The sequence below is a fragment of the Achromobacter sp. DH1f genome, from assembly GCF_000633435.1.
Classification (GTDB): domain Bacteria; phylum Pseudomonadota; class Gammaproteobacteria; order Burkholderiales; family Burkholderiaceae_B; genus Achromobacter; species Achromobacter deleyi.
Genome location: NZ_AYMF01000028.1, coordinates 55,826 through 149,118, shown reverse-complemented (window position 1 = coordinate 149,118; position 93,293 = coordinate 55,826). Strand labels below are relative to the sequence as shown.

Below are 93,293 nucleotides of genomic sequence, written 5' to 3'. Positions count from 1 at the left end.
TGACCCTAACCCCGAATTAGTCCGGATCAGAAGTAGAGATTTCCGGCTCATTGAGGTTGGTACTTTGGCCGCTGGCCAAGTGCTGGCGCGCGTATTCAGCAGGTGCCTGCCACTTCAGCGCGGAGTGGGGACGAACCTCGTTATAGTACGTCCGCCAGGCGTCGATTTTCTCCTTGGCATCAGCAAATGACAAGAACCAATGGCTGTTCAGGCATTCCTGACGGAAGCGGCCATTGAAGGATTCGCACTGCGCATTGTCCGTCGGCTTACCGGGCCGGCTGAAGTCGATTTCCACGCCATTTTCGTATGCCCATTTGTCCATGGCTTTGGAGATGAACTCGCTGCCGTTATCGGTTTTGATGACGCGCGGCAAGCCGCGCAATGCGCATACGCGCGTGAGCGTTGCCACCACATCGTCACCCCGCAGGTTTTGCCCAATGTCGATGGCCAGACACTCTCTGGTGTAATTGTCGACCAGAGTCAACGCACGCAGGCGGCGACCATCGAACAATTGGTCCATGACGAAGTCCATGCTCCAGATGTCATTGATGGCTTGCGCGACCGCTTTGGGTTGGCGACGTTGCGCCGACTTATTGCGCTTGGGGCGCGTGTGCCGCAACGACAAGCCTTGTTCTCGATACAAACGGTAGACCCGTTTGTGATTGTCTCGATAGCCTTCGCGGCGCAGCATCACGTGTACACGGCGGTATCCGTAATGAACCCGTGTATGCGCTATCTCGTGGATTCGCATGACCAGCGCGCCACTGTCGCGTCGGCACGATTCGTAGCGATACAACGACCGGGAAATCATGACTACGGCGCATGCCTTGGTTACGCCGACGCCGTAGCGCTTCATCAGATCATCCACGAGTACGCGGCGCCGCGAAGGCTTCAGAGCTTTTTTGCCAGAACGTCCTGCAACATTGCCTTGTCCAGCGACAGGTCCGCGACCAGGCGCTTAAGGCGATTGCATTCCTCTTCAAGCTGCCGCAGCCGTCGCAACTCCGAGGGGCCAAGCCCGCCGAATTTCTTCTTCCAGTTGTAGAAGGTCGCTTCGCTCACGCCCATCTTGCGGCAGACCTCGGGTACGGCCGTTCCCAGTTCGGCCTGCTTCAGCGCAAAGGCGATTTGCTCTTCGGTGTATTTCGATCTCTTCACGGCATGGCTCCTATTCCATATGGTGAAATCATGCCGGATTTCTCTAATTTAGATCGGTACTAAAAACTGGGTTAGGGTCACATTGATGTTGGTACTTTGGCCGCTGTGCAAGTGCTGGCGCACGTAGTCAGCAGGTGTCTGCCAATTCAGCGCGGAGTTGGGACGTACCTAGTTATAGTACGTCCGCTTGGCGTCGATTTTCTCCTTGGCATCGGCAAATGACAAGAACCAATGGCTGTTCCGGCATTCCCGACTGAACAGCCATTGAAGAATTCGTACTGAGCATTGTCCGTCGGGCTTGCCGGGGCGGCCGAAGTCACGCGCCGGAGCGTAGCCGCCACATCTTCACCCCCAAGGTTTTACCCAATGTCGATAGCCAGACACTCTCTGGTGTAATTGTCGACCAGGGGCAATGCACCCAGGCGGCGACCTTCGAACAATTGGACCATGACGAACTCCGTGCTCCAGATGTCATTGATGATTTGCGCGACCGCGTTGGGTTGGTGACGTTGCGCCGACGTATTGAGTTTGGGGTGCTTGAGCCGCAAGGACAAGCCTTGTTCGCGATACAAGCGGTAGAACTCCTCAACGAGAAAATTCTAATTCTGACCTCATCGCTTTTGCGGGGGGATTACCCCGGTATCCGTAGTGAATCCGCGTAGGCGCGATCTCGCGGATTCGCATGGCTAGGGCACCACTATCGCGTCGGCACGATTCGTAGGCGATACAACGACCGGGAAAGCATGACTACGGCGCATGCCTAGGTCTCGCCAACGCCGTATCGCTTCATCAGATCATCCAGGAGTACGTGGCGCCGCGAAGGCTTCAGAGCCTTTTTGCAAGAACGTCCTGCAACATCGCCTTGTCCTGCGACAGGTCTGCGACTAGGCGCTTGAGTCGATTGCATACATCTTCAAGCTGGCGAAGTCGTCGCAACTCCGAGGGATCAAGCCCGCAGCATTTCTTCTTCCAGTTGTATAAGTTGGCTTCGCTCACGCCCATCTTGCGGCAGACCTCGGTTACGGACTCTCCCAGTTCGGCTAGCTTCAGCGCAAAGGCGATTTGCTCTTTGGTGTATTTCTATCTCTTCACGGCATGGCTCCTATCCCATATGGTGAAACCATGCCGGATTTCTCTAATTTAGATCGGTACTAAAAAATGGATTAGGGTCAAAGCCAAGAAGAGGTGGATGTTCGCCTTCTGGCTGGAAGCGCGATGTTAGCCGGCAGAAAGCTCTACCGGCAGAATGAAACGCGCCACTTCGTTCTTTAACCGAAAAGCCTGTTGTTCCAGAGCCTGTGCCGCCGCTGCCGTCTCTTCCGCAAGGGCAGCGTTCTGCTGAGTCATGCGATCAAGATCGTTAACAGCTTGGCTTATATGCCGAACTCCGATGTCTTGTTCTCGTGCACCATTTGCAATTTCACTTAGCAGGGTTTTTATATTTTGAGACTTTAACTCCATTTTGCTGATTAGATCTCCTGCTTCGGTCACAACTGACACCCCCTCAATCACTTTCGAGACGCTATGATTTATCAAATTTCCGACCTCCTTAGCAGAGGCTGCTGTGCGCAACGCAAGGACTCTTACTTCAGATGCTACAACTGCGAAGCCCCGGCCTTGTTCTCCTGCACGGGCAGATTCGACGGCAGCATTCAAAGCTAATATGTTTGTTTGGAATGCAATCCCGTCAATGGTTCCAGCAATTCGGGCAATTTTTTGGGAGGATTCAGAAATTTCACCTATTGTTGTTGCGACGTTTCGCATAATATTGCCTCCGTCCATCGCTAACTTAACTCCTTCGACCGCCACTCGTTCCGCTTCCTGAGTATGCTGCGAATTTTGACTAATGGTGGCTGTCACCTCTTCCATCCCTGCCGCAGACTCCTCTAGATCACTTGCTGTATGTTCGGTTCTGTTAGATAAGTCGCTGGCTCCGTTGGCGATTTCTCTCGAAGAATGTAGCATTTCAATGCTTGAATGCCGAACGTGCTGTACCATAGTTCTCAAAGAGTTTTGCATGTTTAGTAAATCAAACATCAGATCCGCAGCTTCATCTTTACCCCAAGGTTTGGGGGATGTCGTTAGATCGCCAGTAGTCATTGCGCGTAGATGGCGGCGCGTTTCCTGAAGACCTCCATTCATGACGTGATAGAAGCTCAAAAATAAGTACAGCCCGATTGCTAGAGTTATTGAGATCATTAACGAAGTCCAGCCGATAAGAGACTGCAAGGATTCCCAAACATCACTTACGTAGATTCCCGATCCTATCACCCAGCCCCATGGTGCGAATCCGCGCACATAGGATATTTTATCCTCTGCGATCGCATGATTGGGCTTGGCCCACTGATAACGCAGAAAACCAGTTCCACCATCCTCTCCGAGAGCCGCAAACTCTCTGAACACGTGAATTCCGTTTGCATCGATATAGTTACTCATATCTTGGCCGTTCAGCTGCGGATTTATCGGATGCATGATCATGCGTCGCTGAACATCGTTAATCCAAAAATATTCGTCGTGGTCGTAGCGAAGCGGCTTTATTAACGAAATCGCTAGATCTTGAGCAGCATCACGCGTGAGGGTCCCTGCTACTTCAAGATTATGAGCGTACTGGAGCAATCCGAAGGCTATTTCGACATTTTGCCGGGTACTGTTCTCGCGTTCCTTCATAATGCTCTCGTATTGGTAGTGCAAAAGCCAGCTCACTAGCAATAACATCGGCAACAAGAAGACTGAAGAGATAATAATCGCTTTAGCTTGGAAATTGAGGTTCCGAAAGGCTCTAACTCCCAAAGCCCAAAAACCATGGTGCTTAAAAAAACCATCGTTGACATCCGCTGGACTCGTCGGATATTTATGTTCAATGCTGCTCATATTTTTTTAGAAAGTTAACGTGTTTATGTAAATATACTACCGATTGCAACTTTTATGTGTATTTTGCAAAATCATGTCTGGGTGACAAGGTTTTGTTCCAAAAAAACAACAAAATATAAGTTTGGTTGCGTGCTGCGTAACATTTTCCAGATTGTGCTACGCGGATGCCTGTAAATCAGACGAGTCGAGCTATTCACAAAGGCTTAAAACATACTGAAATTATTTCAAAATATATGTTTTTCCGTTAGTCGTTGTTTTTTTGTTGATCACCTATATAGGACCCTCGATCCACTTCCGCCGGCACGTTCACACGCTGATGCGGCGCATGTGCCTGCGTGCTGGACCATAAGCCCAAAACCAGCGCAAGCTCGCGCCAGTACGCTGTTCCCGTACCTGCGACCTGAGCGTCGAGCGGCTCATTTAGGCCTGGGCGCTGGACATGACCTACATCCGGATGGCTCGTGGCTGGGTGTATCTAGTGGCCGTGCAGAATTGACACAGCCGCCGGGTGCTGACGCATCGCGTGTCCATCGCGATGGAGTCCGACTTTTGCGTCGAGGTGCTGCGCGAGACTGCCGCCCGCTAAGGTGCGACAGAGATGGTCCACACCGACCAGGACAGCCAGTTCAGCAGCGCTTAGTTCGTCGCCGAGGTGGGGCCCCCGCATCGGCGCGCGCCTGAGCACCAATGGCAAAGGCTAATGGCGTGACAACGTCCTCTTCGATAGGCGGTGGCGAAGCGTGAAGCACGAGGAGGTGCTAAAGGCCTACCAGACCGCAAGCGCCGCGCGTTGTGTGCCTGTAAGGGTACCTGGAGCTTTGCAACGAACGCAGGTCGCACCAAGCGCACGGTGGGCGTACGCCGGAAATGGTCTGCTACGCTGCGCTGGCGCCTAAGTAGATCGCGGCTGGAGGGGGTAGGCCTTGAGTAAATGGATTACCGAGGTGCTCCTGCAGTGCCGCGTGCCATGACCCGAGTCAATTTCTACACCGCAGCTCATCCACTTGTACCCGGTTCCACCAACTTGAATGGCGACTGCGTCTAGCGGCAGAAGAAGCCGTTTGAGCAAGGCAAGTCCGGATCGCAACGAATGCCAGGCGAGGTTTCGAGTAAAAGACTGCCTTCTTTTTGTAGCTAACCTCAAAACCAGACGAGTCGATGATGTTGGCGATTAACTATATCGCGCTAACAAAAATAACGGGCTGCATGAATGCGTAGTGCGATGTCTGAAATGCCCTGTATTCTACCCACCATGTCGAGACCACTCTTTGAGAAGCTTCCTGTCAAGTATAACGAATAGTCGGTGAGACCGTGTACTGGGGGTTCGACAGACTTCAAGATTTGCCGCAGGCGTAATTTACCAAAAACATCCTTCCCCTGTAGTCTCAATGTACCGGTAAAAATGAATCCGTTATCGCCGCCCAAAATTTCTCCATCCTTGATGACTAGAACGCCGCCAAACACTTTTCCCGCAACTGTATACCTAATATGCCAAAGGCCATCCAACACGACGCTCCCCTAGAGCACGACTGTACGTCGGCGATAAGTGTCGCACTTCCCAAAATTTGAAAGCTAAGATGTAGCAGCTCAAAGCAAGCGTATCCAGGCAATCAACGCTGTTGTCAGAAAATATATAGTACCGAAATTTTATGACGACGTATTTGTGATTCCACTCGAGCTTAGCCGACCACCAACAGTTATCTAAAATATCGAAATATATATCTGTTTTAGTAACTTGCCCTCCAAGAAATATGCGATAAATCAAGTAGCTATTTATGGATAATATAAATAAACTAGCGGGGACGTGCCATAGTTTCGATATAGGTTTGTAGATGCTTTTTAATTTTAGCGTGAAAAAATGGCAGCAACCTGAATGCGTGTTTCGAAATAGGGTAAAGCGAGGGTACGGATATGCGCTGTCATGAGTACGCTGCGAGGTTTCGCTGATTGGGCGCCCGACTGGCGTGGGATCCGACATTTCTGAGACGTTTGGGCGATCAAGGGGGGCTATGTCCTGAGTGCGCACGAATGCCGTCAGGGGGGGCATTCGTGGCCTTAGCAAATTTGCGCGCGCGAGGCACTGGCTGCGATACCGCTGAGGGTTGCGTCCGCAACGTGCGCTGATCTGAGGCGGCGTCGCCTAAAGGCATCACTGATTAAAATTAATGAGGCTGGGTATATACCTCAGGCTAGCAACGCAGCAATTTGGTTAGAAAGCGGCATCGAATCGCTCGGCCGCACGTTGACTTGCGCATAGCGCATGCGATTTGTACGCTGAAATTGGCTCGCCAGCTGCTATAGCCAATGTAAAACGCCCGATCTGCTGGAACTTCGGCTTGCCACCCGCTACCAGATCAGTATTTAGGAAAGGTAAATGGGATTATACGTCTAAAAACGGCACTGCATTAATTTATCATTTCGCAGACAGTGAAGATGCCGTATCACGTTTTAAGGATTTCTTCCCATTCCGCCGTTGATACTCTCGATACAATTGATTCCATGCACTCAGGTTGGGATAGATTAATTATGTCAGGATTTAATTTTTTGCCATATTTTGTGCAATAAATTAATTTTACTATTGGAGTTTTTAACGAACGTGGGACCTGTTCACATACAACGCAAATGCTGCCGGAAGTTAAGCGGACAAGCGAGCCAATCGGGTAGATACCAATACTCTTAACAAAAGCATGGAAAATTTCCATGTCGAAATGACCTGGTCCCCAACAAGCCATCCTATGCAAAGCTTCGGATGGGTCCCACCCCTTTTTGTACGGCCTGTCTGAGGTAATGGCATCGTATACATCACATATGGCAGTCATTTTTGAAATCTGAGTAATTTCGTTGCCAATTAGTCTGTATGGATACCCAGATCCATCAATCTTTTCGTGGTGATGTAAGCATGCATCAAGAACCTTTTGAGGCATGTTCTTCCATTCCTTTAATATATTAAATCCGGCTATAGGGTGGCCGCGGATAATATCGAATTCTTCAGCAGATAATTTTCCAGATTTGTTGAGGATAGACAAAGGGACGGACACTTTTCCTATGTCGTGCAGCAGCCCGGCCAGTCCAGCGATTTGAACATCTTCATGATTAAAGTTTAACTCTCGTGCGAGAGAAATCATTAATGCGCATACTGCGACAGAATGCATGTAGGTATATTCGTCAGTCGATTTTATGCGAGCGAGGCTAATCAGGGCGCCTGGATTTCTTTTAATTGATTCTGATATTTCAAATACCAGTCCTTCGGCCTCAAATATTTTGGCCGATTTCCCTAGTCTCGACTCATCAAACATGGCCATGATTTTTTCTTTGGAGTCACTGCAAATGGAAGCCGCCCTAGCCAGCTCGGACTGGATATCAATAATCTCAAGATAGTCGACGCGGTTCTCTTCAGCACAGCTATTTTTTTCTATCTCAGCCCGGGGTGGATATAATTTCTCGAAAAGATCTTGTGCCTCTACCAAAGCTTGTTCGTCGGAAATTGAAACTGCTGCCTCCTGTATGTCGAGCCCTCTCGAGTTATCGATCCAGCACTGCTGCACTGAGCTCTTTAATATTTGAGTAAGATCTTCTTGGCTTTCAAGCAGGAAATCCGATTTCCAGAACGGATGTTCTAACCATGTACCGCACAACTCATGGATATGCATGCCAAGCACGAGGTGTTTTTTGTTAATTCTTTTTAGCATTTTTAATTGCGTTCAGATTTATGTTGGTGTTGAAAAATTAACTTGAAATTAATTTTTTCTGTATATATAATTCGGAGGAAATTGTAAGTTATTTCTAGCTAAATTTCCCAGTTATTGAAATATAAGCGTGAATCGTATTGTTTATGTACTTCTCTGGATCTGGTGATTCTGCTGATGGAGTAAACCGTAAGTCAGTCGAATTCTATCGCGGATTAGTCGAATTTAAAATCTGGGTGCGATAAATAAATATCTTTTCCAATAAAAGCATCCGCGCCAGCGTGCCATACATAATGTCGCATCGGTCTTGAACCTAACTATTGCTGATCCCCATTAGCGGTCGTAGCCTATTACCCTCAAGAGCCAGGTTTGGCTAGCGTCCACACACGAATATAAATTTCTAAAACTGTATGGGTGTACTAAGTGGTGGTTGCGCTCGTCAAGGTTATTCTTTAATAGAGTCAGCATTAGGCAAAAGCGGTATCTACGAGTCGGGTCTTTCGGGTCGCCTCTAGCACAATATACGCGCTTGTTACCGCATTTGTGTATAAGGGAATGCCCCATTTCGTCACCAGGCCCTGTTCGCTAAAATATTATGTCGAGCGGCATTCAGCTATTAATTTATATCTAGTTGAGCGCGCCAGCACAATTCCACGCTTGAATCGTGGTTCACTCCGTGCGTTGTCTGTCCTGCTTCTATTTTCATTGTTTTTTTATACATCAGTTTTGGCTCAAGCATTTAGTATAGTCTGGGGACCTATTTTGTAGTTGAGCTGCTATTTCAATAGCTTGCCGTAGGTCCCATCTGTCTGAGTGTAGTGTTTTTTACGTGTCTTCTTAATGTTCTCCCTAATGCTTTTCTCTAGTTTGATATTTGTGTGCGCTGCTCGATATTTTTCTGCAAGTGCTAGGGGGTGTAAATTTTATTGTTGAATACTGGGTAAAAACGTACTTAATAATGAATTTCAGGTTAAATAAAAGGCTATTTTGGATTTTTTTATCATTTTTGGTTTAAGGCTCGCGTATGTATAGTTATTTACAAGCGGCACCTATGACCAAATTGCATCAATTCTATGATGAAGAAATCCATTTATGCAATCAATGCCAAAACCAATCAGTTGAAAGCGAAACTGGCTCGACTTATAGCCTTAAGACGTATAGAGGTTGTGAAGGAAATCGTGAAAACCATGCGTTCCTATGCGATTTTCGTTGATGATTTGCGTGTCGGCTTTACAGGTGTAAGTGAATATTGGGGGCAGCCGAAAGAACCGGGGCGAAGAAAGCTTCCCCCTGTCATTTCCAAATACAAGTATCCTGCTAATGAGCAAACTTGGACCGGTCGTGCCCGCGTTCACCGCTGGCTTGCAGCTGAGTAGGCGGGCGGGCTCGAGCGTAGTTCTTTCCTGAATTGTTGAGGGTTTTTATTACTTGGCGATAGTGGCAGTCCTGCTTGGGTGTACTACTGGTAGCCCCAAGATCCCAATACATCTAAGGCGGTCGTTGTTAAAAAAGTATATTCCCCCCTTTTAGCCAACCTAGTTATTTTCCAGCGCGCGCTGTTCTTCGGCATTGCGTGTGTCATTCTTGAACCGGACGGCGGTTCGGCGTGGAAAGTTAGAGCCAATCATCGAATAAAATAACGTAATTCTCGTCTCGAGTGTTGTTCATCTAGGCCTATGTGCGCGCGGCAAGCTCGTTAACATACGAGCCTGGTCAGTTGATGAATAATTGTATTTCGAGGCGCTTATGGATCGACTGCGTGATGATGACTTGATCTTCCGAAATTAATTTCGCGGAAATTCAGCTGTTATTTATATTATTTGGAGGAGTTCAACCATCATAGTTCGCACTGTTCATTGAATCATCGGGCCCACGCCCTCAAACCAGTTAACTTCGTGAAAGTTGCACTATGATATTCTAGGGGTAAGATCATGCCAAGCATCCAGGCACCGCTGGGTTAGCCTTATAAAATTTGGTACGCCGCGCTTAGGGTGACTGGCCGGCTTAGACTCTATCGTATTGCGGGTGCTTACCATGAGTTATGTATTCGGTAATGTCGTTCTAGCTTTATCACCACACTCCGCTCTAGGGGCTCTTTTGATAGGGGCACTTATTCTGAGTGTAGTTATATTCGTAGTCTTGCTTATTCGCAGAAGCGCAAAACATGTAGCCTTGCATCTTTCCGATACAACTGCCTTGCAGTTTATTAGTGAGTTTGCTCAGTTATTGGTCTTCGTGCTGGGGTTTATTCTATATGCACATTTAATTCCCGAATTGCGATCGCTAGGGACAGCCCTTTTGACAGGAGTGAGCGTTGTCTCTGTAGTTGTTGGTATGGCTGCGCAAACCACGCTCGGCAACATAATCGCAGGATTTTCGTTGGTGCTGTACAGACAAGTGCGCGTCGGTGATACAATTCAATTAAACTCCCCTTTGGGAGTTGTTACTGCCAAGGTGGAGATAATTTCCCTTGGCTTTACGCAGCTGATTAATAGTGATGGGCACGATTTGGTTGTGCCAAATAGTGTGATGATGGCTAACACTATTATTAGAATTAACAGAGGTCAGTGAAGAAACGCTGCTTGTACTAAGCACCCGCTATTGCTGCGCGGCTGGGCACTGGTTTCTTGAAATATATAGTAACCTAACATCGGAGTGCTTCGAGCTTTACAGGGCTGAAATAATTCAGTGTTTAGTGCTGCCGTTTATGGCGAAAGAACCTTTCTAGTGCAGTGTTCCATTTTGTTTGGAGCTTGAGCGGTGATTGGCGCTATTTAATTTACTTTTTGCAAGATATCGCTAGCGCTCTTGGCCCAAATGACGTGCTTGGGGTGAGTTTTCTGATGCGCGACGTACTCATCAATGGCAGCCGAAAGTTCAGGCACGCCGCAGCGCAGCCTATCGGCGGTAATATCGCGCAAGAACCGCTCGACCATGTTCGGCCACGATGCCGAGGTGGGCGTAAAGTGCATATTGAAGTGCGGAAGCTTGGCCACCCAGTCTTGTACTGCTGGATGCTTGTGCGTGGCGTAATTGTCGGCGAACAGATGCAGCGCCTTGTCTTTGGGCGTCTGAAGATCGATTTGGCGCAGGAATTTCAGCCACTCGAGGTGGGTGTGGGGCTGCTGGCACTGACCGATGATCTTGCCGTCCAACACGTTGGGCGCAGCAAACATCGTGGTCGTGCCGTGGCGCTTGTAGTCGTCGGTCATGGTGGCTGTTCGCCCCTTCTTGAGCAGCAGCCCCGGCTGCGTGCGGTCCAACGCCTGCGCCTGGCTCTTCTCGTCCCAGCACAGTACCAGCGCATGTTCGGGTGGCGACATTTACAGCCCCACGATGTCTTTGAGCTTCTGGACGAACTGTGGGTCACGGGATAGCGTGATCCTGCGCACAATGTGCGGCTTCAGACCGTGGGTGTGCCAATGGCGCATCACGGTGCTGGCGCTCATACCCAACTCGGCGGCCATCTTTCGGGTACTCCAGTGTGTAGCGGATGCAGGCTTGGTCTGTGTGGTCAGCGCTACCAATCGCGCTGCGTCTACCGTCATCGGCGGCGCGCCGCAAGTCGCGTTCAATACAAGCCAGCCTCGATTGTGCGCATGGCGCTCTCGCCAACGCGACACCTGCACGCGTCCGACTCCCAACCTTGGCGATGACCTTGTTCTGTACCCAGCCAGCGGCCTGCAGCACAATGCGTGCACGCTGCGCCAGCTTCACTTGCTTTTACGACAATTGCGAGTGTTCATTTTCTTTAACTGTGGCCCAAGCAGGGCTGTTGGTCGGGCTTCCCGTCGGATGGGGAGGCTGTATCTTTATATAACAAATGTTTGTCCTCCGATGCTTCGTTCCGCGTCGTTCTGAACAACGCATGTTGACGTTGGCTATACCCCGGAAAACTATTATTTCATGTTGCCCGAAGAGTAAGATAGCCGCTCGTGCGTCTCGTTATGCTGTTTTTAAATATATTCATATAATTCAGTAATTGACTATTTATGTCAAAAAAATCGGTTTTATGTATCTATGTGATTCAGTAATTAACGATTTATATCAAATAAATGGCTTTTATTTGCATCGTAATAAGTTAAAATAATACAAATTATCGCCAAAATAAGTCGCTGTTTTTGATGTTCTCCTTCGATTTAACTGTATATTTTTTAGTCTCTATATCCGCGGTTAGAGTTGGTTTATTTGCCGATATTATGGGTAGCTTTCTTTTCTAGGGTTATTACTATGAAGCTCGGAACTTGGTCCGTCCGCGCGCGGTTGAGTGTTGCCTTCGGGGTATTGGCAGCTATGGTAGTTGGTGTGTCAGCTTTGTCGCTCTACGCTTTACACGCGGCTAACGGTCATTTTATTGTTTTTATAAACGGAGTGTATGCGCAAGCCTCGACTGCGGCAAAAATCGGCGAGGCAGTCGGCGCACGCGCTATAGCTGCGCGTAATATGGTGTTGTTGACACGAGCAGATGATCTCGAAAATGAGAAGAGTCGCGTCATGGATGCGGACCGCGCTGTGCGTACTTACCTAGCTGAGCTAACGGAGCTTACTGCTGAGGCAATAGACATTAGCGATGAGTCTCGCGAATTGATTGCCAAGATCAGTAGTGTGGAGTCGCGATACGGTCCTGTGGCACAACGCATTGTTGCCCTGGCCTTGAGGGGGCAGCGCGAGGAGGCGATTAAGATTATGAACGAGGAATGCCGACCGCTTTTGGCGGAGTTAGCCTCGGCAACACAGGATTATGCTCGCCTTGTGGAGAGGGAGGCTTTAAGGCTAACCGAAAATACGACGATAAATTACACAGAGCAACGCCAAATACTAATTGGATTTTGTGTATTTTCGATTTTGGTTGCGTGTGGTTCAGGGTTAATAATCACTCGATCGCTTTTACGGGCGCTCGGCGCAGAGCCCATCGTACTGAGTCAAGCAGCTAAACGAGTAGCTCAAGGTGATTTGAGGCCTTTAGCTGGAGCAAAGGACGCAACTGATAATAGTGTTTTCTCTTCGCTAGCAATGATGCAGAGCAGTCTAGCAACGCTTGTTTCTCAGGTTCAAGAAGCTTCGGAGGCTATTGTAACAGGATCTGCCCAGATAGCCGCGGGCAATCGCGACCTAAGTGAGCGCACAGAACTCCAGGTGAGTGCGCTGCACCAAACCACATCCACTATGAACGACTTCGAGGTTACTGTACAAGCGAACGCGAACCACGCGCAGCAAGCGCATCATCTTGCCTGCGATGCTGCTAGCGTTGCCGAACAGGGGGAGCTGTCTGTTTCGGAAGTCGTTCATAAAATGCGCGGCATTGAAGGTAGCGCTAAACGAGTAACCGAAATTGTTGCTACCATCGATGCCATTGCATTTCAAACCAACATTCTTGCACTAAACGCTGCTATCGAGGCGGTTCGCGCGGGCGAACATGGCCGAGGTTTCGCAGTTGTGGCTACCGAGGTAAGGACTCTGTCGCAACGTAGCGCTCGGGCAGCCAACGAGATTAAACACTTAGTCGCAGCTAGCGCAGCGCAAGTTGAACAGGGAGGGGCGTTGGTCGATCAGGCCGGCAGGACGATGAAATGCATATTGGAGTCAGTGCATCGCTTGACACGTATTGTCGGAGAAATTAACGCAGCCTGCATGCATCAGAGCGCTGGCATAGTTCAAATCGGCGAAGCAATATACAAAATAGATAATTCAACACATCAAAATGCTGCGATGGTCGAACAAAGTGCGGCCGCAGCAATCAACCTGAGCCGCCAGGCGGAACATCTGGCAGAGGCTGTCTCGCTTTTCAAGCTCAATAATGTTCCTGCTTCGGCGGTGCAGTAAGCGGACCTTGCTGAATCTTTGCAGGCTGTACCGCGTCTAGACCGCTTCTTCAAATGTTATTGCCTGGAGTTTTTCGATGCTTGTAGGGCACTACGACCCCGCGCTGGTAGTGGTATCACTCGGTGTTGCTATTTTAGCGGCATATACCGCTTTAGGGATGGCTAATCGAGTTAAGTCAACAGCAGGCTTAAGTTCCGGTATCTGGTTGTTTGGCGGAGCATTTGCCATGGGGCTCGGGATCTGGTCCATGCACTTTGTCGGTATGCTTGCCTTCAGTCTTCCTATACCGTTGGGCTACGATGTGCCGCTGACAGTGCTGTCTTTAGTTCTCTCTGTAGTCTGTTCAGTTTTCGCGTTGTGGGTTGTTACCAGGCGTCATTTTACTTATAAGCTTCTCGTGTTCGCTGCCTTACTATTGGGTAGCGGCATTGCCGCTATGCATTACCTAGGGATGTCGGCAATGCGCATGCACCCAGCAATTGTATACTCACCTATACTTTTTTTTCTGTCTCTCGTCGTGGCTGTAATCGCTTCAGGTGCGGCGCTTTGGATCACGTATCGGCTACGGGTGAGCAGTCACGGCACTCAGCGGTATCGACTTGGTGCTGCCCTGGTCATGGGTTCTGCAATTGTCGGAATGCATTATACGGGAATGGCCGCCGCACAGTTTGCCGAAGGCAGTATCTGCTTGGCTGCTGTGGAAGGCATAGATGCTGTTTCGTTAGCTCTTAGTGTGACAGCTGTCACTCTAAGCGTTTTAGCGATCGCCTTAGTAGTCGCTATACTTGATGCACGATTGGAAGCACGTACCAGGGGATTGACTATCTCTTTGGAGCAGGCTAATCAGGAACTGCGTCATCTCGCTTTGCACGATGCGCTGACTGGCTTGGCCAACCGGACTCTTTTGGAGGAGCGGATAGGTCAATCTATATTGCGCGCTAAAGCATCGCAGGGTCGCTTTGCTCTCCTGTTCATTGATTTGAATGGATTTAAATCAGTGAACGATGCATACGGTCACAATATAGGTGATAGGTTGCTGTGCGAATTAGCTGACAGTGTCCGCCAGGAGATGACGCGCCCTTACGATACTGTTGCTCGCCTAGGTGGTGATGAATTCGTGGTTTTGGCCGACATAATTGATATTTCAGATGGGGCTACCATCGCCGAAAGACTCATTACTTTGCTTTCCAGCCAAACTCGCATACATGGCCAAGATGTAGGCGTTTCGGCTAGTGTGGGCATTGCGATTTTTCCTAACCATGGCCAAGATGGCCATACGCTTCTAATCAATGCCGATGCTGCTATGTATCACGCTAAACGTGTCGATCGCTCCAGGGGGTACAGCTACTTCGAGCCAGTAATGAACGACAACGTTAGTGGCCAACTACAGTTGCTACAGGACTTACGTTTTGCTCAGGTACGTGGCGAATTTGTATTGCACTATCAACCAAAACTCAAAGCCCCAGCGGGTCCTATTGTCGGTGCCGAAGCGTTGTTGCGTTGGGTTCACCCAAAGCGAGGCCTGGTAGGGCCGAGCGAATTTATTCCATTGGCGGAGCGCTCCGGGCTAATTTTCGCGATCGGGCAATGGGTGCTAGATGAGGCTTGCCGTCAGATGAGCGTGTGGCGTGAGCAGGGATATATCGAATGGACAGTTGCATTAAACTTATCAGCCATGCAATTGGACCAAGTTGATTTGGTGAGATCGGTAAGGTCCGCGCTCGAAAAATACCAATTGCCGGCGTCATGCTTGACCATTGAAATCACAGAAACTACTGCAATGCGTAATGCTGAGGCGAGTTTGGCAGTGCTGCATGAGCTTGCAGACTTGGGCATATCGATTTCTATCGATGATTTTGGAACTGGCTACTCCAGCTTGCTTTACCTTAAACGACTGCCCGCCAGTGAGTTGAAGATTGACCGTGGCTTTATTAATCAGCTGGAGCACGATCGGGAGGATGAAGCTATTGTGGCTACTATTATAGCACTTGGCCGCCAGTTGAATCTGAAAATCGTCGCTGAAGGCGTAGAAACCGCAGCTCAGCAGCGATTTCTTACCAATCTTGGCTGCGATTTGCTCCAGGGGTTTTTTTTGGGTAAACCCGTTCCGGCGGATGAGTTCTTTGAGAAGCATCTCCATATAGGGCCTGACCGTATATATGGGAGGGACTCAGCACGGCCCTAAGTTGATTTAGACACATTTTTACAATTTTATTATAGCTACGGATTCTTAGTGGGATAATACTTAAAGTATCAGACGCGAAGTATTTCTATAAAGTCGATTGTTCTCTGCATTGCTTAGACTTGGCTGTTTATGCCTCTAGTTCTGGCGTCAGTTATGTTTATTTCCTCAGTAACCCACTTTTATAGTACCCAAAAGCCTCGACGGTCTGATTTGACAAATGATGCGGGCGCAACCTTATATTCTTTGAAAGCCCGCTCGTCACATTGCGTCAGCCGTAGCGGCTTAAAGGCATTGGTTGTGGAGATCGCCCACGGTATGTCGGGTGAGTTGCGGCGATATTGATTAGTATTACCGCCATTGCCAGTGGGCTCATTCTCGCTCCAGGTGCGCGGCTGGCTCTGCCGCCGCTATCCAGAACGATTAAGACGGCTACTTGCCACCTCTTGCCGGATAGCACCGGGATCGAGCGCATCTTGATGGAGCATTTTGCGGCGGCTATCGGCCAGAACTTTTCTGAGGCGTCAGCCATCCCCAGAAGAATTGCAGGCCTTAGCTGACACACTTTCATAAACCGGAATTGACGCTGTTCGTGAAGGCGCTTGCCTGCAGCGATTCCAGGAGCGGTTCTGGTCGCTGCACCATGACCGAGAGGAAGCTCAGCAGGCAGATAAGCAGTACGTAGTTCGCGGCCTCGAGTAGCTACGTTTGGGGAAACTGCACTGTCCTTGTCTGTCGAGGGTTTGGGGCTCGATGTCGATCAGGTCCGCAACTGTCTGCACGTCCCTGTTTGTGGCTTGCGCGCTAGCCTGGTAAGTGTGCGGGCAGGGCAAAAGGGGGGGGCGTAGATCGCCGATGGGTTTCTGTTTTGCGCTTGCGCGCGTCTAGGGCCGTGTTATGCCGCAGGTCCAGCTCGGCCCTTCCGCGGAATCGCTCCGGGGCAATCCAATTGACTTAGCCAAGGCGTGTCTGGATGCTATGTGTCCTGGTTCGCGCAATTGTGTCGGTGCGCTGGCAGGCGCTACTTTAAGTAGGCGCGCAGTACGGCCGTAGCTGTACGTACATCAGGAAGATGGCCAGGATGCGGACCCACATGGCGCCAGTCAGAAAGGCCCGCACCCCGACGAGCCATTCGTTGCCTTCTCCTTCATATTGCAGCAAGGATAGCATTTACGAGACGGGTAGCAGCAGTAGATTCTCCGCCGTCCAAGGCAGGAGGCGTTGCAGCGCTTCGATGCGGACCTCCGGCTTTCCTGCTCTGTCCGTGCGTCACGAGCCCGCAGCGCGAGAGGGCGTTGTGATTTCCGCATGGTCTTCGGCATCGCTTTGTTCCGGCTCACGTCGCCGGACCCGTGCGCCCGTATTCCACCAGCGTCTTTACGAAAAAGACGTTAGTGCCCTGGCGGCGAACGGCCTCTGGCAGCCTGGCCCAGGTCTCTTCATCCACGGCCGCCGTGACGCCACAGGCTGATCCGCGAGTTCGAAGAAATGTGCGGAATGGAAGCGGCCGTCGTGGCCGATCCCCTCGCCGGCGCTGAACAGAGTCGCGCACCTCGTGCACGACTTCGATAGGAGAGAGCTGCACCCATGTCGCGCGAGAACCCTCAGTTGGCTCCGCAGCGCGTAATTCGGCCAGCGGGCCATGTCGATTGGCCTGAGGCCAGTCGACATGGCCGGCTGGCCCCTGGTCGCCGATCTCGATGCCGCCACTCGCCTAGTGCCACGCAGTCTGCGGCGTCATGCCGTAATGATCCTTGCCGCTATAGCGCGGCCAGCACCGCTCGTAGTTCTGGAAGGAAGGGATGGAGCGGCTACGCCTTGCCCATTCGATGCGATCAGATTACAACTGCGCGTTGCGGCAGCGCGTGCACTTCGCAAGGTGATCATTCTGTTTAATGGGAATACCTATTATTGAAAATGGGGATTCGATAAGTGGATGAATCCGGTTCTTGAGAAAGGGCCAACCCTGTTAATCTTGAAATCCCATTCAAAAGATGGCGTCAGCCTTTGAGGTTTCCCCACGAATTCATCGCCGCTCCCCAGTGGATTCAGTAGTTTGCAGCGGTGTTTGCAGGAGCCCAAGCACCGATGCTTCATTCAGGACCAGCACCCGTTCGGCATAGACCATGACCCCCCGCGTAAGCAGTGAGATATTCGGCCGGTCTGACCGATTGTTGGATTCATAGGCCGGCCTTAGTTTCTGGCTTTCGGCCAGCTTGCCCACAAGCCACAGCAGGAACGTCACCAACGCGTGGATCAACAGCAAGATCTGCAGGCGTGCAGCACTCGCGGTTTGGCTGTCTTCGAAGGAGAACCCGAACTGATGGGATTTCAAGTTTCGGAAGGTGCATTCGATGCTCATGCGCTTGCGGTAGACCTGAACAATCTCGCACGCATTCGCGTCAGTCAGCGACGGCGATGCGCACAGTAACCACGGTTCGCTTTCCCGCCTGGCGCAGACCTCGCTTTGGCTGCTGCGCTTGCGTTGTTTGAACTGCGTCAGGGTGGGGCGTTGTTGTGGCGGCTTTCGATACAGCACGAGCCGGGTTTGCACCGGGCAAGAACGGATCATTTCTTGCTCGCCCAGGTCTTTGGGGCGAGCGTTCGCATGAGCGTAATCGGCCGTACATCGCCGCCACGGCTCATTCCCTGAACGAAGAAACGTGCGTCCACGGATGCGACCTACCCAGTGCCAGCCCAGTTGATTGAGGTAGGCAAACCAAGGCCCACGGAACCCCGCATCGGTCACGACAATCGGCTGTTGACCTTCAGGCAATAAGGACTTGCGCTTGGTCAGAAACGACCGCTCAACGCTTGACGAGAGTTCTGATCGCGCAAGGGATGCACGCTCTCGTAGATGGGTACGGCAGCGCTGCCTATCCATAGTGCCGCACGCAACACGAGCCAGCTCCGATCCGCCTTCAAATCAGACCAATCCACAAGGATCAGCGGACGCTTATCCTTGGCCATGAACTGCTCGCAAAGCAGCTGATAGAACATGGGACGCTCATCATGCAGATGACGGTTGCCAAGAAGTCTGTCCACGCGCTTGACCCGATGCCATATCGCCTGCCCAGTCGGCAGGCCGCGCGCCAGTCTGCTGAGCGTCAACCGTCGCGTTGGCATCGCACTTCGCACCGTGCTTATTAGCGCGCGGAGTCGGGCTGGGGATCGAATCCTGGAGCAGTTTCTGCAATACTCCGACTGCGCGCATGGCCTGTCTTCCTTCAAACGGTTTGGTCGCCTGATGAAGGGTATAGGATTGGCGCCATGCACGTCCTGATCACCTACAAACCAACCGCTTGACTCTGTCGCGCACAACAAACCATTGATTCAGAATGAGTTTCCCTGGAAATCCGTGGGGAAACCTCAGGGTCAGCCTTGGAAGACGACCCGAATAGCCGTGAAAAACTATTGATAGACGTGCCACCTCTGACGCTTGAGGCAATCAACAATCGGTTGCTGTGGCTTGATCGATCGCGACCGCTGAACGGGATATTTGGGAAGCATATCGAATAATTTTCTTGGCGGTCATCGCACAGCTTGAGCTCTCAGATATCCAAGTGCCTCATGGTTGGCCACTATGGTTGAGGAATCCCTTTCTCGAATTGACGATCGCAGGAATGTTCAGATTGCCCTGAAGAGCATGATAGATGAGATTCTCAAGGCGATTTCTTGCCCGGTTGCGGCGCAACGCGCGCCGGGTCGTGCGCAATAGAGCCCAGGTATAGCGGGCCGCAAGGCCTGCTAAGACGCTCCTGCCGGTCCGCCTCGAGGGCGGGCCTGATCAGTTTCAAGAGCAGGCGCATATAGAGGCTCGAAAGTGCTGCTCTCATGGATAGAAGCTCCGTTTTTGAGGGTTGCGTTAGGCTATTGATCTTCACCTTCGGGCGAAGCGATTCCAGGAAGTTGGGGCTGGGTGCGGCGACGAGACTCGGCCAGCATGACGCGGTAGCGCTGATAGACATACATGTAGCGTACGCCCAAGTGCGCGGCTATCTCCGACGCGTTGCCGCCGCGAAGGTGCTGCCAGACGTAGGTGTCGTGCTCCAGCCGGACATAGCCGCAGTCCTTGGGGAAATACAGGCTCTGGCCGCTGTAATGGCGGTGCACCAGGTCGACCAAGTCATCGCCGAGTATGGCCGCGTCCTCGGCAGTAAGCTGAAGGCGCTCGATCAGGAATATGCCGAACAACTCGGCCATCTCCTGCAGGGACTTGTAGCGGCATCGTACGGACGGCTTATCGTCGGGGGGCATGGTCATTTCTGGCTCCTGGCGCTTACCGGAGCGCCCTACAAGGGCAAGGAGTTCAAGAAAGCGTGCACCTCGAAAAAAAATCTGGGGTCGATCTAAGCCCGCCTGGCCAGGTTGGGACGTTCTGCGTATATAGCCGTGCGCGGCCCCTTATCGCGTGATGTGGAGCGGCGGGGTCATACATCGATCGGGCCGATGCGGGTGAGCGAAAGCGGCGGCAGTTGCCTCGTCGGAGCGACCAGGTCGAATCCCGGCTGCGACGCGGCATCGTGGCGGGCACATGCTCTAGTGCTTGGTCAATGTGGGTGAACGGGTCGATCTGCCCGCCGAGGGCGACTGTGTCGGCCCTGCGCGCCGCTTTGGCTTCGGTCTCGGTGGAGGTGCCTGTCGCCATCAGCCCCAGGGCCTTCGCTTTGGTCTGCGCGGGCGTGTCGGCGTGACGGGCATAGCTCTCGCCGAGTACGGGCGCATCGGCGACCATTCCGAATTGGTCGTAGGTGACGCGTTGCACGACCTGGCAAGCTTCGTGGCCTGCGCCATCGCTCATGACCACCTGAACGGTGTCCCGCGCCCAGGGGTTTGCGCAGATCAGCAGCTTCTCGCCGACGCCTGGGACCGTCGAAACGTCGTAGTCCGAACCTCGATAGCTGACGCGCAAGTGCTTGGAAACCACACGCAATTCGGGTGCGCTGGGCCCGAGCGACCGCAGAAGCTCCTGTGCTGGCGGCGTCGCCAACTGTTCGGGCGTGATGTGCAGACTGGCCGAATCGCGTGCACGCCCCGCGCGTGTGTGAATTCGTGAGCCATTGAAGTAACGGCGCCAGCGCGCGACCAGCGCATTGATCTTCTCCAGGCTGTCGACCTTGTCCGACGGCAGCAGCCGCAGGGTGTACTCGAAATCGCGCTCGGTGATGGCCTGGCCTTTCTCGACCTAGCCCTTGACGCGCGGATTGTTGGGCTTGTTGATCTGGACGTGGAGGCGCAGCGCCCTGCACAGATTCTTGAAGATGGCGCTGGTGATGGCCGATCCTGGGTCGAGCATCACCATGAGGGGAACGCCGAACATGGCTTAACCTTCGCGGCGATGCATCGCTTCGATTAGGACGTGTCAACCAGGTTGGTGGCGTTCTCCCCGCTCGTGAAGTACGTGGAATAGGGCAGCCGCTGGTGTGATCGTTCACCATGTAGCGCCACAGCGCTCATTGATGACATTTATGATGTAGGCCGGCTTGTTCTGGTAGAAGTCGGTGTAGTCCATGATGCGTAGACCGTTGTCGCCCCTAGACGCGCGTGGCAGGTAGAAAAGGACGCAACGCGAGGCGTCTATCTGCCATATATGGTTCGGGTGCAGCAGGCTGCGCAGGCTCATCGCAGGCGCCGGGGCAAGCAGCTCCGGGTGCAGGCGATAATTCCACAGGGCCTCCGGTGATCTCGTGGCCCAGGACCAGCCCAACTTGCGCAGTAGTACGACCACGTACAATGCTCTGGTCTGAACCGCAGATATCGGTGGAAACTCCTTTCGGAATCACCCCGTGCTCGATTTTGCGGCCACGAGGATCCCGCATCTTTGGATAGTTGATGGCTTGGACTTCGACCTTGCCAAACCCAAGGTACACAACCCCGCAGTTTGTTGCGGACATAAATACGCCTTTCGCGCAGTGGTATAGGCACTACGGTTCGAATGACCGTCAAGGCGCGCCCCCGTTGTAGTCAAAAATTCTCATCGATAAGCCATTTCTGGGAAAACTCAGGTGAAGCGCGTTGGATGATTTATCCTCTGAAGGCTGGAGGAAGCGCAAATCTGAAGCAAATATAAAAGGGCTTTGCATGGTGAATCGTCCGCGAATGTGAACTTGGTTTCCATATTCGAAACAATGAGCGTGCCAAGCTCTTGGCACGAAGCCCGGAGACGTTGGTTGACGCCGAGGGCTAGGGAATCGGTCGAGCCACAAGAGACTCGACCAGGGCGCGAACACGTGCAGGAATGAAGCTTGGCGCCGTGATGATTTGCAGGCTCTTGGGGTGAAACTCCCCAATCGGGCAGGATGGGCACCACGGCGTTCGCAGTGATCAGGCATTGTGCGCACAGGCTGATCCGTTTTACGATACCGGCGTGTACTGCTAACAGCTGCCTGATGACCAACTGACTGTTCACCGTCATGAAAGGCTGCGGATTAACCTCGATCCGCTCTTCCCCCTTCAATAGAACCTTCCTTCCTTCCTTGCTTGGCTGGCCGGCAGCGTTGCCGAAATGCACTAGTGCGAGCGCACGTCATGAGGGCCTTTAGGATTCCCATGCCTAGCGACGTACTGCTTGGTCGCGTAGAGCTCATACCGAACGGTTCCCACCCAGCGGGCAATGAAGCGGCCCACCTCCGGGGAGACCCCACATCGATAGTCGCATCGTAAAGATCAGCGCTCAGGTCATGGCTGTTGCGATGAAAAGAACAATTCGAAGCTGATTGACGGAGACGCGTCAGAGGTGGCTCGACTGTCAATGGTCTTTTACGGCAATTTAGATCGTCTTCCAAGGCCCCCCCTTTTTTGTGCTTACTTCTCAAGATTAACAGACTTGGCCCTTTATCAATACACCGGAGTCGTTCACTCCTCGACTCCCAATTTTTAAGCATAGGTATTCCCATGAAACAGAATAACCGCGTGGCGAGTTGCACGCGCTGCCGCAATGTACATTTGGAGTCCGATCGTATCAAACGGGCCAAGCCCAGCCGCTCCATCCCTTCTATCCAGAGCTATAACCTGTGCTGCCCGCGGTGTGGCGGCAAGGATTATTACGACATGACGCCGCAGGTGGCTTGGTGCTGGGCCAGTGGTGTCATCGAGATCGGGGACCAGGAGACCGTTGACCAAGTTGATGACCTCGGGCCAATCGTTATTGCCCGCGGGCCGAAGCACGCGCTGCGATGCCGGCTGGAGGTCCTGGCGCGGCATGGGCGCTGCAAGGGCGTAGGTCTTCTGCTGGTGCCTGGCGTCCCGGAGGCCGAGACCCAGCGGGAAGCCGATGATGCGTTGGCCAAATGGCTGACTTGGTGCGCCGGCAGCCGCAGCGCCCGGCGCGATGGCGTCACGTTTACAGCGATTAAAGAAGGCTGATCCGCCATGGCGACGACATCTGCGCATGGTCAAAAACGCCAACGCCCAATTCGTCTTGTGCACGTGGCCCAGCGGGAACTGAAGCTGGAAAAGGAAACCTGTCCTGCAGCCTCGCTGGCGGTCACAGGCGGCAAGAAGGACTCCTGCTTATAGATTAGCGCCAAAGAGCTGCAGCTGGCCCTGGATCACTTCAAGCGATTCGGATTCAAGGTGCGTTTGAAGGCGCGTCCAGGGCGGCCGATCGGCCCCTCCCTAGGCCACAAGCGAGAACATCCGTGCCTTGTGGCTGCTCCTACGCGATCTAGGTGCGGTCTTGAACGTGGCCATGTTGGGTGCCATCGCCAGCGAATTCGTCGCCTCACACACCGGCCTGGGCCACGTGATTCTCGTGGCGCAGGGACAGTTCGACACGCCACGGGTCTTTGGCGCGCTGCTGCTGTCGGTTATCGGCGTCGAGCTGATCGGCTCCCTCGATTTTCTGGAACGGCGTGCCATGCCCTGGAGATTCATTTCGTACCGCAAGCCTCCCAAGTAGCCCCATCCGTGGCCCGATCCCTATCCAAGCCGCTTAAAAAGGAGTCACGCGATGCCAGCCAACAAAGTGAGACGTGTTCGGATCGGTGATCGTGCTCTCGGCCACGCCGCTTCCGCCGGGGGGGGGGAGAGCTCTACATGTACCTGGTTGAAGCCGTCGCCACGAACGATCTGACGCAGCAGGGGATGCTGGTTCTGATGCGTCCTTTGAGCGGCAAGCGGATCAAAATGGAACGAGACGCAAACGTCTAGGGGGGCTGTCGCAGGAGCTGCCGAGCGCGGCATGGGCACTGTTGGCGACGTGGTATCGGAGTGGATCCGCCACGGCGAACGGCGCAGGACAATTTTCTTCGACCTGACTATTGCGCACTGTTAAGAGCCTATGCCGCCGGTTTAACGAGACCGGGGTGATGGCGGCAACGTAAAGCGACAACACAGCTCCATCTAATCGGGAGAAGCGGCTGGCCGAGTACGAGGAGCCCGACTCGGTCATCCGCATGCTGATCTGCGATGAAGTGCTAGCTAAGCACTTCAATGTGAAGAATGTGGGCTACGAATTGATTGCCGTTCTTCTATACGCAACACGGTGTGAAAATGCTTATCGTCGCGGGTGGCCTGCGTGAAGCGCAAGGCAAGGGGGGCGAAAATGCAAGCGTTTAGCGTCTTCGGGTGGACCTCTGGCGTTCTGGTGGGAGATCTTTTCCCCAGCGAACGCGTCCGCGCGGTGCGCAACCATTGCGGACGATTGCAGCAAGAACAGAGCGTACCTAAGGACGGTATGCGCGGTTGGGTCATGGCCTGGGATGGGGGACGGCGAGGGGCAGTGTTACGGAGACGAGCTCAAGCCTTGGACTGCGTAAGAAAAACGCGCCTGGGCCAAGAAGCGCGCAGCAGAGTTGCCGCGTCAGAAGGCGCGCCAGCACCGGGCAACCCGGCAGACCGAGGTGGCCGCCTGCTTTCTCGGATTGCTTGGCTGTCTGCATCGTTAGGGGCTCCCCACCCTGAAGGGGCTGATCGCCGAAGGCGAGTGCCTGATGATCGCTATGTGGGACCGTTCGATAAACGCATCCTGGATGTGCAACACATTCGCTGGGATTAAGGCGGGCGTGCCTGGATCAATAAGATGTTGTGGCATGCGCACGGACGGAGGATGTGTTGCATCTTAGGCCACTTCAAGCCCCCAAAACTGTGTTGTGCAAGGGATATGCGACTGCCCCTTCCCTTATGCGGCTGTGACGCAGAGGCGGCGGCACGCGTGTATGCTGGCGAGTTGGCAACGCGAACCTGTGGCACGTCGCTGGCCAGGTAATTGGCCGCAAGGACGGCTTTGCAGGCAACGACGCGAACGGTTTGGGCGAGTGGGCAGTGCAAATGGCGGGCCACGCATATTGCATAAGCGGCGTCGTGCGCGCGGGCGCCGTCGGTCACCCTTCACTTGAGCGAGTCGAAGAATGCTGGCTCCCTGTTCGGGAACTACGCGCCCTGCCGATACTGACGGATCGGAGGTCCTGGACCGGTTGGTGGGTAAGCGCTTGGTCAGTCTGCTAGCCGACGCTGCAGCAGCATAGTTCCTAAGCCAATGGCGCAGCTGTGCCCGGGATGATGCCGATGCGCGTGCCCAGTTTCATGCCTGGCAACGGAATGCCCTTGGCGATCGGGAGCGGGAACCCGGATACCCGATCTACAAAATGTCGGAGGCCGCACGACCGATCAGCGCTCGACAGCGTTTCCCCGTATGGCTGTGGCGCTGGCGTATGCGGTTGGCGACGAGCGGCTACGGCTAGCTGGCCGCAGACCATCATGGCACGCGCCGCCGAGGTCGGCACAGCTCGCAAGCTGCTTGAAAAGGGGTTATGGCCGCTGCGTTTCACCATCCTACTCCGCGTCAAGTATAGTTAGCGCGGATCTTAATGCAAACACAGCGGCAGCGGGAGGGCCATCAGGAGTGGCAGGCGGCGCCGCGTATCCTGTTTTCGCATCCGGCCGATTTCCTGGCAATGCGCAGCCTTACGACGGACCTGCGACTCTACCTGGTGCGGAGCGACTACTATGCGAACTAGATTCCGAAGCTTGAGCAAATGGCACTTCGGGTTGACTACAGACCCTGAAGCGCCGGTCGGGCCAGGATCAGCATCGCGGACTTGCTTCGCGGCACTCGAAAGAAGAAGCCGGGCGAAGTGCCGGTTTATTTGGTGGAGCAGGCCGCGCACGCGGTCGAGGTTGCGTACGCACTTCCTACGCGACGGAGGATTCATGCCATAGGGCTTGACTTAGCCGAAAACGATCGCTACAGGTACGAATGGGCGACGTTATCAGAAGTCCGCCTAGCAAAACCCGCCACGCGAAAGTCGGCGGGTGTTTGCGTTGGGGATGTTAGAAAATTTTCAGATTCGTCTTATATGCAACGGATAGCTGCTAGGTAACTATTGCTCCAACAGTCCACCTACCTTTCATCTCGGCATGTTTAAAAGCATGACCGCATTTGAACGACTTCGTATTGTGAAGCTCGCTTTAAGCTAGCGTGGTGAAAGATACGATGCACGGATCCAGCAGCTTTCTCGTTGCTCACCGGGCGATCCGCGGCTTATCGCGATGAGGATCCGCAGAGTGAGTACCGGCGGACAGAATATGCCGTGCAGCTAGGATGTGTTCTACAAGGCTCTTTACGCCGTTTGATCCAGTAGCGCCGCTATTGGGGTTTTTCGGGGCCTGGCCGAGCGGCAAAGACTACTTCAATGCTACGCTAATCACTTGGGAGAATAACCTTCATGAGGATGGTGGTCGCATAGCGGCACCATTGAGGACTTGGATATGACGCAAGATGAGCTAAACGAAATTCTTGATCAAATTCGGCAGCTCGAAGCACTTAATCGGCGGATCAAGAATCTGCGTCGAGTCGGAAGAATAGAGGCTCTAGAGATTGTTGCGGAACTGCTGCACAAGCACCGGTTAACGCCACGTGAGCTGCGTTCGCTATTTAGCACGTCACGAACGGTACTGAAGCCGCTGAATCGAACTCGAACGGGCCCTAAAACGAAAGTGGCACCAAAATATCGCCACCCGGGCACGGGTGAATCATGGGCGGGAAGAGGCCGTCCGCCTCGCTGGCTTGTGGCAGCCGTGGCCGAGGGTGCTGATCGCGACAGTTTTCTAATTGCTAACCAAGAGAAATGTGCCGCAGACCTTGCCAACGAGGACGGCTATTACACCTCCCAAGTTGCAGATTTTCCCAGCCCTTTGTGACGCACTCGGCACCCCGATCCGTTTCGCCGCCGGAAGGAACTCCGCGGACTTATCGAGCAAGCCCTTGCTGTCCCATATGGTAAGTTTGCGCAGGGCGTCCTGTACTGCCGACGATGCGCCGTTGCGCTTCTGCAAGGTCGACGCCTCAGCGATGGAGAAGCGCGCTTCGATAGGTAAATCTGGAGATATGTGGCACTTACTGTAGCTCGAATCAGCAGATGTGAAGGCTTCGGAAGCGTCAATCATGCCATTTTAATTGGGTGGGAAGCTGCGCATTGTTGCTCCAGCGCAAGCTGGTTTTCACTATCTTGAGAATACCTTGGCGAAGTTTTCGATTGTGAGTTTTCTCAGTAGACTTTCGAGCCAACGCGGTGCTCTGAGGCAGATCGTTCATCCTCCGCTTCTCCCCGGGGGTATTGGTATTATCTCTATCCAGAATCTGAAGTTTTAGGACAGCCTGCATCGATTTACGCAGTGATCTTCTAGCTGGACTCTATCGTCAGATACAAGCCACAGCGGTTTTCGAGCTTGATTGGCAATAAGTATCGTTGGCTGATCGAAGAGTTTCTTCAGATTGTGCCAAAGCAATTCGTAGCGCTGTTGATCAACGAAGCACGGATTGCGAGCTTTCATAATTTGTGGATTAACATCAACGGCGTTGTGGGAATGGCGGGAGCGACGCAGGAGATGCGTTACTCGCTATCTATATCAAGCCACCATTTGAAAGCCGTCGCTTGCGATCGGAAGCTCTTGGTCAGTAGTGGTCGTCTGTCGGCTGAGCATTTCCGACCCATCCCCGCCGCTCATCGGCGTCTCGCTCCTAGGTCCGCTCGGAACTACCGCGGCCTCAGGATGCTGCCTTGGCCGTTGGATACTCCGCCCGTTGCAGACATTGGCGTGTGATAGGAAAAGCTTCGTCATTTGCTGACCGCGCTTCTTCTGTCAATTTACGGTGGCAACGTTCCTTATGCCTTTTCGGGCCAGCAATGTGTCGTGGGTTGATTCAAGTCGTAGAAGGGCATGCCCCGAGAATCCCATTGTTCGGACTCCGCATTGCTTGGTTCGCCCACGTTGCACGCCACCGCAGTTTAACCCAGGCCGTCATACTAAAAACAGGTGGATGGCGTTCGGTACGAGCGGCTGAAGACAGGTTCCACTAACTCTCGGCGAACACGGGCGAGTAACCAAGCATTAAACTCAACCAATGCGCAGCCTACGGGCAGCGCTTTCGCTTTGAGCGGCGAATTGCGACAAGCTGAGCGTTAAGATGGCCAGGCGATCTTGCCCGCTATGCCGCCTCTAGGTTTACCGCCGCTAGGTGCCTATGCAGCACTTAGCTCAAAAAGAGGCAGCCGCACACAGCGGCCGGAATCTGGCTTAACCTGTTGCCCCACAAGACCTTTCACGCCGCTGCGCGGCTTCGCAAGAAGCTTGACAGCGGACATTTGTTGAAGCGGAAGCATCGGCTTGTGCCGCCTGATGTGGGAGAGCTCATCATGACTTTGCTAGAAACCACCTTGGTGGCCGCGCGCGATAGGAAAAGGCTTGGCGAGATCGGCGCCGTCGCAATGCGCTACGGAATCACCGACGTTCTCGAGCGAATAGGCATATCGGGTTTGTTTTCGTCGATGCGAGGACGAACTGCGGCGACCGTGTATGAGGAGTTTTCGCAACCGGAACGCTTGCGTCTAGCCATCGAGGCGCTGGGTCCGACCTTCGTCAAGCTCGGCCAAATCCTGTCAACCCGGGGTGACCTGCTGCCTCCTGAATGGATCGCGGAACTGGAGAAGCTGCAAAGCCATGTCGCGCCCGTGCCTTGGACGGATATCCGCAATCAAGTCGAAGAGGATCTCGGTGAGCCGCCGGAGAACATTTTTGCCTCGTTCGATACCGAGGCGCTCGCTGCTGGCTCGATCGCTCAGGTGCATCGCGCTCGCCTAAAGAGTGGCGAGGAGGTTGTTGTAAAGATTCGACGAGCTGGGCTCAGGCCACGGGTTGAGGCCGACCTTAGGCTGCTCTCGCATGCCGCTGCCCTGATTGAGAAACGTTGGCCGGACTTCGCCCGTTACCGGCCGCGCGAGATGCTGCACCATCTGGGGGTTGCGATGGGCGAGGAGCTTGACCTCGCCGTCGAGGGTCGCAATGGAGAGGTTATTGCCGAAAACCTTGCTCACATGTCGGGCATCCGCATTCCCCGGATCTATTCAGAGTGGACTGCTGAGCGGCTGTTGGTGCAGGAATTCATGGACGGCATCGCAGCGACAGACGCGGAAAAGATACTGGCCGCAGGCCTTGACAGCCAAGCGCTTGCCGTGCGCGGTGCATCCGCCTTCCTGCACATGGTGTTGGTCGACGGCTTCTTCCACGCCGACCCTCATCCTGGCAATCTGCGCGCGTTACCTGGCAGCAAGGTGGCCTTCATCGATTTTGGCATGGTCGGGCGCATCGGCAGCCGAAGACGCGAGCAGCTCATTACGCTCGTTGCCGCAATCGTCAACCGGAAGGCCCAGGATGTTGGCGCGCTCATGATGGAGTGGGCCGGCTCCACAGATATCGACCTGGCGCGGCTTGAGACGGCGTGCGAGGCCTTTGTTGCCCGCCATGGGGTGCCACCGCTCAGACTGGGTGAGGCGGTGTCAGATTTCATGGCACTCGCACGCGTCCAAGATCTGGCCCTGCCTTCCGACCTTGCGCTTCTGTTCAAGGCGCTGATTACGGCCGATGGCGTTATGCGGACGCTCGATCCAGACTTCGACGCGATCCGCATCGCGGCGCCCATAGTACGCGACGAGATGAGCCGCTGTTACGACCTTGGCGCCCTCGCGGGCAAGGGAAAGTCTCTTGCGCTCGACTTTGCCGGGCTCGCATCCGATTTGCCGGCGCTCTTTCGTCTGCTGGCGCTACGCCTGCGCCAGGGCCGCATTGCGGCCGACATCGAGTTGAAGGGACTTGACCGCATCGGCGGCGACATCCGATGGGCGGCCACCCGCATCGCTGTCGCGATAGTTACGGCTGCCTTCGCGCTCGGCCTGGCCCCGCGCCTGCTCGACTTCGGCCCGCGTCTGTTCGGCATACCCGCGACGGCATGGGCTGGCGTTGCGCTTATCACCATTGGGCTCGTCTGGCTGCTGTTGCCACGCCGGCTCTGACTGGATGCTGACTTGAGTAGGGATCCTTGGTCGTGCTTGCGCGGAGTCGCCAAAGAGCCTGATTCACAATCAACCCATCCGCGATGTCGTTTCTCCTGAATCAGGCCGATCAACGGGTTTTGTCGACCGGAGCAGGAGTAGTTCAGGCTGGTGGTTGGTCTTCGCGGCGCAGCATCGCGGGTAATTGCCGGTATCCGTAGTGAATCCGCGTAGGCGCGATCTCGCGGATTCGCATGGCTAGGGCACCACTATCGCGTCGGCACGATTCGTAGGCGATACAACGACCGGGAAAGCATGACTACGGCGCATGCCTAGGTCTCGCCAACGCCGTACCGCTTCATCAGATCATCCAGGAGTACGTGGCGCCGCGAAGGCTTCAGAGCCTTTTTGCAAGAACGTCCTGCAACATCGCCTTGTCCTGCGACAGGTTTGCGACTAGGCGCTTGAGTCGATTGCATACATCTTCAAGCTGGCGAAGTCGTCGCAACTCCGAGGGATCAAGCCCGCAGCATTTCTTCTTCCAGTTGTATAAGTTGGCTTCGCTCACGCCCATCTTGCGGCAGACCTCGGTTACGGACTCTTCCAGTTCGGCTAGCTTCAGCGCAAAGGCGATTTGCTCTTTGGTGTATTTCTATCTCTTCACGGCATGGCTCCTATCCCATATGGTGAAACCATGCCGGATTCTCTAATTTAGATCGGTACTAAAAACTGGGTTAGGGTCAGCTTCGTGAGCCTTCATGCGCCATATTGGTAAAGAAGCTCAGCAGGCCGACGAACAGCACGAAGCCCATGGCCCTGCCCTGACGCCCCGTGGATAGGAGGTGCGACTCGGAAGAGGGATGCATGAGAAATCTCGGAGACGGGCTGCTCGCCCGCTTAGAGAAACTTATGAGGGCCGGCCATCAGTTCACGATCTTCGGTCTCCAGCGCAAGGGGCTTAGGCGCTCAGACCAATCAGATGAAAGCTCTCATTGATTCGGTAGAGCGCGCATTTGCCGCCTTCAATGCGGATCTCGTTGACGCAGCATGGCTCCTGCTTTACTCGCCAGTAATGTGATAGCGGCAACCCCAGGGCATGCAAAAGGATCACTCGATTAATGCTGTCGTGTCCGACCAGGACGACTTGGTCATCGGGATGTTCTGCAATCATGTTGCGCAGGACCGAGGTCGCACGAACCAGGACCGCGGCCAACGTCTCGCCGTCTGGGATCGCCGTCAAGTCCGGATTCTCGAACCAGCTTTTGAACTCTTCAGGCCAATGCGCCTGCACTTCCTGATGGGTGCGCCCCTGCCACTGCCCATAGTCGGTGTCGACTAGGTCGGAAAGCGTTTGCACGGCAGCGCCCGTCGTCTGAGCGATAGCCTGCGCCGTATGCACGCAACGCGAGAGCGGGCTGGCGTAAATGGCGCGAGGCTTCCAGCTTCTGGCTATCCGCGCTCCAAGCGCGGTGGCTTGTCGCTTTCCCAATTCAGAAAGAGGTAGTTCCGCGCGACCACGGAACCGCTCGGTAGCAATCCAGTCGACGTGACCGTGGCGCGTGAGGATCAGGTGCGTCATATATTTCGATCTCCGATATTGAACATAAAGTTATGGCTAGCTTGCTGGCGTGGAAGTGAAAATGTCATCGCTCGGAAACACGGCGAGGCCGAAGTCTTAGCCAAAGCATGAGGAGGGCCAGAATACGTGCCCAGACAGCCCCAGTTAGAAATCCCCATATGCCAATTAGCCATTCATTTCCTTCATACTGGACTGAAGACAGCATCCACCAAACAGGTACCAACAATAGGTTTCCTGCGGTCCATCGAAGCAGGTGCTTGAACACGTCATCGCTGACTGCTTGTCGCTCGGGTTCCGAGCGGGCGTCACGAGCGCATAACACGATAGAACGATGAGTTTTCGACATGCCTAAGGTGTTCGAAAGTGTTGGCGTTAGCTCAGGTCGAAGATCCTGTGCGTCCATATTCAACGGGCGTTCTTACGAAGAAGACATCGACAGCCTCGTTCTTGACCGCTTCTAGCAGGGTGTCGCATGTGGCTTCGTCCACGGCAACCATGACCCCAACGGGTTGATCCGCAAGCTCGAAGAAGTGCGCCGAATGAAACCGCCCTTCATGGCCAAAGCTCTCGCCCGCGCTGAACATCGTCCCCCCCAACGCACCATGCTGCTTCGCCAGGTTGAGCAGCCATTCCGACAGCGTTTCCTTACCGTGCCGGCGATCCTGCTGGGTGTAAAAAGTCAATTGATATCCCTTCATGTTTCGTCTTCCTATTGGGTGTGAATCAGTTCGTCGATCGCAGGGCCGAGATCGTGGCAATGCCTAGCAGCGTCATGACGAGCGAGCCCGCCACATGCACCACGATGGACGTGCCCAGCAGCCCAAATCGTTCTTGCTGCAACAACGATGCCAGTTCCCCGGAAAAAGTTGAAAAGGTCGTCAATCCGCCACAGAAACCAGTGACGATAAATAGGCGCCACTGGGGAGAAAGCCCCGGATGCCCTCCGAAATAGCTGATCGCCAGTCCAATGATGTAGCCACCCAGGAGGTTGGCGATCAGGGTGCCGGGAGGAATGGAGGGGAATAGGGAATTGAAAGCGTTTCCCAGCCACCACCGCAACAGGGCTCCGAGGGCGGCCCCTATTGAAATCGCGAAGACTGTGGCAAGCATCGAATCCCTCGGCGTCAGGTGGGTTGGCTGTTTGGAATTAGCGGTATCTCGCACTTGAGCAGCACCGCCCGCACCTTGTGCAGTTCGGCCGCGTGGTCGTGGAGGAACTTCCTGAGCGCTGATTCGCTATCGATCAACTCGACACACTGCGGATGTCTTATGCTTGTGACTTCAGGGTGGAGATGCGTCAACCTTTCCCCTTTGAGATAGCCCGATTGAATGTGGTGCAGTACGGCCTGCTGGATGCCCGATTTTTGGGCGGCATTGATGATGTGGTGAGCCAAGGCGGGCGCGCTCAGCCGGTGCCAGAAGCGGGTGGCTGAGGCGCGCGCGGAAATGGGAAAGTAGAGACGCAAGGCGGTCATGTCAGTCGTCATTCTGTATAAGGTCCTGGGTTTATTTCTCGGGGGTGCAGGCCATCGATTGTTGGCGCAGTTGTTTGCGATAGGCGCCAAGCTCCGATATACGAAGGCCCTCGGGCAAGACGCGGTGCTTTGAATGGCCGACGCGTTGCGCGTGGTAGATCCCGCTGTGGCCAGAGAACAGATATGCCGCGATGCAGGCAACTGCGGCGAAGGGCGCAATTTCAGGCCCGAATAGTTCGATGGCCATTACGATGGTGGCTATCGGGGTGTTGGCGGCGCTAGCGAAGACAGCGACGAATCCGAGGCCGGCGAGCATCGAGAACGGCAGATGCAGGAGCGGAGCCAAGGCGTTGCCGAGGGTCGCGCCGATGTAGAAGAGGGGGGTGACCTCTCCGCCTTTGAACCCTGTTCCGAGCGAGGCGACGGTGAATAGGAGTTTGCCTAGGAAGTCCCATGGCGCGACAGGCTGCTGGAACGCTTGAACAATGGACGGGATGCCCAGGCCGATGTAGCGGTAGCCGTCGGTGGCCCAGACGGCCACGGCGACCACCGCACCGCCGATGAACGGACGCAAGGGGGCATAGGGAACGTATCGCTTCATGACCGCGCCTATGGCGTGCGCGCTATTGGCGAAGATCATGCCGATCAACCCGAACAGTATGCCCGCCACCACCACGCTCAGGATGCTTACCAGGCCTATCGGCGCGACCTCCAGCACGGCGTAGTGTGTGTGATGGACACCCAGGAGAAGCCCGATTTGATCTGCGGCAATGGCAGTCACCACGCATGGAAAAAGAGCGTCGTAGCGCATGCGGCCAATCACCAACACCTCCAAGCCAAAAATGGCTCCGGCCAATGGCGTACCGAAAACAGATGAAAACCCGGCGGCAATCCCTGCCATGAGAATGAGCCGGCGGTCTTCGGGACGCATCCGTAGCACATGGGTGAGCTGGTCGGCCAGCGCTCCCCCCATTTGCACTGCCGTCCCTTCGCGCCCTACGGAAGCTCCGAAGAGGTGCGAAATGACCGTGCCGCCGAGCACCATGGGTACCATGCGTAGCGGGATGACCTTCTTCGGGTCATGGATCTCGTCGATGATCAGGTTGTTGCCCGCCTCGACAGGGCGTCCCATGCGGAGATAGCACCAGCCCACCGCGAAGCCGGCAACCGGCAAGAGCCAGATCAAATACCGATTCGCTTCGCGGGTCGCAGTTGCCCAATCGAGTGCATGCAGGAAGAGGGCGGAGGCAATGCCGGCTAGGCACGCGACGGCTAAAGAGATGACCAGCCATTTGCCGATATAGGGCAGGAGGTCTAGTTGTTCTAAGCGTGTTGTGCGCGGCATGGGATCAGGACAAAAGGGAGAGACCCCCCTGATCTGCGCAGCCGTAGGACAAAAATGCCTACAGACCCGGTGCAAACCAGGGATCTGTAGGCATCATCAGCCGCAGTGAAAAATTGCGGCGGTTAACGGAGGAATGCCATCTCCGTAGAATGCATTGATCTTAGCAGTGGAGCATAGGCAGCGCAAGCAGGTTCGGAATGCTGTGCCCCCCTTTTTCTTTGGGGCTAGCCATGCCACGATTGCGTCGATACACTGATTACGGAGATGGCATTCCTCCACTACTCGCCCAACCCTGGGCTGATGATGCCTACGTTGATCTCGGCAGACGAGGCACGTAGTTTTTTTTCGCCCGTAACGCCACCAACAGAACTTGTGGGGTAAGGATGGCGAACCAAGTTAGCAATATTGCTTTGGCCAGCAAAGAAGAGACGGATGCCGTGCCCGCCGGCCCATTGCCCGGTACCTTTCCAGAATTGAGCCTCCTGTTCAACGATGCGCATCAAAGCATCGCGCTGATGGAGTTGTCTCCGCCCGAGCCCGATTATTTTGTGGACCTGAATCTTGATCAAGCCTTTGGTGCGATCGTGGCGGGGCGGGCGGAATATGCACTGGACGGGCTGTTCCGCGTGCCGCTCCATACCTTGGAAGCTGTGGCGTATCGTCATGAGGTATTCCGTGATCTGGCGGATCGCAAGCTCCAATCGCTGAGATCATTCGCGGATGGCATGCGCGCAATGCGCAAGCAACTTGCTCAAGCGGGAAAGTTGCACGTCATCCATCAACAAAAGCGGTGGTATCTGGAAGCTATCCAGACCTACTGCGCTGCAGTGTCCAAGCTTGCTAGCGCATTGCGGGCCGCCATCATTCGCTCTCGCGCTTCGGGAGTGTTTGGAGAATTTATCAACGGCTAGCCGTAACGCCGTTTGAGCGCCGCCATCTCCTTCATGCGCTCGGTTAATGCCATATCGTCCGTACGCTTACTTTCTAAGCGAATAGCGACTGAGAGATGCCTACCAGCTCGCAGGCCCGGGGATACACATTCCGCGCTCGGTCATCAACGTCCTGACCGGTTCGCGTTTGGCCTGCGGGCTGGCTACTTTTTGCTTAGGAGATGCCGAAGTGCACCCTTGCCCAGCATCGATTTCGCCGAATTTCGCCTTCCAGGTGTAGTAAGTTGTTCCCGAGATTCCGTGCTCGGGGCACAGGTCTGCTACCTTGGCTCCTCTGCCTCGCCCTCCTTTTTCACGCCGATGATCTGTTCTTGCATACCGCGGCGAAGCCGCGGTGGTTGCGGTCCGGCGGACAGTACCGCCCGCCAATTTAACTTGCCCGGGCAAGGGTCGCGTTCTGCTCCTGCACCGGAAACCAGCCGGCCGTGCTCTTGATCGCCGACCACAGCGTGTCCGGCACCTGCAGCTCGCCCGGCTCGTGGGACAGGTCCAGCGCCATGTCGATGTCTTCGTCGCGCCCGGTCTGTATTAACTCCACCCAGCGCGGATTCATCGCCAGCCCGCGGCCCACGGCCACGAGCGGCAAACCCAGGGCCAGCGCCTGGCGCGCCTGTTCGGCCGTGCGTATCTGGCCCGCTGCCATGAACAGCAGGCTGCTCGCCACGCGCTCGATGAACTGTCGAACCGTGGTCGCGCTATGGGTCGCGGCCTGCGGCCGGCCCTGCAGCAGGTCGTAGAGCGAGGCGTGCAAATAGTCGATCTGTCCGCGCTCGATCAGTGCTTCCGCCAAGGCCAGCGCATCGTCGATGCGCAGTCCGCCTTCGCCGGGTTTTTCCGGCGAGATGTGGTAGCCTACCAGGAATGGCCGCTTTGCGTGCGTGGCGATCACGCAGGGCGCTGCGCGCACGACTTCGGTCGGAAAACGCATGCGGTTTTCCAGCGAGCCGCCCCAGTCGTCCGCGCGCTGGTTAAAGAGCGGCGACAGGAAATTCTGAATGAGAAAGCCATGCGCGCCATGCAATTCCACGCCGTCGAAACCTGCGTCGATGGCGCGGCGCGTGGCCTATCCGAAGTCCCGGATCACACCCAGGATTTCCTCGTGCGTGAGAGCGCGGCTGGCGAGCTTGCCGTCGTTGAAGGGCCCCTTGGGCGCTGCCGTCGCGCTGGCGCTGATCACGTCCGCGTCTGGAATCAGGCTGGGCGCGGCCTTGGTGCCGGCGTGGAAGATCTGCAGCACGGTCAGCGCGCCGCCGCTTTTCGCGGCGGCGGCCAGCATGCGCAGGCTGGGGATGAAGCGATCGCCATACGCGGCGAACTCATTGGTGAAACCGATGCCGCTGGCCTGCACCTGGGTGGCCCGTGAGGACCAGACCCACGCCCTGGGCGCGCGCGATAACAGGCCAGCTCCTGCTCAGAGATGGTCTGTTCTTCATTGGCCGACCAGGTGGTTATTGGCGCCAGCACCACGCGGTTGCGCACCGCCAGGCCGTTGTTGAAGCGGAAGGACTGGAAGAGGGGGGCTGTCATTTTGCTGGCAATTCGGTATCGACTGGCCGTTCACGGGAAAAGGCTGGATTCTGGAAGGGGCGTTATTCCGTCTACGGATCGTTGTGGTTGACGGCCTCAGGCCATGTTCCTGGCCAGGTACGGCAGCACCTTCTCGGTATGGCGGCCGAACTAGTTGTAGCCGTCCTCGAAGCGCTTGGCCGTGCCTTCGATCCAGTGGAGTTCCTTGTCGCTGCTAGCCAGGGCGTCGAATGTGCTCTGGGCATCGCTCGGGTTGTCGATCACCGCGTTATCGCGCAACTGCTACATCAGGACGGGGAGCTTGACGTTGGGCGCTCACAGCCTGCCCGACATATCGGCGGTGGCAAAACCGCCCAGCTTCAGGATTTCCAGGTCGATCAGTTCCTGGTATTGCGCGATGCCCTGGGCCGCGTCGAGCCTGCTGAAGACGGCCGCCATATTGGGCACCAGCGGGCTGATCAGGCACTTGACGTTCTTCAACAGCTCCGGATGCTTGTCGATCGCAGCGTACTGCGACACGCCGCCCAGGCACTGGCTGAACAGGGCCACGTCCATCGTGCCCAGGCGGGGAGGGGCATCGCGAATCGCTTCACGCTCACGCAGTCGCGCTATTCCCACTGGCCCACTCCACAGACGCCGCCTTTGGCCGCGCCGCTTTGCCCATGATTGCGAAAATCGTAGGTCAGTACGTTGTAGCCCGCATCGGTCAGGTGCTTGTACTGGATCACGAAGTCGATCTCGACCGGCTCGATGAAGTTGCTCCACGGATGTCCCATATGGCCGGGATAGCCGGCGCGGCACATCGGCAAGGCATGGTTGAAAATGACCAGCTTGTTGCTTTCGCCGCCCTTGGCGGGGATGCACCAGGCTTCCAGCGGCGTGCCGTCATCCGACGGAATGGACAGATCGTGCCAGCCCGTCATGCCGTATTCATCGGGATTCTTGAAGGTGAAACTGCGCGGCATCCTGACCATGCCGGCCATCGCCTTGACCTTGGTGTGGTCTGCCTGGGAAATGGTCTTTTCCTGCTCCAGGGCCTGCTGCATTCTTTGCTTTGAGATTCCGGTCATGGCGCTGACACCTTGTGTCTGGCTCGGGATGTATGTGTCTGCGTAGCAATACCCGCGAATCGGGATGGATCACAAGCACAACTGCATCGTAAAGACGATATATGTTCACATAAATACGCTTTTAAAGACATCAATGCGTAGATAAACTAAACAAATGCCATCGACCCTCGCTGCTATCCTCGCTGAGCTGGTTTGCCCAGATCGCCCGCAATCGCAGTTTCACCAAGGCCGCGACGGGGATGGAGGTGACCCGGGCCGCCTTGTCGCAACACCTCAAGGCGCTGCAGCGGCACCTGAATTTGCGTTTGCTCACGCGCACGACACGCGACATGTCGCTGACGGAAGAAGGGCAGCGCCTGCTAGATGTTTTGCAGCCCGCGCTGACGAGCATTGAACGCGCGGTGCGGGAGCTGGGGGAAGCGAACGCGGAGCCTTCTATCCGCATCAATACGTCGCGCGTCGCAGCCCGGCTTTTGCTGGAACCGCGCATGGATGAGTTCCTGGCCCGCCATCCCAAGCTGCGGCTGGAGCTGATCATGAACGACGGCTTTTCGAACATTGGGGCGGACGGGCTCGATGCCGGCATCCGGCTGGGCGAAAGCCTGGACGAACACATGATCGCGGCTACGGTGACACCCATGCTGGAGATGGCGATCGTTGGGCCGCCCGCGTACTTCGCGCGCCGCGATTCGCGGCCTCGGGCTGGTCCAGCACATCGATCTGTGCGTGCGCCAGCACCTGACGCCGGGTCGCTGGTCCGCGTGCTCAGACCCTGGTGCCGGCCTTTTCCGGGCTTCTTCCTGTACGTGCCTTCCCGGGCGCAGATGCCGGCCAAGATCCGGGCCTTATAATGGACTTCCTGATCGAGCAAAGGGCCCAGCTCTCGATGGAATCCCGCGCGGGCGCCGCGGCGCAGGGCGGAAGGCAGGGCAAGCCCAAGGCGGCCGACAGGGCCTGAACAGATCATTCATGCCCAGCCCGGCTTGGATCAGGCAGCGGCATCCGACGTGCGGGTCAGGGCGCGGCTGGCGGATCGAACCATTGCTCGTCGATGGCCTGGGTCATTTCGTTGGGCGTGAGCTGTTGCGTAATGCGCCCGCGCTTGATGTAGCGATGTTCAAAGGAACGCGCGCCGCGCGCCATCACCTTGGCCTTGCACGCCGCGATGTGGTCCTCGCCGAAATGGCTGTTGAAGGTATTGAAAAGCACGACGCGCTGACCATCGAGGCCGGCCGCTTCAATTCGACCGCCGCCGGGTCATCCAGCAGCTCGCCCTTGCATGCGAACACGAAGCTGTTGGTCATGTCGTCGTCCATCACCTCGAACATCGACGAACCGAACGACGCCCGCACCCGGTCCAGGTATTCGCGGTGGTCCGGATGGTTCAACTGGAAATTGATCACCAGGATGCCGTCGTTGCGCAGCGCCTCGTGGCAGTCGGCGTAGAACTCGGCGGAACACAGCGCGTCGGGAATGTCCGCGTCGCCGAAACCGTCCAACAACAGCACGTCGGCTGCGTCCTGCAATTCCCGCAGGTGGTCGGCCGCATCAGCCTGGACCATCTGGAAACGGTCATCGTCGCGCGGCACCAAAAAAGCGTCGCGCAGCGCGATGACCCCGGGGTCGATCTTCACCACCTCGATGCGCGAACGCACCAGGTAGCGGTAGCAGAACTTGGCCAGCGAACCGCCGCCCAGCCCCACCATCAGGATGTCCGCCGGCGTCGGCGTGAACAGCACGAAGCCCATCATCATCCGCGTGTATTCCAGGTCGAGCGCGTCCGGCTTGAGCTTGGAAATTCGGCTCTGGATGACCTTTTCTGAGAAATGCAGGGTCCGGATGGTGCCTGATTCCTGTACGAAGGGCTTCTGGTCATCGCGCGGCGCGACGCTGAAGGGGGAATCGGGAATGGTGCTGGCTCGGGAAATGAGGTTGGGCGGTCGCAATCGCCAAAGATACCTCAGAACTTATGCGTCAGCGTCGCCATGAAGTTGCGCGGGTCGCCATAATTGCGCGTACTGTATAAATTGACCTGGGAATAGTATTTCTTGTCGAACACGTTGTTGATGTTCACCTGCAACGCGGTTTGCGGGGTGAACGCACAACGCGCCATCAGGTTGGCGATGGCGTAATTGCCGATTTCCGCGCGCCGCTGCACAAACGAACCGCTGCCGTCGGCCCCCCATACCGTGGCCCCCCGAACGGCTCTGCCATCGCACGCCCGCGCCCACCGTCAAGTTGCGCAGGGCGTCCGAGAACGCGTAGGTCGTGAACCGGTTGAACGTGTCGCGCGGCAACGATGTATTCAACTTCGCGCCATCGGGCCCCACCAGGTTGAAGTGAGCGTAGCCAGCCTTCAGGTTCCATCCCGGCAGGATTTCACCAGCAAGTTCGACCTCGAAGCCATTGCTCTGGGTTCCGCTGACGCCACGATAGGCCTGCGCCAGGGTGTTGGGCACGACATTGTCCAGATCGGGTTCCGCGACATTGTCCTGCTTGGTATGGAACACCGACAGCGACGCATTCAAGCGCTTGTCGAAGAACGAGCTCTTAATGCCAGCCTCGTAGTTCTTGCCTTTGACGGGATCCAGATCTTGCCGCTGGCATCCTGATTGCTCTGGGGCTGGGAAATGTCGGTATAGCTGGCGTAGACCGACAGGTTGTCGTTCACGTCGAAAACCACGCCCGCGTACGGCGAAACAACCTCGAACGTGCGGATAAGACTGTTGTTCCAGTTGGTGTAGCGGGCGCCCACGATGACCTTCAGCGGATCCGCCAACGAAAACCTGACTGCCGTGTACAAGCCGATCTGGCGAGTGCGGTCATCCAATTCCGGCACCTTCTCGCCCCAGACCGGATTGGGGTAGCTGCCATTCCAATCTTTCAAACTTCCGGTGTAGTCAGTCCGGGAAATCGGTTTCCTGACCGTGCCTTGGTTGCTTTGCCAGGTTCCCGAGCCACCGGTCATGAACTCGTGGCGGCGGCCGAATAGATTGAAATCTCCGTCCAGCTTGGCATTGACCGAATTTTGCGTGCGCGCGCCTTCAAACCAATTCGAATAGACGTCGGACGCGGTCGTGTTCCACGTGTCGGGGTCGATCAAGCCGTCCAGGCTCATGCGCAGCTTGGCGTCATATTCCTGCTTGCTGCGGGCGTAGCCGATCTGGCCGGTCCAGCCGTTTTCGAATTGGTGATCCACGGTGGCGAAGTGCGATTGCGTGGTGCTGTTCCATTGCGACCACTTCGGCGCGGCGTTGTAGGATCGCGGCCAGTCGATCTCCTGGCCATTGTTGAACCAGCCTGTGCCCAGCGCCCCGCCCCACGTCGACGCGGTAGGCCGGTTGGCCTGGTAGCCCGCGCTAACACGCAACAGGGTTCGGTCGGTCAGGCTGGCCTCGACGGTGCCGTAGACCACGCCTTTCTTTTTCTGTTAGTTGTCCAGGGACGAATTGCCCTGCTGGCCGGCGGCCACAAAACGGCCGCGCATCGTCGCATCCTGGTTGAAGGGCGTGGAGACATCGATGGTGCTGCGGTAGTTGTCCCACGAGTCCACGGACGCGGTGACTTCGCCGGTGAGCTTGTCGCTGAACGCCCGCTTGCACACCAGTTTGATGGCGGCCGACGAATTGCCGGCGCCGGTCATCAGCCCCGTGGCGCCGCGTACGATCTCGACGCGATCGTAGATGACCGAATCCAGATCCGACTCGCCCGCCGCGTAGGGTGACGAGAACGTCGTTGGCATGCCGTCGTACTGATAGTTCTCGACGGCAAAACCGCGATAGCTGAACGACGATCGCTCGGTATCGTAGGCGCTTTCGGCCATGCTTGTGGTCGTCCGCAGGACTTCGGTGAGCGACCTGGCGTCCTGGTCGTCGATCTGCTGCCGCGTCACGACGGATACCGATTGCGGCGTGTCGCGGACCGAAAGCGCCAGGCTAGTGGCCGTACTCATCGCGCGGGTCGTACAGAACCACGTTCCCTCGGTGGTCGCCGCAGCGAACCCGTCGCCCGTCACCGTCATGGATGACAATTCAACGGGCCCCGGGTCCGTTGATCTCGTCAGCGCGTAAGTGCCGTTGGCCGTGCGCACGGCCCGCAGGCCATGTCCGGCCAGCAGCGCGGTGAATCCGTCCGCAACGGTATAGCGGCCCTGCAACCCCGCGCTGCGCTGCCCTTGCAGCAGACCCGCGTCCATCGACAGCGCCCCCCCCCGCCTGGTTGGCAAAGGAGGTCAGCGCCTGGCTCAACGTACCGGGTGGAATGCTCGCGTGGGCATCGGTTGGGGGGATACCATGGTGGGGCCTCTCGGTTCAGGAAATCAGCAGGGGTTCACCCTATTTCCCGAACGAGAAACCAAAACCCTCAAAACCGCTTACCGAGATGTGCGGGGTTGGCCGGCCCGCGCTTGAACGGTGACCCAATCTCGGCTGCGATAGACCACCTCGAGCGGCAGCCCAAGCGTCAAGTTGTGCAGCGCCCGGTCGGTGTCACGCAATGAGAAGACGCCGCAGACCTTCAGGTCGGCGATCTCCGGCGCGCAGCGCACCCAACCCCGTCGATAGCGGGCCAACTCTGCAACGAAGTCGCTCACGCGCATGTCGTCCGCCACCAATATTCCGCGGGTCCAGGCATCGCTATTGGCCGGCACCCCTTGAGTGCCCAGCACGTGGTTGGACGAAAAATCGGCCTCGTGACCCGCATCGATCCTGATGGCCTGTTCTGGCGCCGCGACGGTGCGCAGTTTCACCGCCCCCTCGAATACGCTCACCCGTAAATAGCGGTCTTCCTGCCTGACGACAAAACGGGTGCCCAGCGCCACGACCGAACCATCCTGGCTCTGTACGCGGAACGGGCGATGCGACACCGCGGGGTCGGGCGCGGTAGTTACCATGATGGCGCCGCCGCGCAGCACAATCAGGCGCTCACGCGCATCGAACACCAAGTCGATCGCCGACGCGTTATCCAAGAGGACACGCGTGCCGTCGGGTAGCGAGATTTCGCGAATCTCGCCCGTCTCCTTACAGTGGACGGCCATGGCCGTCCGCCAGGCCTGCGCCCCGCGGACCTGGTAGGCGATGCCGCCAACCGCCAGGCCAAACGCCAACAATTTCAGGGCGCGCCGCCGGGGCGCGCGCGCCCCGACGCCTGGATCGCGCAGCGCGTGGCAAGCCAGGCCCATCGGCACACCGGCCAGCTTGGTATCGAAAAACTGCAGCCGGCTCCAAGCCAGCTCGTGGTCCGGATGCTGGGCCCGCCATTGCGCACATGCCGTCTTGTGCGCGTCGCTGGCCTCGTCCGACCAGATCCGCACCATCCAATTCGCTGGCCTGCCGCACGACGGCCGGGTTGCGCAGCTTCAATCTGACGCCGCCGGTGCAGGTCAATGACCAGACCGTTGGCCACCTGCGCCAGATGACGTCGCGATTCACCCTCTGGTGGGATACGGCCCGAGCACATGATGCGCAAATAGGTGTCGTGCGCCAGATCGGCGGCGTCGAACGCGTTGCCCATCCTACGGCGTAGCCAACTGCGCAAGCAGCCGTGGTGGTCGGTGTAGAGCGTTTCTATTCGTGATGGTGTAAGAATTCCGACACGGCCACGATACCCGTCTAGCGCCTGGCGGCCTGCAGGGCTAGGCCTTTCCGAAAATACGAATTGTTCTCAACAAATAGAGCAAGGCATTTCCCCGTAAACCGGCCAGCCTGACTGAAGAACCGCGGCCCAGTACGCCATACATGTAACTTCACCCGGCGCTTGTTGATCGCCCGCCACCGGCGACCTTTCCGGATGCAGGTCGGGCAAGTCCAATTCCTGTGCGTCGAGGATGGGCTGACCGTTCAGGGCTTCCGTCAGCTAGGCGGCGGCATCCCGCGGCAACAAGCCCAACCCCTCAAGGTCGGGGGAATCGATCGCATCGAAATACTCGTCCAGGGTCACGGCGGCCATGCCGATGAACACGCTGACCATCAGCACGGCGTTTAGAGGGGCTAACAAAACCGATCTACGAAGCGCAGGCAGATGATGGCACAGGCGAGCTTGAGCGGTGCCAAATGGGTCGCGAGCTGACGCTCGAAACGAATGCGCAGCTTGCCGAACCCCGCGTGCGTGAGCTCGACCCCCCAGCGATGGCGCCCGAGGCGTTAACTGCTCTGGACGCCGCGCCGAGCGATGCGGGCCTGGATGCTGCGCTGGCGTAGCGCCTTGCGGCACTTGTCGTAGTCGTAGCTCTTGTCTGCATGAACTTTGTCGAGCCGCTTCCTCGGTCTACCTTGCAGGCCCGCGACCGGCTGTACTGCGTCGATCAGGTCTTCGAAGAACATCGAATCATGTCGATTCGCACCAGTGACCAAGATCGCCAGCGGCAGCGGCCATCGGTCAGAACGTGGCGTTTGCTACCGAGCTTGCCCCGGTCGGTCGGGTTGGGGCCAGTGTTCTGGTACCCCGGGGGCTCGAGACACTCGCGCCGTCGATGCTGGCCCGGCTCCAGTCGATCTGATGGTACTGGCGCAGGCGTTGCAGCAGTGCCTGGTGCAGACAATCCCAAACACCGTCACGTTGCCACTGACGCAAGCGCCGCCAGCAGGTCATGCCGCTGCCAAAGCCCAGCTCCTGCTGGAGGTCTTCCCAAGCGATGCCGGTCATCAGCACGAAGAGAATGCCGTTGAAGGCTGCACGGTCACTGCACCGGAAGGCTTGGACGTTGGGACCAGAGGCTGCAGGTCCTGCCAGAGCTTCTGGCTGAACAGCGGTCGTTTCAGCCTCCAATAGATAGTATTCCATCGGGCAGGTTCCAGGTTTTGTTGGCCGCGCTTAATGGCAAAATAGACAATGTCTGAAGCGGGCTTCATAGGTGCAAATGGCTCGGTTGAACTCATTTGCGCGAAGAAGACGTACTTATTTGTGCAACCGAACGACGGTCGCGGCAGCCTCGGCCATCGCTATTGTATTACTTTACATAAGAAAGATTATGCGCAGGACTGGAACGGTTGGGTAAAAATATTGAAATTTTGGGATAATGGTATCCGAGACCGCGATCCGTTACCGTTTCGGCTAATGCAGTTCTTCCGGGCGAGATTCGGAAATTCCAGCGATCGGTTCCGGGGCCACACCGATGGCAAATCGAAGTCCGCCGTATTGCTCCATCACAGTCAGAAGCAATTCGAGCTGGCAAGCGGCATCGTCGTCCAAACGCTCCAACAAGTGCTGGGCGCGCTGCAGAATGTGGATGCGCTGCCGCAGTTTCTCGAATGAGGCCAACGGCTTGTCGATAGTCAGTCGCCCTTGATCCAGCGCGTCCGCAATTTCCCGCGCCTCCTCCTGCAGCATGTGCTTTACTGGCTTCTGCTGCGGGCCGGTGGAAGCGACTGTTTCGCTCCTGGCAAAAAGGGTTTCGGGCGCCATCCTGTTCGCGAGCGAGAGGAACTCAATCCCAATGGCTGCAATTTCATTGGGCTTGACGTAGACAGACAATGCCTTTCGCGCGCCGATCTTGCCTTTCGGCGATCGCTCTCGCACGGAGAGCGCTACCGAACTCGGCATGTCTGGCGCCGCATACCCCTGGCTGTGCTCTGCGCACACCAACAGCTCACCGATTTGGAAGTGGAACAACTTATCGCTTCGTTTCATGAAGCCCCCCCAATTGAATCGTGGTGTTTTGGACGCCCGGGCAGCCGCCGGCGTGCCTCTGTCGGTATTCCGAACAAAAAGGCTGATCGTCATCCATAAGCGGGATCAGCGCGTGGAACACGTCTTGGCTGATCTGCGCCACTTTCCTGCCGCTTGCGACTAGGCTGCCTTCCTCGTGAACTTCCCCGACCTGGATCCAACAAGCAAATCGCACGTCCATGCGGATCATGTAGGTCCGGTCTAAGGTCAGTACCTCTTTCGCTTCTTCAATGGTTGTGATCAATGTCATTGGATTAAGGCGCGAAGCCCCTCATAACTCACTCAAACGCCTCGGCTCCTCACTTAGGACTCGAGGCCGAGATGAGCCCGTGCAACCGGGAGCTCTACAGGGTCTTCAATCGTCGTGATTTTTCGTTTGTCGTCCCACCCTTCCAACAGATCGTGTTGAGTGCGGTAGTCGTCTCGCTGTTGCTGTGACATTGACGCCCAACCGTCCGCCCGTCCGATTGACTCCCCAAGCTTCTGCTGGGCGTCGTTGCTGACGGCCGGCGCCCCTTTTAGCTTCGTTGCGAGAGCCGCAAGCTGTTCTCGAGTTGGCGAGGCCTTCTTGGTGTTTGCCATCCTGTCCATCCATTATTCAACGGGCTTCCGGCCGCAAACGGGGCGCAGCGCTACACCATATGTACCAACGGCTCGTGTTGATGATTGGCTACCTCTGATCGCGATCTGCCCCGGGCGACGTAATGTCCGGGTCCGGCTTCCTAGCTAGACGACCAAGGGCGTCCACGACGGACCTCAATAGGAGCGAACTGGGGACCACCACGGTCAAGAGAGTCATGTGTCGGTGGATGATCTCTGGCTTTAATAACCAGATCGTGAAGAGAATTGCTGCCCAGCCCAATGCCCAAGAAAGCACGCTAAATAGGAATTCCGAGCCGAAGCCCCTCCAACGCTTGGAAGACCAAATCGGATTCATAAGGACTCTGTTTCCACGCGTCTATTCTGATTAGGGTGCTGCTGTCTGGCCAAGCGGCTGGCTACTCTTCGTCGCTGAGGTTCACTTGGAGCGGAAAACCTTCCATTCCGCGTACAGGAGGTCAATCACGTCTACCGGAGCCACCCCAACGCTCCAGCAGGCCCGAAGCACGTCCTCGTATTTGTTCATCTGTGCCGCGATCACCTCGGGCGGGCAGTGATGCGTATTTGCAAGGGCGAACGCCACCACCTCGCGGTAGCGATCAAGGGTCCTGGTTGTGTTCGCTGTCATGTCTTGCTCTCTTTCTGCGCGGTGCCGGCACTTGCGCGACGGCGTGCCGCAGTCTCAGTGGGTTTTGCTTGGCCAAGGCCTTGCGGCCTGTGCGTGCAGCGGCTGCCCAGAGCGATTGAGCCGGCCCACGAGAGTCGAGGTGCGGATTGCGGCTTATGCATCTTGAGGGTCTGCCGAGGTTCGATAGTGGAGATGCTGCAGCTGCCGCAGTGTGTCTGCTAAGCAGCCGGCCACCACGGCGTCTTGCGCAGCTGGACTGAGTCCGATCAGTTTCAGGCGTAAGCCGGCCTCGATGACGTCTTCGAGCGAGAGAAGCTGTGCTAGGTCGTCGTCGACGGTCACTCGAAGGGCCGGCGCGAGCGGCGATATGGTCGCGGTACCCTGCCACACGGAAGTCGACTGCCCCTTAGGGCGATAGCTACCGGGCCAAGTGTCGATCGGAAGCGCAGCACCGCTCTTGAACAAGGGGCGAAGTACGTGCCGGCCGGCTAATGCTGCTAGCAGCATGTGGCACGCCCAGATGGCAAAAATGATTCCTGGGAGGATCATGTCGAGCGTATAGATCGAACCCGGGGGAACAACCTGAGCGGTCTCACCATGGCCGAGGGCAATGAGGCCGCCCTGGGTTAAGGCTAGGGCAGCGACCTTGAGCCCATACATCGACAAGCACCCAACAACAACGCCGCAGACGCTGAGGGCCGTCAGAAGCAGGGTTAGCTTAGGCGTGCCGATGGCTGCGATGCAGAGACGGCAAATTGCGCTATCGAGCCGGCGGCTACGCAGTCGTTCCGCGGGCGACTTAAACAGGCGAAGGCTCATTGAATGGTGGTTAAAAGAATGAACGGTGATAATAACGCATACTGAAAATAACCCAAAAGAGAGCCCCAGAGAATTTGGCTAGCCGCCCTGGTCGACTGGCGGCCAGGTGGCAATTCTTTGGCAACGGGTCTCGCGTTGCTAGGCTGACCTCAGAATTGTTTGAGGAGGTCTCGAGTGTCAGCAAAGCGGAAAATGAAAGCCGCGGTTGAGGCGGATGCGGAGCTCAATGCTCTCGTTGCGCGCGCAGAGTTGCTGCCCGCTGCCGTGGGGGAATTGTTGGCTGTAGCACGCCGTGCCGTAGACCGACGGCATGAGTCGGCGATGGCCGGGGACGGTCCGGGTGTCTTGGCGGCCCTGCAGACGTACGAGGCTGTCATCTGGAAGATGAATGGAGGCACGTTCTTCGCTTGCATGGATTCTGCCGATCCCGACGCTGCTGGGCATGTGGTGTCGCGGCATTGCGCAGCCGTGCCAGGGGAAGATCCAAAGTGGGGCCAGCAGGGCCAATTTCTGATCTGCGAGCGCGGCATGCGCGCTCGTGTTGAGGTGCTCGAGGGGTTTGGCAAAGGCGAGATTCGTCTGCATTTTCACGTCGTTGATGTGCACCGTCCGTTTATCAGCGAAACGGGCTTCTGGTCAGCCTTTGCCAAGCTGCGATTGGGCGTGTCTCCTCGGCAAATCGTGGAAGAAATCTTTCGCGAGCGGATCAGCAGTCGGCCGGTTTTCCTCGAAGCTCGAGCTGTCTCTCGGTACGCAGCCGAGCCAGTTCCTACATGGTTGGAACGCGCGCTTGGGTCCGCTGTCGCTGTTGCGCCCCCGGACTCGCAGAATCAATTGATGCTGGCGTTTTAGGCTTAATCGCCCTCGGTCGTTGAAGCCGCGGGTGGGCGGGCAAAAAGTTTTGGCTGCCCTACCCCGGTCGATAGGATGGTTCTCACAAGGAGAGCCTATGAAAACACCTACTTTCAAGCATCAACGGACCGCGAGTATTGCCCTGGCCAAGTACGGCTGGATCGGTGAATCGATCGCAATTGGCGCGCCCTGCCCGGCCGACCTCGGCCTTATGTGGCATGTCCTGGACGACGACCAGGTCGACGTCGAGAGCGAGATCATGGCGATTACCGCGGCTGGGGGCGTGATTGTCAAAATGAGCGCGCGAAATGATGACAGACTTGACCAGATTGACCTGATTTTCGCTATTACGCCGGCCGGGTATGAGAAGCTATCTGGTCATGCTGCGCAACCGATGGAGTGGCTTAAGGTGGAGGCGGATGATGACGTCGCCCGCTGAACGCATGGCTCTTGGCCAATTCCCTACCCCCGGGTGGGCCGCCGAAGCTCTGTACGAGCGCCACTTCGCGCATCTGGGCCGCGGCGATGTGGTGTGGGAGCCGACGTGCGGGCCCGGGTCGTTTCTGGCCGTGGTGCCGGAAGAGGTGGAAGCACTTGGGTCTGAGTTGGACCCGGAGCTGGCGGCCGCTGCCACCGCGTCCACGGGCCGCGTGGTGCTGCAGGGCGATTTCGAAGCAGTGACGCTGCCGGCCGCCCCCACCACCATCATCGGGAATCCCCCTTTTCAACTTGACCTGATCGACCGCTTGCTGCGAAAGGCGCACGCGGTACTCCCGTCGGGTGGGCAAGCGGGCCTGTTGCTCCCGGCCTACGCGTTTCAGACCGCTGCGCGCGTGGCCGGCTATGCCGAAGACTGGTCGATTTCCCAGGAAATGATTCCTCGGAACATCTATCCTGGCCTGGAGCTGCCGCTCGTTTTTGCGCTGTTCACCAAGGACGGCCGCCGGCGATTGTTCGGGTTTGCTCTGTACCGGGAGACCGCGGATGTACAGAAGTTTCCTCGCCAGGTTCGGGCGGAATTGGATGGCCACCGCGGCCCGGTGTGGGCGCGCGCTATTGAATCTGTCTTGCGCATGTTGGGGGGAGAAGCCGATTTGAACGCCATCTACGGCGCGCTCGCGTCAGCGCCGGCGCGTCCAAGTTCAAATCCATGGTGGAAAGAGAAGGTGCGGCAGACCCTGCGGCGCTACGATCGCTTTCGGGTCGTGGGCCCCGGCCGGTACGCGCTGACGGGCGGAGCCGAGGGAAGCGGCGGCGGAATGTGCCAGTTGGTTTTGATCTGACAGGGAGTGAAGTGGCCGCGCGGATTGCGCGGCCACTTCACTCTTTCGACGGCCGGCTCCAGGCCATATGTGTCCTTTTGCACTGTCGCTCTTGGCAGGTAGCGGCGGCGGCAAGTTACTGGTCGTGGTGCGCTTGGTCACTCCCGCTGGCGTTCGTAAGCATGGAAGATTTCGGCGACTGGTGTAGCGCGCGGGACAACAAGGATTTGCAGGCGCAGGAGCGTTTCGTCGATGTTGGCCTGGTTTGGAAGCAGGCAACCTGCCCGCTCAAGGGCGTTCAGCCGGATATGCTCGCTGGCGCTCGGTGGAGGTGGCAGCTGACGCTTGCAAGACGGTTTGCACGCGCTCGATCGTGTTCTGCAGCGCTATTGGATCAAGGTCCACAGGCTGCGCCGCGGCGGATGGGACGACGAGCCGCGGACGGGCGGACTGCCGCTCCTGCAGCTTCTGGTCGACCCGGCTGTCCAGCCACTTCTGCCAACCTTGTACCTCCTCGGATCGAGTGAGGGCTGGTTGGCCCGTCTGAGCGCGAATGCTGCGGTTTTCGGCCATCGTACGGTCGAAGCCATCAAGGGTTTCAGCCGCCCAGTACAGGCCACCCACCAAGAGTTTGCGGTCGCCGTCGCCCATCTGAGCAACTTGTGCCTGGTCGAGTCGGGCCATGCCATAGTCGCGTACAGTGGTCTCGTCCAGGCCGATCTGATCGCGGATCTGGACGAGGTCCAAGAATTTCATGTTTGCGAGGCTAACGTACCGCTGGGGGGCGGGGACGCTGGCCGCGGCAGATTCCTGCGGTGCTTGCTGCGCCTGCACAGGCGTAGGCGCCATGGTGATGCTTGCGGCAAGTCCGCAGGCCACCGCGGCGGCGGCGAACGCCTTGACTGCGCGCCCCCATCCTGGGGGCGATGAGGCCGTGGCGCCGATCAGGTCGACCGCGCTGTCGGAGCGGAAGATCGCTTGCGCCCGTTCGCTGAGCTTGGAGGCAATGTCCACCTTGCGTGACTCGAGTATCTTCAATCCTGCGCTGCTGGTCATGCGAAAAGCTCCCTAGGTGAACGATTCAATCGTGAGGAGGAAATCGGGAGAGGGAATCCCGTGATCGGTGATTGGAATAACAATCAGGTCCAGATCGTGTTGGATCTGGTGGAGCAATTGCGCCGGGAGCGGTTCGCCGTCGCCGACTTGCTCAAGAAGCTTATCGGCGGCCGTCCAGTACAGAATTCCCCCTAGTAGTCGCGCGCGCGTGGGCGCCCCTCGGCCTGGCCGATCTTGAATCAGGAGGCAGCACGCCCCAGTGTTTCGATCCGCCGCCACTTGATAGTGGACTGTTTCGGGTAAGGACACAGTGAACTCCAATTGCCCGAGGTTGCCGTGCACGGGTCAGTGCATACCCCTCGGATATGTCGGAATGAATTGTACAAACAAAAAAACAAAACCACATGCTCGACGGCGTGAATGTTGCGGCTAGCCTGGCAGAGTCAATGGCAGAACTGGCGCTATCATTTTATAAATTTCTCGCAATAGTTCGCGTAAAATTTAATCTATTGCGGAAAAAAATTGGGATTCTAGATGAGAGGCGACGGTCCACTGAAGCGGCTGAACACGGAAGTAGTAAGAGGCTCGCCGCTGGGCACGGAGGAACTGGCCGGCGCCGGAGTTTCGCCCGCTTTGGCGAACTATTACGTGAAGACTGGCTGGCTCCGGCGGCTTGGTCGAGGGGCCTTTGCCTTTCCTGCGGACGAACTCGCCCCCTATAAATGTGTAGCGTTCCTGCAGGCCAAGTGGCCGCGAATGCATCTGGGCGGCGCGGCCGCTCTTCGTGCTCGCGGCCTGCGGACTCCCTGGGCCGACGTAGAAGAATTCGAGTTCTGGGGACTGGACGCAGTGAGGCTTCCGGAGTGGTTCACCGAACGATTCACTGCCCGCTACGTACAACGTGCCGGCCCGGCCGAGATTGCGGGCAGACGATATGCCCCGTCGCTTGTCGAAATCGGCGGGGCGCTGGTTCTCGCCTCAGAGCCGGAACAAGCCATTCTCGAGTTGCTGACCACGACCGAATCTAACGGGCCGGCCGGACAGCGCGCGCTGGTGGCTCAGCTCGGCGTTGCGGTCCCGCTGCGCGCCGACGTGATGGCGAGCGCGATTGCGACCTGGCCGAGGGCCGGCGTGCGTGCGGCCGCCGCCGCCCTGATTCGCAGAGAGGGATAGACGTACATAGCTGGCCGTATTGTCTGCAGGCCAGGAACGCGATGGGGCCGGCGTTGACCTACCTATAGAGGGCGGTGTCCGGTCCCACAGCGATCACGCCGCTGCGAAGTGGTTGGGCCCGATCACGGCCACCGTAGGGGATTGGTAGGCTAGCCAAGCGAGCTCTTCGTCTTTTCCGTCGGAGCTTCGACATCGATTCAACACGAACTCCTGCAGGCTGGGATTGTGGCGGTAGGATGCAACGCCCTCCTCTAGGCTGGCCGTCACCTCCGACAAGCTGCGAGAGGACGTGCGGGGCATCCACAAGTAGTTTGGCGCCCAGGTCACCGAGGTGTTCCCTCCATCGATTGCATTAAGCTGCCGAGCCTTCAGATGCCGCTGATCGGTCGTCACGTCAAAGATGTGGTCTCCCACCAGCAACCAGGCATGATAGTGTGCCGCGGTACCGGAGGTAGGCTGGCCATTGGGAAAGTGGGAGATGACATCGCCGTCGCCGCGACCAACTCGCCACGCGGCGTGGCCGACCGCGAGCTGCGCAGTGACGCCCAGGTGCTGCAGCACGTGCCGAGCCATGTGTGCATGTGCGAGGCAGTCGCTCCCCAGATGGCTGCTTGCAGCTGCGCAGATCCGTTGGACTGCGCCGGCGACCCGGCTGAGATCGATTTGCCGGCACCGGTCGGATTCTCGACGTTGCTCGATCTGGCGTTGTTTTGCTTGCCCCATTGTCAAAGCCTTGTATCAAATATCGGATAATCCATCCTACCTAGGGCGTCTGGAGTTCCCAAGAATATGCACCAGGGAAATTCTTTGTGATCGGCAAGCCGGCTGATACGGTGAAGATGTGGCCAACAACTGGCATGGCTATTGATCCAATTCCCATATTGAAATAGGAGCTGTTGACGATGTCTGCCAATCAAATGTTGGTGCCGTACGTGCTCGTGGCCGGGTTCTTGAGTGGGGGCTATGTGGCACACGAATTCTTTGAGGCACAGGGATTGTATTTTGTGGGGGCGGGTATCGTCGGCGCGGTTGTGTATTTGGCCGCCTGCCTTAGCCTCTATGGATTGTGGCGTGCGTTTCGCGCCCTCTGAGCGACGCAAAGGATGAGGCGATGTGGCGAGTGATCTTCGTGGCGGTGGTCTGGTGGTTCGTGGTCGATACCGTCGAGGACTATGGCCGCATCTGGGATTCGTGGGCGTATCCAACCAAGGGGGTGACGGTCACCTTCTCCGATGACACGCAATTGAAGGGCGACCTTTCCAAGGCGTGGACTAAGGAGTGGATTCTCCGAAACGCTGATGGCTCCGAGTTCCACATTTTTAACTTCAAGTCTATGCAATTCGCAAAGCCAGAGGCTTCGCGGAGCTTTGCTGCCGCGTGGCGCGCTTGGCTGCCAGCGGCATTGGTCCATATTGCCTTTGTTTGCTATTTCATCCCGCCCCTCTTCCGGCGTCGACGCGTCTGAGTCAAGCTATTTTGATCGATGTGGTTCTTGGGCATGGGCACCACATCCTTTGCCTTCGCTTTGGATCGTGAAAGCTTTGGGGCGCGCCTGCGGGTAGCTATCTTGGTGTGGTTGACGACGGGGCAGCTTCCGCTGTTCCGCTCAATCAGAGACCAAGGAATATCCCCATGAAAGCTACCAAACTCGCCGAGTACCTTCAAACGGTGGGCCTGAGCATCACTGCGTGCACGAGGCCGCTGATGGCATGGCGCCCACTGTCTGGCTGACCCCAACGGTCAGCATCGTCAGTCGCGACCGCTGCTTTTTCGTCGAGATGGAGGGCAGCGCATCGACTGAACGGCGTCGATTCGACTCCAGGTCCAGAAGCAAGGCTGCTCTCTTTGCCGCCACCTTGCCTGGGATTGTGGCTGACTTCGTGATTCGCGAGTTCGAGCCCGGCGGGCGGCTTCGTAGCGAAGAGGCCGTGCGTGGGCAATCGTTCGCTGACGCCGTCAACGCTGCGCGCCGGCGGCGCGCTGAGTTTGGGCGTTCGGTCTATGTCGGTATGGCCAACGTGTCGGAACACTTGTTCGCCCATTCGCATCGAGCGATGGCCGAGCACTTTGCGCCTGGTGTGCAACCAGTGCCAATGCCGTCTGATATGCCGCGGCGCCGCGAGTTCCTGCTGGAAGTCGCATGCGTGGCCGATGTTCGGATCAGTGCTTCGAGCGAGGGCGAGGCGCGGCGCGAGATCCAGAATCGCCTGGCGGCGCTCGAAATCAGCTTGGGAGTTGGATCTGCAGGCAAGGCGATTCTGGCTACGCTCAGCATCGAGCCGTCCGTCGCAGAATAGTCGCCGGCTCGATAGAATCCAAATCGAACGCGATCACCGACGGCACTCGGTATCGCGTTGGATTGCCCGCCCTGATTCCGAGCTCGAGGCGCCAGCGCGGGCGCCGAGCCAACTGGCTGAAGACCAGCCCTTCGAGGGCACGGGTGGGTTTTAAGCGTCTGCGCTGAAGATTTTGGGCACGAGGGTGATCGTGAGCGTGAAGAAGATGGCGTAGGCAAAGGAAGCCGCTATCGTCCATGCTGCCGGCACTGGATGCTTGGGTGCAGCCGCTTGCGTGTCCCTCGCAATCGCATTGCGCAGGCCGTTGACGACGAAGCGCGAGGTTCGATAGACAAAGGGCAACCAGGCTATCCAAACCATGATCGTCATGACATGGTTGCCAAAGCCTTCCACGCGGTTAACTAGCGGCCCTGAATAAAACTCGGCAATGATGAAAAAGCCGATGATCTGGAAAATCGTAGGGATGACTAGGGCGCCCATCAGTAGCCTATGTTATGAGTCGTTGTTGCGTGGAATCCCTCAACACTCGTAGTGCCCAGGGGATTGCCAATTTGCTCGCAAGGAATCAGGCGATCAGAGTTCGGTCGACGACTCACAGGGCATGAGTAATGGCGAGCCAAACAGACGCTTGTTGGCCAGGATGATTCAGCAGCAAGTATAAATCATAATTACTATTCATCATGAAAATGGCCGCCAGGCGCGCTACCCCAGTTCGCCCGTCGCCACGCGCCAAGCAGCGTGCAAGCGGGTGGCAGAGAGGTCTTGGCGATAGCCCATCAGTGTTTGCACGTCGTCGCGGCCTAGGCCGCGGCTGAATAGGTGGGCGGCAAAGCTGTTGCGCAGCAGCTGGGGCGTGATGGGCGAGCCGTCGCCGCCGGCCGACCGCTGGAAACCTTCAAAGAATGTTTCGACCAGGCGCTCGATAGAGCGTATGGAAAGCACACCGCCGCCGGCTGCGCGGGGAAAGAGCGGGAACGTGTCGCCGGCGTTGGCCGCCGCCGGCGCCGTTGATTTGAGCTCGGTCAGCCAATGTACAAGGGCGCCGCCCGCCCAAGGCGGGACTCGGATGCGCCGCTCTTCAGCCGTTGTCGCCTGGACGTGAATCTCAATGGCATTCGGTGCCATCGCCTGCCCTTCGGTGCCGGGCAATGTACATTGAACGTCGTTAACAGACAGATGGCTCAGTTCAACCGGCTTCACACCTGAACCGAGAAGAACGGCGCATGCCGCTCGGTTTCTGCTGAACCGCCAGGCGGCCGGCGCGCGCTTGCTGGACAGCTCTGGGCGGGCCTTGGCCCGCCTCACCTGGGGCGCTTGGACGCTTTCGATCCAGTCGACGACGGCCCCATGGTCGGAATCGCTCAGGAAGTCGGTGTCATCGTTGCGCTCCGCTAGGCGCCAGCCGTTGCGCCGTTGAACCGCGGCGTTCGCCGCGGGGTTTTGTGCCCCTACCCTAGTGCGTGCGATGTCGTTGAAGGCGCGCTCGATCAGGCGGTGGATCCGCTCGCGCTGTTCTAGCCTCATTTCGGAGCCTTCCAAGTAGAGCCGGATAAGGTCGGAATCGACTTGGGCGAACTCGACCTGGTGCGATCGCAGATAGGAGACGAATCCGCCCCATAGTGAGCGGTACACCGTTCGGGATGATGTCGCTAATTTGTGCGAATCCATCCAGACTTCGAACGCTTCCGTGGGCGAATTCGACCAGTCCGTTAGCGACCCATGGAAGAGATCCCCGGCCGGCCGAGGGGGCGCAGGCTTGGAGCGGAGAGGATGGGTCATGGCGGAAAGCCTCTGTCTGTTAACGACGTTCATTGCATTCTACCCACGCGACCTACCCTCGACAAGCACTGCCGCCGGCGCCCTGCTTTTCGGCCATTTGGCCAGGCTGCTCCGATGCTAGGCTTGCTCGCCTACACTACTCCTTCCGGCCGACCTATGACCGAGATGAAAGCAACAGCCTCGAGCCGCCCAAAACCATCACTGTTTGCACACGACCAACCCTCGCCGAGCGAACAGGCGGACTGGTTGCGATACTCCGAGATGGCCAGGACCCTACGCAAACCTCTGCAGGACCTGGTGGCCACCACCACGCACGGCAGCATGGTGGTCGGCATAGAGGGCGCATGGGGAAGTGGAAAGACCACCCTGCTTGGCCATCTTCGAGAGTATCTAGAGGCAGCCGACAATGTCGTCGTGATCGAGGTTGCGCCTTGGTTGAACGGTGACCGTCAACCTTTGGCCAAAGCGTTACTTGACGCAGTAAGCGCCGATCTCGACAAACGCCGGCAGCGCACGTGCCTACAAAAGCTGATAAACCGTCGATCGCCGATGGCGAAGAAACTGCGCCGGTACGCATCTCAGACCGCCCGAATGGTCTCCCCACTCGCTGCCCTCGCTGATGGTTGGCTGCCGGGGAGCGGAGCGCTTCACAAGGTCATCAAGTTCGTCAAGACCGTTGGCGACTCAAACCCTCCTACGCTATCAGTCGCGGACCTGAGGCGCGAAATAGACGAGCACCTAGCGAACTCCGCGGTCAAGTACATCGTCATCTATGACGACCTCGACCGCCTCGAGCCAAATGAAGCCCTCGAGGTCATCAGGTTGGTGCGTGGAGTCGCGGACTTCAAAGGCATGCTGCATATCCTTTGCTACGACCGGGACGTATTGTCCAGCGCTGTAAGTAAAGGCTTAGCACTTGATGACGCAGCAGAAGGCGACCGGTATCTCGAGAAGATCGTTCAGCTAACCTTCCCAATCCCTTTGCCCGAACCAAGGTTGCTGGAGCACAGGCTCGTCGACCTGGCTCTTGATATTTACAGGGATGCAAAACCTAAGGATTGCGTTCCTCCCCAGCTTATTGACCAAGTTCGCGAGAGCACGCGACTATGGTGTGCCAACTTGTGCACCCCTCGCCAAGTAAAGCAAATCGCCAATCAGATCCGTTTCTCCTATGCGTCGGTTGAACACAGCGTGCATTTTGCAGACTTATGCACCTTGTCCATCCTCAAAGTTCTCGACCGTGATCTTTACAACTGGTTGGCAGATTTCCTCGCCCTATTCTCCTATCCCACGGGAATGCAAGCCCCCAAGATGGATGCAGAAGAGAGTTCTAGTTTGAAGCATAGACTGGTCGGAATGCCTTTGTCTGCAAAGCGCAAGGGGGCGTTGTCGAAGTTGGTGCCTGCCATCAAATGGCGAGAGGGCCAGGAAGGTGACGAAGTTCTATTCGAGGACCTAGACATCCACGAAGCCCATAGAATTTTCGATGAGTGCCGGATCGGTAGCCCCTACCATTTCCGCTTCTACTTCGCTCTGACGGGCTTTTCTTATATGGTGGCCAAGGAGAGCCTAGATGTCTTGGAAGCTTCTGCCGAACAAGGCTGGCAAGAGGCGTTGGAGGCTATACGCGCAATCGCTGAGATGCCTCATCCTGGCGAGTCGAGTTGGCTAACCGTGTTGTTCAATTGGATCGGCCGCCCACCATTTCACGATGCGCTATCGCTATCTCAAAGGCGCCATCTGCTGCGCGCTATGGCTTCAGGCTGGGATGAATTCTTAACAAGCTGCAGTTCGCGGGATAGGAAAGGACTCCGCGACGCTATCAGCTTCGCAACGCGCTTCTTCGCTAATAGCGTTTCTGAGCGTGACGAACACGTGTATAGAGAGACTGTCGACGAGATCCTAAACGACTGCATGTCCCCGCACGCTCTGGCCACTAGGCTTTGGACCATTTTGCACTCAAATCTCAAGGGTCGTGATCGTAGTCAACGGGACTTGCTTGTATTGTCGATAACGGAATCTGTAGCAGCAAAGCATGATTTCATCCGAAGCCATCACTTCAAGGACGTCTTGAGCGCGTGGCAAAGGTTGGAGAAGAGCATCGAGACTCCGGAGGAACGCAGGCTAAAGGGCTGGTTCACAACAGCTTTCAAAGAGGACTCGAAACTCGTCGAAGTCATGGAGCAGATGATGTCAGACGTACCACCTTCAGCAAGCCGGCGAATGGCAGCGCCTGTGCGCACAGTTGAGGAATACTGGCTTAAGCTGCTGCCAGACCCTTCGACCGCAACGACGCGGATCAAGCGTATTGCGGGTTCTAGAGAAGGCGAACTCGCTGTTCGTGCCCAGGCGCTGCTGACGGCAATCGTACACGGCAACCATCAGTTCGCGTTAGAGAACGGACTTCAAGAGGGGCTCGGCCCGACACCTTGATCGCAGCCACCCACCGAAATCTCCAATATGTTTGAGGACGGTACCGGCCCCTTGAGTAAAGTCAGAACGAGGGAGAAGCGATCCGCTTCCGCCGGTCCGTATCGAGATCACCACGCAGGTCCCGTCTGCCTACCGCATGGCCACACGACGCACTGGTGCAATCCCTCGTCCGCCTCCCCAATTTTGCTGGGGATTCCCTTGCGATCAACCCGCGCAGATACGAAAGTGGCATCCCTTTGATGGATCTCAGCTCCCCAAGTCATTGATCGAAGACGAAACTTAAGCCTTCGCGGCGAAGCAACTGCTGCAACTCGATGGCTTGGTTGGCCGTCACCGGCCCGATCTCAACATGCCAGTCTGCCGTACCTGCACCTCCATCGCTACGAACGAGCGCCACGCGATCATTTGGCGCTCCTTTAGCGAGCAGTGCCCTTGCCAGCATCTCCGCAGCGGCTCCGTCACCGAAGCGCTCGCTGAATAGCCAGACTTCACTGTCTTCAACCTGCGCGGGGATCCTACCGACGATCTGCTCATCGCTCAACGAAGCAAGCTCGACGGGCTGCAGCGGCTCCAGGGGCGTGGTCCTCAGCCCGGCATTCGGATCCAGTCGCCCGGCCGCTTCGTCGGTCGGACCAAGGTCCACCGGCGATATCAGAACGAATGCGGGGGGCGCGTCGGTTGCCAGGGAATATACGAAGACTGCTGCGGCGCCGGCGCCACCGAGCAGCGACACCACTGCGGCCAGCCACCCGAACCCCTTCATCACAGGGTGAGGTAAGGCACGGTGACGCCGGCAAGCTTCAGCGCAGCTACCGTCGCGCCTGCGATCGCAAGCGCCGGGCCGAACGCCATGGCGCCCTTCCGGAGCACAAGCAATTGCGTGGCCATTTGCAGGCTGCTAGCGATCAACAGCAGCGACGGCAGCGAATCAATCATCAACCACGCTCCCAGCCCCGCGAGCAACTTCAAATCACCGTGACCGATCGCGGCGATTCGCCGTGCAGCGCAATAGCCGGCGCAGAACAGCCACACCAGGCCATAAGATAGCGCTGCCCCCATTGCCGCCCCCTCCAGAGACCCTCCCCACGGTACGACGCCAAAATAATGGGCGGCCATCCCGCCCCAGACCAATAAGCCGGTAATCTCATCCGGAATCAGGTGCGTCGTGGCATCGACAAGAGCGGCGGCCAGCAGCAAGGACAGAAGACTCGCCAGTGCGACGGAGGTGGCGATGTCCAAAGGCGCCGCCGCACATCCTGCCCAGATGGCCAGAGTGGCTCCGCGATCCATCCAGGCCCGGTCGGCCACCCTCAGACCGCCAGCCGCGAGCGCCAGCAGCGTCGACCCTGGATAGACGTTCGTGTCCACAACAATCGCCGGCAGCCGCCGGCACAGCCGAATGATGCATTCCCCGACGACGACACCAATCAGGACCATGACCACCGCGTGAATTGAAATCATCGAACGCCCCCTGGGTCAGTGAATAGAAGCGCCGCGGGTACGCAGGCTGCTCATTCGCCCGACGTCCATACTGCCCTCGATGACGATACTGCCCGGTGATTCGTCACTTGCAATGCGTTGGCCCTGGTGATCGAAGCATTCCTTCGCACGCTGATCCATTCTGTTCACGACGTCGGCCGACAGGAGACGTTGCGTCGCCCCCAAACATCTGATGGTGTCCAGGCGCAGATACGCAGTCATGAGGGCCCAGCCCGAATCGCTCAGCTGCAGATCTTGAAGCACCTTCATCCAGAGTCCTACCAACGATATGGCTTCGTCCTTCCAATCCACCTCTTCGGGCGCCGTGCGGGTCGCCATGCAAAAAGCCCGCCCGTAGGCTTGGTAGGCTTCCCGCGCGGCCGCCAAACTCGTGACGCCCGCGGGAGAAGTTGCAGGGGCAGTGCGAGCGCTGGTTTGCTGGTTTGCTTCGCTTGCAGACATGGGTGTATCTCCGAGGTTTCGCACGAGGGTTAACGCGACGTCACGGCAACGAATGCCGAAACTGTCACGGTGAACAGATCAAAAATGTCGCGAGGTTTGGGCGCTTCGTCCTGCCAGCGCTGCAGGAATGCGGCCCGAGGTGCGGGGTCGTAGTGATCGTTATCGGCGGTCGCCGGCGTCAAGGAGTCCTGCAGCTTCAAGATCGCCTTCGCGGCCTGCGGATTGCCGCTCGCCAGGGCATAGCCCATCGCGAACATGTCCGCAAAGGCTTCCTCTTCGCGCGCCGACATCGTGCCCATCCTGCCCAGGAGCCGTTGGTGGGCAAGAAAGCAATGGCCAGCCTCGTGCATCACCACGTAGGCCAGCCAGTCATCATGGTTTGAGAACAGCGAGCTGCTCAGACTCCCTGCCCGGCTGCCGTTGAAGAGAATGAAGCAGAACGGCATCGCGACCTTGTTCACCTCTACCCGCGGGTAGAACTGCATGGCCATGAAGTAGTTCGAGAAGTTGGAAAGCGGGCGCCCAGTGCTGGTGCTCAAGGCTCGACCCAGCAAGGGGTGTTCGATGTCGAACACCTGAGCCTGCAGGGGCGCCTGCTCTTTCAGCGCGTAGCTGGCCAGGGCACCACGAAGCAGATCTTGCGCGCTGCGCACGAAATCCTCTCGCTCGGCGACGCCAAGGCCGCCAGAGATCCGCAACGACTGCCGCAAATGCCCGTCCGGTGATGCCTGGCGCGCTATCGGCTTGGGATCGGCGGTGCCGGCCTGGTCGCCGAGGATCTCCAACTCCACCGTTTGCGAATGCGCCGGCCAGGCCAGCGTGACTCCGACCAGGCAGAGGCCAACCATGAGACGTTTGACATGTGCCCGCCACGGCCGAAGCTGCCATCCGCAGCTGGTGCGATAAATCCTGCCCTTCTCGCTCACCTGGGCCTCCGTTAAAAGTTTGCGATTTGTTAGTATGAATCATTATACTAATTCATATCGACAGCCCAAAACTTTTCCCTTCACAGGAGCGACGCAATGCCCCAGGTCATCGAACGCGAATGGCATTTCAATCAGGAAACTCTGCTCGTCCAGTGGGCCGGCGGACGTGTGGTGGGCGTAGTTTCCGTCGCCCCGGCCCGCGCCGTTCAGCGCCGCCCCGCCGCCCCCCAATCCCGCCGTCAAGTGCCCGCGGCCGCCCCCACCCACTCCGAACAGCGCCTCGCCGCCTGAACGCCGATTCCCCAGGACTCCCACCACAATGTTCAAGAACCTCACCCTCTACCGCCTGCTCCCCGAATGGACCCTGAGCAGCGAGCAATTGCGCTCGCTGCTCGAAAAGCATGCCTTTGGCGAAGCCGGGGGCCTGGAGATGCAGCAGCTCGGATGGGTCCCCCCCCGCAAGGGCGGCGAGTTGTGCGTAACGACTGACGAATCCCAGTGCCTGATCGCGCTGCGCGTCCTGAAACGTCTGTTGCCTGCCACGGTGGTCAAGCAAGTTGCTGGCGCCCGAATCGACGAACTGGAAGAGCGCCAGGGTTATCGCCCAGGGAAGAAGGCCCGCAAGGAAATCACCGAGCGGGTCCACGATGAGCTTTTGCCCAAGGCGTTCGTCATCTATCGCGACACGCAGGTCTGGCTAGACCTAAAAAACCGCTGGCTGGCGATCGACACTTCGTCGCAGGCGAAGGCGGACGAAGTGATCGGGGCCCTGGCCAAGTCGCTGGATGCAGTCAATGTGGTCAATCTCTCCACGACCCAGTCACCTGCGGCGACCATGACGTCGTGGCTGCTCGACGACGAGGCCGCGCCCGACTTCTCCATCGATCAGGACGCCGAACTCCGTGCAAGCGGTGACTCGAAAGCACGCATTCGCTGGGTCAAAGCCTCGATCGAAGCCGAGGACGCCCACCGGCATATCAAGGACGGAAAGCAATGCACGCGCCTGGCGATGACGTGGCGCGACCGGATCTCGTTCGTTCTGACGGAAAGCCTGACGCTCAAGTCTATCGCCCCCTTGGATGTGCTTAAGCAGGATCAGGGGCCGGTCAAGGATGAGGAAGAGCGATTCCTGTCCGACTTCACCTTGATGGCGGGCGAATTCGGCCAGCTGCTGGGGGACTTGGTTAAAGCCCACGGCGGCATCCGCGAGTAGGCACGGCGCCACGCACGGCGGACGTAGCAAGAGGCTAGTCCGCCACTCACTCACTGGAGTACGGATATGACCCACCACCACAACCCGCCCGCCTTGAGCGAGCCGTCTCAATTGGAATCGCTTTACGAACGGCTCGCCGCTGGCCTGCCGGCGGAGGCGATCTTCGAACGATTGGAAACCGGCGCTGCTGCTCGCGCCAAGCTGAACAGCTCTCTGCAATCAGCCGCAAAGGGGCCCCTACCCAACACGTTCTACTTCTTCAGCGCCGAGCTGGTCGGTGATCCCAAGAACCCCGTAGCCACCCTTTACACCGGCTGCGAGTTCCGCCAAGCAAAGTCGGGGCCACGGAAAGCGCGATGGGTGGTCGCCATCGAGGGCACAGAGCGTACCGTGACCATCACCAGACAGGAGGTCGTGGACTTCGCTGTCGACGCCGCCGTGGCGCAGGATCTTGCGCGATTCGCTGGCGAGCGCCCCAATGCTGACACGCTGTCGCCGCGGTGAAGAAACGCTATCGCCTCAACCCAGCGTCGGCCCTTGCGCTGTCGCAGTTCTTCGTCATCGAGGCGATCGAGGGCGAATGCTGGTACCGCGTACAGCCAGGCGACGCATGGGCCGGGAAGACCGCACGGGCCGTCGCGCGCATCGGTTTGCCTCATCTAACCGGCCATGAAGTAGTTCTGCAGAGCGCCGCCGGCGACCTTCGCGCATTCTCGCCGCACATGATTCGACCTGCCGCCGTTGACCACGCCGCAATTCACCGCGGCTCGGAGATGCAATCCGACAGCCCAGCTGCTCTCATCGAGGCCGTCCGCTAGGCCTTCGCGGGAAGCTGGCGGCACACGGCCGGCTGGCGAAAAGTTTTGGCCGAGGTGGGTCGCCCGATAGGCTGGTTCAAGACAACCTTCATCTTCGGAGACCTGCCGTGCCCCAGAAAGAAAGCCGCCGAGCCTCGGCCGCCTCACCTAACGAATTGCAGCCAGCTGCATCGAACGCAGGGGCCAGCGCATGAAGTGCATGGCAGCTCCGGCGGCGACCGAACACTTCTTCCACATCAACCGCCAGTTCGCCCTGCGCGCCCCGCTGCCGACGTGCGATGCACGGCCTGCACGCCGCGCGCGCGGCAACTATCGCCCGACCCGGTCCCGGCGTAGCACGCCCCGCCTCGACCCACGCAATCTATCACTCGACCTGGGCGATGAGCTGATCATCGACAACTTCGCTGGGGGCGGTGGCACCAGCGAGGGTCTAGAGCAAGCCTTCGGTCGCCCGGTCGATATCGCGATCAACCACGACCCCGAAGCGCTGGCGATGCACGCCATCAATCATCCCCACACTCTCCACCTGTGCGAGTCGGTCTGGGATGTCGACCCGATCAAGGTTACGAACAATCGGCCTGTGGGCCTTGTCTGGCTTAGCCCGGACTGCAAACATTTCAGCAAGGCCAAGGGCGGCACCCCGGTCGACAAGCGCATTCGCGGTCTGGCGTGGGTCACGATGCGATGGGCTGCCAAGTGCAAGCCCCGGACCATCATCCTCGAGAACGTCGAGGAGTTCCAGACCTGGGGCCCCCTCATCCAGCGACCAGACGGGAAGTGGTATCCCGATCCGACGAAGAAGGGGAAGACCTTCCAGAGTTTCGTGCGTCAGCTGCGTGGCCATGGCTATGAAGTGGAGTGGCGCGAGCTGCGCGCGAGCGACCACGATACCCCCACCAGCCGCAAGCGCTTCTTCTTGGTCGCGCGCAGGGACGGACTGCCGGTCATCTGGCCTCAGGCGTCCCACGCGTCACCAGAGTCCATTGCCGTAAAGAACGGGCTGTTGCGGCCCTGGCGAACTGCGGCCGAGTGCATCGACTTCAGCATTCACGCCGCGTCCATCTTCGACCGCGATCGCGCGCTCGCCTACAACACGCTGCGCCGCGTGGCCAAGGGCACCTGGCGCCATGTCTTCACCAATGAGACTCCCTTTATCGTTCCCCAAGCGGCTGACGGCGGCGGCGACGAAGGCCTGTCGCTCACGCCGTTCATCGCTGGCAGTGGAGGCCCTGAATACGCCGGCAGGCCTGTCTCCGCCGCGCAGCCTTTGGGTACCCAGACGACAGAGAACCACCGAGCCCTGGTGGCGCCGGTCATTGCACCGCTTCGCGGCACCCAAGAGGCGCATCTGCAGGCGGATAGCGCCATCGCGCCGGTATCGACCATTTCTGCAGGCGGCACACATCACGCGCTGACAAGCGCTCACCTGATCACGATCGGATATGGCGAGCGGGCCGGCCAGGAGCCGCGTGCGCAAAATGCCGTTGCTCCCTTGGGTACGGTCGTGACTGCCAACAAGCACGCCATGGTCGCCGCCCATCTGACTCACCTCACCCATCACGGCGACCGGCCTGGGACGACCCCCGCCGGCCTTCTGCCCACCATCACCGGCGCGAATCGAGGGGAGCAGGTAATGGTTTCGACCCACCTGGAATTGCCCCACACCGGCATCCACAATGAGGGCGTTCCATCGGCATACGGCGTCAACGGTGCCCGGATGGCGCCGCGGTCACAGCAGAAGCTGGTGTCCGCATACATGATCAAGTATTACGGCGAAGGCGGCCAGTGGGCCGCAGCGAATGATCCCGTGCATACCATCACCACAAAGGACCGTGTCGGCCTGGTGGAAACCATCCAGATGCCGTTGGACGCGCTCCCTCCGGCGATGCTGGCCAAGGCGAAGAAGTGCGCCAGGTTCTTCTTCAACTACCTCCCGGAGCATTTCCCCCACAAGACCGACGTGATCGTCGTTCGCGGCATGGTGCTGGTCGACATGACTCTGCGCATGCTGGTTCCGCGGGAGCTGTATTCAGCCCAGGGCTTCCCGACCGGGTACGTCATCAATGAAATTCCCGACCCCAAGCAGCTCTTCGTCGACGGCCGCCAGGTGGAGGGTGATCCGCGGCTGCTGCCCAGAGTCCGGCTTAGCAAGACCGCCCAGGTTCGCATGTGTGGCAACAGCGTGTGCCCGCCCTTGGCCAGAGCTCTGATCATGGCCAATTTCGCCCACGAGGAAGGCATTTCCCAGCGTCTTGCACGCGTAGTGAGAAACGACTTCCCGGGGGGCGGGCCCACCTTCCCCCGGAAAGTTTTGGGCGATCAATCGCTCGGCGTAGTCTCAATCGAACCCATCCGGTGGTGCTAGGAGGCGCCGCTAGTTCGCGACAGCGTCGCCGTGCCACGGTATCAAAGAAATTTCCCGGTCGTGCCGGGCCTCTAAGGAAGATCCAATGGAAACAACCTACCAAGCCGCCATCACCCAGATCGGTGCAATCCTCCGTGCCGAGCCTCCTGGCGCCGTGCTGGAAATCGGGCGCAACCTAGGCGCCGCACTTCTGGAGGGTGAACCGGTCTGGTTCGACCTGCAGGATGGTATTGCCGGCGCTACGGATTTTGATGCCAGCGCTTGGAACACGTGCCTCGGCTGCTGGGATGGGGACACGCCCCACATGACATGGGGTCCGCTGGAACAGCCCGTCTTCTTCAACAAGCGGATCGACGCCGTGCGCGCCGTCAACGAGCACCTACAGGACACGAACCTCCCGACGCTACAAGACCTGAGCAACGCGCTCATGGCCGGGGCGCCCGCGGTGGTTGGCTTCGACCGAAATGGCCCCTCGCAAGGCGCCTTTGAGCAGGGCTGGCGGGCAGCGATGGACCTTGTCTTCACCCGCATGCACCAAACCATCCTGGCCCAGCGTGCCCACGACCAGGCCGCTCTCCAGGACAAATAGAAGAGGTATCAAGAAATGAGATGGCCATATGTCAGTCAGGATGACGCGGCAACTGCTGAACGCTTCTGGGCCGACAAGGAATTCAAGAAGTACGCCGTTGATGTGGTGGCGGGCCCCGAGCGCCGGCCCACCTACTCGCGAACGTTCTACGCACATACCCGCAACGCCGACCGGGCGATTGAGGTGATCAAGCGCGACGTGATCGGGCTTCCCAAGCGCGCAAGGTTCCGTGCCCGCCTATGGGTCCCAAAGAACTTGGGTGCATCCTGATTCCCAGCCCCACCTAAAAGGAAACCCCATGGGATACATCAACCCGCTCCTCCAACTATCCTCGGGCAAGGCACTGCAGGATCTCCCACCAGAAGATCGAGCGCGCATCCGGGCGGTTCTGGTCGACCTGCGACGCCAGGCCAACGACCTGGCAGAAGAAGCATGGCGCCGGCGCAAGGGTCCGATGGCCGCGTACTGGCGCGCCGTGGCCACCTACGCCAGGCACCTGGCTCACGCTCTTCGCCCCAAAACTAAGGATCCCCATGGCTGAAAACTCGAAGATCTCTTGGACCGATCACACATTCAACCCGTGGATCGGCTGCACAAAGGTGTCGCCCGGGTGCGACCACTGCTATGCCGAAGTCAATACAGCTGCCAGGGCGCTGCAGGTAGTCTGGGGGGTCGGCGCCCCCCGCCATCGCACCAGCACCGCGAATTGGAAGAAGCCCCACCGCTGGAACGCCGATCACGCGGATTTCTATCGGCGCCACGGGCGCCGGCAACGCGTCTTCTGCGCCAGCCTGTCGGATGTCTTCGACAACTCCGTAGATCCGGCATGGCGAAGCGATCTGTTCCGGCTGATCGAAGCTACACCCGACCTTGAATGGTTGCTGCTCACGAAGCGAGTGGGGAACGTGCGAGCCATGCTGCCCTCGCCCGACTGGGCGTTGAAGGCCGGCGTTTGGCTGGGCGCCAGTATCGTGAACCAGGAGGAGGCCGATCGGGACTTGAGGCGCCTGCTATCCATCCCCGCCCGGAAGCGTTTCGTCAGCATGGAGCCCATGCTAGGCCCAGTGGATCTGGAAAGAGTTCGGTGGACCAGCGGTTCCGCCAAGCACCGCATGGACTGCGAGACCGGGGAATTCAATGCTCTTCGGCGGACCGATATCCAGGAGCCGGATGGTCGACCGCTGCCCCCACTTGACCTGGTGATCGTCGGGGGCGAAAGCGGCGGACGTGCTCGGCCCATGCACCCCGGTTGGCCGCAATCCGTCCGTGATCAGTGCGGTCGCGCGGGCGTCGTCTTCCATTTCAAACAGTGGGGCGAATGGGCGCCCGGCTCGGGGGACTTTGGGGGAGGTAAGTTCTCCACCGCTGCGGTGGCGTTGGACGGGCGGACCGTGGCCGGCGGGTACGATCCTGCCGCCTACCCTTCCGGCGCGCGCGGCGCCGATGGTTGGGCGATGGTGCATCGCGCCGGCGCTTCCACCGCCGGACGGATTCTGGACGGAGAGGTGTGGGCGGACATGCCCTGACTCCCGGCTCCGTCCTTTACCAACATAGATTGAGAGCTTGGGTCCGATGACCAGGGCCCGTAGACTCCCAGCGTCGAGAGCCGATATCGTCACCTAGCAAAGGAAGGTCAATCCATGCCGAAATCCGTCCATTCCAATCCGACCGCCCCCGTAGCCGTCGGTTACCCCGCGTCGCGCGATAATGGTGACCGCGATTGACCCCGGAACCGCAATGATGAACAACCGAGATCCCGTCATGAACCAGGTCGATGACTACGCCAAAGCTCATCTTCAGGAACTGGCGCTAGAAATTATCGAGTTTCAGGACACCGGCTTGCTGCGCCAAGGGCGCCTTCGCATCCTCGCCGACATTGCGCGCCCCCTGTGCGGCGACGACTCGCTGAAGGTCGTGACGGCCGCGGTGCAACGGGCAGCACTGGAGCTCATCGCGATGCGTAACATGGAACCAGCATGATGCAACAACACGACCCGTTTCGGCCCCGATCGGAACCTGCGGCAATGATCTATGGGGTACTGACCGCAGAGGCTACCAAGCGCCCGGGGTTGTCCGTAGAGCAGTGGGTCCACGCTGAGCGCCTAGCGGTCTGGAATGCGGCCTGCAGCTATGCGGGACAGCTCGGCGTAGCACCGCCGACAATCCAGCAAATCGAGGTGGCGGAACGCTGCGCCGTTGGCCACGCAGACTTTGCCGTCAAGTGGGCTCACGGTGTGGCCAGCCTACTTATCCAGGCTTCTCCCACAGAATTCCCCAGTGGCTGATTTGGAGGCTCCACATAGCGGTACGCAAGCCTTTCTCAGCTTGCTGAGCACGACCAGCTAAGCGATTCTGGATCGCCCAGCTCACCACGGAACGGCAAGGCAGCCCATGCTGGCCGCAGAAAGTTTGGGTAGACCCGCTCCCATGCGTATCTTGGTTTCTTTGAGCCGAGATATCCTTCAGGAGCGAATCCCATGGAAAGTCCCAGCAGTGTCCACTCCGCCGAGGAGAAATTGACCGCTACCGCCGCCACTGCCAAGGTAGCCCGTGCCGCCCGTGCACTTCCCGGATATGTGTTGGACCGTGGCGCCCTATTTTTCCTGACTGTCGAGGAAATTCAAGCGACCGCGCCGCCGGCGCCGATTCTCTTTCACCCCACGGTTTGTCGGGGGCGTTCGACTCCATTGGGCGAGAATGGCCGTGCGGGCAGCAGCCGCACCGAGCACACCCTGCCCGCATCCCCCTCGGAAACAGCGGACGCCAGTGAGAATCTCAGCGACGTCGAGCTCGGAGAGCACCAATGACCGAGTTCAATCAAAAGGCGCCTCGACGGCAATCCGGGCCCGGCCGCGGCTCTCCTGGGCAGCTGGATCTGTTTCGGCATGTTCTAGACACCTACGAAGCCGCCGGCGGGACCCCGCTCAGCAACGCGACCTTGTATCGCGCAGTTGCGAAGCGGTCGGGCATCGCTGAAGCCGAAGTGGACCGCAAAGTCGAGATTGCCGGTGAGCAGCACAGCCCCTTCAAGCGCGCCGTTCGTTGGGTTCAGCAGACCCTGAAGCACCTCGGCCTTCTGGAGCGCCAGGCTGGACATCGCGGTGTTTGGAGCCTGGCGCAACGGAATAAAGACGGTCTAACCGCGGCACCAGCAGGTACCCGACTCGTTGCCTTCTCCACAACCCTGGGCATCGCAATCTGGGGCGACAGCACGTCGAGCTTTCCGAAGCTTGGGCAGCCGATCCACCTGGTGGTTACCAGCCCGCCATACCTTCTGCGGCGCCCGCGTGCCTACGGCAATCCCCTGACCGAGCGCGCCTACGTGGATTTCATTTGCGACGCGCTGGAGCCCATCGTGGCCCAGCTTGCACCGGGCGGGTCAATCTGCCTCAACCTCACCAATGACAGTTTCGAGCCTGGTTCGGCGGCCAGATCCGTTGCCAAGGAACGCCTGGTGCTGGCTTTGGTGGACAGACTGGGCCTGCACCTCATGGACACGCTGATTTGGTACAACGCTTCCAAGCCGCCTGGCCCGATTCAGTACGCAAGCAAGCGCCGGGTTCAGCTCAACACTGGCTACGAGCCCGTCTACTGGTTCACAAACGATCCGGCACTGGTGTTCACCGACAATCGGCGCGTCCTGCAGCCGCATTCCGAGCGCCACATCAAGTGGCTGCAGCAGGTGCAGCAATCAGGTGGCTGCCCGCGCCGCGCCGTTTACGGCGACGGTGCCTATCGCTTGCGCGCCGCCTCATACACGAACGATACCGCCGGGCGCATCCCTAAAAACGTCCTGCAGATCGGCCACGCCTGCAGCGACACCAGGCAGTATCGGCGCGACGCCCGGGATTTGGCGCTACCCATTCACGGCGCCATGATGCCGCTCTCGCTGGCCAGCTTCCTGGTGGAGTTCCTCACGCAGCCGGGCCAGCTCGTGCTCGACCTCTTCGGCGGCACGGCCAAGACAGCGATGGCAGCTGAACTGCTACGGCGGCATTGGCTCCTCTTCGAGATCTTCGCGGAATACCTCCGCGGCGGCGGCGAACGCTTCCGCCGCTTCCCCGGGTTCCAGTTTGGCCAGGAATTCTCACTGGGCTTCGACCGGTAGCGGCCGGGCACCGAATCACCCTTATCGCCAGCCGTCCAGATAAGGCGTTCGTCCAATTATTTAGTTATGAACTAGATATACTATTTATTCTTTTATCTGGAGCCGAGCAGCATGCAGATTGCGCCTTTCGCCCACTGGCTTCCGCCCGTTCTGAAGGGGACCCTGGCCACTATCCACCCATCGGTCAACCGCGCCTACTCGCCCGAGCTGCACACTTGGCTGGTCGCCGTTGCCGCATCCCTTTGGTCCGATGCCCCAGGTGTTCGCACGGCACCCAACCTACCGGCGGGGGCCACCAACAGCGGAGGCCTCCAGCTGTTCCTGGTGCCCCGAAGGAGCGTGATGCATCGCGCCTACGGCATGCCCCTGGCCACCCCTGTCCTAGGCGCACGCGCTGGGCGGGATCGCGAGGACTTTCGAGGCGTGCAGCTTACTCAATTGGGGGTACCTCGAGGCCACCATGTTGGCCTGCGCTACTGGCCAGGTGGGGCCGCCGGACTGCTCGAGGACACCTCGTTCTGGACCAGATACGTCGTCGACGGTCGTTGCGCATTAGATCCGCTGCATCAGGATGACAGCAACGGCGACAGGTTCTGCATCGATGGCGAGCAGCGCCATTGCCTATGGTGCGGGCAAACCCAACGATTGTTTCATTTTGGGGGGCGCGCGCGCCACGCGCACCAAGCCTCCCAGCTCTGGACTACCCCGTGAAGCTCTCCAATCGCGACCTGGCCCAGCTCGGGGCCAACCATCCGCTGGTAGCGCGTCTTCGCGCCCAAGGACACATTGGTCCTGGGGCACCCGGCTCCGGAGCCGCAACTCCGTCCAAACCGCGCCCGCCTGGCGCACCTAGCCAGGCAGAGGAGAAGTTTGCCATCGATCTGCGAGCCCTTCGCATTGCGGCGCCAGAGCGCGAATACCGGTTACATCCGACAAGGGCGTTTCGCTTCGACTTCGCCTGGCCGGAGCTGCCCTGCGGCCGCAGGCTGGCAGTGGAGATTGAAGGCGGCATTCACAGCCGTGGTCGCCACGTGCGGCCGCAGGGCTACAAACGCGACCTCGAAAAGTACAACAGCGCTATTTCCATGGGGTGGACGTTGCTCCGCTTCTCGCCTGATATGGTGTTCAGCGGCGCCGCCGTTCAATCGGTACAGAGCTGGATGAGCGCCGGCGCCCCCGTGGCCTAGATTACGGGCCGCCGGCCACATCACCAATCGCACGACTCGGTGATGTGGCTTGCCGCTGCTTTAATAGCGCGGTCGCGGCAGCCGTAGGGTGGAGGTGACATGCGCACCCGGGAAGGGGCTGATGCCGGCGACTTGGCTGAGCTGCGCGAGCGTCAATTCGCGATGTGCCTGGTTGGGGGCGTTGGCGACGAGATAAGCGGCGCCGGCGCGCGTGGCCGGGTCATAGACGGCCTTGTACAGGTATGCGGGCACGCGCACCCGCCCCCGACCCACTGTTGGGCTGGTGTTCGGCTCCCAGATCACCCCTGTCACCACGTACACCGGACGGTGCTTTGCAAGAGCCCGGACCGCCTTTTCGATGGCAGCCCAGAGATTGCGATTGAGTTGCGGATCTTGCGGCACGATGTTCGTCAGCAGAAAGCTCTCGCTGTCCGCCTCCGCCGTGTCCATGTCGGCACTAGGCGCCAGGTGGCCGCGGTCGAAGCCCGATCCCCGATAGTCCTCAAGACTTGCCCGTCCGCGCCGCGCGATCCGCTCGTCTGGGCGAAAGTCGTTGCTGCGGGACCGGCGATCGTATGCCTTGAACACGCGATCAGGCGACAAATATTCAGCGGCGAAAATCGGTGATTTCGCTTCTGCGGAATAGAGAACCCCATAGCCCAGCGAGCAGAGTTCCTGCGATCCTACTGCGATAGCTGCATCGAGAACAGCCGGCGGCCGCGCGGCAGCGTAGTGCTCCGGGCATCGGCTCTCTGCGGCCGTGGCCCCATTCATTGAGCAGAAGAGAAGAGCCGAAACCGCACAAATGCGCAGAGAGCTGAAGGCCATCGCAAGTCGTCCTTATAAAGTATGAATTGAAGTTCCAATTCATACTAACAAAACGCCCCGTGCCCCCAAAACATGTGTAGTCGTTGGGGAGTTGGGGATAGACCTGCAGCTAGTCGGACCGGTCGTCAGGGAAGAATCCGTTGTCGCGTTCGGCCGTCGCATCCTGCGGCTCGTCCGCTGCAAGCTCGTGGGCATCTTCCAGCCACACGGTCGGCCCTGGCGGACCATGCCGGATTACGCCCTCTTCCTGGTCCTCAGGAATGTAGAGGTCGTCGGGATCCGGTACCCACATCTCACTGGTGCCATGAGCGCGTAGGTCCTGCAGCGCGGCCGCCGGCGTTAGGGAATCCAGTGCAAATGGAGACTCACCATATCGGAGGATCGCGCCGGCGGCCTGTTGCTCCAGGTACCAGGTGCGGGGGCGCGGGCACAGGTGAACGCCGTTCACGGCCGCCATGCTCCGCCGCGGAGTCACAGCCACGTCGATGATCTGAGGGATCTGCGTCACCCAACCGTAGGCATGCAAGACGTGCGCCCCCAGCACCACGGCGTCAGGATACAGGCGCCCCACCGCCTCGAGGAGATTGTCCTGGGGCGCGTTTGGGAATCGCAGCAGGTTGAAGTACAAGCCTGCGCGAGGCCCAACGAACTGAATCAGGTCTGCCCGCGCCATGCGCTTGACCCATACCTTTGCTGCCTCAACCGGCATCTTCTGGAGGCGGCATAGCTCCGCAAGTGAGAAGACCGCCGGCAGGCTCTTCAACCGCGCAATCGCGGACACCCGTGGAGTGCGGGCTTCACCCGCGACACCGTCGGCCGGGACCAGGTGGGCACCCATATCATCCTCTCGGCGTATCACGGGGAGGCTCTGCCTGGCGAGTCTCTCCATACGTCTCGCGCACCAGGTCCTCGAGGGCGCCGGCACATTGATTGGCCATCGCGGCGGCATCGTGGATCATGGTGGCTACCTGCCCTTCCCAGTACGTGTTCCACAGGTGCGCTCCACCCATCGAGTCGACGAGAAAGGTCTTGAGCTCAGTCTTGGCCTTGACCAGGTACTCGGGTTCGCTGACCGCCAAGGTCCAGGCCCGCAGCCGCTTGGCCATCGACTCGACAAGATCGCGCTCGGAGGAGAATTCGAGCTGCGGCTCTGCAGCTGCCTCAGGGTCCACTTCAGCATCGTAGGCTGTCGCGTGGAACAGCACGTCCCGCGCCAAATCAGCCGGATCGGGGCGCACATAACTTCTTTCCTGCTGGATCCAGTACATGTCGAAGATATCGCGCGCCTTAAAGTAGCGGCGGTTCGCGACAGCGACGAGTTTGTCCGACATCACGGCGTTGAGCGTGGCCATCGGGAGCATAGAGCTAACACGGACGAAATATCCGGCCTTCGACAATTCTTGGGGCGGCTCCGGTTGCCGCGGCGTCGAGGCGTAGCGCTCCAGGTAGCTGTCTTCCACGCCCCAGAATTCCGCTTTCACGGCAGCCTTGCCAAGCAATCCAGGCTTTATCATCACGACCTCAAACCGTGCCATCCTGTCAGTGGTCTTGCCACGGACCTCCAGCTGAAGCGATGCGTCGATCCGGGCCAGGTGGGCACGCGCGTAAGCAACCGCACCGTTGATATGGCCCTCAGCTGCGGCGAGAAGGCCTTTCTTCAAGAGGAAATCCAGATCTTCCGACCACCGCGGGCTGCCCCAGCCAAGTTTTAGGCTCGTTCCCCCGTGAAAAACAGCCTCGGAACTGGTCCAACGGGAGTGTTCGACGAACCCTGCAATCAGGAGCGTTTGCAGCAGTACCGACCATTGCTGCTTCGTCGAAGACGGCAGCGGCTGGCGCTTAGTGGGGAGGGAGCCCGAACGCGGAGTATTGGTCATGGCTACATATAAGGGAACGCATTTGATCCCTTATATTACCACCACCAACTAAGCAGTTGCCAACACTGATAACAATCATGCCGATTGGATTTCCCATGGGCATGGCCAACTCCCACCCCGCAAGGCCTGATAAGGGCTGCAGAGATTGGCAGGCTACTGCCAGGGGACCAGCGGGGTGGCGTATCCCAGAATCTGAGGGTGGCCCGGGTCTCCCGACTTGGTCAGGCCAAGATGCTTCATTGGCTTGCCACTGTCGCGCAGAATGGCCAACATTTCGTCCAGCTTGGGGTGCAGCGCACGGGGCACCTTGGTGCGGCTGCCCCAGCACGGCACCAGGACGTCGGCCTCAGCGATGATTTCCTGGATGTAGCGCTGATGGGCTGGCCCGCAGACCACAGGCGCGCTCGACAGCTCCGCAACGTCCTTCGCGCGCAGCGAAAACACATTACCTATGATTAAACGCCGGCCGCCATTGCGCAGCGTAAAGCCCCAACACTTGCGCACGGTGTGGTCGTCTTCCGTCGCGTCAGCTGTGCTGGGGTTCACCGCAAAATAGGCGAACACCGGTCCGGAAGCTTGAACCTCCCGGTCCAGCCGATAGCGAAATGTCCTGCAGGGACTCAAAACTGCGCTGTTCAAAGGGCCTCCTAGTTCAAGTTGGCCGGCCATCTTCGGCCACCATGCGATTATCGACCGGATCAGGCGCTGGTTGACCGGCCCCTCGGTCAGCCGGAGCCTGGCACACTGATGTCATCAATCTAGCCCCCCGGCCAGGGCGACGACACCCGGTCCTGGGGGCCGCCCTTCCTGAAGGGCCGGCAAGGCCGCCATACGGCGGACGGCGGACGGCGGACGGCGCCTAATTCGTAACTACAACCGGTGGCAAGCATTCCATCACGCTGAACCTACAGACGGCTGACGGCCTGGCGCTGGTCAAGCAGCTGCGTCGCGATACCAACAAGGTGCTGGAGAACGCAAGGTCGGTACGTTGGCGCGGCCGGGGTGGCACTACGCGTCGCTGTCGGCGTCTGCTTCGCCCCCAGTGGCAGCTGAAACGTCATTCCTCAGACGTAGCCGCACGCTTAAGCGCATCACGGTAATCTGCAATGATGAGATCCAAGAGCTTAAACTCGCCAAGACTTGTACTTTCTTTGCAGTAAATCAAGAACTTGAGCTTGGCTGCGAGATCTGCAGGGGACGAGCTCGCTGACCTCAAAGGCATTCGGCGAGACAGAATGGGAGCCCGGTAGATCTCTGCGGCGGCCGCTTGCATTGGATTCAGCCAATACTGCATTTCAACCTTGCCATCCGCCCTGATCGGCTTCCTCCGGCTAATGCGGCCAGCAGCGGCTTGGCCCGACAAGACCCGATGAACATCATCCGGCACCATCCGCGTCAGCATTCGGATCTGCCGCCCAGTAATAGCATTGAGCTCGCCTTGTGCTTGGTCCAAGAGTACCAACATCACCTGGGTCGTCTTAGACTGCCGCAGCGGCCGGTCAAAGACTCCGGTCGGCGAGGTGGGCGCACGGAGCAGAAGTGCAACCATTTCGGCCTACGGTTGAATGCATAGCGCGGAGCTGATGAATCGCGTTACAGAGCCGGGTCCCTCGCCACCACCGTCCTGCCAGGAACCATAACCTGTAGGGGTAAACTGGCCTGCCGGGCAAACCTTGCTCCAAAAGCAGCTAGATGAGCCCTGGAAAGGGTCGCCCACGAAACCCGCCGGACAAACTTTGAAATTGCCGCCAGAACCACTGTCGCCAAACATGACGTAAAGAACGGCGCCGCGCGAAGCGCTTGGTAAGGCGACACACTCGCCTTGCAGCGCAGACCAGGCATCAGCCTGAACCACGCCATTGGTGAAGGTCTTTACCAAGCGGGTTTGAAAGCGCACTCCAGCGTAGCCAGCACCGCAGCCGGAGGTGTAGGTCTCTGTTCTTGCGTTGGCGATAGAAACGGGAATCTGCTGTCGAACAGACTCCACGTCAGACTTCCAAGGCGCCTGAGCGCTTCCCACCGACGAACCCGGCCCTGTCGAGTCATCGCGCGGCAACTGTGATGTATCGGGTGTCCCAGCTGATGCCAACCCAGCAGAGACACAAAGAACGATAGCCGCACGGGCTCGCGGGCCGAAGATTGATCGCATGGTGGAGCACCTCGAAATCCAATTCAGTTCATACAGAGAACGAATAACTCATCATTTGGTATGAATCATAAGTATTGTACATACCATTAAATGAATCGATCGACCAGTAGGCACCGTTTTTCCTCGTCTTCCCTACGCACAGCACTCCGTCTGGCCGGAGTCCTCCCCGCCGGTCGCGACCGCTATACCTGGCCGGTTGCCTGTCGATCCAACGCGCGTGCTGCGATTTCTCGACCGAGCATGGCCGCGAGCCCGCCCTCTTCAATCACCTCGTCATCGCCCATTCGAAGCTTCCGCGCCTCGTAGGCCTTACGTGCCGAGCCACTCGGATACTGAGCCGCCAATTCGAGAATCGCCTGCCAAGGATCACCGAGTTGCTTCTCCACTTCCGCGCGCACGGCCGAATCGATGCTGGAACTATTGAATGCCCACAATTCCAACGGAGAGACTGTGTGATAGAGCAACTGACTGACTGTCCCGTCTACCGTCTTGAAGAGGGCAAAAAGGGGAGTCCCCTTCTCCGTCGGCCCCAAGCACTTGGACATGATGCATAGCCGTTCCGAGTCCGAAAGGTTGAAGGCCTCTTGAATCTGCCGTCCCTCCTCCTCGCTACCTGCGCCCAAAATGAACACGGTGGCGGCCGACTTCAGAATTTTGGCGGGCACATCATCAAACTGTTGCGAGACTACAAACGGAAAGACCTGGTACTTGCGGCCGGTACGAAAGTCAGCGTCGATCATGTCAATCAACGAGCTGACGCCCTTGGCGAAGTGAAATTCGTCATATTCAAGGAATTTGGCTGAAGTGAAGATCTCTTGCACCCGGTTCTCGTGGTAGCTCGCATAAAGGGGCGGGCAAGTCGACGCCAATTCCTTCCAGCGCAAGAAGTAGTTCTTCGCCCCCAGGTGGCGCCCAAACATCATCATGAGCGCGGCGCGGCGATGGGACTCTTCATCCTCACCGCCGGATACCAATTCCTCGAGGTCGATAGCGACGATGCGTGCGTCACCCAGGTCAAACTGGGTAACAGTCGAGAGCAGCGCGTAATCGCGAGCAGCCGCACCTATAGCGCGCGTAAACACTGCGACGATCGGCTCGCCTGATGGCGTTGGCGTCGGCTCTTCTGGACGGTCGTACTGGTCTCGCACAGACTGCGACCGTGCGGCGGTGATGAGATCAAACAACACTGGAACCGCGTAGCGTTGCACCACCGCTGCCTCGTGAACCCTGCCGCGACCAAATAGTTCGTCGACCAGGTCGTAAACACGGCGCCCCTCTGACTCAATTCCGAGATCATCCATCAACTTCGTAACTTCCGGATGATTCGCGCGCTGCCAGCGCTTCGCCTCAGGGCTCGTTCGAGAGAATAGATCGTATGCCGCGTCGATAACCGCGCCAATGAACTTTGCAGACTCGCCGCCAAGGGTCGGAGCCATGGTGGTCACGACGAATCGTTGGAAGTCGCGCTCACGTTCAGTGGGCCGGTCGAAACCCAGCTGGGTGTCCCAAGGATTGCTCGCATACTCCCTGCTGTTGCGAACGCGAACGGCAACCGCCTGATGTCGCTTGTGCGGCGGCAGCATCGCTCGCAGCGTCTCGATCAGTCGAGCCGAGCTCAAGCCAAAGTCGGTGATGGTCACGTAGGGCAGGTCTTGAAGCCCAGGCCCAAAGGAAGTGCCAAAATTCATCGAGTTGAAGAGCAGCGACTTCCCGCGGCCTGGTGGCGCAATAAAGAACCCTCCTGTGTTCGCTTGAACTGTCGACCCGAATGCGACTGCGAACAAACGACCGAACTCCGTACGGAGCAGCAATTCGCCCACTCTCCAAGGCGACGCTGGACGAAACAAAGGGAGGACTCGAACTGCGGCCGCTAGAGGCGCAGGGACGAACGGCAGTGGAGATCGGGCTGCTAGGCCTGGGGCCACTGCCATGCATAGTTCCGCCGGGGCACCCGACTCGTTGCTTACGGTCGTCCCCCCCCAATTTTGCACCTTGCTCTTCAGCTGCGACGCCCGAGAAAATGCTTCCGACTCAGATCGATGCGACCATGTGGTCAACACCCCTCTTAGCGCCACAGCCTTGGACGGCCCATTCCGCAGCTGGTCCCACGCGGCCTTGATAGACTTGTTGTATTCACCCATCCCTCCTAAAAACGAGGCCATGGTTGCACTTGCTTTCCGATAGGTTTCACCATTTGGATACAGTTCGAAGGACGCCGCGAACGGCATGCGAGTACCATCGGTGCCGCCGACTTCGCTGATACTTTTCGCCAATGTGTTGAAGCTCGGAGCGGGATCCGCGGACGGAAAAACGTTCACAGCAAGGCCCACGTGGGCTGTTCCCTCACGAGCGACATACTCATAGTCCTTAAACACCTCTCTGCTTTGTTCAGAGAACAATTGACGTCCAATGCCCAGCGGGAACAAGTCCGCAGCATCATCCCGACGCTCACCCGTCGTCGCAGCGCCCCCTCTTCCCCCGACAAGAACAGACTTCCAATCCTCGGGTGCCGGACGCCCGTCAAGGAACGCGCGCAGGGCAGGGATCACGTCTTCGTTCGACATCACCTCACATATGAATCCAAGGCCCTCCCCCTCGGTTCCCTTGAGGTTCCTCACCAAGGTCGTCAAAGCTGCCTTATGCCGCATAGCCAACAGCGGCGGCACCCCAATGGCGTTCTGCGAAAACAACGACGAGGCGGCCCGCAGCGACTCACGGCCGGCATCGGCACGCACCGCGGCGATTTCCTCAGAGGCACGCTTCTCCTCATCCTTGGATAGACCGCTACGCAAGGTAAACAGTCCGAGCACAATGCGCTCTTCCACGACTACACCAGCGAGAGCATTGGACTTCATCTCAAACCATACTGCTGCACGATCGCCCGCGCCCATCCGACGCGACGTGTTAATCGCCGGCTGAAAAGCTCTCTTGAGCATGTCAGGTGCGGCCTCTGGATCGGAACGAAAGCCAATAACGACCCGGTGTTGGCGCGCAGCCCCCGCCCCAAGGACGTGCTCGAGGGCGCTCTCTAGCTTAGTCGCCAGAGCATCGAATTCGGCCGCCCCAATGTAGCGGCCTCGCCCCTCGATCTCTACATATGAGACCAGGTCGCGGCTTTTGGATATCAGCGTGCTTTCGTCGTAGCTCGACACCAGTGATACGCAGCTTTCGACGTCGTTGCGCCAAAACATGCCTGTGAAGTGCAGAATCGCAGACTCGATCGACTCGCGGTTCATCATGCAGACCACCAATATGGCGATCTGAATGCCGACAAACAACAACGTCAGAACTACGGCAGTGGTACTCACTACGGAAGACCTCAAATATCAGAAACTATTAGGATTCAACGTTGCGAGATTTCGCGACGTCGCGCAGCGGCAGTACGCGCCGAATTGCCTCCTGCCCTGGAGTGGTGCCTTGCAGGCCTAGATAGAGCTTCGTCAAGGCAACGACCGCGGCGGCACCATCATCCATTGCCACGCATTCATCCAGCCGGACCTGGGCATCAATTGGCGCTTGGCGAAATTCGTCCACCAAGACGTCAAATGGTGGCTCTACCGAAATGCCGGGCACGAATGCGAATCTGGGCAAAGGGGGAAGGTGACTCATGTCGGACCGCCAATCCCACCGGATGGGTACGCGAACCCCTCGAGCTTCCAAAAGCGATTGGCCTTCTCCCAATCACCGTCTTGCAGACGTAGCACCAGCGCGCCATGCCCATAGGCCTCCACATGGAGATCGTCACGGTGAGCGCGGAGTGCGACCTCATGCATGAGAGATCGGTCCATGGCATGCAGCCATATGCTCCAAATGTCGATTTGCGCAGTATCACGATCAGATAGCTGACGTGGCGTGGCAACAGCTTGCCAATGGCAATAGGCAATCAGCCCAAAGGCGTAGGCAAGCGCGCGCTCAGGGCGAGAGGTCAACACCTCCGGCAACTGGACCTTCGCAGGTAGCGGACGCCCCCCATCCTCGTCCACCAGAAACCCATCCGGCCGTATGTCCATGAACTCCGACAGGGCAGCGAGCTCCGGCTGGGAGAACCATCCCCGCTTTCGGCCCCGTGTCTCTCCGTCAAAACCTATCGCAGCTAACGTCACAGGCGATAAGTCACCCTGTCCCTCACGAGCGTTAATCTCTGCCCGCACTAGACACGTCCGAGCGAGCATTTCCCCCAGGACATCGGCACCGGCAGTCCCCTCCACGTAAGCCCAGTTCTTGCCGGTTGGCACGGCCATCTGCAACATCTGACGTGCGTATGACAACCTGTTGAATCTGAGCGTCACGAAAGTCGCCCCGCTGCCAAGCTCCCACTCTCCCCAATCCGGTATTGCCCTGGCTTGGTATGCAGATGCCAGAATTTCCTTTTGGCGGGGAAAGCACTCAACCGCGCTCAGGGGACCTCGCGGCAGGGACTTCGCGATATCCTGATAGAGATAGTCGCCTTTGAGTCCATTGACCCACCGGCACACGGAGTCTGCGCCGTATGACCGGGCAGCTACCCTGATTGCCCGCTCGAAAACGCCCGCGACGTGCACGCCCGCCGTGTCGGAAAGCCGACCATCAGGCCGGACCTCCAGGCCTAGGTCTCTGGCAATCTCTTGGCTGGTAGCGCCGAGGAAGCCGCCACAACGTAGATGTCGCCGTCGGCTCAGCGGATCGTCTCCCGCGCCCAAGTTTGTAATCCAGAGGACCGAACTCTCCAGCTCATCGATCTGCTGGAATCGGCGTATCTCACCGTCGCCCGAGAATGCCTTCCCACTGGTCGCGGCATTGGGATCGTCGAACTGCGCAAACCCACAAACAGGTACGAGTTCGCAATCAACCCGCACTGCGGCAGCGTCATCACCAACGATTGCCATCATTCTGTCCTTAATGTCTCAGATTTCCCGGGCCCGTCTGCATCTTTCCCTTCGACCACCTGGCGCCTCTTTGAGCGGGTCAGATCGTCCCACTTGCCACAATCGGCATACTCACCCAGACCAATACTGCCGGAGGATTGGACCTGCTCGAGCAGCTTTGGGGCGAAGACAAGGCGTAGCTCGGACACATCCCGCATGGCGTACTGCCCATCAGACAGATACGCCATCGCCTCACCAAAGGCTTGTGCCCGCATGGAGCCATATCCGCTTTTGGTGTCGTGAAGCCGCGCCTGCAAGCGTTGAGAGACTTGCTGTGCCCTGTCGCGCTCGACCGGATCCTGCAGCGCCAGACTCATCGCCCAGTGCAATAGATTCACATCGGCCACCGCGAGCTCGGGAAGGATTGCTACCAGGCTATGCCGATTAAGGTCCCGTCCCAGCGCCAGTGGATCCTTCTCGCCAACAGCCGAATAGCTGGCGCATAGCTCACAGACGCGGGTCTGCTCGCTTCCACCACCAGGGACAGAAAACAGTTGCGCCGTCGTGATCCCGCACCCTGCGCAGGTCGCTGGTGTAGCAGCATGGGCCGCATTTTCACTAGCGCCAATAGGTGGTCGCGCGACGCCACGTCCGGCGCGACCACCAACAGCTCGACGGATAGATAAGAGCAGATCTTTCATGGTCGGTAGGCCAGTGCAGCGTCGCGGTTGTGGCTAGAACAAGTTCTTGCCAATGTCGCCCGCGCCGGCGCCGAAAGTTTCCGTCGTCGCAGCAATAACGAAGCCAAGAACGATCGCGGCGCAGCCAGAGGTGACGGCAATGATGATCCGCGCCACGCTAATGTCTTCCCCGCGCTCACCCGCTTTCTTGCGCATCAGCGTGATGCCGTAGACGACTGCCGCCACGCCAACGAGAACCGCGCAGACGATAACGACTTGCGTGAACAGCTTGGCCAGGTCGATCACCGTGTTCCCTATGTCGAACAGGTTCGCATGAGCCGACCCCATGACCGCCAGCTGCACCAACGGTGCAAACCCAAGCCTCATCCAGACAGATTTTCCGAGCTTTTTCATAACTTCTTCCTTCAAGAATGCCGACAAGTCGGGCTAACACCTTTGTTAAAAAAACAGAACTTCGTCCCTTCTGTCAGGAACCCCACAAACCGCCAATGTTCAAAGCAATGCCGCCGAACACGATGTGCCAAAGCCCACGCCACATGAGGTCTCCGCTTTGATTCGGGTTGCCATTCGACATTTCTCTCCACAGCAGAAGCCCTCTGAAGATAGCGATCCCACCAAACATGGCCACCCAACTGACGATTGCCAGAGCGACCCGCTTCCAGAAATTGCTTTGTGAGATCTGCGCAGGCAGATAGGAAAGCGCGCTGGACGGTTGCTGGGGAGCTGCGCCAAACAGCAGTTCGATAACGTCCGTCGAAAACCCCGCCAGGCGGAGAAAGAAGTAGCCAATAAGCACATGCGCGACGACAGGCCCGAATAGTGGGCGGCCCTCCCTCAAACCCTGCGACTGTGCAATGCACATTCTGGCGGCGAGGTAGAAGCAACATGTACCGGCCAGCACCGACAAACCCACGAAGATGAGCCGGAGAATGCCCTGGGTGAACGTTGGAGAGCCGTCGAGGAAGGCGTCGAGGTTCATGATTCGGTATTCATCAACGAGGATGGATTACGCCGGCAGTGGTGAGCACTTTCATTCCATCGAATCCGGTGACCTTTGCACCGCGCACGGTACTGCCCACGCGCACAGTCGCCTCGAGCTGGCCATCGCCATTCATAACCCACGCGATCTCCGTCGCCGCCCCCGTGGTGGGGTATGTTCCCTTCACCCAAAGACCCGCCAGCTTCGAACCGCCGCCTGCCGGCTGCCGTTGCTGGGCCGCCGGCGCCGCCTTTGACGCAGGCACGGAAGCCGCTACCCGCGGAGCCGTCCTGGCGTCCGCGACGCGCTTCTCTGCGCTCGCCGACGAAGCGGAGGCCGCCTTCTTGTCCTGATTCTGACTGCCCAGGCGATTGACCGCGTCGAGGATTTCCTTCTGACCAGCCTCCATAGCCGCCAGGCGCTGCTGCAGGTTCACGATCTGCACATTCACCTGAACCAGATTGACTGCGATCGTGTCCACCTTGCGTTCAATGTCAGGCAGCGGTGCGCTCGGTCTGGGCTCCGATCCGAGGCCGGGGCCAGTGGATAGTGGCTCGACCTCCAAATCGTTTCCAAATTGCGCCCCGTCCTGTTGGGAGACCCTCCCTGGAGCGCTCCGCTCGCTTTGTGGTGCGCCAGGGGCCACAACGACATCGGAAGGTTCGCGTCCCTCCACGCGTACGTCACCACCAGGGGAGGATGCTCGCGCGGGCTCCGCGGGCGTCAGATTCCGCCCGTCTCCGCTAACTGGCGAGTCCCCGCGCCGTTGGAGGCCGTCCTGCAGACTGGGAGCATCGAAAGACGTCGGCTCCGCCCGAGGCGCAGACGGCTTGAGGAATACGACGTAGATCGCGAGAACTACCCCACCAATGAATACGACAATGAATCCCCAGAAGAACAGGTTCCAACGGGCCCGGCGCTTCGCCCGATCAGCATCATCGGAATCATCGTCCGGATCCCCATTCTCGTTGTCATCGTCCAAATCGGAGTTGTGCGGATCTTCGTCGTCGACGTGGTGCAGGGGATCTGCCGCACCGGTAGCGGCAGGCGATCCAGCCCCTGTCGGCGTGGCATCGACTGCATCCCATGCATCAGCCGTGTCAATGGCGGTGGTGGTGGGCTTGCGCGGCGCGTCGACATCGTCCGCGTGTGCGGCTTGCCCGGATTGAGGTTCAGTGGTCATTCAGAATTTCTCCGTGTGGATATCTCTTTCACCGTCCGGCGGCTACTTTGCGTCTTTCGAATAGACAGGCTGCTCAAATCGAATGCCGATTGGAGTGAACTGGGGCAGCGTCATGCGATTCTTCTTCGAGGCGCGCCGTTGAACCTCGGCCTCGGTGATCTGTTGCGACTTCTTGATGGCCTCGCCGATCCCTTTGTTTCGGGCATCCTCCTGCGATGCACGCTCGTCGCTGACCACGATGTCCCCACCGATACCAGTCGGCACATACTTTGTGGCAGTGCGGCCCTTCTCGGTGAAGTAGGTCGCAGCTCCCCATAGGCCTGACGACAGGACCGGCATCACGTATCGGTCGAAGAATCTGTGGTCCACATCAGCGCCCATGGCACGCGAAGCGGTTTGCTCATTAACGCCAACTGCCTGGACTGTGTAGTATTTGCCGTCGAAACGCATCGAACTGAAGCCCATGGCGAAGTCCTCTTCGAAGACCACCAGCTTTCCGACGACCGTTGCGCCAGCGAGCGGCCCCCCCGTGATCCGCGCGGTAGCCTCATCGGTCTTATCCGTGTCGACCGGGCTCAGCAGCTCTGCCGGGTGGATCTCGATTCCACCGGTTATATCTGCCCCTCGGGAAGATCCGCCGGTCGGTTTGTCGCCGGCTTGAGCGGCCACCAATGCGCCCGATTGGCCCGGAGCGCTGGCCAGAGCTTTGTCCTTGTCACCAAACGACTGAACAGCCGCCCCCCGGATGTCCATCCCTTTCGCCATGCGCTCAATCTGACGCGCAAGGCCTGGGTATTCCTGCGCCCCCTGGCCCTGCCCTCCGGTCATTCGATTCGTGATCGGCATACTCTTCTCTGCAGCCTTGGACGGTTGCAGTTGGTCGACGGGAGTGGAAACGCCCAGGGTTCCCTCGTGAGGGATATACGAGCGGCCAGACTTTTGCGCCTCCTCGGCCTCTTCCTTGAAGATGCGGTTCTGCTTTTCTTGCATGGCGGGACTCAGCTCCCGGCGCACTTCCGCCGAGCCGGTTGGCGTGAGGCTCCCGATCGCGGTTGCGGGCGCGTCCGACTTCTTGCCGCTGCCCGCCATCCCGGCCAGGCCCAGTGCGATGACGATGGCCACGACCGCCACCACGATGACGAGCTTGAGATTGCGCTTGAATCCCCGATGGACAGGGCGCGCCTCATCCTTCTGCGATTCGGTGTCTTTTTTTGCCATAGCGGTCTACCAGTGATCCTTATTGGCGCACGCCTAGCGCGCCTTTCTCGGCCGCAGAGACCATAGGCTGCAGGCCCTTAATGCGAATGGTGTGCGATGTTCCATCGTCAGTTGCCACGGCAACGACCGGCGTGGCCGGCAGTTCGTAGACCGCGGTGCCATCTGCGGCCGGCATGCGGTCGTACCAGGCTGGGGACGACACCAGACCTGCTATTCGCAGGACCAGCCGGCCATCCGGCGATTGCCACGCCCTGGCCCCAGCAACGCCCTGAACTTCCAGCCGGCGCGCACCTTCGGGCGTACCGCCATAGAGGTAGCCGTCGAGCTTGGCGCCGACGCTGGGTAGGCCACTTGCCCGTCCCACCTTTGACACTGCCCCCGGCGACAGCGACGGCAGGCGCAGATCGACCCGCACGTCAGTGGTGACCTGCGCGGGGATGACGGTAAAGGACCAGGCGACGCTCATTCCTTCAAGGAGCACCCCGATTGAGGCGAGCTGGTGATTGCTGAGCGCTTCAACAGAAAGAGTGCTTTCGCCCATCTCCTCGACCTTGAAGGCGCCCTCGTTGTAGTTCTTCACTTTCTTCACCGGCCATCCGTTACCTTCGCGGTCGATGATGTTGATCAGCGCGCCTTGACCAGGAGTGATCTGCACCACCTGTGGTTTGGCGCCAGGCGAAAGGTCAATGTCGTACGTGACGGAGACGGGGATCAGGTCCGAACGGACGGGAGAGACCTCAGCCCCTTGCCGTTCATCCAGCTTCTTTTTGAAGTCTCGAATTTGGCCCGGATCCATCGGCGCTACCGCATCGACTGCGGTCTGCACGAAATCGACTCGCGGAGAAGGCAATGGGCCACCAGCGGACTCCGATTGTTGGGTACGACCACCTTGATCGGCACTGGCCCCCGCCGCGGCTTGCTGGGCCTGCTGAGTACCCGAAGGGGCTGGCCTGGCCGAGCTTTCACCACCACTTGCAGCGGATTGGGCACCAGTCGCCGGTTGGCTATCGGCGCCCCCACTGCCGACCGAAGCCACATCCTTTACCTGAGGTGCAACTCCGACCTGCCCTATACCCTTCCCACCGCTGCGCGCCGGAGCTTGGGCGCTGGCAGCTGTGGGCTGGGTGGCGGTGGGCTGTGATGCTGTGGTTGCCTGTTCGGCATGGCAGTTGAAGGCCGCGGCACCGGCCACTGTGGCGACAGCCACCATACGAAGACGCGAGAGCATTGGCTTCAAGAGGCGCATGGCTTGCCTATCAACGGGGGGTGAGCGGTTGCACTACCACGGCGGCACTCTTTCCGCTACGCACGGCTTCGTCGTAGGCGCAAAAAAAGCCGCACACGGTGCCGCAAGCGAAGTCGTTCGGGGCTTGGTGAAACCAGACCTCGTACTCGGAGAAGTCCGGGCCGAACGGGGGTTCACTGATATCGGCGAACGCACCGTGCTTCGTGGCCAGTTCGTTGTTGTGATAGTCGATTGCGTTCATCACGTGCAGGGCCACCTCGCTGGTCGCCAGGTCGTGTTCGCTGAGCGACTCGCGGCTCATTCGAACGGTATACAGCCCATAGGCAAAGCCAAACGCCAGGTCGTTAGGTGCCGTGTGCAGCAGCGTCATCGCGGCACCCGCCGACTTCATTTCAGTCGCGTCCATACCCCCCAGCGACCTCCACCAATCCGGCCAATGCTTGCTCAGAGTCTGGTGAATCCGCTGCATCATCATGGCCCGGATCTTGTAAATGCTCTGATTGTTAACGCTCAACTTCCGCTCCTTTGTCCTACTGCTGGGTGCATGCGGCAGCCCTAGCAATAGGCAGTTGTCATTTCACGTACTTGAATCGGGCGCGCAAGGCACACGCAAGTGATTGCCAATTGCGCGCCGACGCCGGGCCTAAGAAGCCGCTCTCCTGGGTTCCAACTGAATGGTGTGCACAGAGATTCCGCGCGTGTGTTCTTCCGGCGGTACCTGAACGACCAGGATGCGGGCGACCCTCAGCCGAGGCGAGTAGGAGGCCCGTTGACCTTGAAATCTGATCGTGATGGGGATCTCGACCTGCCACGCGACGCGTCCGTGAAACAGGTGCGCGGAGCGGACCATCAGGGGTGCCTCGGTGCCGGCACTCATGACGGCGCGCTCTTTACGCATCTCGTCAAGAATTGGCTCCAGCTGCTCTTGCAGCATGCGACCGCCCTGAGTCGTGTAGAACCGCTTCGCGTAGTTCAGCGTGCCAATGTGATTCACGAAGTCGTGGGAAAACGAGGCCCGCAGGGCTTCTTCGGCGAACTCTAGGACCCGAGCGTCCGAGACGTTGACCTGATCAAGTAGCGCAGGACGCATGATCCTGAGCTTGTCGTCCACCGCTATCGGTATCTGCTTTGTCCGGCTGGCCACGGTCAGCAGCAGAGCGTTGGAGACGACGCTGATGAACAGGCCGGTCGACAGAATTGCGACGACGGTCGCGGCGGATCTACGTTTGGGGGCCTTGCTCATGGCAGCTTCGCTCCATTGCCAAGGGCCGCCATCTCTTCTGATATCGCCACCGGAATTTGGGGCCGTTTGCCATCGACGTAGGCGGCCGGCCGATAGACCGCGCCCCCAGGGGCCAAGGCTTCAACCACGGCGTCTGCCGCGAAAAGGCGATAGGCGCCGAAGAGTGCGATGACCGCGCTGATCAGTAAAGCAACAGCCAGCCTGAACACCGCAGGGTTTGCGACCTGCTGGAATCCGCGGGCCAGATCGTTAGCCTCTTCCACCGTCGCGCTAGCGTCAATGAACGGTCCCATCATGCCGCCTGCGTCGCGGTCGGTAGGCCTGCGCCACTGCGTGAATTGAGCAACTGGGCCGCGCGGCCGCGCTCTTTCAGCCAGAGCAGGAACCGAGCCTTGCGCCGCACTTCACTGCGGCACCGACCCGACGGACTCGTTCTGAGGTTGGTCTCTTGCGTGAAACGGTGCCAAATTTCCGCCGGCGAGTACTGCGTCAGGCCGACGTTGGCCAACGCCTCCGGTACGTAAGCAGGCACGTGCCGCGATGTCGAGGGCTGGGAAACCACGGTGAGAGTGCCATTGCGCAATAGCAGAGCAACATAGGACCGGACCACATCGGCATCGTCGCTACCGAATTCGGCCTGGTCCATGAGCCACTCGATTCCTGCAGGCGCCACATCTTCCCGGGTGCCCCGCACCTGCACGCTATTCAATGTCGACGTTCTCACGCAATTCCACCAGTTCTTCTAGCTATTTATCAGGATGAACAAACATAACGAATCATAATGGAAAGAAAAAAATGCCCGCAACACTGTGACCACTTATTTGCATGTGGCCAGGGTGAGGGGCATCAGGGGGTGGGGGTAGGACACTCGCCCGGACCGAGGGTGTGGGGGAAGGATTCTCCGACAGGCGTTCGCCGGCCAAAGAAAAGGGCGCCCGGTGGGCGCCCTATGTACCCAACGCCAGCAAAGGCGTTAGGGCTGAATATTCAAAATTGGGGACGGGTTATACAGATCAATCACAGTCGGGTCGAAACGCATCGTCACGACTTTCGACTGGAGTTGATCTTTCTGGGGCATTCCGGGCACGCCAATCCGGCCGATGTATCGGACCGCCTGGAGCTTGGGATAGTCGTCGAACAGCTGCTGAAGCAGCGCGGGGAAGGTCCGCGCCATGTACAAGACATGCTCGTGCTTGCGATGAAGCAACGATGCTGCAATCTTCTCCATCTCAGACCGCTCGACGCGGCGAAGCTTGCTCAGCTGCTCATCGAAATGGGTTTGAAAATAGGTCAGGAGATCGCCAGTAATCGTCCGATCATTGCGCGTCAGATCCAGGCCAGGGGTCTCATCGAGCGGCGTCAGATTTCCAACCGAAAACGGGAAGGAGAAGTCGATGCGCTTCGGGATCTTGGGACGATACAGCTCATACAGCGCCGTACTGTAGCCACCGGCAGATTTGCTCCAGCCGGACTTCGCAATGTAGGTGTGCAACGGCTCCTTAAATCGGAACAGCTGATCTTCCCCATCCAGCAGGTCAACGCTGATCGTCCGGAGCGACACTTGGACCGGCGCAGCTTCAGATGTCGATGGGTCTATCGGACAGTAGGCTTCGAGCTGCTGCCGGCTGGTCTTCGGCATTGCGGCCACTGGCTGCACGATTTGCTCGGACTCAGCCGAGTCAGGGTTGGTTTTCATAGATCCTCAAGAGTGGAAAACACGGAGGGTCAGCGCTGCAGCAAAGCTACCGCGCTGACGCCCTCACTTGGCGTTCCGCACTACGCGCGAGGCGTACTGCTCTTTCACTTGTTCAAAGAGATCACTTTCAAAAGGATCTTGCTGGGCAATCTTCTCCAGTACGAATTCGGCCTGTGGCACGTGGCCAACCCGACGCTGCCAGCACCACTGCGCAAGAGCCTTCAGGTCCTGATAGGCCTGGTGAGCAGAACACATCGTCCCCCGCTCGTAATCGGCCATGTCGGCAGCATCGGCCTCGCGCAGCCGCGACATCAAAACGCGCAGCGAGGGCTTGGAATTGCTCCGGGTGCCGTTGACCATGGCGTACCGATTGTTGACGTTGCCATTGAGCAGCATGGGCAGCCACTCAAGCACCATCACGCGCAATCTGGAAAGCAGGTCCGCTCGGGGCCCCCCCATGTTGAGCCAATGTGGTGAATCGTAGTAAACGCCGATGTCCTGAAAGAGCCAATCGGTGAAGCGGTCGGATTTCCAGTGGTCCTCTTCAGCCACGATCCGCAGCGAGAGCGGATGGGGCTTGGCCACATAGAGATGCAAGTTCATCTCGACCTGAATGTCGACCAGGCCCGGCCGAGCGATCGCTTCGCGAAACCGCACCTCTTGAGGCGAGCTCACGCCAAGGATCTCCGCGGCCTGGCGCTCGGTCATCTGCAAAGGCCCCTCGCGCAAGAGATTTAGCTTCTCGCCGGTCAGCGGAAAGTCCGCCGGATCAGCGACCTTGCGCAGGTAGTACTGCAGGCGCGTCGGCTTGGTCTTGGAAGGGTCGAAATACTGGAGTTCTATCGCCATAAATGGGATCGGTTGCGCATCTGAGCCCGCGCGTTCGTTATTGTTTGACCGCAATCCTCACACCGGAAAATTGCGCGGCATACGCAATTCCTGCGGACTCATCGCTAAGAAGATGAATCGTAAGGATCATACATTCTTTACATACCCCGCAAAAGGGCGCAACGGTTTCAAAAAGCGTCAGCAGCGACGCCCCAGCACGACGCAAAAGGCAACTTGGCATCCTAGCCAGCACTATGTTGCGCCCCCTATTTTGCGTACACTACGCGCTTTTTTCAAGACGAATCTGAAACTTTCCATTTATTTCTCCAAAATTCTTGGGAATCGGTCTTCGATCTGTCATTATGAATCGTAAATCTGATTCATACCTAAGACCAGCAAGTTCCTAGCCCATCGAGGCTCAGTTTTCTACGGAGAAGACCCGAAATGAGTACGCCCAAATCCCGCCAGCTCGCGTCCAAGCTGGCCCTCTCGGTACTGACCCTGGCCATCCTGTCCGCCTGCGGCGGTGGGGGTGGCGGCGGTGGTGGTGGCAGCGGTGGCAATGGTGGCGGCTCGCTGCCCGGCACCGGCGGCACCGGTGGTACGGGCGGCGACACCGGCGGGAATACGGGCGGTTCGTGGCCCACGTCGCCCACGCCGTCCGTGCCCAATGCCGCGTCCTTCGATGCCACGGGCGTCAAGGTAGGCATCCTCGACACTGGCTTCGATGCTGACCCCTCGGGCAATCACCCGGCCGCGGTCGCTGGCGCCTTGCAGGAAGTGATTTCGCCTGCCTTGGCAGAGGCCGGCACGCACGGCGCCATTGTCAGCCGTGTAGCTGGTGGCAAAGACATCGGCGACGGCTTCCCGAAGGGTATGGCCAGCGGCTTCAGCCTCTATCAGGCAAATCAACCGTCCTCATTCTCGGCAGCGACCCTGAGCACCAGCTTTACGACCTTGGCCAGCCGCGGCGTAAAGATCGTGAACAACTCATGGTCGTTTCCGACGGACCCGCAGTACGCGTTCCCCGGCGGCGCCCAGACGCAGCCCGGCTCCACTACTGCCCAGAACTTCCTCCCGGTGTTCCGTGACGCCGTCCTGCGAGATGGCCAGCTGCTGATTTGGGCCAACGGCAATGAATCGCAGGCCAATCCGTTCTTCGCCGCCGGCGCGCCCTACATCGATCCGGCACTCCAGCGCGGCTGGCTGACCGTGACGCAGCTCCAAGCCGACGGCACCCTGGCGCCTTGGTCGAACCAGTGCGGTGTGGCCGCCAACTGGTGCGTAAGCGCTCAAGCGCCGGCAGGTCTGAGCGGGACGTCTTTCGCCGCGCCCGTTGTAACCGCAACCGCCGCCCTGGTGTCCCAGGCCTATCCGTGGATGGACAACAGCGCGCTGCGTCAGACCATCCTTTCCACCGCGGACGACCTGGGCGACCGCACCAAGTTTGGTTGGGGCCGTCTGAATCCCGATCGCGCGGTTCGCGGTCCGGCGAAGTTCGACACAGCTCTGACCCTGGGTGGCGACTTCGTGGCCAACTTCGACAATTACCGGTCGCAGTTCTTCAACGACATTTCCGGCAATGCCGGCCTGACCAAGGATGGCACGGGCTCGCTGGTCCTGTGGGGCAATAACACCTACGCAGGTGGAACCACCATCAGCAAGGGCACCGTCGAGCTGTACGGCAGCGTCAGCAGCGACGTCAACGTGTTCGTCGACGGCCAACTGGCCTCGAACGGCGGCGTCGCCGGCGCCTCTGTGAACAACAGTGGGGTTGTCCAGGCAACTGGCAAGGGCCTGCACATCAAAGGCAACTACAACGCCTGGCGCCCCCAGGCAACCCTGATGACCCAACTGGGCACCACCGTCGTCGTGGATGGCCAGGCCGCTTTGAACAACTCCGGCCTGGTCGTGACCAAGCCCGATGACACCTACGTCGTCAAGGCCAAGGAAACCGCGTTGAAAGCGGGTCAGGTCAACGGGCAATTCGGCACGGTCACGGGCGGAGCTGGTCTGCTCTACTCTGTGACGGCTACCTACACGCCGACCCAAGTGGACTTGGACGTCCTGCGCAGCAACGTCGCCAGCGTGTCGCAAAGCCTCTACGCCGGCCAGACCAGCCGCCTGGCGGCCGCCGATGCAGTCGAAACCGCATTCCAGGCCACTGACGCCAAGGTGCAAGGCGTCCAATCGTCGGTGACCAACGACTTCGTCGTTGCCGCGGCAAAGCTCCAGGCGGTTGACAGCACGGCCGCACTCGCCACCGCTCTGGATAGCGTCAGCGGGCAAATCTACGCTTCGTCCCAAGCTCTGACCTTCCAACAGTCTCAAGCAATCAACCGTGCCCTCTCCAACCGGGTCGACGATCTCTCGATTCCTGGTGCCAAGACGGGCGCCTGGGTGAACATGATCGGCGGCACGGGCAAGCTGAAGCAGTCGGGTTTCGCCGGCGCCGACACCAACCTGTTCGGTGGCCAGATCGGCTTCGATCACCGCATTTCGGAAAACGGCATCCTCGGTGCTGCGCTGACCTGGTCGGACGCCAAGGCGAATTTCGACAGCTACGGCGGCAAGTCGAAGAGCCAAGGTACGGGCCTGTCCCTCTATGGCCGTTACGGCGCTGACGCTGGCACCTACGTCTCCGGTCGTGCTGGCTACGAATGGATCCACTCCAACGTGAAGCGCGACATCCTGGTCAACGGCGCCGATCATGTGAACAGCGGTCGTACCGACGCGGTCACTTCGCTTTACGCTGAAGTCGGCCATACCTTCAGCCTGAATGGCGCGCGTGTCACGCCCTTCGTCGGTCTGTCCTACGACCATCTGAAGCGCGGTGCCATCTACGAGAACGAGA

At 58.4% G+C, this 93,293-nt stretch carries 88 protein-coding genes, 9 pseudogenes and 2 riboswitches (1 of these 99 cut by a window edge); of the genes and pseudogenes, 32 read left to right on the top strand and 65 right to left on the bottom strand.

Annotation, left to right across the window (positions count from 1 at the left end; translation table 11 throughout):
- Positions 1-16: 16 nt before the first annotated feature.
- The 7 genes and pseudogenes from U858_RS0124190 to U858_RS33935 all read right to left on the bottom strand — a co-directional run bounded on the left by U858_RS0124190 (position 17) and on the right by U858_RS33935 (position 7,718).
- Positions 17-1,158 (bottom strand): IS3 family transposase gene (locus U858_RS0124190; RefSeq protein WP_232786602.1). Its coding sequence is split into 2 segments (ribosomal slippage): positions 17-906 and positions 906-1,158, totalling 1,143 coding nucleotides; the frame shifts between segments, so codons are not numbered across the junction.
- 168 nt (positions 1,159-1,326) lie between these two features.
- Positions 1,327-1,461 (bottom strand): annotated as a pseudogene (locus U858_RS36535) (IS3 family transposase); the annotation flags it as partial.
- A 56-nt stretch (positions 1,462-1,517) separates the two neighbouring features.
- On the bottom strand, positions 1,518-1,730 hold the full coding sequence (locus tag U858_RS36530) for a hypothetical protein (protein WP_025139712.1): 213 nt from the start codon (positions 1,728-1,730) through the stop codon (positions 1,518-1,520).
- A 253-nt stretch (positions 1,731-1,983) separates the two neighbouring features.
- Positions 1,984-2,226, bottom strand: a pseudogene (locus U858_RS36525) (transposase); the annotation flags it as partial.
- A gap of 150 nt (positions 2,227-2,376) precedes the next feature.
- Complete coding sequence (locus U858_RS35065) at positions 2,377-4,029, bottom strand: methyl-accepting chemotaxis protein (RefSeq protein WP_042885475.1); 1,653 nt, start codon at positions 4,027-4,029, stop codon at positions 2,377-2,379.
- Positions 4,030-5,214: 1,185 nt separating this feature from the next.
- Entirely contained in the window at positions 5,215-5,538 is a 324-nt protein-coding gene (locus U858_RS36520) for a GrlR family regulatory protein (protein ID WP_081821716.1), read from the bottom strand.
- A gap of 932 nt (positions 5,539-6,470) precedes the next feature.
- The gene (locus U858_RS33935; RefSeq protein ID WP_042885473.1) at positions 6,471-7,718 is read right to left on the bottom strand and encodes an HD-GYP domain-containing protein; all 1,248 of its coding nucleotides are present in this window, start codon (positions 7,716-7,718) and stop codon (positions 6,471-6,473) included.
- Between the two features lie 1,070 nt (positions 7,719-8,788).
- Here U858_RS33935 and U858_RS35055 point away from each other — a divergent pair.
- Positions 8,789-9,091, top strand: a complete 303-nt coding sequence (locus U858_RS35055) for an H-NS histone family protein (RefSeq protein WP_081821715.1) — start codon at positions 8,789-8,791, stop codon at positions 9,089-9,091.
- A gap of 658 nt (positions 9,092-9,749) precedes the next feature.
- Entirely contained in the window at positions 9,750-10,286 is a 537-nt protein-coding gene (locus tag U858_RS35050; RefSeq protein ID WP_081821714.1) for a mechanosensitive ion channel family protein, read from the top strand.
- Positions 10,287-10,489: 203 nt separating this feature from the next.
- Here the strand turns inward: U858_RS35050 and U858_RS33930 are convergent, their stop codons facing one another.
- Both U858_RS33930 and U858_RS35760 read right to left on the bottom strand, forming a co-directional pair.
- Positions 10,490-11,038 (bottom strand): IS630 family transposase, encoded by a 549-nt coding sequence (locus tag U858_RS33930; protein ID WP_051593675.1) that lies wholly within the window; start codon positions 11,036-11,038, stop codon positions 10,490-10,492.
- The gene (locus U858_RS35760) at positions 11,039-11,182 is read right to left on the bottom strand and encodes a hypothetical protein (protein ID WP_157838859.1); all 144 of its coding nucleotides are present in this window, start codon (positions 11,180-11,182) and stop codon (positions 11,039-11,041) included.
- A 763-nt stretch (positions 11,183-11,945) separates the two neighbouring features.
- On the opposite strand from U858_RS35760, the gene U858_RS35045 reads away from it, so the two are divergent.
- Both U858_RS35045 and U858_RS35040 read left to right on the top strand, forming a co-directional pair.
- Entirely contained in the window at positions 11,946-13,538 is a 1,593-nt protein-coding gene (locus U858_RS35045) for a methyl-accepting chemotaxis protein (protein ID WP_081821713.1), read from the top strand.
- 76 nt (positions 13,539-13,614) lie between these two features.
- Positions 13,615-15,723 carry a bifunctional diguanylate cyclase/phosphodiesterase gene (locus U858_RS35040; RefSeq protein WP_081821712.1) on the top strand — a complete coding sequence of 703 codons (2,109 nt, stop codon included), beginning with the start codon at positions 13,615-13,617 and terminating at the stop codon, positions 15,721-15,723.
- A 2,023-nt stretch (positions 15,724-17,746) separates the two neighbouring features.
- Here U858_RS35040 and U858_RS35035 read toward each other — a convergent pair.
- The 6 genes and pseudogenes from U858_RS35035 to U858_RS35030 all read right to left on the bottom strand — a co-directional run.
- Entirely contained in the window at positions 17,747-18,496 is a 750-nt protein-coding gene (locus U858_RS35035; RefSeq protein WP_232786600.1) for an IS4 family transposase, read from the bottom strand.
- Between the two features lie 17 nt (positions 18,497-18,513).
- On the bottom strand, positions 18,514-18,720 hold the full coding sequence (locus tag U858_RS36010) for a hypothetical protein (protein WP_051593673.1): 207 nt from the start codon (positions 18,718-18,720) through the stop codon (positions 18,514-18,516).
- A gap of 870 nt (positions 18,721-19,590) precedes the next feature.
- Positions 19,591-19,983, bottom strand: coding sequence for a Mor transcription activator family protein (locus U858_RS0124140; RefSeq protein ID WP_025139709.1), 393 nt, complete (start codon positions 19,981-19,983; stop codon positions 19,591-19,593).
- A 46-nt stretch (positions 19,984-20,029) separates the two neighbouring features.
- Positions 20,030-20,647, bottom strand: a complete 618-nt coding sequence (locus U858_RS34405; RefSeq protein WP_157838858.1) for a hypothetical protein — start codon at positions 20,645-20,647, stop codon at positions 20,030-20,032.
- A 258-nt stretch (positions 20,648-20,905) separates the two neighbouring features.
- Positions 20,906-21,040, bottom strand: a complete 135-nt coding sequence (locus U858_RS36275; RefSeq protein ID WP_232786599.1) for a transposase family protein — start codon at positions 21,038-21,040, stop codon at positions 20,906-20,908.
- Between the two features lie 340 nt (positions 21,041-21,380).
- Positions 21,381-21,614: pseudogene (locus U858_RS35030) on the bottom strand (alcohol dehydrogenase catalytic domain-containing protein); the annotation flags it as partial.
- A 1,000-nt stretch (positions 21,615-22,614) separates the two neighbouring features.
- Between U858_RS35030 and U858_RS33915 the strand changes: the two are divergent.
- The 4 genes from U858_RS33915 to U858_RS0124100 all read left to right on the top strand — a co-directional run bounded on the left by U858_RS33915 (position 22,615) and on the right by U858_RS0124100 (position 30,011).
- Positions 22,615-23,085 (top strand): hypothetical protein, encoded by a 471-nt coding sequence (locus U858_RS33915; RefSeq protein ID WP_042885472.1) that lies wholly within the window; start codon positions 22,615-22,617, stop codon positions 23,083-23,085.
- A 313-nt stretch (positions 23,086-23,398) separates the two neighbouring features.
- Entirely contained in the window at positions 23,399-23,620 is a 222-nt protein-coding gene (locus U858_RS0124125) for a hypothetical protein (protein WP_157838857.1), read from the top strand.
- Positions 23,621-26,430: 2,810 nt separating this feature from the next.
- Positions 26,431-26,862, top strand: coding sequence for an H-NS family nucleoid-associated regulatory protein (locus U858_RS35025; RefSeq protein ID WP_081821710.1), 432 nt, complete (start codon positions 26,431-26,433; stop codon positions 26,860-26,862).
- 1,496 nt (positions 26,863-28,358) lie between these two features.
- Positions 28,359-30,011: an AarF/ABC1/UbiB kinase family protein gene (locus tag U858_RS0124100; RefSeq protein ID WP_198529759.1), complete on the top strand. Its 1,653-nt coding sequence runs from the start codon at positions 28,359-28,361 to the stop codon at positions 30,009-30,011.
- Positions 30,012-30,171: 160 nt separating this feature from the next.
- Here the strand turns inward: U858_RS0124100 and U858_RS36270 are convergent.
- From U858_RS36270 to U858_RS0124075, 6 genes and pseudogenes are all read right to left on the bottom strand, one after another.
- Positions 30,172-30,642: pseudogene (locus tag U858_RS36270) on the bottom strand (transposase); the annotation flags it as partial.
- Positions 30,643-30,948: 306 nt separating this feature from the next.
- Positions 30,949-31,569, bottom strand: a complete 621-nt coding sequence (locus U858_RS0124095; RefSeq protein WP_025139702.1) for a histidine phosphatase family protein — start codon at positions 31,567-31,569, stop codon at positions 30,949-30,951.
- 377 nt (positions 31,570-31,946) lie between these two features.
- Entirely contained in the window at positions 31,947-32,267 is a 321-nt protein-coding gene (locus U858_RS0124090; protein ID WP_025139701.1) for a DUF190 domain-containing protein, read from the bottom strand.
- A gap of 25 nt (positions 32,268-32,292) precedes the next feature.
- A complete protein-coding gene (crcB, locus tag U858_RS0124085) occupies positions 32,293-32,679 on the bottom strand; it encodes a fluoride efflux transporter CrcB (protein WP_025139700.1) in 387 nt (128 codons plus the stop codon).
- Positions 32,680-32,693: 14 nt separating this feature from the next.
- Entirely contained in the window at positions 32,694-33,056 is a 363-nt protein-coding gene (locus U858_RS0124080) for a DUF190 domain-containing protein (RefSeq protein ID WP_025139699.1), read from the bottom strand.
- 19 nt (positions 33,057-33,075) lie between these two features.
- Entirely contained in the window at positions 33,076-34,389 is a 1,314-nt protein-coding gene (locus U858_RS0124075; protein ID WP_025139698.1) for a voltage-gated chloride channel family protein, read from the bottom strand.
- An 80-nt stretch (positions 34,390-34,469) separates the two neighbouring features.
- A riboswitch (Fluoride riboswitch) is annotated at positions 34,470-34,542 on the bottom strand.
- 98 nt (positions 34,543-34,640) lie between these two features.
- Positions 34,641-34,706, top strand: a riboswitch (Fluoride riboswitch).
- A gap of 66 nt (positions 34,707-34,772) precedes the next feature.
- Here U858_RS0124075 and U858_RS0124070 point away from each other — a divergent pair.
- The gene (locus tag U858_RS0124070; RefSeq protein WP_157838856.1) at positions 34,773-35,300 is read left to right on the top strand and encodes a hypothetical protein; all 528 of its coding nucleotides are present in this window, start codon (positions 34,773-34,775) and stop codon (positions 35,298-35,300) included.
- A 234-nt stretch (positions 35,301-35,534) separates the two neighbouring features.
- Here U858_RS0124070 and U858_RS36265 read toward each other — a convergent pair.
- From U858_RS36265 to U858_RS36000, 4 genes and pseudogenes are all read right to left on the bottom strand, one after another.
- A pseudogene (locus U858_RS36265) lies at positions 35,535-35,656 on the bottom strand (transposase); the annotation flags it as partial.
- Positions 35,657-35,709: 53 nt separating this feature from the next.
- Positions 35,710-36,687 (bottom strand): annotated as a pseudogene (locus U858_RS33910) (NADH:flavin oxidoreductase).
- Between the two features lie 494 nt (positions 36,688-37,181).
- The gene (locus U858_RS36005) at positions 37,182-37,484 is read right to left on the bottom strand and encodes a hypothetical protein (RefSeq protein ID WP_198529758.1); all 303 of its coding nucleotides are present in this window, start codon (positions 37,482-37,484) and stop codon (positions 37,182-37,184) included.
- On the bottom strand, positions 37,475-37,936 hold the full coding sequence (locus U858_RS36000; protein WP_198529757.1) for a S9 family peptidase: 462 nt from the start codon (positions 37,934-37,936) through the stop codon (positions 37,475-37,477). The genes U858_RS36005 and U858_RS36000 overlap by 10 nt, the downstream gene beginning before the upstream one ends.
- Positions 37,937-38,106: 170 nt before the next feature.
- Between U858_RS36000 and U858_RS33900 the strand changes: the two genes are divergently transcribed.
- Positions 38,107-38,787 carry a LysR family transcriptional regulator gene (locus U858_RS33900; protein WP_369797714.1) on the top strand — a complete coding sequence of 227 codons (681 nt, stop codon included), beginning with the start codon at positions 38,107-38,109 and terminating at the stop codon, positions 38,785-38,787.
- 163 nt (positions 38,788-38,950) lie between these two features.
- Here the strand turns inward: U858_RS33900 and U858_RS36410 are convergent, their stop codons facing one another.
- The 12 genes and pseudogenes from U858_RS36410 to U858_RS0123990 all read right to left on the bottom strand — a co-directional run bounded on the left by U858_RS36410 (position 38,951) and on the right by U858_RS0123990 (position 47,648).
- On the bottom strand, positions 38,951-39,079 hold the full coding sequence (locus U858_RS36410) for a hypothetical protein (protein ID WP_255358806.1): 129 nt from the start codon (positions 39,077-39,079) through the stop codon (positions 38,951-38,953).
- Entirely contained in the window at positions 39,079-39,882 is an 804-nt protein-coding gene (locus U858_RS0124045) for a fused MFS/spermidine synthase (RefSeq protein ID WP_232786597.1), read from the bottom strand. Before U858_RS0124045 ends, U858_RS36410 begins: the two co-directional genes overlap by 1 nt.
- 21 nt (positions 39,883-39,903) lie before the next feature.
- Positions 39,904-41,351: pseudogene (locus U858_RS35745) on the bottom strand (TonB-dependent siderophore receptor).
- 15 nt (positions 41,352-41,366) lie between these two features.
- Positions 41,367-42,131 (bottom strand): TonB-dependent siderophore receptor, encoded by a 765-nt coding sequence (locus U858_RS35415; protein ID WP_051593670.1) that lies wholly within the window; start codon positions 42,129-42,131, stop codon positions 41,367-41,369.
- A 177-nt stretch (positions 42,132-42,308) separates the two neighbouring features.
- Entirely contained in the window at positions 42,309-43,250 is a 942-nt protein-coding gene (locus tag U858_RS0124035; RefSeq protein WP_025139695.1) for a FecR domain-containing protein, read from the bottom strand.
- Between the two features lie 35 nt (positions 43,251-43,285).
- Positions 43,286-43,522 (bottom strand): annotated as a pseudogene (locus tag U858_RS35410) (sigma factor); the annotation flags it as partial.
- 267 nt (positions 43,523-43,789) lie between these two features.
- On the bottom strand, positions 43,790-43,930 hold the full coding sequence (locus tag U858_RS35740; protein WP_157838855.1) for a hypothetical protein: 141 nt from the start codon (positions 43,928-43,930) through the stop codon (positions 43,790-43,792).
- Positions 43,924-44,694: pseudogene (locus U858_RS35005) on the bottom strand (IS5 family transposase). Before U858_RS35005 ends, U858_RS35740 begins: the two are co-directional and overlap by 7 nt.
- A gap of 292 nt (positions 44,695-44,986) precedes the next feature.
- The gene (locus tag U858_RS0124015) at positions 44,987-45,562 is read right to left on the bottom strand and encodes a hypothetical protein (protein ID WP_157838854.1); all 576 of its coding nucleotides are present in this window, start codon (positions 45,560-45,562) and stop codon (positions 44,987-44,989) included.
- Positions 45,546-45,851, bottom strand: a complete 306-nt coding sequence (locus U858_RS0124010) for a hypothetical protein (RefSeq protein ID WP_025139693.1) — start codon at positions 45,849-45,851, stop codon at positions 45,546-45,548. Before U858_RS0124010 ends, U858_RS0124015 begins: the two co-directional genes overlap by 17 nt.
- A 768-nt stretch (positions 45,852-46,619) precedes the next feature.
- Positions 46,620-46,829 (bottom strand): hypothetical protein, encoded by a 210-nt coding sequence (locus U858_RS0123995; RefSeq protein ID WP_025139690.1) that lies wholly within the window; start codon positions 46,827-46,829, stop codon positions 46,620-46,622.
- A 153-nt stretch (positions 46,830-46,982) separates the two neighbouring features.
- Entirely contained in the window at positions 46,983-47,648 is a 666-nt protein-coding gene (locus U858_RS0123990) for a hypothetical protein (RefSeq protein WP_025139689.1), read from the bottom strand.
- Positions 47,649-47,840: 192 nt separating this feature from the next.
- Between U858_RS0123990 and U858_RS0123985 the strand changes: the two genes are divergently transcribed.
- The 3 genes from U858_RS0123985 to U858_RS0123975 all read left to right on the top strand — a co-directional run bounded on the left by U858_RS0123985 (position 47,841) and on the right by U858_RS0123975 (position 49,783).
- Complete coding sequence (locus tag U858_RS0123985) at positions 47,841-48,500, top strand: hypothetical protein (protein WP_025139688.1); 660 nt, start codon at positions 47,841-47,843, stop codon at positions 48,498-48,500.
- A gap of 97 nt (positions 48,501-48,597) precedes the next feature.
- Positions 48,598-48,939 (top strand): hypothetical protein, encoded by a 342-nt coding sequence (locus U858_RS0123980; RefSeq protein WP_025139687.1) that lies wholly within the window; start codon positions 48,598-48,600, stop codon positions 48,937-48,939.
- Positions 48,923-49,783 (top strand): DNA methyltransferase, encoded by an 861-nt coding sequence (locus tag U858_RS0123975; protein ID WP_025139686.1) that lies wholly within the window; start codon positions 48,923-48,925, stop codon positions 49,781-49,783. The genes U858_RS0123980 and U858_RS0123975 overlap by 17 nt, the downstream gene beginning before the upstream one ends.
- A gap of 267 nt (positions 49,784-50,050) precedes the next feature.
- Here U858_RS0123975 and U858_RS0123970 read toward each other — a convergent pair whose 3' ends face one another.
- On the bottom strand, positions 50,051-50,818 hold the full coding sequence (locus U858_RS0123970; protein ID WP_025139685.1) for a hypothetical protein: 768 nt from the start codon (positions 50,816-50,818) through the stop codon (positions 50,051-50,053).
- Between the two features lie 534 nt (positions 50,819-51,352).
- On the opposite strand from U858_RS0123970, the gene U858_RS34380 reads away from it, so the two are divergent.
- The gene (locus tag U858_RS34380; RefSeq protein ID WP_025139684.1) at positions 51,353-51,991 is read left to right on the top strand and encodes an AbiEi antitoxin N-terminal domain-containing protein; all 639 of its coding nucleotides are present in this window, start codon (positions 51,353-51,355) and stop codon (positions 51,989-51,991) included.
- Positions 51,992-52,084: 93 nt separating this feature from the next.
- Here the strand turns inward: U858_RS34380 and U858_RS0123955 are convergent, their stop codons facing one another.
- Positions 52,085-52,552: a hypothetical protein gene (locus U858_RS0123955; RefSeq protein WP_232786595.1), complete on the bottom strand. Its 468-nt coding sequence runs from the start codon at positions 52,550-52,552 to the stop codon at positions 52,085-52,087.
- 341 nt (positions 52,553-52,893) lie between these two features.
- Between U858_RS0123955 and U858_RS35735 the strand changes: the two genes are divergently transcribed.
- The 3 genes from U858_RS35735 to U858_RS0123940 all read left to right on the top strand — a co-directional run bounded on the left by U858_RS35735 (position 52,894) and on the right by U858_RS0123940 (position 54,288).
- The gene (locus U858_RS35735; protein ID WP_157838853.1) at positions 52,894-53,082 is read left to right on the top strand and encodes a hypothetical protein; all 189 of its coding nucleotides are present in this window, start codon (positions 52,894-52,896) and stop codon (positions 53,080-53,082) included.
- Between the two features lie 20 nt (positions 53,083-53,102).
- Entirely contained in the window at positions 53,103-53,456 is a 354-nt protein-coding gene (locus U858_RS0123945) for a hypothetical protein (RefSeq protein WP_025139682.1), read from the top strand.
- Between the two features lie 223 nt (positions 53,457-53,679).
- On the top strand, positions 53,680-54,288 hold the full coding sequence (locus U858_RS0123940) for a hypothetical protein (RefSeq protein WP_025139681.1): 609 nt from the start codon (positions 53,680-53,682) through the stop codon (positions 54,286-54,288).
- 150 nt (positions 54,289-54,438) lie between these two features.
- Here U858_RS0123940 and U858_RS0123935 read toward each other — a convergent pair whose 3' ends face one another.
- Positions 54,439-54,768 carry a hypothetical protein gene (locus tag U858_RS0123935; protein WP_025139680.1) on the bottom strand — a complete coding sequence of 110 codons (330 nt, stop codon included), beginning with the start codon at positions 54,766-54,768 and terminating at the stop codon, positions 54,439-54,441.
- A gap of 222 nt (positions 54,769-54,990) precedes the next feature.
- Positions 54,991-56,067 carry a site-specific integrase gene (locus tag U858_RS0123930; protein ID WP_025139679.1) on the bottom strand — a complete coding sequence of 359 codons (1,077 nt, stop codon included), beginning with the start codon at positions 56,065-56,067 and terminating at the stop codon, positions 54,991-54,993.
- A gap of 156 nt (positions 56,068-56,223) precedes the next feature.
- Here U858_RS0123930 and U858_RS0123925 point away from each other — a divergent pair, with 156 nt between their 5' ends.
- Positions 56,224-58,500: a P-loop NTPase fold protein gene (locus tag U858_RS0123925; protein WP_157838852.1), complete on the top strand. Its 2,277-nt coding sequence runs from the start codon at positions 56,224-56,226 to the stop codon at positions 58,498-58,500.
- Between the two features lie 259 nt (positions 58,501-58,759).
- Here the strand turns inward: U858_RS0123925 and U858_RS0123920 are convergent, their stop codons facing one another.
- Genes U858_RS0123920 through U858_RS0123905 form a run of 4 tightly spaced genes read right to left on the bottom strand, consistent with a single transcriptional unit; the run spans position 58,760 to position 61,367 of the window.
- Complete coding sequence (locus tag U858_RS0123920; protein ID WP_232786594.1) at positions 58,760-59,236, bottom strand: hypothetical protein; 477 nt, start codon at positions 59,234-59,236, stop codon at positions 58,760-58,762.
- Between the two features lie 26 nt (positions 59,237-59,262).
- Entirely contained in the window at positions 59,263-59,961 is a 699-nt protein-coding gene (locus U858_RS34375; RefSeq protein WP_081821705.1) for an A24 family peptidase, read from the bottom strand.
- Positions 59,962-59,976: 15 nt separating this feature from the next.
- The gene (locus tag U858_RS0123910; RefSeq protein WP_025139675.1) at positions 59,977-60,441 is read right to left on the bottom strand and encodes a hypothetical protein; all 465 of its coding nucleotides are present in this window, start codon (positions 60,439-60,441) and stop codon (positions 59,977-59,979) included.
- A gap of 29 nt (positions 60,442-60,470) precedes the next feature.
- Positions 60,471-61,367, bottom strand: coding sequence for a hypothetical protein (locus tag U858_RS0123905; protein WP_232786593.1), 897 nt, complete (start codon positions 61,365-61,367; stop codon positions 60,471-60,473).
- Between the two features lie 96 nt (positions 61,368-61,463).
- Here U858_RS0123905 and U858_RS0123900 point away from each other — a divergent pair, with 96 nt between their 5' ends.
- From U858_RS0123900 to U858_RS0123830, 13 genes are all read left to right on the top strand, one after another.
- A complete protein-coding gene (locus tag U858_RS0123900; protein ID WP_025139673.1) occupies positions 61,464-61,658 on the top strand; it encodes a hypothetical protein in 195 nt (64 codons plus the stop codon).
- 28 nt (positions 61,659-61,686) lie between these two features.
- Positions 61,687-62,580 (top strand): recombination-associated protein RdgC, encoded by an 894-nt coding sequence (locus tag U858_RS0123895; RefSeq protein ID WP_025139672.1) that lies wholly within the window; start codon positions 61,687-61,689, stop codon positions 62,578-62,580.
- Positions 62,581-62,646: 66 nt separating this feature from the next.
- Positions 62,647-63,084 carry a hypothetical protein gene (locus U858_RS34370; protein ID WP_025139671.1) on the top strand — a complete coding sequence of 146 codons (438 nt, stop codon included), beginning with the start codon at positions 62,647-62,649 and terminating at the stop codon, positions 63,082-63,084.
- Complete coding sequence (locus U858_RS0123885) at positions 63,081-63,398, top strand: hypothetical protein (protein WP_025139670.1); 318 nt, start codon at positions 63,081-63,083, stop codon at positions 63,396-63,398. Before U858_RS34370 ends, U858_RS0123885 begins: the two co-directional genes overlap by 4 nt.
- A 190-nt stretch (positions 63,399-63,588) precedes the next feature.
- A complete protein-coding gene (locus tag U858_RS0123880) occupies positions 63,589-65,763 on the top strand; it encodes a DNA cytosine methyltransferase (RefSeq protein WP_232786592.1) in 2,175 nt (724 codons plus the stop codon).
- A gap of 85 nt (positions 65,764-65,848) precedes the next feature.
- Entirely contained in the window at positions 65,849-66,352 is a 504-nt protein-coding gene (locus U858_RS0123875) for a hypothetical protein (RefSeq protein ID WP_025139668.1), read from the top strand.
- 15 nt (positions 66,353-66,367) lie between these two features.
- The gene (locus U858_RS0123870; RefSeq protein WP_025139667.1) at positions 66,368-66,622 is read left to right on the top strand and encodes a hypothetical protein; all 255 of its coding nucleotides are present in this window, start codon (positions 66,368-66,370) and stop codon (positions 66,620-66,622) included.
- Positions 66,623-66,650: 28 nt separating this feature from the next.
- On the top strand, positions 66,651-66,893 hold the full coding sequence (locus tag U858_RS0123865; RefSeq protein WP_025139666.1) for a hypothetical protein: 243 nt from the start codon (positions 66,651-66,653) through the stop codon (positions 66,891-66,893).
- Entirely contained in the window at positions 66,886-67,878 is a 993-nt protein-coding gene (locus U858_RS0123860; protein WP_025139665.1) for a phage Gp37/Gp68 family protein, read from the top strand. Before U858_RS0123865 ends, U858_RS0123860 begins: the two co-directional genes overlap by 8 nt.
- 211 nt (positions 67,879-68,089) lie before the next feature.
- The gene (locus tag U858_RS0123855; protein WP_025139664.1) at positions 68,090-68,332 is read left to right on the top strand and encodes a hypothetical protein; all 243 of its coding nucleotides are present in this window, start codon (positions 68,090-68,092) and stop codon (positions 68,330-68,332) included.
- 497 nt (positions 68,333-68,829) lie between these two features.
- Entirely contained in the window at positions 68,830-69,159 is a 330-nt protein-coding gene (locus tag U858_RS0123845; protein WP_025139662.1) for a hypothetical protein, read from the top strand.
- On the top strand, positions 69,156-70,460 hold the full coding sequence (locus U858_RS0123840; RefSeq protein WP_025139661.1) for a site-specific DNA-methyltransferase: 1,305 nt from the start codon (positions 69,156-69,158) through the stop codon (positions 70,458-70,460). The genes U858_RS0123845 and U858_RS0123840 overlap by 4 nt, the downstream gene beginning before the upstream one ends.
- Before the next feature lie 707 nt (positions 70,461-71,167).
- A complete protein-coding gene (locus U858_RS0123830; protein ID WP_025139659.1) occupies positions 71,168-71,647 on the top strand; it encodes a hypothetical protein in 480 nt (159 codons plus the stop codon).
- A gap of 60 nt (positions 71,648-71,707) precedes the next feature.
- Here U858_RS0123830 and U858_RS0123825 read toward each other — a convergent pair whose 3' ends face one another.
- From U858_RS0123825 to U858_RS0123730, 20 genes are all read right to left on the bottom strand, one after another.
- A complete protein-coding gene (locus U858_RS0123825) occupies positions 71,708-72,475 on the bottom strand; it encodes a DNA/RNA non-specific endonuclease (RefSeq protein ID WP_025139658.1) in 768 nt (255 codons plus the stop codon).
- Positions 72,476-72,584: 109 nt separating this feature from the next.
- Positions 72,585-73,313, bottom strand: a complete 729-nt coding sequence (locus U858_RS0123820; RefSeq protein ID WP_029954257.1) for a hypothetical protein — start codon at positions 73,311-73,313, stop codon at positions 72,585-72,587.
- A gap of 1 nt (position 73,314) precedes the next feature.
- On the bottom strand, positions 73,315-74,352 hold the full coding sequence (locus U858_RS0123815; RefSeq protein WP_025139656.1) for a nucleotidyl transferase AbiEii/AbiGii toxin family protein: 1,038 nt from the start codon (positions 74,350-74,352) through the stop codon (positions 73,315-73,317).
- Between the two features lie 153 nt (positions 74,353-74,505).
- Complete coding sequence (locus U858_RS0123810) at positions 74,506-74,991, bottom strand: DUF1643 domain-containing protein (protein WP_025139655.1); 486 nt, start codon at positions 74,989-74,991, stop codon at positions 74,506-74,508.
- A gap of 418 nt (positions 74,992-75,409) precedes the next feature.
- Positions 75,410-75,901, bottom strand: a complete 492-nt coding sequence (locus U858_RS0123805; RefSeq protein WP_025139654.1) for a hypothetical protein — start codon at positions 75,899-75,901, stop codon at positions 75,410-75,412.
- A gap of 782 nt (positions 75,902-76,683) precedes the next feature.
- The gene (locus tag U858_RS0123800; protein ID WP_025139653.1) at positions 76,684-79,809 is read right to left on the bottom strand and encodes a hypothetical protein; all 3,126 of its coding nucleotides are present in this window, start codon (positions 79,807-79,809) and stop codon (positions 76,684-76,686) included.
- A 28-nt stretch (positions 79,810-79,837) separates the two neighbouring features.
- Positions 79,838-80,110 carry a hypothetical protein gene (locus U858_RS34990; RefSeq protein ID WP_081821703.1) on the bottom strand — a complete coding sequence of 91 codons (273 nt, stop codon included), beginning with the start codon at positions 80,108-80,110 and terminating at the stop codon, positions 79,838-79,840.
- The gene (locus U858_RS0123790) at positions 80,107-81,366 is read right to left on the bottom strand and encodes a hypothetical protein (protein ID WP_081821722.1); all 1,260 of its coding nucleotides are present in this window, start codon (positions 81,364-81,366) and stop codon (positions 80,107-80,109) included. Before U858_RS0123790 ends, U858_RS34990 begins: the two co-directional genes overlap by 4 nt.
- A complete protein-coding gene (locus tag U858_RS35730) occupies positions 81,366-82,046 on the bottom strand; it encodes a hypothetical protein (protein WP_157838851.1) in 681 nt (226 codons plus the stop codon). Before U858_RS35730 ends, U858_RS0123790 begins: the two co-directional genes overlap by 1 nt.
- A 33-nt stretch (positions 82,047-82,079) precedes the next feature.
- Complete coding sequence (locus U858_RS0123780; protein ID WP_025139650.1) at positions 82,080-82,439, bottom strand: DUF6750 family protein; 360 nt, start codon at positions 82,437-82,439, stop codon at positions 82,080-82,082.
- A gap of 73 nt (positions 82,440-82,512) precedes the next feature.
- Entirely contained in the window at positions 82,513-83,025 is a 513-nt protein-coding gene (locus U858_RS0123775; RefSeq protein WP_025139649.1) for a hypothetical protein, read from the bottom strand.
- Between the two features lie 13 nt (positions 83,026-83,038).
- A complete protein-coding gene (locus U858_RS0123770) occupies positions 83,039-84,208 on the bottom strand; it encodes a hypothetical protein (RefSeq protein ID WP_025139648.1) in 1,170 nt (389 codons plus the stop codon).
- 42 nt (positions 84,209-84,250) lie between these two features.
- Entirely contained in the window at positions 84,251-85,426 is a 1,176-nt protein-coding gene (locus tag U858_RS0123765; RefSeq protein ID WP_025139647.1) for a DotG/IcmE/VirB10 family protein, read from the bottom strand.
- Positions 85,427-85,445: 19 nt separating this feature from the next.
- Complete coding sequence (locus tag U858_RS34985; protein WP_232786591.1) at positions 85,446-86,252, bottom strand: DotH/IcmK family type IV secretion protein; 807 nt, start codon at positions 86,250-86,252, stop codon at positions 85,446-85,448.
- A 430-nt stretch (positions 86,253-86,682) separates the two neighbouring features.
- Positions 86,683-87,186: a hypothetical protein gene (locus U858_RS0123755; RefSeq protein WP_025139645.1), complete on the bottom strand. Its 504-nt coding sequence runs from the start codon at positions 87,184-87,186 to the stop codon at positions 86,683-86,685.
- A gap of 129 nt (positions 87,187-87,315) precedes the next feature.
- Positions 87,316-87,915, bottom strand: coding sequence for a DotI/IcmL family type IV secretion protein (locus U858_RS0123750; RefSeq protein ID WP_025139644.1), 600 nt, complete (start codon positions 87,913-87,915; stop codon positions 87,316-87,318).
- On the bottom strand, positions 87,912-88,211 hold the full coding sequence (locus U858_RS0123745; RefSeq protein ID WP_025139643.1) for a hypothetical protein: 300 nt from the start codon (positions 88,209-88,211) through the stop codon (positions 87,912-87,914). Before U858_RS0123745 ends, U858_RS0123750 begins: the two co-directional genes overlap by 4 nt.
- Positions 88,208-88,561 (bottom strand): hypothetical protein, encoded by a 354-nt coding sequence (locus U858_RS0123740; RefSeq protein WP_025139642.1) that lies wholly within the window; start codon positions 88,559-88,561, stop codon positions 88,208-88,210. Before U858_RS0123740 ends, U858_RS0123745 begins: the two co-directional genes overlap by 4 nt.
- Before the next feature lie 327 nt (positions 88,562-88,888).
- Positions 88,889-89,611, bottom strand: coding sequence for a hypothetical protein (locus U858_RS0123735; RefSeq protein WP_025139641.1), 723 nt, complete (start codon positions 89,609-89,611; stop codon positions 88,889-88,891).
- 63 nt (positions 89,612-89,674) lie between these two features.
- Positions 89,675-90,460, bottom strand: a complete 786-nt coding sequence (locus U858_RS0123730; protein ID WP_025139640.1) for a hypothetical protein — start codon at positions 90,458-90,460, stop codon at positions 89,675-89,677.
- Between the two features lie 423 nt (positions 90,461-90,883).
- Between U858_RS0123730 and U858_RS0123725 the strand changes: the two genes are divergently transcribed.
- On the top strand, positions 90,884-93,293 hold the 5' portion of the coding sequence (locus U858_RS0123725; protein ID WP_025139639.1) for an autotransporter serine protease. Its footprint extends 362 nt past the window's final position; the window shows 2,410 of its 2,772 coding nt (coding positions 1-2,410); its start codon is at positions 90,884-90,886; its stop codon lies beyond the right edge, outside the window.

Bases quoted from the DNA above. Each gene is read 5' to 3' on its own strand.
- U858_RS35065 (WP_042885475.1), bottom strand. From the start codon at position 4,029: ATGAGCAGCATTGAACATAAATATCCGACGAGTCCAGCGGATGTCAAC.
- U858_RS33935 (WP_042885473.1), bottom strand. From the start codon at position 7,718: ATGCTAAAAAGAATTAACAAAAAACACCTCGTGCTTGGCATGCATATC.
- U858_RS35055 (WP_081821715.1), top strand. From the start codon at position 8,789: ATGATGAAGAAATCCATTTATGCAATCAATGCCAAAACCAATCAGTTG.
- U858_RS35050 (WP_081821714.1), top strand. From the start codon at position 9,750: ATGAGTTATGTATTCGGTAATGTCGTTCTAGCTTTATCACCACACTCC.
- U858_RS33930 (WP_051593675.1), bottom strand. From the start codon at position 11,038: ATGTCGCCACCCGAACATGCGCTGGTACTGTGCTGGGACGAGAAGAGC.
- U858_RS35760 (WP_157838859.1), bottom strand. From the start codon at position 11,182: ATGGCCGCCGAGTTGGGTATGAGCGCCAGCACCGTGATGCGCCATTGG.
- U858_RS35045 (WP_081821713.1), top strand. From the start codon at position 11,946: ATGAAGCTCGGAACTTGGTCCGTCCGCGCGCGGTTGAGTGTTGCCTTC.
- U858_RS35040 (WP_081821712.1), top strand. From the start codon at position 13,615: ATGCTTGTAGGGCACTACGACCCCGCGCTGGTAGTGGTATCACTCGGT.
- U858_RS36010 (WP_051593673.1), bottom strand. From the start codon at position 18,720: ATGTTCTATCAGCTGCTTTGCGAGCAGTTCATGGCCAAGGATAAGCGT.
- U858_RS0124140 (WP_025139709.1), bottom strand. From the start codon at position 19,983: ATGACCATGCCCCCCGACGATAAGCCGTCCGTACGATGCCGCTACAAG.
- U858_RS36275 (WP_232786599.1), bottom strand. From the start codon at position 21,040: ATGTTCGGCGTTCCCCTCATGGTGATGCTCGACCCAGGATCGGCCATC.
- U858_RS33915 (WP_042885472.1), top strand. From the start codon at position 22,615: ATGAAACAGAATAACCGCGTGGCGAGTTGCACGCGCTGCCGCAATGTA.
- U858_RS35025 (WP_081821710.1), top strand. From the start codon at position 26,431: ATGACGCAAGATGAGCTAAACGAAATTCTTGATCAAATTCGGCAGCTC.
- U858_RS0124100 (WP_198529759.1), top strand. From the start codon at position 28,359: ATGACTTTGCTAGAAACCACCTTGGTGGCCGCGCGCGATAGGAAAAGG.
- U858_RS0124095 (WP_025139702.1), bottom strand. From the start codon at position 31,569: ATGACGCACCTGATCCTCACGCGCCACGGTCACGTCGACTGGATTGCT.
- U858_RS0124090 (WP_025139701.1), bottom strand. From the start codon at position 32,267: ATGAAGGGATATCAATTGACTTTTTACACCCAGCAGGATCGCCGGCAC.
- crcB (WP_025139700.1), bottom strand. From the start codon at position 32,679: ATGCTTGCCACAGTCTTCGCGATTTCAATAGGGGCCGCCCTCGGAGCC.
- U858_RS0124080 (WP_025139699.1), bottom strand. From the start codon at position 33,056: ATGACGACTGACATGACCGCCTTGCGTCTCTACTTTCCCATTTCCGCG.
- U858_RS0124075 (WP_025139698.1), bottom strand. From the start codon at position 34,389: ATGCCGCGCACAACACGCTTAGAACAACTAGACCTCCTGCCCTATATC.
- U858_RS0124070 (WP_157838856.1), top strand. From the start codon at position 34,773: ATGGCGAACCAAGTTAGCAATATTGCTTTGGCCAGCAAAGAAGAGACG.
- U858_RS36000 (WP_198529757.1), bottom strand. From the start codon at position 37,936: ATGACCGGAATCTCAAAGCAAAGAATGCAGCAGGCCCTGGAGCAGGAA.
- U858_RS36410 (WP_255358806.1), bottom strand. From the start codon at position 39,079: ATGGCGCGCGGCGCGCGTTCCTTTGAACATCGCTACATCAAGCGCGGG.
- U858_RS35415 (WP_051593670.1), bottom strand. From the start codon at position 42,131: ATGGACGCGGGTCTGCTGCAAGGGCAGCGCAGCGCGGGGTTGCAGGGC.
- U858_RS0124035 (WP_025139695.1), bottom strand. From the start codon at position 43,250: ATGGTGCGGATCTGGTCGGACGAGGCCAGCGACGCGCACAAGACGGCA.
- U858_RS0124015 (WP_157838854.1), bottom strand. From the start codon at position 45,562: ATGAAACGAAGCGATAAGTTGTTCCACTTCCAAATCGGTGAGCTGTTG.
- U858_RS0124010 (WP_025139693.1), bottom strand. From the start codon at position 45,851: ATGACATTGATCACAACCATTGAAGAAGCGAAAGAGGTACTGACCTTA.
- U858_RS0123995 (WP_025139690.1), bottom strand. From the start codon at position 46,829: ATGACAGCGAACACAACCAGGACCCTTGATCGCTACCGCGAGGTGGTG.
- U858_RS0123990 (WP_025139689.1), bottom strand. From the start codon at position 47,648: ATGAGCCTTCGCCTGTTTAAGTCGCCCGCGGAACGACTGCGTAGCCGC.
- U858_RS0123985 (WP_025139688.1), top strand. From the start codon at position 47,841: ATGAAAGCCGCGGTTGAGGCGGATGCGGAGCTCAATGCTCTCGTTGCG.
- U858_RS0123980 (WP_025139687.1), top strand. From the start codon at position 48,598: ATGAAAACACCTACTTTCAAGCATCAACGGACCGCGAGTATTGCCCTG.
- U858_RS0123975 (WP_025139686.1), top strand. From the start codon at position 48,923: ATGACGTCGCCCGCTGAACGCATGGCTCTTGGCCAATTCCCTACCCCC.
- U858_RS0123970 (WP_025139685.1), bottom strand. From the start codon at position 50,818: ATGACCAGCAGCGCAGGATTGAAGATACTCGAGTCACGCAAGGTGGAC.
- U858_RS34380 (WP_025139684.1), top strand. From the start codon at position 51,353: ATGAGAGGCGACGGTCCACTGAAGCGGCTGAACACGGAAGTAGTAAGA.
- U858_RS35735 (WP_157838853.1), top strand. From the start codon at position 52,894: ATGTCTGCCAATCAAATGTTGGTGCCGTACGTGCTCGTGGCCGGGTTC.
- U858_RS0123945 (WP_025139682.1), top strand. From the start codon at position 53,103: ATGTGGCGAGTGATCTTCGTGGCGGTGGTCTGGTGGTTCGTGGTCGAT.
- U858_RS0123935 (WP_025139680.1), bottom strand. From the start codon at position 54,768: ATGGGCGCCCTAGTCATCCCTACGATTTTCCAGATCATCGGCTTTTTC.
- U858_RS0123930 (WP_025139679.1), bottom strand. From the start codon at position 56,067: ATGACCCATCCTCTCCGCTCCAAGCCTGCGCCCCCTCGGCCGGCCGGG.
- U858_RS0123925 (WP_157838852.1), top strand. From the start codon at position 56,224: ATGACCGAGATGAAAGCAACAGCCTCGAGCCGCCCAAAACCATCACTG.
- U858_RS34375 (WP_081821705.1), bottom strand. From the start codon at position 59,961: ATGATTTCAATTCACGCGGTGGTCATGGTCCTGATTGGTGTCGTCGTC.
- U858_RS0123910 (WP_025139675.1), bottom strand. From the start codon at position 60,441: ATGTCTGCAAGCGAAGCAAACCAGCAAACCAGCGCTCGCACTGCCCCT.
- U858_RS0123900 (WP_025139673.1), top strand. From the start codon at position 61,464: ATGCCCCAGGTCATCGAACGCGAATGGCATTTCAATCAGGAAACTCTG.
- U858_RS0123895 (WP_025139672.1), top strand. From the start codon at position 61,687: ATGTTCAAGAACCTCACCCTCTACCGCCTGCTCCCCGAATGGACCCTG.
- U858_RS34370 (WP_025139671.1), top strand. From the start codon at position 62,647: ATGACCCACCACCACAACCCGCCCGCCTTGAGCGAGCCGTCTCAATTG.
- U858_RS0123880 (WP_232786592.1), top strand. From the start codon at position 63,589: ATGAAGTGCATGGCAGCTCCGGCGGCGACCGAACACTTCTTCCACATC.
- U858_RS0123875 (WP_025139668.1), top strand. From the start codon at position 65,849: ATGGAAACAACCTACCAAGCCGCCATCACCCAGATCGGTGCAATCCTC.
- U858_RS0123870 (WP_025139667.1), top strand. From the start codon at position 66,368: ATGAGATGGCCATATGTCAGTCAGGATGACGCGGCAACTGCTGAACGC.
- U858_RS0123865 (WP_025139666.1), top strand. From the start codon at position 66,651: ATGGGATACATCAACCCGCTCCTCCAACTATCCTCGGGCAAGGCACTG.
- U858_RS0123860 (WP_025139665.1), top strand. From the start codon at position 66,886: ATGGCTGAAAACTCGAAGATCTCTTGGACCGATCACACATTCAACCCG.
- U858_RS0123855 (WP_025139664.1), top strand. From the start codon at position 68,090: ATGATGAACAACCGAGATCCCGTCATGAACCAGGTCGATGACTACGCC.
- U858_RS0123845 (WP_025139662.1), top strand. From the start codon at position 68,830: ATGGAAAGTCCCAGCAGTGTCCACTCCGCCGAGGAGAAATTGACCGCT.
- U858_RS0123840 (WP_025139661.1), top strand. From the start codon at position 69,156: ATGACCGAGTTCAATCAAAAGGCGCCTCGACGGCAATCCGGGCCCGGC.
- U858_RS0123825 (WP_025139658.1), bottom strand. From the start codon at position 72,475: ATGGCCTTCAGCTCTCTGCGCATTTGTGCGGTTTCGGCTCTTCTCTTC.
- U858_RS0123820 (WP_029954257.1), bottom strand. From the start codon at position 73,313: ATGGGTGCCCACCTGGTCCCGGCCGACGGTGTCGCGGGTGAAGCCCGC.
- U858_RS0123815 (WP_025139656.1), bottom strand. From the start codon at position 74,352: ATGACCAATACTCCGCGTTCGGGCTCCCTCCCCACTAAGCGCCAGCCG.
- U858_RS0123805 (WP_025139654.1), bottom strand. From the start codon at position 75,901: ATGGTTGCACTTCTGCTCCGTGCGCCCACCTCGCCGACCGGAGTCTTT.
- U858_RS34990 (WP_081821703.1), bottom strand. From the start codon at position 80,110: ATGAGTCACCTTCCCCCTTTGCCCAGATTCGCATTCGTGCCCGGCATT.
- U858_RS0123790 (WP_081821722.1), bottom strand. From the start codon at position 81,366: ATGGCAATCGTTGGTGATGACGCTGCCGCAGTGCGGGTTGATTGCGAA.
- U858_RS35730 (WP_157838851.1), bottom strand. From the start codon at position 82,046: ATGAAAGATCTGCTCTTATCTATCCGTCGAGCTGTTGGTGGTCGCGCC.
- U858_RS0123780 (WP_025139650.1), bottom strand. From the start codon at position 82,439: ATGAAAAAGCTCGGAAAATCTGTCTGGATGAGGCTTGGGTTTGCACCG.
- U858_RS0123775 (WP_025139649.1), bottom strand. From the start codon at position 83,025: ATGAACCTCGACGCCTTCCTCGACGGCTCTCCAACGTTCACCCAGGGC.
- U858_RS0123770 (WP_025139648.1), bottom strand. From the start codon at position 84,208: ATGACCACTGAACCTCAATCCGGGCAAGCCGCACACGCGGACGATGTC.
- U858_RS0123765 (WP_025139647.1), bottom strand. From the start codon at position 85,426: ATGGCAAAAAAAGACACCGAATCGCAGAAGGATGAGGCGCGCCCTGTC.
- U858_RS0123750 (WP_025139644.1), bottom strand. From the start codon at position 87,915: ATGAGCAAGGCCCCCAAACGTAGATCCGCCGCGACCGTCGTCGCAATT.
- U858_RS0123745 (WP_025139643.1), bottom strand. From the start codon at position 88,211: ATGATGGGACCGTTCATTGACGCTAGCGCGACGGTGGAAGAGGCTAAC.
- U858_RS0123740 (WP_025139642.1), bottom strand. From the start codon at position 88,561: ATGGACCAGGCCGAATTCGGTAGCGACGATGCCGATGTGGTCCGGTCC.
- U858_RS0123735 (WP_025139641.1), bottom strand. From the start codon at position 89,611: ATGAAAACCAACCCTGACTCGGCTGAGTCCGAGCAAATCGTGCAGCCA.
- U858_RS0123730 (WP_025139640.1), bottom strand. From the start codon at position 90,460: ATGGCGATAGAACTCCAGTATTTCGACCCTTCCAAGACCAAGCCGACG.